This is a genomic window from Pseudalkalibacillus hwajinpoensis (genome assembly GCF_015234585.1).
Classification (GTDB): Bacteria; Bacillota; Bacilli; order Bacillales; family Guptibacillaceae; genus Guptibacillus; species Guptibacillus hwajinpoensis_B.
The window spans coordinates 1-111,631 of record NZ_JADFCM010000010.1; the positions used below are offsets into that span (position 1 = coordinate 1).

Genomic DNA, 111,631 nt, shown 5'->3' on the forward strand with positions numbered 1-111,631 from the left:
TTGTCGGATTTAAACGGCTTACTTCGCTTTTCGTTTAGGTTAAGCCCTCGATCGATTAGTATTCGTCAGCTCCACGTGTTGCCACGCTTCCACCCCGAACCTATCTACCTCATCATCTCTAAGGGATCTTACCAGCTTAATGCTGTGGGAAATCTCATCTCGAGGGGGGCTTCATGCTTAGATGCTTTCAGCACTTATCCCTTCCACACGTAGCTACCCAGCTATGCTCCTGGCGGAACAACTGGTACACCAGCGGTGTGTCCATCCCGGTCCTCTCGTACTAAGGACAGCTCCTCTCAAATTTCCTGCGCCCGCGACGGATAGGGACCGAACTGTCTCACGACGTTCTGAACCCAGCTCGCGTACCGCTTTAATGGGCGAACAGCCCAACCCTTGGGACCTACTTCAGCCCCAGGATGCGATGAGCCGACATCGAGGTGCCAAACCTCCCCGTCGATGTGGACTCTTGGGGGAGATAAGCCTGTTATCCCCAGGGTAGCTTTTATCCGTTGAGCGATGGCCCTTCCATGCGGAACCACCGGATCACTAAGCCCGACTTTCGTCCCTGCTCGACTTGTAGGTCTCGCAGTCAAGCTCCCTTGTGCCTTTACACTCTGCGAATGATTTCCAACCATTCTGAGGGAACCTTTGGGCGCCTCCGTTACACTTTAGGAGGCGACCGCCCCAGTCAAACTGCCCACCTGACACTGTCTCCGCACCGGATCACGGTGCTGGGTTAGAATGTCAGTACAGCCAGGGTAGTATCCCACCGACGCCTCCATCGAACCTGGCGGTCCGACTTCTATGGCTCCTACCTATCCTGTACAAGCTGTACCAAAATCCAATATCAGGCTACAGTAAAGCTCCATGGGGTCTTTCCGTCCTGTCGCGGGTAACCTGCATCTTCACAGGTACTATAATTTCACCGGGTCTCTCGTTGAGACAGTATCCAAGTCGTTGCACCTTTCGTGCGGGTCGGAACTTACCCGACAAGGAATTTCGCTACCTTAGGACCGTTATAGTTACGGCCGCCGTTTACTGGGGCTTCGATTCAGAGCTTCTCCCGTAAGGGATAACCCCTCCTCTTAACCTTCCAGCACCGGGCAGGTGTCAGCCCCTATACTTCGCCTTACGGCTTTGCAGAGACCTGTGTTTTTGCTAAACAGTCGCTTGGATCTTTTCACTGCGGCTCCCCTGGGCTATAAACCCGAGGAAGCACCCCTTCTCCCGAAGTTACGGGGTCATTTTGCCGAGTTCCTTAACGAGAGTTCTCCCGATCGTCTTAGGATTCTCTCCTCGCCTACCTGTGTCGGTTTGCGGTACGGGCACCTTTTTCCTCACTAGAGGCTTTTCTTGGCAGCGTAGAATCAAGGACTTCGGTACTAAATTTCCCTCGCCATCACGACTCAGCTCGCGCGGTGAACGGATTTGCCTATTCACCAGCCTAATCGCTTGGACGCGCATTTCCAGCAGCGCGCTCTCCCTATCTTTCTGCGTCCCCCCGTCGTTCAAACGGAAAGGAGGTGGTACAGGAATATCAACCTGTTATCCATCGCCTACGCCTTTCGGCCTCGGCTTAGGTCCCGACTAACCCTGAGCGGACGAGCCTTCCTCAGGAAACCTTGGGCTTTCGACGGACAAGATTCTCACTTGTCTTTCGCTACTCATACCGGCATTCTCACTTCTAAGCGCTCCACCAGTCCTTTCGGTCTGACTTCACAGCCCTTAGAACGCTCTCCTACCATTGTCGTAAGACAATCCACAGCTTCGGTGATACGTTTAGCCCCGGTACATTTTCGGCGCAGCGTCACTCGACCAGTGAGCTATTACGCACTCTTTAAATGATGGCTGCTTCTAAGCCAACATCCTGGTTGTCTAAGCAACGCCACATCCTTTTCCACTTAACGTATACTTTGGGACCTTAGCTGGTGGTCTGGGCTGTTTCCCTCTCGACTACGGATCTTATCACTCGCAGTCTGACTCCCGCGGATAAATCGTTGGCATTCGGAGTTTGACTGGATTCGGTAATCCGGTAAGGACCCCTAGTCCAATCAGTGCTCTACCTCCAAGATTCTTGCCGCGAGGCTAGCCCTAAAGCTATTTCGGAGAGAACCAGCTATCTCCAGGTTCGATTGGCATTTCACCGCTACCCACACCTCATCCCCGCATTTTTCAACATGCGTGGGTTCGGGCCTCCATTCAGTGTTACCTGAACTTCACCCTGGACATGGGTAGATCACCTGGTTTCGGGTCTACGACCACGTACTACTTCGCCCTATTCAGACTCGCTTTCGCTGCGGCTCCGCCTTCTCAGCTTAACCTTGCACGGGATCGTAACTCGCCGGTTCATTCTACAAAAGGCACGCTGTCACCCATTAACGGGCTCCAACTAGTTGTAGGCACACGGTTTCAGGTTCTTTTTCACTCCCCTTCCGGGGTGCTTTTCACCTTTCCCTCACGGTACTGGTTCACTATCGGTCACTAGAGAGTATTTAGCCTTGGGAGATGGTCCTCCCGGATTCCGACGGGGTTTCACGTGTCCCGCCGTACTCAGGATCCGTCTCGGAGGGCATCGGATTTTGACTACAGGATTGTTACCTTCTCTGATGGACCTTTCCAGGTCGCTTCGTCTATCCGTGCCTTTGTAACTCCAAAGAGACGTCCTACAACCCCAGAGGGCAAGCCCTCTGGTTTGGGCTGATTCCGTTTCGCTCGCCGCTACTCAGGAAATCGCGTTTGCTTTCTCTTCCTCCGGGTAATGAGATGTTTCAGTTCCCCGGGTCTGCCTTCCATTCCCTATGTATTCAGAAATGGATACCATCCTATTAAAGATGGTGGGTTCCCCCATTCGGAAATCTCCGGATCAAAGCGTACTTACAGCTCCCCGAAGCATATCGGTGTTCGTCCCGTCCTTCTTAGGCTTCTAGTGCCAAGGCATCCACCGTGCGCCCTTAGTAGCTTAACCTTCGATTTGTTAGGCATTGCTGCCATAACGCATCAGTTATTACTAAGTTATTGCATAAAAAATAATTATTGGATGTCGTTGTTTGTGCTATCTAGTTTTCAAGGAACAAGGCTACTACTTGATTAGTATTAATCATTAGTAGATGTGTTGGTGGAGCCTAGCGGGATCGAACCGCTGACCTCCTGCGTGCAAGGCAGGCGCTCTCCCAGCTGAGCTAAGGCCCCAGGATCTTTTATGGTGGGCCTGAGTGGACTCGAACCACCGACCTCACGCTTATCAGGCGTGCGCTCTAACCAGCTGAGCTACAGGCCCACAAAAGAAAAGTAAATACCCCGACATAGCCATTAGCCGGAGGTGTTTCTTAAAAGAGACTTGCTCTTCTTCAAAACTTACCTTTTCAGTTGAAAGAAGTAAATCATTCTTTCAAAACTAAACGAAACGCTCATGTAAGGTTGGTAACGTAAGTTACCTTCGTAATTCTCCATAGAAAGGAGGTGATCCAGCCGCACCTTCCGATACGGCTACCTTGTTACGACTTCACCCCAATCATTTGTCCCACCTTCGGCGGCTGGCTCCATAAAGGTTACCCCACCGACTTCGGGTGTTACAAACTCTCGTGGTGTGACGGGCGGTGTGTACAAGGCCCGGGAACGTATTCACCGCGGCATGCTGATCCGCGATTACTAGCAATTCCGGCTTCATGCAGGCGAGTTGCAGCCTGCAATCCGAACTGAGAACGGCTTTATGGGATTCGCTTCACCTCGCGGTGTTGCTGCCCTTTGTACCGTCCATTGTAGCACGTGTGTAGCCCAGGTCATAAGGGGCATGATGATTTGACGTCATCCCCACCTTCCTCCGGTTTGTCACCGGCAGTCACCTTAGAGTGCCCAACTAAATGCTGGCAACTAAGATCAAGGGTTGCGCTCGTTGCGGGACTTAACCCAACATCTCACGACACGAGCTGACGACAACCATGCACCACCTGTCACTCTGTCCCCCGAAGGGGAACGTCCTGTCTCCAGGATTGTCAGAGGATGTCAAGACCTGGTAAGGTTCTTCGCGTTGCTTCGAATTAAACCACATGCTCCACTGCTTGTGCGGGCCCCCGTCAATTCCTTTGAGTTTCAACCTTGCGGTCGTACTCCCCAGGCGGAGTGCTTAATGTGTTAACTTCAGCACTGAGGGTGGAACCCCCCAACACCTAGCACTCATCGTTTACGGCGTGGACTACCAGGGTATCTAATCCTGTTTGCTCCCCACGCTTTCGCGCCTCAGCGTCAGTTACAGACCAGAGAGCCGCCTTCGCCACTGGTGTTCCTCCACATATCTACGCATTTCACCGCTACACGTGGAATTCCACTCTCCTCTTCTGCACTCAAGTCCTCCAGTTTCCAATGACCCTCCACGGTTGAGCCGTGGGCTTTCACATCAGACTTAAAAGACCGCCTGCGCGCGCTTTACGCCCAATAATTCCGGACAACGCTTGCCACCTACGTATTACCGCGGCTGCTGGCACGTAGTTAGCCGTGGCTTTCTGGTTAGGTACCGTCAAGGTACCGCCCTATTCGAACGGTACTTGTTCTTCCCTAACAACAGAGCTTTACGACCCGAAGGCCTTCGTCACTCACGCGGCGTTGCTCCGTCAGACTTTCGTCCATTGCGGAAGATTCCCTACTGCTGCCTCCCGTAGGAGTCTGGGCCGTGTCTCAGTCCCAGTGTGGCCGATCACCCTCTCAGGTCGGCTACGCATCGTCGCCTTGGTAAGCCATTACCTTACCAACTAGCTAATGCGCCGCGGGCCCATCCTGCAGTGTTAGCTCGAAAGCCAACTTTCAACATTGCACCATGCGGTGCAATGTATTACCCGGTATTAGCTCCGGTTTCCCGGAGTTATCCCAGTCTGCAGGGCAGGTTGCCCACGTGTTACTCACCCGTCCGCCGCTAAGATCAGGGAGCAAGCTCCCATCTCTTCGCTCGACTTGCATGTATTAGGCACGCCGCCAGCGTTCGTCCTGAGCCAGGATCAAACTCTCCGATAGAAAGCTCAATCTAGCTTTTAAAACAATGTTTTGTTTCCGTAGAAACAACTACTTACATGGCGTTTCGTTCAGTTTTCAAAGATCGATTTATTTCTTTCGTTGTCGTTTTCAGCGACCCAACTAATATAGCATGTTGTTTCGTTTGATGTCAACAACTAATTTGAAATGTTTTATTTAGTGTTACCTGCTTGTTTTAGCGGCAACGTTATTTATAATACATGAAGTGCAAAATGATGTCAATCACTTTTTTTCATGCGTTTGTTGTTGTTTTCTTAACAACGTTCTCTACTCTATCAGTAAAGAATGATATGGTCAATAGTATTTTTCAAATTAATTAAATCAATATGACATAGCATGCTTAGAGAGACACATTAATATTAGTAGATATTCACGTCTAATTGATCCACTATAATGAAGTTTCTTTTTTAACGGAGATTATGAAGAACTATGTTTAAGGTTAAACAAACGTTTAATTAACCTTTTAGCCAATAAAATGAATTTCCTCGTCTCACTCTACTTTAGCAACAGAAAAGTACCCGCTAACTTCAGTTACGAAATTTGTTCTCACCTTAATAACGGAACAAACCGAAGAGTATCGCTACATAACAAAAAGCAGCCGATTTCTCGACTGCTTCAAAACGAACTATGCTAAAAACACGAAATATGCGATAAATACAAAGAACAAACCATACATGATTGGATGAATATTCTTCCCCTCACCTTTTACGACCATAGTGATCGGGTACATTACAAATCCTAACGCAATCCCTGTTGCAATACTGTATGTTAATGGCATTGCAACAATTGTTAAGAATGCTGGAACTGCAATTTCAAATCGTTTCCACTCAATGTTACCGAGTACGCTCACCATCAGGACACCGACTATAATTAAGACTGGTGCTGTAACTGAAGGTGTGACCACTGCTAGTAACGGAGAGAAGAATAGTGCTAACAAGAAAAATCCTGCTGTTACAACAGATGTAAAACCAGTTCGACCACCTGCCGCTACTCCTGATGAAGATTCAATGTAGGCAGTAGTTGTTGATGTACCAAGTACAGCCCCAAGAACAGTTGCAGATGAATCAGCAAACAATGCTTTCCCTGCTCTTGGAAGTTTGTTGTCTTTCATTATGCCTGCCTGCGTCGCAACAGCTATTAAAGTACCCGCTGTGTCGAAGAAATCGACGAATAAGAACGTGAGAACAACGACAAGCATGTCAATTGTAAACAAATCACCAAGATGACCTAAAGCAACGCCGAACGTTGGTTCAAGACTTGGTACGCTACCCACAATCCCGCTTGGAATCGGCACCTGGTTAAAGATCATACCTACGATGGCTGTAATCACCATTCCGTAGAAAATACCGCCCGTTACGTTACGAACCATTAAGATAACAGTAATAATTAATCCGAAGACTGCAAGTAACGTCGGACCTGCGAGAAGATTACCTAGTTGAACAAGTGTAGAATCATTGTTTTGAACAATTCCTGCGCTTTGAAGACCGATAAATGCTATAAAAAGTCCAATCCCGCTCGCTGCCGCGTATTTTAATTCCATCGGAATCGCGTTGATGATCATTTCTCTAATTTTAAAAATGGTAATAATAATAAAGATAATTCCTGAAACAAGTACCCCTGCAAGTGCTGTTTCCCACGGTACGCCCATCACGGTGACAACAGAATAGGTAAAGAACGCATTCAATCCCATTCCTGGCGCCAGAGCGATTGGATATCCCGCTAGAACACCCATAATTAATGTACCGAGCGCAGCAGCAAGTGCTGTGGCAGTAAAGACAGCTCCTTGATCCATCCCTGCATCGGCCAAAACAGCCGGATTCACAAATAGAATGTAAGCCATTGATAAGAACGTCGTTAATCCAGCAATAGTTTCTTTTCTATATGTTGTATTATGCTCATGAAAACGAAAAAAACGATCCATTTCTTTAAGCCCCCCTTATTCCCCTTCATCCATCATTCTAACGGTTTAGTAACCTTTCTTTATTCTTGATTCCTTTAGGTTAACTATTCATAAAAAGAAAAAAAGCTCCGGGTTCTCTACCCGGAGCGGACTAATAGGAAAAGAGAAGGTTCACCACGAGTCGCTACATGAGCATGACGTTTCAATACTTTCTCTATTTCCTTCGTAGTCAGGTTATTTACGGTAACCTGGTAGAGACTTTCGGGCCTTATTCCCGATGTTATACGATGGATGGTCGTTCTATTTATTTACTTTTGTAGTGTATCAGCTTTCTCACAAGGCGTCAATACAAAACACGAACATTTTATCTATTTATTTATATTTCGTTCGTGTTTACTCCCACTCAATTGTAGCGGGCGGCTTAGAAGTAATGTCATACACAACGCGGTTAACGTGATCCACTTCGTTAACAATTCTTGTAGAGATAACCTCAAGGACTTCAAATGGGATACGCGCCCAGTCAGATGTCATGCCATCGATTGATGTTACAGCACGAACACCAATTGTGTAGTCATACGTTCTCGCATCACCCATAACACCAACACTACGGAAATCAGGAAGCGCGGTGAAATATTGCCAGATATCACGATCAAGTCCTGCTTTTTTAATTTCGTCACGAAGAATCGCGTCAGATTCACGTACAACTTTTAACTTTTCTTCTGTTACTTCTCCGATCACACGGATACCAAGACCCGGTCCCGGGAACGGCTGTCTCCATACAATTTCGTCTGGAAGACCAAGCTCTGTACCTACTTTACGAACTTCATCTTTGAAAAGCATATTTAAGGGCTCAATCAAATCGAGCTTCATATCTTCAGGCAGACCGCCTACGTTGTGGTGGGACTTGATGGTTTGAGCAGTCGCTGTTCCACTCTCAACGATATCTGTGTAAAGTGTTCCTTGTGCTAAGAAGGACATGTCTACAAGCTTTTCAGACTCTTCCTCAAACACATAGATAAACTCGTTACCAATGATTTTCCGTTTCTTCTCTGGATCAGTTACGCCTTTAAGCTTTGTAAGGAAACGATCAGCTGCGTCAATTTTGATCAAGTTCATATCGAAGCCTTCACCAAATGTTTTCATTACGCTGTCTGCTTCGCCTTTGCGAAGAAGACCATGATCGACAAACATACATGTTAGCTGGTCACCAATGGCTCTATGAATAAGGGCAGCAACTACAGAAGAGTCAACTCCACCACTAAGAGCGCATAGAACTTTTTTATGACCAACAGCTTCACGGATTTCATTAATTTGCTCATCGATGAAGTTTTCCATTGACCAGTTACCATCACACTCACACACTTTATAAACAAAGTTTTTCAATAGTTCATTTCCGTGCTCAGTATGACGAACTTCCGGGTGGAACTGAACGCCATATAGGTGGCGAGAAGCATCGCTCATTGCCGCAACTGGGCAAGATGGGTTTGTTGCAGCCACTTCAAATCCTTCAGGTGGAGCTTTAACAAGATCACCGTGACTCATCCATACAGATTGTTCTTCTGGTAGACCATCATATAATGGGGATTTATCCTTGATTGTCAGCATCGCCTTACCATACTCACGGTGTTTCGCCGCTTCTACACTTCCACCAAAGTGATGTGTCATCAGCTGCATGCCGTAACAGATGCCAAGAACCGGAATGCCAAGCTCGAAAATTTCTTCATCGCAGCGCGGCGCGTCTTCACCATATACGCTGTTCGGCCCACCTGAGAAGATAATTCCCTTTGGATTAATTTTCTTTACTTCTTCAGCAGTAATCGTGTTCGGGTGCAATTCACTAAACACACCAAGGTCACGAATACGTCTAGCAATTAGTTGATTGTACTGTCCACCGAAATCGAGGACAATAATGGATTCCTGTTCTTCTAACATCTAATTCCCTCACTTCTATTTAGTCTCTAGTAGCATTGCCGAAATCGAATCGAAAAAAAGAGGATTAACAAGCTTTTCGATCTCTTTCATCCAAGGTCATATAAAAAAAGCCAGAACCCTGCCATGGTACAAAGGCAGAATCCTGGCTTATACTAGGAGTATCTGCCTTCATAGTCAGATCATTTACGGTGATCCGGTAGAGACTTCTGGGCCTTATTCCCAGGGATATACGAAGGTTACAACTTGTTGTTCAAACTATGGATTCATTCTATCAACCGTCTATACAGCGGTCAAGATTGCATCTTTTTAATTAAATTTTCCCATAATTCCTTCATTTCATCCCAACCATCACTGTTCGCTTTTCCACGATAGTAATTTTCTTCGTAGCGACGTGTTAATTCCTTCATATCCTCTGTTTGAAGCTTGCTGTCAACTTGAACAGCATATTCCCGCAAAGTCTGATCTTCCCCTCGCTTAATGCCATGTAATTCCAGCAACCATAGCAGTCGAAAATACGCTTCAGATAACACCTTTCCGTCATCTCGTCTCTTATATCTTGAAATAACCAATCGCTTCAACCATTTCTTATAATTCTTTAATACGACGTATCCAAGTAACAACAGAATAAGCACAAGCACAACGGTATACCACACTGTCCATTCAAACGATACAGATGATGAACCTGATGATGCCTGTTCCTCTGGTGTTTGTTCCTGCTGCTGTGCCTGCTCTTCTTCAGTTTGTACAGGATCAGGTGCTTCAGAATTTGTCGCTTCATCATCACTATAATCGCTAACAAAATCAGCCTGGTTAGTGAATCCTCGAGTTGGTTCAAAAGGAACCCAACCGACACCCGGGAAGTATGCCTCAACCCACGAGTGTGCGTTGTTATTTGTTACTTCATACTCTCGATAGTCTCCAGCAGCTGCCACAAATTCTCCCTCGGTAAATCCTTTTACCCATCTTGCCGGAATCCCGAGACTTCTTAAAAGAACGGTCATCGAACTAGAGAAATTATCGCAATAACCTAGCTGCGTTTCGAAAAGGAATTGGTCGACATAATCATCATTCTCCCCAGGAACGGCAACGTCCGTTGTTTCATATACAAAACCATTCCCTACGAAGTAATTTTCGATCGCTCTCGCTTTATCATAAGGATTTTGTTCTTCTAGCGTAATCTCTTCAGCAAGATCACTGACTCTCTCAGGAAGAGACTCCGGTAATTGAAGGTACGTATTTGCCAACCGATCTGGATAGTTAACTGGTGCTTCTCGTAACATCTTTTCAGAAAAGGTAGGGGATTCGTAATCTAAATTATAATTATCAAGCACAATAGACTCGCCAAGATTTTGTGTAAACACTTTTCCAGTCAGAGGATTTTCAAGTAGTTGAACTTCTGCTCCCGTTTCGATGTTTGTTACTTGTCCTGGATGGACAATAAAATCAAACTTCTCATTCCCAGTCATATTCATCTTCATATCAAAGGCTTCTAACTCAACATCATCTTCAAATAATGTTTCTGTGCTACCTTCAAAAATAACTCGATCCTGTACGGAAGATTCCCAGCCTTTACCGGTATACTCATCTTTCGTTTCAACCCGCCAGTACCCTCTATCTTTAATTTGTGCAGTAAAAACAGGAGTTTCGTCCATGACGAAAGGGCCGCCAAGTTGTGAGTCATCTTCTCCGTATCCAATCTTACTAATTCCGTTGCCATTTCTCCCTGCGCCGTCACCATCTCCAGTCGTTTTCTTCAGGAAAGGTACCGGATCCGGCCATTGCGGCTCAGCCTTCGGAGCGATATAACCGAATATAGAAGAAAAAGCAATAACAACAACTAGTGGCATAAGCCAATAGACAGGGAAGCGACCTTTTGAAAAAATAACTCCCTCTTGTTCTTGAATTCGCAGAATTTGAAGAAGACCTAGTAATACAAAACCAATGATCACAATACGAATAATCGCATTATCCGCTTGATAAGTTGTAAAGGTATCAATAACCGAAATGTAAACGATCGTCACTAATAGAAATAAGAAAATCCGTCTTGTTTGAATTAACCAGTATTGCATTAAATAACTTATAAGCCAGAGCAATATGAAAAACAAGAAGGTTCGAAATACATTTGACAAACGATCAAAACTACCATCAAATAGAAAACCGACGTTCTGTGAAAAGTCTGATAGAAAGTAATCTACCCACAGAAATTCAAAGAACGGTCCCGGAAAAAACATGGCATGTAGAGCATATACTAACGCCACTCCTTTAATCGGGAAAGATAGCCAAAAAGGTAGCTGAAAATAAGATAGCAAAAATAAAAATGCCGTAAACAGAATAAAAATTTCTGTTTGACCTGTATCTGAAATGATCGAAAGAGGTCGTAGCCATTCCCAGAACAGAAGAAAACCCAATCCATAGAGGAGAAGCGCGTAAAGCCAATCTGTTTTTTCATTACCTTGTTGCACGCTTCCCACCCCCTTTTATTTCCTCATTAAACGAATCTCCCGCAATCACGTGTGCTTTAACACCGTATAGAGTAAGCTGATTAAGCTCAGCCTGTTGCGCTAACGTAATGTGCTCAGTGACATAAAAGAATTCCACTTGAACCTTTCGTGCAACAAGCTCTTTTAACGTAGAAGTGAATGCCCCATCAAGCGAAGGACTAATGATCATAACACCTGTTCCAGCAGGGAAATGATGAGCCTCTCTTTTAACAACTGTATCAAACGTTGTTATCCCGTTAGCTTGAACTCGTGCGAGATGATGAAATACTCTCCTTCGTTGTGCTCTTCCACCATTAATATTCAGAACAGAATGATCTTTTCCTGAGGAAACAAGACCGATCATCGCATTCTGCTTTAAAGCAGCGTTTGTCACGGAAGCAGCTAGTCTTACACCCTTCTCGAATAAAGGTGAATCTACACGACCATAGTGATCGGTCTCTCGATCGAGGAAGACCATATAATCCTGGCTAATTTGTTGTTCAAATTGCTTGGTTAATAGTTTCGAACCTCGCGCGGTTGCTTTCCAATCAATCCATGACAATTTATCTCCTGGTACATAATCTCGAACACTAACTGCCGTAGAATAATCTAAATCTGCTTTACGTGGAGAAGGTCTCGTCCCAGAGAGCTGCTGATTATAGGGAGACCATGATATTTCTTGATATTGCGGTAGAACATAAACCGCTTGATCGTTCTCTATCATATTCTCATGTTGGACAAATCCAAAGAGGTCCCCCGTTCGACAGCGTAGTTTCTTAAAATGGTATTCTCCTCTCGGAATTGGCTTAATTGTATACCGATAAGTTAACTCTTTTTTGAACATGGGAAGAAGCAAGGCAAGTGAACGTTTTTGATACCTTGAGGAGGCTTCTCTAGCAAACGGAGCTAACCGATCAGGAAGCATATCTTCAACAACTAAATAAAAAAGAGGAAAGTGACTTTTCCGCTCTATCTGGATCGTAACAGTTAACTCCTGTCCATCTGTTAATTCTGTATGACTGATCAATCGCGTCATCTTGATTGCGCTCAAGGGATAGAAAATAAGAAGGATAGAATAGATAACGAAAGGTAAAAAACTATAGAACAAGAACCAGCTCACAAAACCTCCCTGAAACATCGCATACGAAAAAGTAATCAGGAAAAGCAGTGCTAAAAAGAAAAACTTTAACACTCTGTTATTCGCTAGCTTCTCTCTCATTTCACTTTCTCTTCCTTTTGAAGAGGAACTCTTACACGATGAAGAATCTCCTTAATAATCTCCTCAGGCTTCTGTCCTTCAAACGCAGCCTCTGATTTAAGAATGATGCGATGGGATAATACAAAAGGAGCTAAGAATTTCACATCGTCAGGTAGTACATAATCGCGATTGCGCATGAACGCATACGCCTGACACGCTTTCATTAGTGAGAGTGACCCGCGTGGACTAGCTCCAAGATAAATAGATGAGTTATTTCTCGTTCTACTCACGATATCGATAATGTATTGTTTAACAGACCCTTCAACAAACACAGCTTTCACCTTTTTCTGCATCTCAAGAAGGTCTTCCAGCTCAAGGGCCGTCCCAATCGAGTCAATTGGATGCGCGTGTTCCGTACGATTCAATACTTCAAGTTCTTCTTCAGGAGATGGATAGCCCATTCGTAATTTCAATAAGAAGCGATCAAGCTGAGCTTCCGGCAGAGGATACGTTCCCTCGTATTCGATCGGATTCTGAGTCGCCATAACAAAAAACGGCTGTGGAAGAATGTGCGTTTCTCCATCAACCGTTACATTCCCCTCTTCCATTCCTTCTAGAAGAGCCGACTGTGTTTTAGGTGACGTTCGGTTAATTTCATCTGCCAAAATAATATTGCCTAATAACGGCCCTTTACGAAATTCGAATTTCATTTCACGTTGATTAAAAATGGATACACCTGTTAAATCAGACGGAAGTAAGTCTGGTGTGAATTGAATTCGATTAAACTTTGCACCTACTGATTTTGCAAGAGCACGAACCATCATCGTTTTACCAACACCCGGTACATCCTCCAGAAGGACATGACTTCCAGCAAGCAGGGCAACCAGGCTTAATTCTGTTACGTCTCGCTTACCAACCATCACTTTCTCAATATTTTCAATCACTTGTTTGACAGCCGGGTGGTACGCATCAAATTGGTACGATGAACTCATAGCTGATTCCTCCAATAGTCATTCTCAAAATTTTTATTTTAAAAACAGGTCTCTTTACCTATCAATTTTCCAACAAATTAGCAAGAGTAAATGTCTGAATACTCATAACCTTATTGTAACAAAAAATACTTTAGGCACGTTAATAAGAAGCGAGTTTTCCTATAATTTCATTATTGATCCAAATAAAGATATGACTAGCTACATCGCAAATCGTTTCATACTGGATGAAAAAGGGAATACAATTTTCAGATGAAAACACCAAAAGAATCCTGAATCTTCAAACCATTATAATGAGGTGAGTACATAAGATTACGCTATGCCTCTCGTCCCACTCGTCTAAAACGAAAAGGAGGAAATTAAATGGTAGGTAATCGCGGTGTCGTTTATACAGGTGCAGGTCGTGTAGAAGTTCAGGATATTAGCTATCCGGATTTAGTTCTTCGTGAGGGTCCCGGCGTTCCCAAGAGTAATGTCGGCCGTAAATGTGAACATGGAGTAATCTTGAAGAATATCGTGACGAATATATGCGGGAGCGATCAGCATATGGTGCGCGGTCGGACAACTGCTCCTTCTGGTTTAGTTCTCGGCCATGAAATTACCGGAGAAGTGATTGAGGTTGGACGAGATGTTGAATTCATTAAAAAAGGAGATATTGTCTCTGTTCCATTCAATGTTGCTTGCGGTCGATGCAAAATGTGTAAGCGTCAGGACACCCATATTTGTCAAAACGTAAATCCTGAACGTCCGGGCGCAGCTTACGGATACGTTGATATGGGCGGCTGGGTTGGTGGCCAGTCCGAATATGTGATGGTTCCTTATGCAGACTTTCAATTACTAGCCTTTCCCGATAAAGAGAAAGCGATGGAGAAAATCCTCGACTTAACGATGCTATCGGATATTTTTCCTACCGGCTACCACGGAGCGATTAGTGCAGGAGTAACGACAGGGTCCACTGTGTATGTCGCTGGAGCAGGACCAGTTGGACTCGCTGCAGCCCATTCTGCTCAGTTACTTGGTGCTGCTGTTGTGATCGTTGGCGATTTAAAAGAAGAACGTCTCGCTCAAGCACGGAGTTTCGGGTGTGAAACAATTAATCTAAAAGAACACAACGATCCCGGCGAACAAATCGAACAAATACTCGGTATACCTGAAGTGGATTGTGCGATCGATGCAGTTGGTTTCGAAGCTTATGGTCATGGAACAGATAACGAAGAGCAGCCGGCAATTGTGCTAAATACGATGATGGATGTTGTAGAAGCTGGAGGAAAGATGGGGATTCCAGGGTTATATGTAACAGAGGACCCTGGAGCAGATGACAAAGATGCCAAGCAAGGCTCACTTAAAGTAAGATTTGGACTTGGCTGGTCAAAAGCCCACCATTTTGTTACAGGACAAACACCTGTCATGCAGTATCACCGTCAATTAATGATGGCGATTTTAAATGGAAAAGCGGATATCGCGAAAGCTGTAAATGCAACCGTTATCAGTCTCGATGAAGCACCTCAAGGGTATAATGAGTTTGATAGTGGTGTATCAAAAAAGTTTGTCATTGATCCACATGGGATGTTAAGAAGGTAAATCAAAAAGAAGCCAATCCTAATCGCTAGGATTGACTTCTTTTTTTAAGTTATATACTACTAATACGAAACCAATAAATCCGGAAGGTGGTTTAAATGTCAGTTATTCTTAGACGAATTTATGGAGAAGATTACCCGCTTGAAGGGAATCGTATTCTAATTGACCGCGTATGGCCGAGAGGCATTTCAAAAGAAAAAGCCAAATTAAATGAATGGATGAAGGAAATCGCACCAAGTTCTTCGTTACGAAAATGGTTTGATCATGATCCTGATAAGTTTGAAGACTTTAAGAAAGCATATCAAGAAGAAATCAATGGAAGTAAGACGGCACAGACGAAATTACAAGAACTAAAGAAAATGGCTACAAACGAAAGACTTGTTCTTTTATTTGGGGCAAAGGATATGGAGCATAATCATGCGGTAGTGTTAAAAGAAGTAATTGAAGGTTGAACAAGGATTTTCACTTATTCCACTAAAAAAGAGAGGATCTAATCCTCTCTTCCTTCATTCTATTCCATTATACTAGCTCACGATCCCAATGACGATGCGTTGCAATAGCTTCACTGAACTCTTTCACGAATGTATTCATATCTTTACCAGTGACTACTCCTGGTTGACCTACTAAGTCGTTATTCTCTAGCCACTTCATCCCTTCATGCGTTCCACCGATCGGTTTAAAGTGTGAGAATGCTTCATTGATAAAGTAATTAGCGGATTGATAGAATCCTTTGCTTTCCTGATTTCCACCAACCGCATAAATAGCATCAAATAAAACGGATTCGCTTGTAAGGAACGTATGATCAATTTCAGCCTCGGCTCCGTCAGTGGCTTTTTTCACACCACGCTTGTCACTAATGAGCTCAGGCTTAATGCCTTTTTCTTTAAGCTGATTAAGCACTTGTATGAGTTCTTCTCCATTAAATCCATCGTCTACAATGACACCTACTTTTCTAGTATCCGCAGTAAACGTTGTATTTAGTTGGCTAAGCGCAGGTGATGTCTTAGTGATATCTGATCCACCTTTTGTAGGTTCTTTAGTTCCAACATTCTGAGCAACGGTTTGAGCAAGGTCAAGATTGATATTCGAAAGCATATCGACCACTTGTTGCTGAACTGACTTACTCTTTAGCTTGCCGAGCTCAAAGCTAAAGGCATTCTTGATATGTTCTTTCTCCACATCACTCATGCTGTTATAGAAAAGAACCGCTTGAGAGAAATGGTCTTTAAAACTTTCACTGCGTGCGCGAACCTTATGACCTTCTACTTTCTCCTGATAATGAACATAGCCACCCTCTTCTTCTGTAGCTGGTTCTGGCTGATTATCTGCAAGAGAATTTTTGTGATAGCTTACCTGACCTTTGTTAATTGTTTGACGCATAAAGCCATCACGCTGATTGTTAAAGAACGGGCAAACAGGTCGATTAATCGGCAATTCATGATAATTTGCACTTCCGAAACGATTGATCTGTGTATCTGTATAAGAGAACAAGCGCCCTTGAAGTAGCGGGTCATTGGAAAAGTCGATGCCTTTTACGACATTACCAGGATGAAAAGCAACCTGTTCGTTTTCAGCAAATACGTTCTCGACATTTCGGTTTAATGTCATTTTCCCAACGATTTTTACAGGGATATCTTCTTCTGGCCAAATCTTAGTTGGATCAAGAACATCAAAGTCAAAGTTAAATTCATCTTCTTCTTTGATAATTTGCACGCCTAGTTCCCACTCAGGATAGTCGCCATTTTCAATGGACTCATATAAGTCTCCGCGGTGGAAATCAGCATCTTTGCCTGAGATTTTTTGCGCTTCATCCCACACGAGCGAGTGTACGCCCAACTTTGGTTTCCAGTGAAACTTAATAAACCGCGCTTCTCCTTTTGCATTCACAAACCGGAATGTGTGAACGCCAAAACCTTCCATCATACGTAGGCTTCGAGGGATCGCTCTGTCTGACATTGCCCATAGCGCCATGTGTGCTGATTCTTGATTGTTAGCAATAAAGTCCCAGAACGTATCATGAGCAGAGGCAGCTTGCGGCATACCGTTATGAGGTTCAGGTTTGACCGCATGAATTAAGTCAGGGAATTTAATGGCATCTTGAATGAAAAAGACTGGCATGTTATTCCCAACTAAATCGTAGTTCCCTTCATCTGTATAGAAACGCGTTGAGAATCCTCTCACATCTCGAACCGTTTCAGAAGAACCTTTTGAACCTGCCACCGTTGAAAACCGAACAAATACTGGCGTTTTTCTGGAAGGATCTTTTAAGAATTCAGCATCTGTATACTCTTCCAATGAATCATATACTTCAAATTCACCGTGAGCGGAAAATCCTCTTGCGTGTACGACACGTTCAGGTATACGCTCATGGTCGAAATGCGTCATTTTTTCTCTGAAATGAAAGTCTTCCATCAATGTCGGTCCGCGTTCACCGGCTTTAAGGGAAAATTCATCTTCCGAAACTTTCAGGCCCTGATTTGTCGTCATTTTCCCTTTATCATTTGTGCTATATTGTTCTAGTTGTTCTTTTTTCTTATTGTCTTCACTCACAGTAATACCTCCCGCTAATATATGTAAATTCTTATATAAGAAGGTTCCCCGAATAAAGTAAGATCAAACCATATTTTAGATTATTAGATATTCATTACTATGCTCGATTATTCAATCTGATTGGTCTATGAAACCATCATCGCATTAATCTACATTTCTCAATTCGTGATATTTCACATAGACGAAGCAAGCATACAACACAACTAGAAACGCACCGCCTGACATGATATGTTGAATGCCAATTCCTGCTGAGAGAAGAAGGGAAGTCATCGCATAGCTAACAGGAATAAGCCCCATTGAAGCTAAAGACAGCAAACCCATTACTCGCCCTAGCACATTCTCTGGGATCAATGACTGAATTGCAGAAAATAAAGGGATGTTACTTCCAGAAAGACACGCTCCAAAAATAACGAGCATGACAATACTCATCCATAGCTCTGTCGAGAAACTCAGACCTATAAAAGCACAACCAGAAACGATTAACGCAAGCAAAGCTACTTTTCCTCGTCCTTTCGTTAGATTAAGGATACCGATTACTACTGCCCCAATTAACATTCCAACCGCCGCCCCTGCTTCCATTAAACTGAAAGCAAATGCATCTCCATTTAAGACTGTTTTCACAAAAAGAGGTAGCCCCATGGACAGTGGTCCAACGAGAAATAGATTCATAAAGACCGTTGTTAGTACAACTACTACCAGAATCCTAGACTCTTTCACATAGAGAAGACCTTCTTTAAAAGTTTCAAAAAAAGTTTGGTCTTGATTATCCTGCTCTGCTTCTTGTTTTGGGATTTTCATCAAATAAATCAATACGCTTCCAAGAAAAAGCATTAGCGCTGTTACAGCGAAGACGATTTCATAGCTTCCAAAAGCAATAAGTAATCCTGCGAGCATAGGTGCAATAATAAACGATGCCTGGTTGGTCATTTGAATAATGGAATTGCCTCGAGTCAGATTTTCTTTTCGAATAATCGATGGGATGACAGCACTCTCTGCTGCCCAGAAAAAAGCATCCAGAATCCCAAAGAAGAAGGCAACTCCGACAAATGTCCAAAGAGTGATATCTCCAAATATAAACCAGAGTACTAAACCACCAAGAAGGACCCCTCTTGAAAAATCAGATAAGAACATGATCTTCGTCTTACTCATGCGATCCGCTACCGTTCCACTTATCACCATAAATACTAGTCTAGGAATACTTGAAGCAATGTAAATGAGTCCGAGTGAAGCTTCAAGATTTAAAACATTCACAACGTACCAGCTCTCAGCAAAAAGAAAGAAGGAAATGCCAAAGCTTGATAAAAAAGCTGCCGCCCATAAAAGAAGGAAATTTTTATTTTTAAATATGGAGTCAATCTGGTCTGATATTACATCCGGCATTCTTTCCATAACATTTTCTTTCATCGCCATTACTAACACCCCTGCTGTTTTGATACTTTAAGTGTAGCGAATCATAGAAATCTAGACGATGACCCTCAGTTTGAAAAATACTCCGTCTTAAGACTGATTTAGAAAAAAATTCCTTTTGGAACAAAACAAAAAGCATCCTCTTGGCTCATCACCAAGAGAATGCTTTTGAACTTCAATCCGGAAATACCGGACGGAAGGGGAGTTTGAATTACACCATACAGGTGATTTAACGTGATTGAGGTAAGACGCCCACCTTGATATATGACCTTACCGACTGTAAACTTTCTTCCCACGAACTTTCACTATAAATCATCACAAATCGTCAACCAGGATATACGTCGCTTTCACCGGCCCATGCACACCGACAATTAAATTCATTTCAATATCGGCACTGTTACTTGGTCCAGTCACAAAGCTTACACAGGAGGAAACTGGATTTCCTTTCTTTTCTTCTTCATGAATCAATTGACTCGCTTGCGTCATTCGAGGTACGAGCGTACTCTTTGGAACAATGGCAATGAACGTTTCCGGAAGCAAGCTAATCGAACGACCGTTATAGCGATCGTTAAACAGCGTGACGGTTCCGGATTCGGCCAGTGTAATATCACTGAACACAATCCCTGCTCCCGCCTGTTCTGCAAAAGTAACATTTTCTCGTCCTTTGTTCTCATCCCAAAGATGAATATCATAGCCTTCAGATTGAAGTTCTGCGTACACGGTACTCAAGTGAGTTGCATCATTCCTCGGCCCTGCTGCACCAACAACTTTGGTTACACCATAGTCGTTGAGTACAGTCCGTAACGTTTCTCCAAGAGTTTCTAATTTCGTACTCGTAAAAGAAGTATGAATGACTTTACACTGTTCTTCTAATTTCTCGACTAGCTCACCTTGAGTTGCATCTTGAAAAACACGCTCCTGCGGATGAACAGAATAAACAGGCGATTCCACTTTCGTTCTCCGCGTTCGACCCAGTTGCTCAGCGAGGTTGTCCAAAAATGCTTCCCGGTTATGAATAGCCATTAATGATCACTCCTTTGCTCTCGTTGTCGATACCAATCCCGGAAACGCTCCTTCGATGGTGCAGGGAAATCTCGTTGCTCCGTCCAGCCTTTCATCGGACCTGGACCTTTTTCGATATATTCGTCTTTTGTCCAGGGCTTTAGCGTCGTTCTGGCCATTTTCGTCGACAATTTATAGGCCGCTGGTGTGGAGGCCCATTTAGCGAAACCCATCATCATCATTTTCTCTGCTTTAGTCGTCATTTTTTCGCGTTCCACGATGATTTCGCGATGGCGAATCAAATGCTCATGAAGAGGAATTTTGACAGGGCATGCTTCGGTACATGCAGCACATAAGGTCGAAGCATATGGGAGATCCTTGTGATCCTCATATCCATCCAGCAGAGGGGTTAGTACAGCTCCAATCGGTCCTGGGTAAATCGATCCATACGAATGCCCACCAACATGACGATAAACCGGACACGCGTTAATACACGCAGCACAGCGAATACAATGAAGAGCCGATTGAAACTCAGTTCCTAGTATTTTCGAACGTCCATTGTCTACAATGACAAGATGAAAATCTTCCGGGCCATCTACTTCATCTTCGAGCCGCGTTCCAGTTAATGCTGTAATATAGCTCGTAAGTTTTTGACCAACAGCTGCACGAGTCAACAAACTAACAACGACTTCTAAGTCCTCCCAAGTTGGCACAATTCGTTCCATTCCCATCACAGAAATCTGAGTATCAGGAAGAGATGTGACCATCCTCGCATTTCCTTCATTCGTAACAAGCGTAATTGCTCCAGATTCCGCAACCGCAAAGTTGCATCCCGTAACCCCAATATCTGCTTCTAGAAAGTCCTGACGCAATTGCTCTCGTGCATATGCGGCTAGCTCAACGGGATCATCCGAACCGGTATATCCCTTCTTCTTCATAAACGTTTCGCGAATTTGCTCTTTGTTTTTATGAAGCGCTGGCGTCACGATATGAGATGGTGGATCTTCATCCAATTGTAAAATCCACTCACCAAGGTCCGATTCGACAACTTCACACCCGCTCTTTTCTAGTGCTTTATTCAAGCCAATTTCTTCTGTCACCATTGATTTTGATTTAACTACTTTTTTTGCTTGTTTTTTCTTCGCGATCTCCTGAATATACTCGTTCGCTTCTTCCGCAGTTTTAGCAAAAAAGACGGTCCCACCTCTGTTTTCCACCTGTTCACTCAATTGATGCAAATAATAATCCAGATTTTCCATCGTATGAGAACGAATCTCTTCACCAAGGGTTCTCCAATCTTCCCAATCACCAAGTTCTTCTGCTGCTTTTAATCGACCCGAGCGGAAGCGACCTTGAGCTCCAGAAACAGCTTTTCTCATAAAGGAATTACTCAGACCATCTTGGATACGATCACCATAAGATTTTTGACCAATTTTAATACTCATTTTATCCCTCCTTACTGAGCGTTCAATACTTGTGCAATATGAAGAAACTTTACTTCCTGTCCATTTCTACGCAAACGACCACCCATATTCATTAAGCACCCCATGTCTCCACCAATTAAATAATCCGCTTGCGTCTCTCCAATATGCTCCGCTTTCTCTTGCACCATCTCTCCAGATATCAAAGAATTTTTGACAGCGAATGTACCTCCAAATCCACAACAATCCTCTTTCAGTGGCAGATCAATAAGATTTAGTCCTTCTACATTTTCCAATAAAATTCTCGGAGCATCCTTCACACCCAATAAACGAGTCATATGACAAGAAGGATGATATGTTGCCGTTCCAGTAAACGTTGAACCAACGTCTTTTACATTTAGCACTTCAACTATAAATTGTGTTAACTCATATGTTTTGCCTGCCAACTTACGTGCTCTTTCAGCCCACTCCGGTTCATCAGCTAACACTTTCGGATATTCTTTAATCATATGGACGCATGAACCTGAAGGTCCAACGACATATTCAGATTGTTCAAATGCCTTGATCATTTGTTTCAACCCTTTAATCGACTCGCTTTTGTATCCGCTGTTATAAGCTGGTTGTCCACAGCACGTCTGTCTAGCTGGAAAGTCCACTTCACATCCAAAGCGCTCTAACAATTCCACCGTATCCTTCCCTACATCAGGCGTGAACGTGTCACATAAACAAGTAATAAATAACGAAACCTTCATAATAATACCTCCTATTTTAAACATAAGGTCATCTGATGACCATGATAAATAAAAAAGGAAACTGCTAATATCAGATCCCTTATTTTATAAAGTGGGCTAGTGAATCTTCCACATTGTTAAGATGTGCTAACATCGCCTCTCGTGCTTTTTCCTCATTACGAGATTCAATCGCATCTAATATTCTTTCATGTTCCTGTAACAAACGTTCTGTGCCTTCCGGCGTATGCAGTAATTTTCGCGTTTCTCGCATCGCTTGTATCATAATTTCAGAAACACTATTCATTAAGTTAATCAGCATTTGGTTGTGACTCGCATTAACCAAAGCCATATGAAACGCTAAGTCTGCCTGATCACCAATCTCCCCACTACCTTTTGCCTCTTCCATCTTCCTAAGGGCGTCCTTCATAGGAGACAAATCTTCTTCTTGATGTGAGGAAGCTGCTGATCCCGCTGCGCCGACCTCTAGAATCTTCCGCACTTCCAATAATTCTTTTAGATCTTCTGATTTCATCAAAAATGCTACGGATACTGGAAGCGAAAAACGCGAAGCATCAAAGGACTTCACATACGTCCCTTCCCCCTGTCGCATTTCAAGAATTCCCATTGCTCGAAGCGCACTTAAAGATTCTCGTATAGCAGACCTTCCAACATTGAAGTTCTTTGCCAACACTTCTACGCTATCGAGTTTATCTCCTGACTTTAAGCTGCCACTTTTTAACGATTCGAGTAGAGAATCTGCAACTTGTTCATAGATCTTTTTCGATCGAATCGGTTTGTATTCCACCATTCTTCCTCCAACTTCCCATCATATGTTACTTCTATTTTACTCTAAATCTTACAAATGGAAAAGTTATCGGGTCATTATAACAGTACCGTCGTGAATAAGGCTGCTAATCCCACCAATAATCCGTATAGCAGAGCTGGTAATAGCGTTTTTCGAATGATGTCCCCTTCTTTTCCAGAAAGACCAACGACTGTCCCTGCCGCTACCACATTATGAACACAAATCATATTGCCTGCAGCAGCGCCAATCACCTGTAGCGATAAAATTGTATCCTTCGCAAGAGCCGTTTCCTCCGCAATGCTATATTGGATAGGGGAAAAGGTTAGCGTTGACACTGTTGCACTTCCGGTAATAAAGGCTCCTAATTCACCAAGAAACGGTGCCGCAAGCACCCACATGGAACCAAATCCACTCGCAAGGGTTTGCGCTATGTATTGAGGCATGCTAATCAAATCATTCGTATTCATGCCTGAGTTCGTAAAAACCTGTACTAAAGCTAAGGTAGCGAATAACGCTAAAGCGGCATCTTTCATCGATACAATCGATTCCTTTGCAGCAGCCGAAAAATGACGGAAAGATTTTCGTTGAATGACCACTGCAATAATCGTTGCCAAAATTAATACGGAACCTGGTGAATACAAGACTTGCCACTTGGACGTTATACCCTCGATCCCGATAATATTCGTCCAGGATAAATCCACCCAACTTAATGTAAAGTTCTTTATGGAAGGTACAATTCGCGTCATTAACAATAGACCTACAATAATCAAGTAAGGAGACCACGCTGATGCTAATCCCATATTAGATCCTTTTTCTTCAATAACAAAATCCTCTTGAAGGGCATCCTGCCACGAAGTCTTTGGAAGCAAAAACCCTTTCTTTGCAGTGATCGTAGCGACAACTAAGCCAGTAAGAGAAGCTAAAATCGCAACAAACTCATGACCGAACAAAACCGCATAGATATATGCAGATGACGTATAAGTAAGTCCAATCAATAATGTCCATGGCAGCATCTCAACGCCATCCTTCAAACCTTTCTTCTTTCCAAAAAAGACAATTAGAACGACAACTAATATAAACGGAATAAACGTACCAGCAAATAAATCAAAAAAAGCAACTTGCACCCCTATATCTTGATAAAAAGACAAACCCGCATCTGGTAGATTACTAAGTCCAACTTGAATCGGCGTACCGACAGCGCCATAAGAGACGGATGAGCTATCTGCGATAAGAGCAATTGCTGCAGCTGCCAACGGTGTAAAACCTAACGCTACAAGCAGTGGTCCCGTCAATGCCGCTGGAGTACCAAACCCTGCAGCCCCTTCAATTAAAGCCCCAAATAAAAAAGCGACAATGACAATTTGGACCCGCATGTCCGTTGAAATATTTCGAAACCCTTGATTAATGCGATTCACAGCGCCCGTTCGACGAAGAGTATTTAATAACGCGATCGCCCCGAACAAAATAAATAAAATCGTGAGCGCCTTATGCGATCCTTCTAAAACAGAAGCTAAAATGACGTCTCCCTCTACTCCCCATACTAAAAAAGATAAGATGATCACAATGATTGCGCTGAAGAACATTCCCTTTTTAGCCGGCATCCGAAGGAGCACCAGAAAGAGAAATGGGGCTAAAATGGCACTTAAAGCTACAAGTAGTAACATCAACATCCCTCCGTTTTAATAGCTTCATTTTTGTTAGCGTTTTCAGTCAAAATCATAAAACAACAAGTCATCAGATGACCTGTTGTTTTATTTTATACCGATAGACTTGCTGTTACAAGTATTTTTTGTAATATAGACAGAATAGGATGTGATTTATCTATTCTCAAGTTTTAATACAAAAAAAGCTTCCCCCAGTCATAAAACTGGAGGAAGCTTTCCATTCACTCAGGTATTCTGAGCAGATGGGAGCATGAATTACATCATGCCGCCCATACCGCCCATTCCACCCATGCCGCCCATATCAGGCATGCCACCGCCGCCTGCATTTTCTTCAGGCTTATCAGCGATTACTGCTTCCGTAGTAAGAATCATAGCAGATACGGATGCTGCATTTTGTAGAGCAGAACGAGTTACTTTTGTAGGGTCAACGATACCAGCGTCAACCATGTTTACCCACTCACCAGTAAGGGCGTTAAAGCCAATACCGATTTTCTCGCCTTTAAGGCGCTCAACCACAACAGATCCTTCAAGACCAGCGTTGTGAGAGATCTGACGGATTGGTTCTTCTAGGGCACGAAGAACAATCTTAACGCCAGTTGCTTCGTCTCCAGAAGCTTCTACAGCTTGAACAGCCTTAACGACGTTCACTAGCGCTGTACCACCACCGGATACGATTCCTTCTTCAACCGCTGCGCGAGTTGAGTTAAGAGCATCTTCAATGCGAAGTTTACGCTCTTTCAATTCAGTTTCAGTTGCCGCACCAACTTTGATGACAGCTACGCCGCCAGCAAGCTTAGCAAGACGTTCCTGAAGCTTTTCTTTATCGAACTCAGAAGTTGTTTCTTCTAGCTGAGCTTTGATTTGGTTTACGCGACCAGCAATTTTATCAGTTTCGCCAGAGCCTTCAACGATTGTTGTGTTTTCTTTCGTTACAACAACTTTAGAAGCGCGACCAAGCTGAGTCATGTTCGCTTGCTTAAGGTCAAGACCAAGATCTTCTGTGATCACTTCAGCGCCAGTAAGTGTACCGATGTCTTCAAGCATTGCTTTACGACGGTCACCGAAGCCAGGAGCTTTAACAGCTACTGCGTTAAACGTTCCGCGAAGCTTGTTCACAACTAGTGTTGCAAGTGCTTCACCTTCAACGTCTTCAGCAATCATAAGAAGTGGTTTACCTTGTTGAACCACTTGCTCAAGTACTGGAAGAACATCTTGGATGCTTGCAATTTTCTTATCAGTGATAAGGATATAAGGATCTTCTAGGACAGCTTCCATTTTGTCGGAGTCTGTAACCATGTAAGGAGATGCATATCCACGATCGAACTGCATACCTTCTACTACTTCTAGCTCAGTAGCAAATCCTTTTGATTCTTCAACAGTGATAACGCCGTCGTTACCAACGCGCTCCATTGCTTCAGCGATCAATTGACCTACTTCTTCGTCAGCAGCAGAGATTGACGCAACTTGTGCGATTGACTCTTTGCCTTCGATTGGCTTAGAAATGTTTTTAAGCTCTTCAACAGCAGCTCTAGTTGCTTTCTCAATTCCTTTACGGATAACCATTGGGTTCGCACCAGATGCTACGTTTTTAAGACCTTCACGTACCATAGCTTGCGCAAGAACGGTTGCAGTTGTTGTACCGTCACCGGCAACGTCATTCGTTTTGCTAGCTACTTCAGCGACAAGCTTTGCACCCATGTTTTCGAATGCATCTTCAAGCTCGATTTCTTTCGCGATCGTTACACCATCATTCGTGATAAGTGGAGATCCGAATTTCTTCTCGAGGACAACGTTACGTCCTTTTGGTCCGAGTGTAACTTTAACTGCGTTCGCAAGAGAATCAACACCGCGAAGCATTGCGCGACGGGCTTCTTCACTGAACTTAATATCTTTTGCCATTTGTTACCCTCCTAAATGTATGTAGTGCTTTTTATTTTTGTTTTTACTTACCTACGACTGCAAGAATATCGTTTTCACGAAGAATCAAATACTCTTTACCGTCATACTTCACTTCAGTACCAGCATACTTACTGTAAATAACAGCGTCGCCTTCTGATACTTCAAGAGCTACACGCTCTCCACCATCAGTTAGTGCACCGCTACCTACAGACACGACGCGACCTTCCTGTGGCTTTTCTTTCGCAGAATCTGGAAGTACGATCCCACTAGACGTTTTTTCTTCTAATTGAATTGGTTCGATGACTACTCGATCACCTAAAGGCTTTAACAACTCAAACACCCTCCTCAGATGGAAATTATGGTTTGATTCGTTTTTTAGCACTCACCATCGTCGAGTGCTAACACATGTATATAATAAATAATTCACTATTCTTTTGCAAGTACTAAAGTTGATTTTTTTTCAGTTTTTTATTTTCTCCGTTACTCGTCACTATGTGACATAAACTGATAAGACTTATGGCCTGTTTTTCGATTATATTCGATATGGCTATATAAACCAGTTATACGAAGTCTTATGAACGGCATTCCCTTAAGAAAGTGTGTTAAACTAATACGAGTATGCAAAATGCCATTTACGGCATGCAAACCATTAAAAGGAGTTATGCTTCTTGGCCAAACATTATTGGACTATATTGATTACTTATATTGTAATGCAGCTCTCAGGATTAGTAGGCGTTCCCCTACTTCAGGAATTAAACATCCCTGATCCGGTCGTCACTTGGTCAGTCTTTAGTTTTCTGACAGCACTGATTATCATGCTATTTCTTCTCCGTTCCACTCCGGACGTCCCTTTTGAACGCTCAAAGCGCGTCTCTCCTGGTCAGGCGGTTGGATGGAGCATTCTAGGCGTATTCATGGCTTATGCTTCCCAGATTATTGCTGCGATGATCGAAATGAACGTATTTGGGATTGATCCTGGTTCTGAAAACACAGAAATGCTGATAGAAGTCGCAAAAGCGGCACCTGTTTTTATTATTGTGACATCAATTATCGGACCAATTCTTGAGGAAATTGTTTTCCGAAAAGTTATTTTCGGTTCGTTATACAAACGATTTAATTTTTGGATTGCCGGCATACTCAGCTCTGTTATTTTTGCAGCGATTCATTTTGACTTTTCTCATATTCTTATTTATACAGCAATGGGACTCACCTTCGCCTTTCTTTATGTAAAAACGAAGCGTCTGATTGTACCAATCATTGCTCATATGACGATGAATACATTTGTTGTATTAATTAACGTCTATTTTGCTGATGATATTATGGAGATGGAAAAGCAGCTGAACGAGATGCAATCGTTTATTGGAGGACTCTTTTCATGAAACTTTCACCAACTGTAATGGGTTTTTTCTACTTGGGACTTGGATCCCTCTTCACCTACCTGGCGATTCAAAGCGCTAGTAGTAACGGGGAAATATGGAGTGTTTATACCATTGTGCTTATGGTTCTCGCTACAATAGATTTTGTTTATGCTATTCGTTTCTTCGTCTTGAAAAGAAGGATAACGGAACTAAAGAAAAAAGATGATAACAAAAAGCGATAGGGGCTCCCCCTATCGCTTTTTATTTGCATTTAATTATTGCTCTCTTCCTGAGCTTCCTCAAGAATCCGTTTTGCTTCAGCCTGCAATCTTTTACGATAGCCATATCGTGACACAATGATACTAAATTCATACAGAAGTAACAGTGGTACTGTAACCATAAGATGTGAAATGATTTCAGGTGGTGTAATCATCCCCGCTATAACAAGAAGGACAAAATAGGCATACTTTCGAATCTGTACAAGCATAGCTGGATTTAACATACCAAGCCTTGTAAAGAAAAGAACGATGACTGGCAACTGAAAAACAAACCCAAATGGCAACGTTAATTGAAACAAAAAACTGAAATATTGATTCGCTCCGTACATTTCTTGAATGTTAAGACTTTGAGCAAGATTCCCTACAAAATCGATGACAAACGGAAATAAAACGAAGTAGGAAAAGGATACACCACCAAGAAATAAAATAAACACTGCGGGAATATAGGATAGCGTCACTTTCCGTTCATGTTCAAATAATCCTGGTGAAATAAATGCCCACAGCTGATAAAGCGCCAGTGGAGATGTCATAATAAAAGCAATTAAAAAAGCGAAGCTGAAATACACTTTCAATGGGTCAGTCAGATGAAACGCGTTCATCGGTATACCCTGCGCTTCAGGAGCATGTTGCAAGAACACAATGACTGGCTTAGCCAGAAACAGCCCCGCAATAAAGGAAAGAATTAAGAAAACGACTGTAATAATAATCCGTTTTCTTAATTCTTCTAAATGATCATAGATGGATTGCTTCTGATCCTCCATTCACTATCCGTCCTAACCGATTACTTGTCGTTATTTTTCTTTTCGTTTGGTTCATCATCATCATCCGCTAAACCTTTTGTTGCATTTTTAAATTCACGAAGCGTATTTCCTGCCGCTTTACCAAGCTCAGGTAATTTCTTAGGTCCAAAAATAATCAAAGCAACCACAGCAACTAAAGCGATACTTGCGCCACCCATTCCCATGCGTGTCACCTCCTTATCATGTCGTTATACTGGATAATGTTTCATGAAATAAACAAGTGCTTGTAACTCAACTGCAAGATCAATATGATGCACTCGAATGTGATCCGGCACCGTTAATCGCGCCGGCGTAAAGTTTAATATTCCTTTTATTCCTGTTTGATCCATCTGATCGGCAATCGATTGAGCAACATGAACTGGTACGGTTAAGATAACGACGGAAACGTCATTTTCTCTCAGCCGCTTTTGAAACTCGTCGATATGATAGACTGGAACGCCACCAATCTCCTGTCCTACTTTTTCAGAGTCTGCGTCAAAAGCAAGTTCGATCTTTGTATTATTATTTTTAATGAAATTGTAGTGCAGGAAAGCCGTTCCAAGATTACCCACGCCAATAAGCGCGACTTTTGTCGTTTCATCCTGATCAAGAGTCTTACTAAAAAAGGATAACAAATAATGAACATTGTACCCATAGCCTTTTTTACCAAGAGCACCAAAATAACTGAAATCTCTTCGAATTGTAGCAGAATCGACCTTGATGGCATCGCTAAGCTCTGCTGACGAAACGCGCTGTTTACCTGATGCACTTAAATTTTTTAAATATCGATAATAGAGCGGCAGTCTTTTTGCTGTCGCCTGCGGAATTTTTGTCTGATCAATATCCATACACTACCTCCGTATTGATCTCCGCGCTCCATCGTCACGTTATTCGCGCGCATAATCCCCGCTTTTACCTCCTGTTTTAGTAACAAGATAGGTTTCCCCGATAACGATGCCTTTATCCACCGCTTTACACATATCATATACCGTCAATGCTGCTGCCGAGGCTGCCGTCAGCGCTTCCATTTCAACGCCAGTACTTCCGCTCGTCTTCACATGAGCCTCAATAATTAGCTCATAGGCTTGCGACTTCTCCTGCCAGTCAAAATGAAGGTTAACGCCAGAAAGCGCTATCGGATGACACATGGGGATGAGATCAGATGTTTTTTTAGCTGCCATAATTCCGGCAATTTGAGCGACTTGAAGCACATCGCCTTTCTTCATCGTTCCTGATTGAATACCAGAATAGATATCTTCACTCACCTTTACGCTCGTTCGTGCTGTTGCAGTCCGAACGGAGGGAGTTTTATCAGAAATATCGACCATTCTTGCTCGGCCTTCTTCATTAAAGTGAGTAAATGAACTCATATTTGCCCCTTTCCTCATCCGAAGATGATAGAAGGATAATGCTGCTACTTGTGACTATACACCATTTCTTTCGATTTTGCTGTTTTTTTGATGACTTTTTTTGTTAACTCATGCACATTCCTTTAGTTGCTCAGCTCGTCCTCTCTACGGTAAACTTAAAGGAAACTCGGATAATGCCGAACTATCGGTGATACACCAGGAAATAACCTTTCCTTACTAACCGCTTTTCACGGATTTAAGGAAGGAAATAGAGGTGAAAGAACATGATCGTATTGCAAGTTAATGGACTCACCAAATCATTTGGTGCTGATACCATTTTATCGAATATTAAATTAGAAGTACAATCACGAGACCGTGTAGCACTTGTCGGACGTAATGGCGCAGGCAAGTCCACCCTTCTCAAAATGATAACAGGTCAGCTTTCCTATGATTCAGGAGACATTATTAAGCCGAAAGATGTCTCCATCGGCTATATGGCGCAGGATACAGGTCTAGAATCAAATTTATCAATCTGGGAAGAAATGCTTGGCGTCTTCAATCGTTTGCGGAAAATGGAATTTGAACTCAGGAGTTACGAGCAGAAGATGGGCAATCCTGATGTTTACGAGAATGAAACTGAATACGAACGAATTTTAAAAGAATACGATGAACTTCAAGTGGCCTTTAAAGATCAGGGCGGTTACAAATACGAAGCAGACATTCGTACGGTTTTACACGGACTCAACTTTAAAGACTTTGATTACAGCACAAAAATCTCAACGTTAAGTGGCGGTCAGAAAACACGCCTTGCGCTTGGTAAGCTTTTACTAACAAAACCAGAATTACTTATTCTAGATGAGCCCACTAACCACCTGGACATCGAAACACTTACTTGGCTTGAAGGCTATCTTCAAAACTATTCTGGTGCCTTATTAATCGTCTCTCACGACCGTTATTTTCTCGATAAAATTGTAAATAAAGTTTATGAAGTATCACGTCATCGTGCGGAGAGATTTGAAGGTAATTACAGTTACTACCTTGATGAAAAAGAACAACGGTATGAACAGCAATTAAAAGAGTTTGAGAAGCAACAAAAAGAAATTGCCAAGCTTGAGGAGTTTGTTCAGAAGAATATCGTTCGCGCCTCAACTACGAAACGAGCACAAAGTCGTCGCAAGCAACTTGATCGAATGGAGCGACTAGATAAACCTAAAGGCGACGAGAAATCTGCTAATATTACGTTCGGGATTGATAAGCAAACTGGTAACGACGTCTTAACGCTGAGAGAACTAGCGATTGGCTATCCAAATAACACCATAAATGACAACCTAACATTTGATTTGAAGCGCCAAGAGAGCGTTGCGCTTGTAGGGCCAAACGGAATTGGGAAATCAACTCTACTTAAAGCGATCGTATCAGGTGAAACTCTCCTCAATGGTGATATTCACTATGGCAGCAATGTTCAAATTGGCTTCTATGACCAGGAACAAACCAATCTTCACTCGAACAAAACCGTCTTAAAAGAACTATGGGATGACTTCCCACTAACAGACGAGAAAGATATTAGAGCAGTTTTAGGACGCTTTCTTTTCACTGGTGACGACGTTTTGAAGAATGTCTCTGATTTAAGTGGGGGCGAAAAAGGGCGTCTAGCGCTTTCCAAGTTGATGATGCAAAAATCAAATCTACTAATACTGGATGAGCCAACAAACCATCTTGATCTAGATAGTAAGGAAATTCTTGAAGAAGCACTTATTCAATTTCCTGGTACAATTCTATTTGTCTCGCACGATAGATATTTTATTAACAGAATCGCGACGCGCGTCATTGAACTTTCAACTGATGGCGTAACACCTTATCTAGGTGATTACGATTACTATGTTGAGAAAAAGCAAGAGCTTGCTGAATTAGCAGCGCTTGAGCAACAAAAGAACAATGTCACACAAGATGCTCCATCTGCTAAATCAACCTTTCAACAGGATAAGGAAACGAAGCGCCAGGAACGACAAATGCAAAGACGAATTGAAGAAATTGAAAAAGAGGTCGACAATGCTGAAGTTCGCATCGCAGAAATAGAAGAAGAGCTTTGCATTCCAGAAGTTTTTGAAGATCATGAAAAAGTAATGAAATTAAATGAAGAAATGGATCATCTTCGTCATCAAACGGAAACTCTCATGGAAGAATGGGAGCAATTACAAGAAGCATAAGAAAAAACAGTCCACTGTGGACTGTTTTTTTATTAGGTAAGAATTTTCCGACATATTCACACTATCCACATACTTATACACAATTAATCACCTGTTATGACTAATTTCTTAAAAACTATCAACATTACCCACAGGTCGATAACCAATTATCCACAAAATGACCACTTTCAAAAAAACGGCGAGGGAATCCCTTTCCTCTCCCTATATCCACATTATCCACTATCGTGTGGATAACTGTTCTTATTAAAATACCTCACCTTAAACATGAAAAAACGTCTGTTTAGCTTTCTGATAAATGGATGGCTTTTCTTCAAATAAAAAAACCGGGATTAGATTCCCAGTTCTAATCCCGGATTTGCATTAAGTTGTAAGCTAGATCTCTTCCCTTTACGATAAGCTATCGTTCCAGCCGCTGCAATCATAGCTGCGTTATCAGTACAATAATAAAGTGGCGGAATCACAAGCTCTGTCTCACTGTCGTTGAATGCTTCTGTTAAAGAACTTCTAAGTCCTTTATTAGCAGCTACACCACCAGCAAGTACAACCTGTTTCACTCCATACTCCTTTGCTGCTCGTAAAGTTTTAGTTACAAGAACTTCTACGACCGAAGCTTGAAAACTTGCCGCAAGATCCTCAGGCTTTAACTCTTCGTTTCTTTGCTTTGCATTATGAACAGTATTGATAACCGCGGATTTCAAGCCACTAAAACTAAAATCATAAGAACCTTTTTCAAGCCAGGCACGAGGAAGGGGGACGGATTCCTCGCCTTCCGCCGCTAGTCGATCAATATGCGGTCCGCCTGGATAAGGTAGCTGAAGCGTTCTTGCTACTTTATCATAGGCCTCACCCGCTGCATCATCACGCGTTTCTCCTATTACCTCAAACTCACCCTCAGATGGCATATAAACAAGCTCTGTATGGCCTCCTGAGACGACGAGAGCAAGCAATGGATATGTTAGCTCTGCTATAAGCTGATTCGCGTATATGTGCCCAGCAATATGATGAGTACCGATTAGCGGTTTTTGATGAGCGAAAGCAAGTGCTTTTGCTGTATTCACACCTATTAAGAGTGCCCCCACTAGTCCTGGGCCTTCCGTTACAGCAATCCCATCAATATCGTCCATCGTAACGTTTGCCTCGTCCAATGCTTCTTCTAAAATCAGCGTCATCTGCTCCACATGATGTCTTGAAGCAATTTCTGGTACAACCCCACCAAACCGTTTATGACTTTCAATTTGAGAAGCCACGACATTGGCCAAAACTTTTTTCCCATTTCTTACAATCGCTACTGCCGTTTCATCACAGCTCGTTTCAATACCTAGTATTAATTCATTTTTATTTTCCATTAAAATTCACCCACATAACTAGCGCATCCTCATGATTATCAGTGTAATAATTTTTGCGGATGCCGCCTTCTTCAAATCCAAATTTCCGATACAAGTTTTGCGCAACTTTATTAGATACGCGAACTTCCAAAGTCATGGTCAACGCTCCACGTAATTTCGCAAAATGAATGGCTTTCTTAAGTAGTGCTTCTCCTAGCTTCATTCCCCTATAGTCCGGATGAAGCGCTATGTTTGTAATATGTGCTTCATCGATGATGACCCACACACCACAATATCCCGCTATTTCTTCCCCAACCTCGAGCAATAGATAAGTAGCAAAATGGTTAATTACAATTTCATTATAGAAAGCGGATTTGCTCCAAGGCGTAGGGAACGTTGCATGCTCAATTCGCATGACAGCTTCTATATCTTCAATCGTCATCGATCGAAACGATACCGTCTCATTCATCGTTAATCCCCTACTTTTTCTGTGAAGCCAGCCATTTCGCTTCAGCTTCAGCCATTCTTACATAGTTTGGTTTAAACTGATGGACATCTTCTACCGGTTCTTTACAAGACCCTAATCTTGCAAGATCAGAAGGACGAGCATTCAAACTGCTACTCGGTGCAAAAGTTGCTTTCTCTCCTAAAATCGCTTCGATTTGTTCCTTGTGTAGATTTAAATCGCCACTAATAAATAAGAAGCGCTCATAGCGATCTTTATTCTCTTTCAACCAGTCTTCAAATAGGACGATATGATCGTCGGTTTCTCTCTCGACATCTGTTCCATTTGCTCGATATACGCTCAAATAGACCTGTCCTCGTCTAGCATCAAAAAAGGGAATAATGGCTCCAGAAAAATAACGGCCGTTCTGGCCCAGGACTTCTAAACTCGAAACACCCACAAGTGGAATGTTTAATGTCCAAGCAAGCGTCTTAGCAATACTAATGCCAATACGAAGACCTGTATAAGAACCTGGTCCCTCAGCTACTACAATACGATCAAGGTCAGTAGGCTTTAATTGAACCTCTTCTAGCAATTGCTCAATAGCAGGCATCAACCGAACCGAATGGTTTTTCTTTATATTTGTTATGATTTCTCCAACAATTGTGCCTTCCACCATAACGGAGACACCCATACAATAATTCGAAGAATCAATGGCTAGTACTCTCATGTTGCAACTCCTTACATAACGACTCATAAAAAGGACCAAAGGGTCTCAATATTAGTCGACGTTCTGATTCTCTTTGATGATAAATTTCAACTCTGAGAAGTTCTTTTGGAAGCATGTCATGTATGAATTTTGCCCATTCCACTACAGTGACCCCTTCACCTTCAAAGTATTCGCTAAAACCAAGGTCTTCATCACTCTCTTCTAGACGATATGCGTCCATATGAAACAGAGGTATTGTACCTTCATATTCTTTGATAATCGTAAAAGTCGGGCTGTTTACCACTTTCGTAACGCCTAGTCCTTTTCCGATTCCTTTTGTAAATGTTGTCTTGCCAGCACCTAGATCTCCTTCAAGTGTTAATACACTGCCTGGCTTAAGCTTTTCTGCAAGCTTTTTACCAAACTCCATCGTTTCATCTGGAGACTTCATGATGAAAGCATATCCACTCATGGTCATCACCTATTCCTTAGACGAGAAGTGATTGTAACCCTTCTTGTCCAGTTTGAATTTTTGATCTTTATAATTCATCCATACACTTGTCCGCTTATCCTCTACATAACCAATCCGAAAAATTTTTTCATCGTGCGCCTCGAAAAGTTCTACAACCTTTTCCCAATTCTCCTCAGCAACCGTTCCGATAAGTTCATAATCTTCTCCACCATTTAACATCCATTCTAACCGCTGAAAGGAAGAATAAGCATCGAAGCCCTCAGGAGCTGGAATCGTATCCTGATTCAGTATAATAGAAACGCCACTTGCTTCAGCTAACTCATGGGACTCACTTGCAATTCCATCACTAACATCATTTAATGAAATCCGGTACCCACTTTTTGCGAGAATACGTCCTTGCTTTATTCGTGGACTAGGTTCTTGATGATATTTTACATAAGGGGCTTCATTCCCTTCCCCTTTAAGCAAAGAAGAAAGTCCTGCTGCAGACCCACCGACAGGTCCAGTAAGAAAGACAATATCTCCAGCTCGCGCATTACTTCTCAGAAGTTTGCGTCCTTTCTCGATTTTACCAATCACAGTAATTGCAATGTGAAGATCGCTTCGCGTCGAGACTGTATCTCCGCCGATCATATCTATTTCATAGTCATCAGCAATTTCTTTCATACCTTTATAAATTTCTTTCAGCTGCTTAGACGACCAGCCTGTCTGAGGTACTGATATCGATACAAGGTAAAACATCGGAATTCCGCCCATAGCAGCGATATCACTTATATTGACGGCAAGCGCTTTTCTGCCAATTTGAAAAGGGGAGAGCGTACTTTTTTTGAAATGGATTCCTTCCACCATTGTATCCGCACAGGCGATTTCATCCCAGTCTGATCCAATACGATAAAGAGCAGCATCGTCTCCAATCCCTTGAATCAATTCTTCACGAAATGTATAAGCTGGCTTAATGGATTGAATAAATGCAAATTCATCTTTCACCAAACTCATCTCTCTTTCTATTTTATAAAAAAACCTTAGGAATTTCATCCTAAGGTGCTTTTTCTATCAGTTTATCTTACTTAACGACAAATTCACATGTTTGTTTAGAAAAACTTCTATTTTTCCTAAGGTTTATAGGAAAAAAAACGATTTTAGAGTATAAAAAAAAAGCGATTCTATCGCTCTATTAGAAATGGCGGTCTCGACGGGAATCGAACCCGCGATCTCCTGCGTGACAGGCAGGCATGTTAACCGCTACACCACGAGACCAAGTTATGCAATGTTTGAACAATATACACTTACGATTGTGAGAAATAATACCAAGTTATCAGTTTAGGTTGCCCCTAAAGGGACTACAATAAAAATTTAACAAGGAAGATTAATCGACGTAGGTAAATTTTTGGTTGCGGGGGCAGGATTTGAACCTGCGACCTTTGGGTTATGAGCCCAACGAGCTACCGAACTGCTCCACCCCGCGACGATATAAAAAATAATTTGCGCCTGCTTCTTTATGCAGTGCACTGTTTCTTCCTCTGCAAGATTATGCTACGATGCGTATCCGTCGAAACAACTCGATGTTGTCTCATTGAAGTAACGCTCGTTGCTCCACCCCGCGACGATATGAAAGAACTTAATATGTCTCTCGGACACAAGTACTACTATACCAGATAAATGTAATGAATGCAACCTTTAGGAGAAAAAGAAAAAAACCCCTATTAGAGGGATTTTTCCACAGCATTTTTGAATGCTTCTACAATATCATTTTCGTTTTCAATTCCTACAGAAATACGGACGAGCTGCTTGTTGATCCCCAGCTTCTGTCTAGTATCTTCAGGTACTGTTCGATGGGAGGTGGCTATAGGATAAGAAACGGTGGTATCTAATCCAGCCAGAGTCGGTATAATCTTCACCCATCCTAGTGACTTGAAGAACGTTTTCACATCGGTTGCATCCTCTAATTCAATGGAAACCATTGCCCCAGATCCTCTTTCAGCTACATATTCTGGATAATATACATTCTTTATGCCTTTAACGTCTTTCAGTTGGCTTGCAAGAAATGCAGCATTCCTAACATGCCGTTCCATTCGTACACTCATCGTTTTTAACCCACGGCACCCTAGCCACGCTTCGAATGGACTAAGGTTAGCACCAAGGTTAATCACTTTGGCTTTTGCTTTAGCCATAAGATCTTCTCTGCCTACTAGTACGCCTGCTGTTACATCACTATGTCCGCCAATGTATTTTGTTGCGCTATGTACAACAAGATCAATTCCAACTTGATAAGGTTGAAGAAGATACGGAGTAGCAAACGTATTATCTATCATTGTAATTAGTTCGTGCTTTTCACCAAGTTCTTTAAGAAGGGTTAGATCCTCTACTCTTAAAAGGGGGTTTGTTACTGATTCCGTATAAAGTAACTTTGTGTTTGGACGTATGGCATGCTCAATTTTTTCTATGTCAGTAAAATCAACAAAAGAAACTTCTATGCCGAAGTCAGGGAGTTCTTCATTAAAAAGAGAGTATGTACCTCCGTATAGATCTTCACAAGCCACAATGTGGTCGCCAGCCTTAACAACAGCAAGTACTCCTGCAAGAATAGCAGATAAACCTGAAGAAGTTGCAATGCCTTTAGGAGCCCCCTCAAGGTCTGCTACACCCATTCCAAGATCATCTGTATTCGGATTGCTAACCCGCGTATACAGATAGTCTTTTTTACCTTCATAAAAAGATTCCAAATCATCGAGATCTTCAAACACAAAGGCAGAGGTTTGATAAATCGGCTGAACCTTACTAACTGTATCTGCTTTCGTCTTTCGCGGAAAACGTACTGCTTTAGTATCAAAATGAAAATCCATTTATTTTCCCCTTCCCCTTAATAAAATTCTTTTTCATTAACTGTACGTGTTCTAGAGAGTAATTTCAAGAAATACAGTTCGAAATTTTCAATTAATTTTTCTTGTTAAGCACCACGTTCTGGCTGGATAGAATTAAAATGCTTACTCACATGCGATTATTCCGCGATATTTTATATAATTCCGCGAAATCCGGTTTTTTCCCGCGAACGTAAAAAAACCATACAAAAAAGCGAAAAACCCTCAGGTCTCTCGCTTCTCTTATGTTGCCCAGCGACGTCCTACTCTTGCAGGGGGAGATCCCCCAACTACCATCGGCGCTGAAGAGCTTAACTTCCGTGTTCGGCATGGGAACGGGTGTGACCTCTTCGCCATCATCACTAGACTAACAGGATGTTAGTCGTTCGGTGTTCACCACAGGACGTGGTGGCACTTAATCGAACTTCCTTATTTCAGGTGTTCCCTGAAAACTAGATAGCACTCGCAACGTTTTCCAATTTAATCGGTTAAGCCCTCGATCGATTAGTATTCGTCAGCTTCACGTGTTGCCACGCTTCCACCCCGAACCTATCTACCTCATCATCTCTAAGGGATCTTACCAGCTTAATGCTGTGGGAAATCTCATCTCGAGGGGGGCTTCATGCTTAGATGCTTTCAGCACTTATCCCTTCCACACGTAGCTACCCAGCTATGCTCCTGGCGGAACAACTGGTACACCAGCGGTGTGTCCATCCCGGTCCTCTCGTACTAAGGACAGCTCCTCTCAAATTTCCTGCGCCCGCGACGGATAGGGACCGAACTGTCTCACGACGTTCTGAACCCAGCTCGCGTACCGCTTTAATGGGCGAACAGCCCAACCCTTGGGACCTACTTCAGCCCCAGGATGCGATGAGCCGACATCGAGGTGCCAAACCTCCCCGTCGATGTGGACTCTTGGGGGAGATAAGCCTGTTATCCCCAGGGTAGCTTTTATCCGTTGAGCGATGGCCCTTCCATGCGGAACCACCGGATCACTAAGCCCGACTTTCGTCCCTGCTCGACTTGTAGGTCTCGCAGTCAAGCTCCCTTGTGCCTTTACACTCTGCGAATGATTTCCAACCATTCTGAGGGAACCTTTGGGCGCCTCCGTTACACTTTAGGAGGCGACCGCCCCAGTCAAACTGCCCACCTGACACTGTCTCCGCACCGGATCACGGTGCTGGGTTAGAATGTCAGTACAGCCAGGGTAGTATCCCACCGACGCCTCCATCGAACCTGGCGGTCCGACTTCTATGGCTCCTACCTATCCTGTACAAGCTGTACCAAAATCCAATATCAGGCTACAGTAAAGCTCCATGGGGTCTTTCCGTCCTGTCGCGGGTAACCTGCATCTTCACAGGTACTATAATTTCACCGGGTCTCTCGTTGAGACAGTATCCAAGTCGTTGCACCTTTCGTGCGGGTCGGAACTTACCCGACAAGGAATTTCGCTACCTTAGGACCGTTATAGTTACGGCCGCCGTTTACTGGGGCTTCGATTCAGAGCTTCTCCCGTAAGGGATAACCCCTCCTCTTAACCTTCCAGCACCGGGCAGGTGTCAGCCCCTATACTTCGCCTTACGGCTTTGCAGAGACCTGTGTTTTTGCTAAACAGTCGCTTGGATCTTTTCACTGCGGCTCCCCTGGGCTATAAACCCGAGGAAGCACCCCTTCTCCCGAAGTTACGGGGTCATTTTGCCGAGTTCCTTAACGAGAGTTCTCCCGATCGTCTTAGGATTCTCTCCTCGCCTACCTGTGTCGGTTTGCGGTACGGGCACCTTTTTCCTCACTAGAGGCTTTTCTTGGCAGCGTAGAATCAAGGACTTCGGTACTAAATTTCCCTCGCCATCACGACTCAGCTCGCGCGGTGAACGGATTTGCCTATTCACCAGCCTAATCGCTTGGACGCGCATTTCCAGCAGCGCGCTCTCCCTATCTTTCTGCGTCCCCCCGTCGTTCAAACGGAAAGGAGGTGGTACAGGAATATCAACCTGTTATCCATCGCCTACGCCTTTCGGCCTCGGCTTAGGTCCCGACTAACCCTGAGCGGACGAGCCTTCCTCAGGAAACCTTGGGCTTTCGACGGACAAGATTCTCACTTGTCTTTCGCTACTCATACCGGCATTCTCACTTCTAAGCGCTCCACCAGTCCTTTCGGTCTGACTTCACAGCCCTTAGAACGCTCTCCTACCATTGTCGTAAGACAATCCACAGCTTCGGTGATACGTTTAGCCCCGGTACATTTTCGGCGCAGCGTCACTCGACCAGTGAGCTATTACGCACTCTTTAAATGATGGCTGCTTCTAAGCCAACATCCTGGTTGTCTAAGCAACGCCACATCCTTTTCCACTTAACGTATACTTTGGGACCTTAGCTGGTGGTCTGGGCTGTTTCCCTCTCGACTACGGATCTTATCACTCGCAGTCTGACTCCCGCGGATAAATCGTTGGCATTCGGAGTTTGACTGGATTCGGTAATCCGGTAAGGACCCCTAGTCCAATCAGTGCTCTACCTCCAAGATTCTTGCCGCGAGGCTAGCCCTAAAGCTATTTCGGAGAGAACCAGCTATCTCCAGGTTCGATTGGCATTTCACCGCTACCCACACCTCATCCCCGCATTTTTCAACATGCGTGGGTTCGGGCCTCCATTCAGTGTTACCTGAACTTCACCCTGGACATGGGTAGATCACCTGGTTTCGGGTCTACGACCACGTACTATTTCGCCCTATTCAGACTCGCTTTCGCTGCGGCTCCGCCTTCTCAGCTTAACCTTGCACGGGATCGTAACTCGCCGGTTCATTCTACAAAAGGCACGCTGTCACCCATTAACGGGCTCCAACTAGTTGTAGGCACACGGTTTCAGGTTCTTTTTCACTCCCCTTCCGGGGTGCTTTTCACCTTTCCCTCACGGTACTGGTTCACTATCGGTCACTAGAGAGTATTTAGCCTTGGGAGATGGTCCTCCCGGATTCCGACGGGGTTTCACGTGTCCCGCCGTACTCAGGATCCGTCTCGGAGGGCATCGGATTTTGACTACAGGATTGTTACCTTCTCTGATGGACCTTTCCAGGTCGCTTCGTCTATCCGTGCCTTTGTAACTCCAAAGAGACGTCCTACAACCCCAGAGGGCAAGCCCTCTGGTTTGGGCTGATTCCGTTTCGCTCGCCGCTACTCAGGAAATCGCGTTTGCTTTCTCTTCCTCCGGGTAATGAGATGTTTCAGTTCCCCGGGTCTGCCTTCCATTCCCTATGTATTCAGAAATGGATACCATCCTATTAAAGATGGTGGGTTCCCCCATTCGGAAATCTCCGGATCAAAGCGTACTTACAGCTCCCCGAAGCATATCGGTGTTCGTCCCGTCCTTCTTAGGCTTCTAGTGCCAAGGCATCCACCGTGCGCCCTTAGTAGCTTAACCTTCGATTTGTGTGGCGTAAGCCATCACGCATCAGTTATTACTAAGTTATTGCATAAAAATAATTATTGGATGTCGTTGTTTGTGCTATCTAGTTTTCAAGGAACAAGGCTACTACTTGAATCCGCCTAAGCTTCATCACTTCACCTGTTTTGAAAGAATAAATCATTCTTTCAAAACTAAACGAAACGCTCATGTAAGGTTGGTAACGTAAGTTACCTTCGTAATTCTCCATAGAAAGGAGGTGATCCAGCCGCACCTTCCGATACGGCTACCTTGTTACGACTTCACCCCAATCATTTGTCCCACCTTCGGCGGCTGGCTCCATAAAGGTTACCCCACCGACTTCGGGTGTTACAAACTCTCGTGGTGTGACGGGCGGTGTGTACAAGGCCCGGGAACGTATTCACCGCGGCATGCTGATCCGCGATTACTAGCAATTCCGGCTTCATGCAGGCGAGTTGCAGCCTGCAATCCGAACTGAGAACGGCTTTATGGGATTCGCTTCACCTCGCGGTGTTGCTGCCCTTTGTACCGTCCATTGTAGCACGTGTGTAGCCCAGGTCATAAGGGGCATGATGATTTGACGTCATCCCCACCTTCCTCCGGTTTGTCACCGGCAGTCACCTTAGAGTGCCCAACTAAATGCTGGCAACTAAGATCAAGGGTTGCGCTCGTTGCGGGACTTAACCCAACATCTCACGACACGAGCTGACGACAACCATGCACCACCTGTCACTCTGTCCCCCGAAGGGGAACGTCCTGTCTCCAGGATTGTCAGAGGATGTCAAGACCTGGTAAGGTTCTTCGCGTTGCTTCGAATTAAACCACATGCTCCACTGCTTGTGCGGGCCCCCGTCAATTCCTTTGAGTTTCAACCTTGCGGTCGTACTCCCCAGGCGGAGTGCTTAATGTGTTAACTTCAGCACTGAGGGTGGAACCCCCCAACACCTAGCACTCATCGTTTACGGCGTGGACTACCAGGGTATCTAATCCTGTTTGCTCCCCACGCTTTCGCGCCTCAGCGTCAGTTACAGACCAGAGAGCCGCCTTCGCCACTGGTGTTCCTCCACATATCTACGCATTTCACCGCTACACGTGGAATTCCACTCTCCTCTTCTGCACTCAAGTCCTCCAGTTTCCAATGACCCTCCACGGTTGAGCCGTGGGCTTTCACATCAGACTTAAAAGACCGCCTGCGCGCGCTTTACGCCCAATAATTCCGGACAACGCTTGCCACCTACGTATTACCGCGGCTGCTGGCACGTAGTTAGCCGTGGCTTTCTGGTTAGGTACCGTCAAGGTACCGCCCTATTCGAACGGTACTTGTTCTTCCCTAACAACAGAGCTTTACGACCCGAAGGCCTTCGTCACTCACGCGGCGTTGCTCCGTCAGACTTTCGTCCATTGCGGAAGATTCCCTACTGCTGCCTCCCGTAGGAGTCTGGGCCGTGTCTCAGTCCCAGTGTGGCCGATCACCCTCTCAGGTCGGCTACGCATCGTCGCCTTGGTAAGCCATCACCTTACCAACTAGCTAATGCGCCGCGGGCCCATCCTGCAGCGTTAGCTCGAAAGCCAACTTTCAACATTGCACCATGCGGTGCGATGTATTACCCGGTATTAGCTCCGGTTTCCCGGAGTTATCCCAGTCTGCAGGGCAGGTTGCCCACGTGTTACTCACCCGTCCGCCGCTAAGATCAGGGAGCAAGCTCCCATCTCTTCGCTCGACTTGCATGTATTAGGCACGCCGCCAGCGTTCGTCCTGAGCCAGGATCAAACTCTCCGATAGAAAGCTTAATCTAGCTTTTAAAACAATGTTTTGTTTCCGTAGAAACAACTACTTACATGGCGTTTCGTTCAGTTTTCAAAGATCAATTTTTCTTTCAATGTCGTTTTCAGCGACCAAACCATCATACCATGATGACTTGAACAGTGTCAACAACTTTTTTCAAAAGATGGTGGGCCTGAGTGGACTCGAACCACCGACCTCACGCTTATCAGGCGTGCGCTCTAACCAGCTGAGCTACAGGCCCATCTTTAATGGAGCGGGTGATGGGGATCGAACCCACGACATCAGCTTGGAAGGCTGAGGTTTTACCACTAAACTACACCCGCGATATTGATGGTCGGGAAGACAGGATTTGAACCTGCGACCCCTTGGTCCCAAACCAAGTGCTCTACCAAGCTGAGCTACTTCCCGACATTTTATTAAGTAAATAAATATGGTGCGCCCGAGAGAAGTCGAATCCCTAACCTTCTGATCCGTAGTCAGACGCTCTATCCAATTGAGCTACGGGCGCATATTATATTTGGTGCGGTTGAGAGGACTCGAACCTCCACGGGGTTTCCCCCACTAGCCCCTCAAGCTAGCGCGTCTGCCATTCCGCCACAACCGCACATCGTTACTTGATGAAAACTTAGCATTTTAAAAGAATTGGTGCGGGTGAAGGGACTTGAACCCCCACGTCGTAAGACACTAGATCCTAAGTCTAGCGCGTCTGCCAATTCCGCCACACCCGCAAAAAGTGGTGAGCCATGAAGGACTCGAACCTTCGACCCTCTGATTAAAAGTCAGATGCTCTACCAACTGAGCTAATGGCTCAACATGGCTGGGCTAGCTGGATTCGAACCAGCGCATGACGGAATCAAAATCCGTTGCCTTACCGCTTGGCTATAGCCCAACAATTTATATAATCAGATTCATTTTAGAAAATAATGGCGGTCTCGACGGGAATCGAACCCGCGATCTCCTGCGTGACAGGCAGGCATGTTAACCGCTACACCACGAGACCTCTATAACTGATTACATATCATGTTGTTGAAACATTTTATTTTAAAAATTTGTTGGTGACCCGTACGGGATTCGAACCCGTGTTACCGCCGTGAAAGGGCGGTGTCTTAACCGCTTGACCAACGGGCCATAAAAATGGCGGAGAAGGAGGGATTTGAACCCTCGCGCCGCTCACGCGACCTACACCCTTAGCAGGGGCGCCCCTTCAGCCACTTGGGTACTTCTCCGTTTGGCTCCACAGGTAGGATTCGAACCTACGACCGATCGGTTAACAGCCGATAGCTCTACCACTGAGCTACTGTGGAATAGTGTTTAATTTGTCGTCTCCGTTATCGGCGACATTTAATATAATAACTCATCCAGCAATCAAAGTCAACAGCTTTTTTGAAATTTCTTAAAGCGTTATGTATTCGATTTGGACTTGCTCTCCGAAGAGACTTTATTAATTTACCACATACAATCTAGGTCGTCAATGATAACTTTCAATAAACTTGTTTTAACTTTCCTCTACACTTTCCGCACACATATCGTAAGGTGTCCATCCTTCTCTTCCTTCTATACTTAGCATGGCATTGTTGACACTCGTAAAGGTGCTTATATGATTCTACCCTTCTTTGCCCAGGTACTACCTGGCAGTAGCGTGACCCCCCCACTTTTTGAAGAAGTTGTTTGAAATCCTGGTCCTGATGTTTATAACCTTTCTTCTGAATGTGTAGGTGATAATGACATAGTTCATGCTTTATAATCCCTTCAAGTTCTGTTACACCAAATTGATCATAGTGCTTTTTATTGAATTCAAGATTATGTGACCTTAACAAATAACGTCCGCCAGTAGTTCTTAAACGAGCATTAAATGTAGCTTGATGAAGAAAAGGCATACCAAAATACCTTTCGGATATCGCTTCTACTAAACTCTGCAGTTCTTTCTCAGTCAACTCATTCATCCTTTCACTTTCCGAACATATACAAGCCGCTTTTCATAAACTAATTTACATCATCATTCACGCAGTGTCATCCATTAAAGGAGGAGATGGAGTTGCCTGTATGGTTTAAGAAACAACTGAAACAAGCTTACCTTGAGAAAAACCGCCGACAAATCAAGCTTCTTAATCAATGTTGGTTTTTTTACAGAAGAAAACACCGCCCCTAAGGGCAGTGCTTATGATGGTTTTAGCATAGTAAGAGCGATTCTTTCCCTTTTCAAATCGACTTCATCAACCCATACAGTAACAACTTGCCCCACATGGACAACTTCCATAGGGTTTTTCACAAAGCGATTCGTTAATTTCGAGATATGAACAAGCCCATCTTGTTTAACCCCTATATCAATAAAAGCACCAAAGTCTACTACGTTTCGTACTGTTCCTTCTAACTCCATACCCTGTTCAAGATCTTCCATTTTCAAAACATCTGTTTTTAAAATAGGCTGCGAGAGCTCATCTCGGGGGTCACGCCCCGGCTTCTGCAGAGACGCCACAATATCTTGTAACGTGGGTTCCCCTATATTTAAAGCCTCTGCAGTTTCCTTCATCGGAATTGCAGACAAAGATTGCACTAGTTTTTCAGTCCCAATATCCTGCGGCTTACAATCAATGCGTTCTAAAAGTGCTTTTGTTACCTGATAACTTTCAGGGTGGATCTCTGTTTGATCAAGAGGTTGCTTCCCTCCCATTATTCGAAGAAATCCAATACACTGCTCATATGTTTTAGCGCCAAGCCTTGGCACTTTCTTTAACTGCACCCTACTTGTAAACTTTCCTTCTTCATCTCGTTTTTTAACGATATTCATCGCAACTGCTCGAGAAAGACCTGCTACATATTGAAGGAGAGAGACAGAAGCTGTATTCACATTAACGCCAACCTGGTTAACAGCGGTTTCCACGACAAAGGTTAATTGATCATTCAGCTTTTTCTGAGACACATCATGCTGATATTGTCCTACTCCTACTGATTTAGGATCAATTTTAACTAGCTCAGCAAGTGGGTCTTGAACTCTACGCGCAATGGAGACCGCCGAACGTTCCTCCACTTGAAGATCGGGAAACTCTTCTCTTGCAAGGTCTGATGCAGAGTAAACACTCGCTCCTGCTTCATTAACAATTAAATAAACCACTTTTACTTCCACTTCTTTTATCACATCTGCAATAAACTGTTCGGTTTCACGTGATGCCGTCCCGTTCCCTATAGCAATCATCTCGATATCGTAGTCTTTTATCATTTGTATCACTATAGCTTTCGCTTTCTCAACTTCTGAGCGTGGCGGTGTTGGATAGATAACAGATACATTAAGCATTTTACCGGTATCATCAACAACAGCTAGTTTACACCCAGTTCGAAAGGCAGGATCTACCCCAAGGACTCTCTTTCCTTTTAAAGGGGGTTGTAGTAAAAGATGTTTTAGGTTTTCTGAGAAAATATGAATGGCTTGGTCCTCAGCTCGCTCAGTTAATTCTTTACGTATTTCTCTTTCTACAGAAGGTTGAATAAGACGTTTGTAACTGTCAATAATAGCTTCCTCTAATAGAGTGACGCAACTTTGCTGCTGATTTTTTATTATTTTCCTATTTAAATAATCATGGATTGAATCAGTAGGTGGGGTGACTGATGTACGTATAACTTTTTCCTTCTCACCTCTATTAATCGCTAGAATCCGATGTGGAACGATTTTTGAAATACCTTCCTGGTAGGAATAGTACATTTCAAATATCTTTTTAGGATCATCTTCTTCAGATTTCACAGCGGTTTGAAGAATACCATGTTGAAACGTTTTTGCACGAATCCACTTCCGTGCGTCCGCATCATCTGATATCCATTCAGCAATAATATCCTGCGCTCCTTGGATGGCCTCTTCCACTGTAGGAACTTCGTTTTCTTCTGATATGTATTCTACAGCCGCGTCGGAGGCTTCTCCAGTTCCATCATTTAGAATCCAAAGAGCAAGAGGCTCCAATCCTTTCTCTTTTGCAATTGTAGCCTTCGTTCGTTTCTTTTGTTTATAAGGTCGATATAGATCTTCTACTTCTTGAAGCTTAGTAGCCTTCTCTAGTTGCTTCTTTAATTCATCTGTTAGTTTGTCTTGCTCCTGTATGAGACGAATAACCTCTTCTTTTCGATTGGCGAGGTTTTGAAGATAAAGCCAAGCTTCCTGAATATCCCTCAATTGAACTTCATCAAGCCCACCTGTTAACTCCTTACGGTAACGCGCAATAAACGGAACCGTGTTGCCATCATTTAAAAGTGTAATTACTTCTCGTACACTTCGTTCAGCAAGCTGCAATTTCTGCGCTACCTTATGAAAATGTTCCGCTTGCTTTTGATCTGCTGTCATTTCCAAAATAATTCCTCCTTGGGAGTCATTCGATAATATTATTAGTTTACCGGATAAGTTGATTAGTTAAAAGCGCGCAAGCAAATTCACAAAAATACTACAGACGGTTTCTTCTATTAGCAGAAGAAACTTAAATCAAAATAAAAAAGCTCTCCCTGATTTATCTGGAAGAACTTTTTATACCGTTTTCCCTACAAGGAGAGTAATGTCATCATTTGTAGATGGAAGCGCGTCTGTTAAATGCTGAAAGGATTCCTTTACTGAATCAAATCGAGCAATCATTGAGTAGTTTTTAGAACTAATTTGAACACCGTCAGAATAAGTAACAAAAGAGGACCCTGAAGGATAATCAATTGATTGTACCTTCACCTTCTGAAGCTTTCCTGAGAGATACCCTGAATAAGAGATAGGACGAATAATCTTACCATCCGGTTGATAAATAATTAAATTAATATTTCCTATACCACTATATTCGAGCTGTCTTGTCTTAAGATCAAGTTTAAAAATAGAAAGAACGCACCCGCGTTTCCCTCTCATCTCTTCATTTGCACGTTTCATCAAAGCTTCTACATCTTCATCCTGATATTCTTTTACTACATTGATAGCGGCTAGGGAAGAATCTTTAGCCATATCTCCACTGCCAAGCCCATCCGCTACAGCGCAAATGAAATAATCAGATGTTTCAGCTACATAATAGCTATCCCCGCACATCTGATTACCCGCCTTTGGTTTCTGATAAGCTGCAACAGTAAGCTTTTTAAAATCATGATGGTGAATCATGATTAAAAAGCCTCCGTTGGTTCAATGCGAATAGCCTGTCTTAATTTTTCGAGAGCTCTTCTCTGCAAGCGGGAAACATGCATTTGCGAAATACCAAGCTTCTCTCCGGTTTCTTTCTGGCTCATATTTTCAAAATACGTACAATTCAAGATTTCTTGTTCTCGCTCAGTGAGTACTGCAAAAGCCTTTTTAAGAAGCATTTGCTGATCAACAAGATCAAATCCTTGCTCTTGATCCCCAACTAGGTCAAGTAAGGTAACTGTACTTCCTTCTTGATCTGCTTCAATTGAACTGTCAACCGAAAGAGCTTGATAACTTTTGCCCATTTCCATCGTCTCAAGAACTTCTTCCTCAGACACATTAAGGTACTCTGCAAGTTCATCGACCTTTGGAGAACGCTGAAGTTCATTAGTTAATTCTTCAACCGCTTTTTTAATACGGGGGCCAAGCTCTTTTATTCTTCTCGGAACGTGAACACTCCATGTTTTGTCCCGAATAAATCTTTTGATTTCACCGACAATCGTTGGAACTGCAAACGATTCAAAGCTTCTACCAAATTCAGGGTCGTAACGACGAAGAGCTGCAAGCAACCCAATCATCCCAACCTGTGAAAGGTCGTCATGAATGCTTTTCCCCTTCGAGAACTTACGGGCGAGTGACTGGACAAGATCCTGATACCGCTCAACGAGCTTTAGTTGAACAACTTCATCAGTCGGATCGTTTTGATATTGTTCAATCCACTCATATACCTCATTGTTGTTATTATTGCGGGGATGATGAGATTGTGTCGGCATCTACTTCCACCCCATCTCTATGGAGGAACTTTGTCATCATGACTACTACTCCGTCCTCTCCACTGATTTCCACTTTGTCCATCAGTGATTCAATCAGAAAGAGCCCTAATCCTCCCTCACTGAGTTGTTCTACAGACTTGTCACTATCAACTGGTCCAAGCTTTTCGGAAACTTTTGTATAGTCAAAACTTTGACCGCGATCGAGCACCATCATCTCAAGACGGTCTTCATAAATACCAAATCCAATTGTGATTTGACCCTTTTCATCTTCTTTATAAGCATGGTTCACTGCATTTGTACAAGCTTCTGAAAGGGCAATTTTGATATCCTCAATCTCATCATAAGAATATCCCATGCGATTCGCAATTCCTGAAACCGTTAATCTCGTAACGCCAACAAATTCTGCTTGTGCAGGGATTTTCATTTCAACGAAATCTGAAATATTGATCACTTCGATCCCCCCTTTACGTCTTCGATATCGATCACTTCGTCTAATCCAGTGATTTCAAAAAGACGTTGTACGCGTGAAGTCATTCCAGTCAACTTAAGAGAGCTACCGTGCTCTTTAGATGACTTCAGTGCACCTACGAAGACACCAAGACCAGTACTGTCCATATAGTTTACGTCACCAAGATGAACAAGTGTCTCATGTCCTTCTTTTCCAGTTAACGGAAGCAAAGCTTCACGGAGCTGAGGTGCTGTATAAGCATCAATTTCACCAGCTATATGTAAATGATGTGTATTTTCATGATCTTCTTGTTTGATTTGCAAATTCATAACATTACCCCCTGTAGGTTGCTTCTAATTATTAGTTAAATCCATTAATTCCTTATTCCACTTTTAGAAAGAAGTTAAACCTCACGACGCAAAATAACAAGGGTGAAATCATCTCTGAGTTCAAACTCCTGTAAGCGCTCAAGCTCTCGATAAACCTCATCGACAATTTCTTGAGCAGAGAGGTGGATGTATTTACGAATTAACGCAACAATTTCATCACGTTCAATAAAACCATTAGTGGAGCGGCATTCAGTTACACCATCTGAAAGCATGATAACCATATCATTTCCATTAAGGACACGTTGGTATTCCTGATATGACGTTTTCTTTGAAACCCCTAGGACAAGTCCCTTTGTAAATAGCTCCTCGAACTCATCTTTTTCTGCGTCGTAAAAAAAGCCCGGTTCATGACCGGCACCAGCGTAATAAAATGAATGAACCCTAGGATCATATAATCCGTAAAACATTGTAATAAACATATTAGGGTCAACATTTTGTTCCACTACACGATTTAGATTTTCAAGAACGGCACCCGGCTGCATTCGCTGCTCTGGTGCGCTATCCATAGTGTATTTAATCATACTCATACATAAAGCAGCTGGGATTCCCTTACCAATAACATCAGCGATAGCTACACTAACGCAATTGTTCTCATCTTGAACAAAATGATAGTAATCCCCGCTCATTTTCTGGGCGGGTTTACTAATAGCACCAATATCAAGATCCTGAACTTCCGGCTTATCACCCGCAAGCAAGGTTTGCTGCATGTTTGCCGCAATCTCAATTTCGGATTCTAATTGTTGCTGACGACTACGAAGACTCTGATGCTCTCTGTATGCAAACCCATACCCGATCATCATCTCAAGTAGAAAATCATACGAATTTTTAAGCTGCTCAGGTATATCCGGGAACAGCTCCTCAAGAACGCTCACATGGAGACTGACAGCTTCTTCAGGAGATATTTTTTGTTCAATCATCTTTCGACTAAACTGCTGTCCCTTATATAAGGTTTGCTCAGACTGCTCCTCTAAATAATTTTCTAATATTGCTTTATATTTTTGATATTGAAGATCTCGGTCGTCCATTGTTGTCTATCCTCCTTAACGGAGCCATTTAATAGAAGTAATAACTGTTCCTTCATTTTCTTTCGAATCGATCGTAAACTCATCCATTAATCGTTTGACCCCAGGAAGACCAGCTCCTAGACCACCAGAGGTTGTAAAACCATCTTCCATTACTTTTCTAATATCTTTAATTCCCGGGCCAGAGTCAGATGCTTCGATTTTAAGTCCTAACTTCCCCCCGTTTTCTACCCGTTCAATGGCTACTTCGCCACTCCCGGCATAGAGGTATATGTTACGAGCGAGTTCAGAAATAGCCGTCGTAATACGAGCTTGATCAACAGTACCGAAGCCTAGCTCTTTTGCTATATTCCTACCAGACTGTCTCGCTTTCACAATATCCCATTCATTTCGTACTTCCACACAGGATTGGATATTCATAACTTATCCCCCCAATTCCTGTTGTAATTTCTCTAACCCCTGTTCTAAATCTAATGCAGTCGGGACATTCTTCATCATGATGCCTAAATCAATTAGCGTAATAGCAACGGCAGGTTGAATTCCTGTCAGCACTACTTTTGCCCCCATTAAATTCGACATGCGCACTACATCACCTAAAACTTTGGCAATAAATGAATCAATCATATCGACAGAAGTTAAATCAATTACAACGCCCTTTGCTCCTGTTTCATGAATCTTCTCGAGCAAATCCTCCTGAAATTGAAGCGCGGTTTTGTCATCGAGATCTATCTGTATAGTAATTAGTAAATACTCATTTAATTTTAATATAGGAATTCGCATAGTCTTACCCCCTTACTCAATCTCAATCATTTGACGCTTAGTCATTTCTAATGCAGTTTTCATGCCTTTAAATAACGTACTTTTCGTTGGGAATTGCCCAAGGTCAATTCCCAGGTTAACGATTGTTTGAGCAATTTCTGGTCTAATTCCTACAAGAATGCACTGAGCACCTACAAGTCTCACTGCTTCTGCTGCTTGTATAATATGATGAGCGACCATCGTATCAACAACTGGAACCCCAGTGATTTCAATAAGAACAACTTGAGACCTGTGTTTAATAACACCAGTTAACAAGTTTTCCATTATAAGTTTCGCCCGCTCAGTATCAATTGTGCCTATAAGTGGCATGACGCTAATATTCTCAAATACCGGAATGAGAGGTGCTGATAATTCTTGAAGGGCAACTTTTTGAATAGATACAGTGTTCTCCCAATTTTTTGCGCTCTCATTAATTAATTGATTAACAATTGGATCGATCCAACGATCGATTTCATCATACATGCTAAACACTTTGTCATTAGATTGATTCGCATCAAGAAGAACAGCTAAAATAATTCGACGGAAGTTTTGTAGTCCCTGCGTGACATAACTCAGTCTCCAACCAATCTTCATCAAACGCTCTGCAAACTCCGTCATTCGTTCTGTTGGTTTATGAACGTTTTGTTCAATATGCGTGTAAATAATCTCGAACAACTCTTTGTTCGTTTCTATATAAGCATTATCTGTTATTGATTGAAGCCGATGTTCATCCCGTACTCTTTCCATCTCATCCATCCATCTGGTGTAAATACGTTCTCGGCTTTCATTCAATAATTGTATAACTAACTTGTCCATCGTGCTCCTCCCAACGATCTTTCTTCATTCATTTATCTTCTCATTGCAAGAAATCACTCGCAATTATTATGCCTTACTAGTCTTAGCGCATCACATCATTTTCATCTTAACACACTTTTCGACATAACTAGAAAATTCCCTGCTGTGAGCTACACGAAATGTGGTGAATAGAAGGGGGAACAGACCAAAAGTTGCAAGGAACCACTCTAACTAAAAGCACTTATATGATACAAAAAAACTGCTCATAGGAGCAGCTTCGTTTGGGTATTATACGTTTTCAAAAATCAATGAGTCCAAGGCTGATCTGCAAAGCTTCTTGCACTCTTTGCATCATACCCTCATCAAGGTGAGTGATTTTATCAGTTAGACGCTGTTTATCAATGGTACGAATTTGTTCTAGCAGGATAACCGAATCACGTTCAAACCCGTAACGCTTGGCATCAATTTCCACATGTGTGGGCAGCTTAGCTTTTTGGATTTGCGCAGTAATTGCGGCAACAATGACAGTAGGACTAAAACGATTCCCAATGTCGTTCTGAATAATTAAGACGGGTCTTACCCCACCTTGTTCAGAACCTACAACAGGAGAAAGGTCAGCAAAATACACATCACCTCGTTTGACAATCAAGCCACTACACCCCGCTTACTAAGCGGTCCACGGTGTGCTCTGCTTCCTCCTCAACAAGAAAGGCTTCTGCTGCAAGGTTCAAGTTAATCTTAGCCATCTCCATGTACCCCTGGCGCATGGCGTCACGAATTTGTCGCTTCTTTCGTTCGCGAATATACATTGTCGTGGCCTGTGATATGAACTCGTTACGATCAAGCTGTTCCTGTTGAATAATACCATCCACCTCATTTAAAATATGTTGTGGGAGAGTTACAACAATCGATTTTTTGTTTGCCTCTGACACAAACATACACCTCCGAAGCACTGCTACTCATATTGTATTCCACCATTAATCTTACCATTGCAAACGACGCATTGCAAAACAACTTTCCACAAGACTATTTCATCATATTCTTCCAAAATCCTTCTTTTATTTTACTATTTTTTTAAAATTGTATTCATTACGCCTTTTTTTTCTCCGTTTTCACGAAAAAGTCTCGGAACGCGCGGTCCTATCATACAAGGAATTTCATAGTTAATCGTCTCAAGTCGTTCAGCAATGTCATCTATTGTAATTTCCTCTGAACCTTGTACTCCAATTAGCGTCACATGAGTTCCTATTTCAACTTTAGAAGAAAGACGAACCATGAGTTGATCCATACAGATACGACCTACAATAGGGGCACGCTCACCATTTATGAGAACATAAGCATTACTTAGTTTACGTATCCATCCATCAGCATATCCAATAGGAACTGTTCCAATCCATTCCCCTTCAGCTGTGTGATACGTAGACCCATAGCTAATCGGCTCTCCTGTGCTCATTTGCTTCACGTTAACTAGCTGACTATGAAGACTAAATGCAGGTTTAAGCTCAAAAGGTTGAATGGACTTCATCTCTTGAGAAGGAATCAATCCATACATAGAAATACCGATACGAATTAAATTTCCAATTCGATCAGGGTAGCGAATCGCTCCTGCACTATTTCCAAGATGAACCCATTTAGGCTCAATACCTTCTCTTCGAAAATAATCTTTCATTTTTTTAAAAGTTGCTATTTGAGATTCAATGAAAGCATTATCCGGTTCATCCGCTGTCGCGAAATGAGTGTAGATCCCCTCAACGATAAAAGAAGTGTGCTTTCTTAAACTTTCTATAATCATGGTTGCTTCTGTTTCCTTTTTTATCCCAAGACGCCCCATCCCAGTGTCAACTTTCAAATGGATCTTAAGTGATAATTCCCCTAGTACTCTCGCAGCTTGTTCGATCCAATCTTTTTGGAAAGCAGTAAGGGTAATGTCATGTTCTGCTGCCATTTTCACATGCTCAGGAGGCACCCATCCCAATACAAGAATGGGAGCATCAATTCCTTCTTCACGAAGTGCAAGTGCCTCATCAAGAATAGCCACCGCAAGGTATTTAGCCCCAGCGCTTAAAGCCTTCTTAGCTGTCGCAACAGCTCCATGTCCATACCCATTTCCTTTCACAACAGCCATGATGGAAACATCTTTCGGCACATATTGCTTATATGATCTTACATTCTGTTCAATGGCATCCAGATTAACCTCAGCCCAAGTTCCACGATAAAACGCCTGATTGTCCATTCCAACTTCCTCCTAAAACAAATCACTCTGCCCTCTATTTTAGGAGATTTCAAGAAAAGCGCAAGTGTCTCGTTAGTTCCGACAAGCGCTGGAAGCTTTTTTCCTGAACACGCCCTTTGTGTTCTGGGGAAAAGCTGAAGCGACTCGAGGAACTAGACACTGGAGCTAGACAAGAAAAGCGCAAGTGTCTCGTTAGTTCCGACAAGCGCTGGAAGCTATTAAATATGGTTGACTATAGCTATTTCTAAAAAAGGTTCAGCCATGTAATCATAGCTGAACCTCTTTGAAGTGTTATTTAATTTCCGTCATACCATACACTGACCTTGCCACAGACGCCATCTCTTCTTGAGTTAAATCATTTGAAGCCAGGAAGAAATCAACACCATTATGGTTCCAGGTAACTGTCGTATCTGTCATGACACCCATTGTAAAGCCTAAGTCCACCGGTTGACCCTCACCTACCGAGACAGGAGCACTTGTTTCGAGCACTGCCTCACTTTTCTCTTCTATTAACGTAAAGGACTTTTCACCAGTGAAGCTTAACATAACTTTGTTTGTGGCTACTTCTTTCTCATCTGTAAGACCTGTGCCTTGTGGTTCATACATTGGATACACAACTTCAAACGGTTCATTTGTTGTAGCAATGACAGGTACTTCTAACTGAGCAGCTGTCATATTTCGTTCCATATCAAATGCACCCTTATCGAATGAAGCGTTGAATTTCATATTAGAGAATTCAATATCAACAAGAGGTTTCTGATCTTGATTCATAATGGTTACTTTCTCTGGCGCAAGGTCTTTCTTATTTAATTGGATAGACTGTTTTGATAAGTTCTTGTTCTGATAGTTTGTTTTCGTTGTAAACACATAATCATTTTCTTTTGCTTCAAACTCTGCTCCAGAATCATTTAGTATATCTAAAACAAGCGTGTTATAGAGATAAGCCTGGCTACCGTTCTCCGGCCAATCACTCTGGAATCTAAAACTTTTATTAAGAGCAGGAGTCAGAACAAATACCCCTTCATCGTTACGCAAGATAATTTGACTCTGTTCTTTTGAAGCGTTTTTTAATTCAACACGATAAAAAGAGGGCTTTTGGTACCAGATCTCTACATCATAACGCTGTGGTTCTTCACCTGTTTCAAGCGTCATTTTGGCATTTACTTTATAGCTCTCCATCTCGTTCAACTTTTTGTCTAAAGCATCCACAACATCCTGCTGACTTTTCTGTCCGCATCCCGATAGCGCCACAAGCATCAGTACTCCGATAAGAAAAACGACTCCGAACTTTTTCACTCTATCCAACTCCTTTGCCTCATTTAAAACGACAAAGGAGGTTCCTGTCATGTGAAAAACCTATCCGTGATGTTGGTTAAGAAATGAATGCAGAACGGTTGGAATCGTAGCAATAACATCAGTCGCCAGTACGTCAAGAGTAGTGTGAGTTGTTTGAACAAGGGTATCTGCTGCTTGCCCATGTAGAAATACCGCATTGCTTATCCCTTCTTGGATGGACGAACTGTGCATAACGAAAGCAAGTACCATACCAGTCAGAACGTCACCGGTTCCTCCCTTAGCAAGCGCTGGATTACCTGTTGTGTTAACGAACTGACTTCCATCTGGGGAAGTTACAATCGTATTTGGGCCTTTCAATACAAGGTAAACACCGAATTCTTTAGCAAATGAACGAGAGATCTCGAATCGCTTACGCTGAATTTCCTCGATTGGCAAGTCAGTTAACCTTGCCATCTCTCCAGGATGGGGCGTTAGCACAGTCGGTGCTTCCCTTGCCTTCAGACATCCTTTCAATTCTGCCAGGTGGTACAAAGCATCTGCGTCCAGGATGAGGGGGGAAGTTGTTGATAACGCTGCTTCAACGACTGATTTACACCCCGGTTTTCTCCCAAGACCTGGACCAACAGCAATTCCATCGAAAGAAGAAAGGTCCTCCGGCACTTCTCCAGAGAAAAATCCTTCGCGAGATGACCACCCCTGGAAAATTGTTTCAACGACTGTTCCAGCTACCACAGAAAGAATCTCATCAGGTACTGAAGCCTGAATTAATCCCGCTCCGCTCCTATAGGCAGCTTTCGCTGTCATAACAGGCGCTCCAACCATTCCCTTTGATCCTCCAATCACCAGCCCTTTTCCATGGCTTCCTTTATGAGAGGACGCCGATCGATCAGAAAGCGTGCGATGTACATCTGACTTTTGCCAGAGTTCTCTATTGAATACAGATGAAAAAGCAGCCTGTGGTAGACCAATATCAACTACCTCTAAATCTCCATAAAAAGCGGCATCTGGATAAAGGAAGGCTCCTAATTTTGGACACTGAATCGTATAAGTTTTATTCGCACGAACCGGAACGCCTTCGCCCACGTATCCTCCATTCGCATGTAGACCGCTCGGAAGATCAACAGATAAAACCGTTGCAGAAGACCGATTCAATTGCCTAATTACCTCATCGTATGGAGCACGAATTGCTCCTGATAAGCCAAGTCCTAGAAGACAATCGATAACTACAGAATAGTTTTGAATGTCCCGAGCGAATGCAACTCCGTCTTCATACGATTTGTAAGAATACGAGAGGCTACGATAAATATCGAAGTGAGTTCTAGCGTCTCCCCTGATCTTTGAATATGGTGGGATCAACCAGATATCTACATCATATCCATGCTCTTTTAAATATCTTCCCAGAACAAAACCGTCGCCTCCGTTATTCCCTGTGCCAATTAATACAGCCACACGCTCTTCTTTTTGAATTCTGCTCTTCATCGCCTCGAATAGAGCTTTCCCCGCATTTTCCATCAACATCACACCGCTAATCCCGATTTCCTCCATGGCAAAACGGTCTGCTTCATACATTTCTTCTCCGGATACGATTCTCACAACAGGTCCCTCCTGACCGTGGTAAATTATATGAGGCAAGTCTCCACCTTATGCAGACTAGCTTGACGAGCACTCAATAATTACTTGTGCAATAGCATGCTGCTTCGTATGTGAAATGGATATATGTATCTTCTCATCTTGATCGGCTGATTCAATATACGGCGCACCTTCTGGCGATTTCCGCACACAAATGTCTTGCCAGCTAAGTCTACCAATCCCAGTACCCCTCGCTTTTGCATACGCTTCTTTAGCTGCAAAACGTCCCGCCAAAAATTCCACACTTCTATGCCCACTTATTTGCTGATATTCTCTACGTTCACGTTCAGTTAGGATACGCCCAGCAAATGCAGCATTCCTCTGAACAACCTGTTTGATGCGATCAATCTCAATCATATCTATTCCGATTCCTCTAATCATCTCTATACTCCTTCGTACTAATTCGTCACAAGCCTGCATAGTGTTTTCAATAGTGATTATACCTCTAGCTATGCTAAACTAATAAGAAAACGAGTGAGCTTAATTTACCAGCCACTCCTACAACATTTCATTGAACCAAATTGATAATAAATTCTCTGAAAAAGGTGGTCGAATTATGTTTGTGCGAAATGAAGATTTTCGCTCATTTATCCGTTATTATCCTATCATTTCCATACTTATTGGTATACATATCCTCCTCTTTGTTCTCGTAAACCTTTTTGGTATGTATTCGATCTTAAGACTTGGAGTGGGCTACAATCGAGCGATTGAAATTGGTGAATATTGGAGACTTGTAACACCAATATTCCTCCATGGTGGATTTGCCCACGTCTTATTCAATTCCTTTTCACTCTATCTTTTTGGTCCGGCCTTAGAACAGATGTTAGGGAAAACCAAGTTCTTGGTTGGCTACTTCGGAGCTGGAATTATCGCCAATATTGCCACCTTCTATTTGCAAGGTAGCAATTTCAGTCACGTAGGTGCTTCTGGTGCAATCTTTGGGCTTTTCGGGATATATTTTTATATGGCTTTCTATCGCAAAGAATTAATTGATCAAGCAAATTCACAATTGATTTTAATGATTCTTGGTATAGGGCTCGTAATGACATTTGTAAGTCCTAATATCAACATTCTTGGTCATCTCTTTGGGTTTATAGGCGGGGCAGCTCTGGCACCTATTCTTTTGATTGGAGCTAAACCATTTATCAATCGCGGCATTATTCGCGTCAGACGAACGGCTGACAGTGGAGAAATAAGGTTTAAACCAAACCGTTGGCAACGGAGAAAAATCCGTACAGGGTCTGGTCGCGGCGGGAGAATTCTATGGGGGATTTTCATTTTCCTTGTCGTGATTGGTTTTATAGCAAGATTTGTTTAACGAAGTTCACACAAAAAAACCAGTGATTTTAACTAATCACTGGTTTTTTACGTGAAAGACTGTTTTAAATAATAATCTACAGCATCTTTTAAGGTTCCCGTAACCTCAAAGTTTTGATTTAATTCAAAATCATACTTCATTAATTGAAGCACATGGTTCGGTTTTAACCCACATAAAACCACGGAAACGCCAATAACTTCGAGCATCGAGCAAAACGATAACAGCGGAAGAACTCCGCTATTTTCAATTTCTCCAATACCACTAAAGTCCAGAATCACACGTTCATACTTTCCATTGTTCAAAATTTGTAAAAGATTTAACTCGTTAACAAGGAAGAGCTCCTTTTCAAGTTCACCAAACAAAGGAATAATCCCCATATTATTAGATATTGGTAAGAAGGGGCTTGATAGCTTTTTTATTTTCATTAAAGCAGCTTCAAGCTCCTCCTTTTTATCTAATAAATCAAAGTTTGTATCAGCTAGTCTCTCTCGTTGCTTCTGTAGCATCGTGGACAACTTCTCAATGCGATCATCCTGTCTGACACAAACTATCTGCCCGACTCCACTTGACCATTTTGCAAAAACCTGAAAAAGAGAATAGGGCGACTGAACCGTATTCATGACTAATTCTAATTCAACTTCATCTTGAGAGGGGCTCAACATACGTACCGCTTTATCCCTGCTATCAAAATCAACAAGATCCAAAAAAGACGAATGGATTGAGAAAGCTTTCGCAGCATTTTCGGACTGTGAAAGGATCGTCAATGTCTCATCAATTAAAAAAGCTGGAAGAGGATGATCATTTATATCATAAATCATACTGTACACTATCCTTCCAACTTTCAAGCCATTCACGTACCTGACGCAAATCAGCTACTAGCTTAGTTTGTTCAGAGCAGTAGCTAGACAAATCATACTGTGATGCAAGCCTACCCCCTACTATTATCTCAGGTGAATGTGGCAAATCTTCTAGTTCGGTTACATATCGATTTAAGCGCTCCGCATGGTGTCGAATAGAGACCGAAATTCCTACCACTGATGCTCCCCACTTCTTAGCTTGATCTAAAGTATACTCAAGAGGTAAATTTGCTCCAAAAAGCTTTGTTTGAAATCCGTATTCCTCAAAGAGCAATGAAATCATTTTCACTCCCAAGTAGTGCTGCTCTTGTTCAATACAAAGAAAAAGAGCCTTTGGTCCTTCTGAATTCCGATTCGCCATCTTTCTAAAATGGGCATATCGTGATAGAACATAATCACAAGTTGTTGTAGCTAAATGCTCGTCCGCTACAGATATTTTGTTTTCCTCCCATAGTATTCCAATACGATGCATCGCTTTTGTAAGAACTTCGAAGGTTAAATAACTGTTTTCCACCAACTCAGAATGATCCATTATTCTTTCCCATGCTTGATTTTGATCACCTTCAAGAAAGTCATCTGTTAACATTTCAATATTGATCGCCATGTTCACACCCCTTTCTATAAGATGAATGATCGTTCTAAAAGTTTTGCTATTTCATATTACCTGACATTCTGCTACAAGAAATTCACTCTTCATTATCCTTCCTTTTATTTGAACGATAGGAATACCAATTCAACAGTTCTTCTGCATGAGAACGACCGAGGTCTTTCACTCTAAACTGTTTTCCAGCAAAACTTGATAAAATCGATACTTTAAAGGTAGCTAATTGTCGACGCTTTTGGAAGAAAGTTGTCTCGATTTCCAGCGATTGAATCTTCTTACGAGAAACATAGACTCTCGTTCTTCCAATTTGCCTAAACTGTAACAGCGCCACGTCATTTTTCACACCAGAAGCCGCATCACGATAATGAAGATAACCAATCAGAGCAGAGATCGGTAGCAACAATATCGACATAGCGCCATATGGAACAAAGTAACTAATGACACCTATTGGTAGTAGAACGGGTATACAGAATCGAAAAAAATACCTTCTCCTAGCACGAACAGGCAAGGAAGTATACTCTTCATGTATCGCTAATTCAGGTAGAATTTCTGCAAGCACCTCGGTAACTTTCTTACGCTTTATAAGTGGAAATAAAATCGTTGAAAACTGTTCATCTTTTCCACCGCCACCTCCGCTCTCCACATAAAGCACAGAATAGCCGAACGGTTGACGAAGAACACCCTCTACAATGCGTATGGCCTGGATACGATGCACAGGAATCGTTAACTGTCTCTTCTCTAAAATCCCTCTATTAATGATTAAATCATTCTCCATTCGAGTGAGAATGAACCCTCCATACTTCAAGACAGTCCCCAAAACAGAGAAGATCCAGGAGACTAATAATAAAAAGGCAACACCAAGTAATACATATGGAAGGGTGGCCTCCATCACTCGCTCTGTTATGCTCTCATAAAATGCATCAGGAAGAAGATCATCTACTTGGGAAGCAAAGGCTGCGACGAACGAGAGCACTACGCCAATCCCGCCCGATGTGGATGCCGCTATAAGTAACTCTCGCCATGAAAGCTTATATTCGAATGTCTTTGGATTTTCTAGTTCTTCCACTTCTTCATCTAATATTGGTTTTCTTTTATCATAAAGTTCACTTCTTAATAACTCTGCATCTTCACGTCTTAGAGCGGACATAACCACTTCAGGTTCGCCACCACCACCAGCGGTTTCAATTTGAACTTTCACAAGACTGAACAAACGTTGGATAAGACCTTCAGAAAAATCAATGGATTGAATTCTCTCACGTGGAATGAATCTTTTCTTTCGAAATATAAAGCCTTGATGAATTCGAAGTTCATTGTTTTCGACCTGATATGTATAAAAAAACCAACCAAGAACACCATTTCCGATCGTAAACAATAAGAGTGCCCCTATTGCTATAACGTGCCACCATTCATAACCGCTTCCGCCCCCAACAAAAACGAAGAAAATAAGAGGGAGCGCCGCTTCTCTTGCATATCTTAAAAGGGATAATAACATAGCCACTGGATGAAGACGTTTCTTATTAGACATCTTCTTCCGCCACCCTTGCAAGCACGGAGATACGGTCTCTAAGCTCATCTGCTATGTCATTTGATAGAGCTGGAATCTCGTGAGTCGTTGCTGCAGTAGAAATAGTCACAGATGATAGACGATAAGCTCTTAAAAGTGGTCCCTGTCTTGTATCAACGTGTTGAACTCGAACCATTGGAATCAACGTTCGCTTCACTACAATAACGCCATATTTAAGCTCAATTTCATGTTCTGTAACTTCATACCGCCATTTTGACCATCGTAACCTCGGTAAAACCCAGGTTTGTAAAAGGAAAAAGAGCAAAGCAAGTATACAGCTTATCACCAATGTCCATAAAGGAATTGGTACTATCATTAAATGAATAACAAACAGACCACATAGGAGAGCAATGGCTAGTAAAGAAACCAGTCCACCAGTAATTTGCCAAACTTTCAATCCTTGTGGATCAATTTGTTTTGAAGGTTCCAGTCGCATTCTTTTCCCCCTTTCTACCTCGTATCCTCTATTTTCTTTAAATTAGTATATCATGTTTATTAAGTCTTCTATTCTCATTTTTATCCTCTATCACTAGTCCTATCTGTATTCTTTGTTCCATCTTCATTCACCTTTTCATTTCATCAAAATCTCACAAAACAAAAAACTTGAGCAACATTCAGCTCAAGTTTTTTCTGAAATTAAAACTATATTAGTCCATTATGTTCATTTCTCGATTTTTGGCTCATTTCGAGAGAAAAGTTCTCATAGAGGATAAATGCCCCAAAAATTAATAACGTTTATGAGCATGGCAGAATTAAAAATGTTTTGATACATAAGGTCGCTCGGATTCTCTCATACTAATGATTTCCTTTTGTTCATGATCCCAAATCGATAGTATTTTTGAGTCAGCGTTGTAGAAAGTTAGATGTTGATCTGAACATTGAACAAGCTCACTACTTGGGATAGGGAATTTTTCTTGATACCCTGTTTTGGAGCATATATAAACGAGCTGATCACTTTTCCCTGTTCGCCCATTGATGCCATGAACAATTAAGCTCCCGTTCCAGGAGTGAATCGTTCGTGGAGAAAAGTCGAGCTTAAAGGAATTTTTTATCTCATACGAATCATTTAGAAGAAGAATCTGATTTTGATAAGAAGCAGAGATCGATAGCGCAGCAACATATATGCCTTCCTCTGCGATCATCATATTAACTGGAGAATATCCAGCTTCTAGCGGGATCACTTTTTTTCCTTTGTCACCGAATGTTGTTAAAAGAGCTTCATTTCCCTCAACATGGTAGGAAGAAACAATAAGCTGATTTCCTTTTCTTTTTAGATCACAGAAAATGCCATTCACGTGCCACTGGTGTGTGATACGCGGGTCTTCCTTTGAGAACTCATAAATCCATCCATTCCATTCTTCCCCTTCACAAGCAATGCAAATTGACTCAGGGTATTCATAGAAACTTGGCTTCCCGTTTACTTGAAATGTTCTCAATTGAGCAAGGTTGTGAACAAAGACATAAACCTCGACATGGTTAGATGAAAGTTGCTTGGTAAACCAATAATTCTGGTTTGAATCCCTTACAACATTAGAAAAGCCTTCTTCACTTGCGATTGGTAGCTTGGGTACATTGACCCGCTCTGATGTTTTAGTATTGTGATGGGCATTTTCACCGGATTTGAGTGCTTTGTTCCCTTGCTCTAACGGCATTCCAAACTCTCCCTTCATAATCAGCTGCCTTCTTCCGTTTAGGCAAGTAGGAAAAAGGATAGATATTTATAACCGATCCTTGCTGTTAGTACTAGTTTAACAAACAATTCGTCAAGGGGGTATTGGGAAATAACAATAACTTTCGTCGGATTAATAAAGCGAATTGTTTCCTACTTTCCCAAGTATTGTAGAATCGACTAGGACTTTATTCCTCGTTCCCTCCATTTAACAGGGGCACGCTCTCTTTACTACTATTGTATAAACAGTAGTAGGAGGACGACTTTTACCTTGACACCCTTTCTCTTCTGCATAACAATGATTACGAATCCACTAATTTCAGGAAGGATGAGATTCACTTGGCACGCAACCATGATGAGTATATTCGCAATCTATTCGGAAATGAAGACACAGCACTTCAATCAGTCAATGAAAGCATTCGTAGAAATGGTATGCCCGCAATCTCAATTAAACCTGAAGTAGGACGCTTCCTAGCACTACTCGTCAGTATTGCAAAACCTCGAAACGTAATGGAAATCGGTGCCCTTGGCGGTTATAGTGGCATCATGCTCGCAGGTGCTCTTGAGAAAGAAGGCTCCCTCACATCTCTGGAGTTAGAAGAAACCTACGCCAATGTTGCTAAAGACAATCTCACTAGAGCGGGACTTGGCGATAAAGTGAAATACGTTATAGGACCAGCTCTTCAAAATATGGAATCTCTCCATAGCGCCGGCCAACAATACGATTTCTTCTTTATTGATGCTGATAAAGTGAACTACCCTAACTATTTTAGTATGGCACTAAAATTAGCAACTCCTGGAGCAATCATCGTCGCTGATAATACCCTTCAAGGTGATAAAGTTTTCGATGAAGATATCCATAGTGAGAATGTGGAAGCTATTCGATCATTTAATAAACAAATAGCAACTGATGATAGAGTGGAGTCCATTCTATTGCCTTTGTGCGATGGCTTAACGATTTGTAGAGTAAAACCTTAACTAGAAGAAATAAACAAGAAAGAAGGGAGAGCAATGCTCTCCCTTCTTTCTTGTTAGTTGAAAGGCGAAGATACCACCTAACATCGCCCTCTTATTTAGAATGCTACGATTGTTCTTCCACGTACTTTTCCATTTAGAATTGAACTCAACACATCAGGTAGTTCATCAAGTGTCACTTCATTTTGAATCGATTCAAGGTGCTCAGACGGTTTATATTCGTCAGCGGCTTTCTTCCAAATTTCCTTCCGCTTTTCCATTGGACAATAGACAGAGTCAATCCCGAGTAAATTAACTCCTCTTAAAATAAACGGAAAAACAGTTGTAGGAACTTTAGCGCCTGCAGTAAGACCACTTACGGCAACAGCGCCTCCGTACATTGTATTACTTAAAACAGCAGCAAGCGTTTCTCCTCCAACGGGATCGACTGCGCCTGCCCACTTCTGTTTGCCAATCGGCTTAAATCCTTCAGGGGCTACTTCTTCTCGACCGATTGTATGTGTCGCACCAAGTTGCTTCAGGTAATCATATTCTGATTCTTTCCCCGTACTTGCTGCCACTTCATACCCTTTTTTAGCTAGAATAGCTACAGCCATACTTCCTACGCCACCCGTTGCACCTGTCACAAGAACTGGTCCTTTTTCAGGCGTCACACCCGCTTGTTCGAGTTGATACACGGAAAGAGCTGCCGTAAATCCTGCTGTTCCGTATACCATTGCTTCTTTAAAAGACAGTCCGTCAGGTAGTGGGACGATCCAATCTGATTTCACCCTAGCATACTCGCTAAACCCGCCGTAGTGTGACACGCCTAACTCGTAGCTAGTAACAATGACCCGATCTCCTTCCTTCCAATCTGGATGATCCGATTCCGCAACTACACCTGCAAGATCTATACCAGGGATGTGCGGGTATTTCTTAACAATATTTCCCTTTGGATGAGTAGCTAACCCATCTTTATAGTTCACGCTAGAATAATGAACTTTAACTAACACATCTCCTTCAGGAAGATCGTCTTTCGTTAAATTCTTTATTGATACTTTTGTATCCTCATCAATCTTATCAACAACTAAAGCTTTAAATTGATCCATCTAGGATCCCTCCTTCAACTTTCTTTCGGACTCATCTTAACAGAAATTATTCTGACCGGTCAATTAATCTGAATTCTTTAATCACACATATGGTTTGTGTATAATGATCACTGTAAGGAGAGGAATGAGATGAAACGTAAAGCTGAGTTAAAGCGGCAACAGATTATTAAAGCAGCCTATCAAGCCGTCTCTGATAAAGGGTATGAGGCGGTTACACTTCAAGACATAGCTGATTATGCAGACGTAAGTAAAGGCGTCCCAAATTATTATTTCCAGAACAAAGAGGACGTACTTGCTCATCTGCTCGCTCAAATTACCGATCGCATATATGAAAAAGAGAAACTGGCTGTTGAAAAGGAAACGACTTCAACAAACATGCTTCTTGCATATTTAAATACAGTGTTTGTAGGTCCTAAAGAAAATGAGAAATTCTACCGTGTATATTTAGATTTTCTTGCGCAGGCAACCAGAAACAAACGGTACAGAGAAATAAATGAACGCTTTTATCAAAATTGTTCATCCATCTCTAAAGTGATCCTCGAGCAAGGGAAGAAAGAGGGCGCCTTTCGCACGATTGATAACGAAGAGGCAGGGAGAACAATTAGGGCAATGATAGACGGTTATATGATTCAATGGATGATGACGGGTGACCATACGCAACATAACGCATATAAAACAGCTTGTTACAGGAGCGTGCTTTCCTATATACAAAACTAACTTTTGCTACTTTTCGCCCCGTGCTACTTTTCAATGAAAAGCTCCTCATTTCTTATTGAACTTCATTCCCTCAAAAAACAAGACGGCCTTTCACTCTCATTAATAAAACATCTGAGAATGGGCAAGCTAACATCTAATAAAGGAGGGATGACGTTTGCCTCAGGAAAAAAAACGCGGCATGAAAAAAGAGCTGTCTCAATCTGTTGAACATGCCAACCAAACAAAGCCTTCCACTAAACAAAAAAGCAAAAAAATCACAGAGTAAAACCGGGCCATGCGCGCCCGGTTTTACTTTAGTTTGAACGTAGATTGATCAATGAGTTCAACATCACTTCTTTGTCTAATTACATCCATCAGTTGAAAGAGCGCTGCATCTTTTTGTTTGGCTTCAATCATACAATCAATTTGGTCTGTGCTTCCTTTGACTTCATTCAGAAAAGAAAAGAACCAATCAACATCTACATAATCAGCATGACTTCGAAATTCCTTTTCACTCTTAGGAGAAGAAATATGCATCTTAACAGGTAGTGAAGAGTCTCTCCAAGTATTAACCACTCTCCCCCATTCTTTCGCCCAATCTTTTGTTTCATGACACGCCACATGATGATGATAATCAAAAACGAGCGGCACGTTTAACTTCTCACATAAATAAAGAGTATCTAGGAGCGTATACGTTGTATCATCATTCTCTAAAATAATGGTTTGCTGTATTTTCTGCGGGGTATACATCCAATTATGGATAAACCGTTCAAGTGACTTCTCCTTATCATCATAGGCTCCTCCTACATGAAGGACACACCGATGTGTTGAAGGAAGTCCCATTTCTTCAAGAAGACGTACGTGCAAAGAAAGCATTTGAATCGATGCTTGTAAAATTTCTTTCTTAGGTGAATTAAGTAAGACGAAATGATCCGGGTGAAAGTCCACCCTCATTTTTTCTCTAATTGCAAAATCACCTAACTGTTTCAACGGTTTCTTTAGTGGAGAAAGATAATCCCACCCTTCAAGGGCTTCATGATTGGCAAGCGGGATTAGCCTTGAGCTAAAGCGAAAAAAATGAATCTCGTTCCCTTTGTTGTGCTTAAGAAGACGTAGGCAGTTCTCAAGATTTGAAATTGCAATCCGCTCAAGCTTCCGAATAGCCGCTTCTTTATCTTGGATTTTTTGAAATTGAGCATATGTCATCGTCTGAGACGGAGAACCGTTATTCAGTTCTGTACTCATTGCGACATACCCTAGCCGAATAATCGTCATTCCATTCTCACCTCCAAACATCTTTCTATTAGGCTCTCCATTCCATTCTTAATTCATTAGCCACAACTTACGTTCGATTAGGCGTTGAAGCGTGGTACAATAGACATAATACCTGGATGCGGGTAATAACAAAAAAGGGGTAATTGTATGGCAACTCGAATCATTACTGACAGCAGCGTCGACTTCCCTGAAGAACTGCTAAATGAATTGAACGTAACGGTCGTTCCACTCAACCTTCTCTTTGGTGAAGAAGAATACAAAGCTGGAGTAGATCTTGATACGCAAACGTTCTACCAAAAACTTAAAAAATCTAAAGAGCTTCCTAAGTCCTCTGCCCCAGCACCACAGGACTTTCTTACAAAATTTGAAGAAGCAAGTCCTGAGGACGATATTCTTGTCATAGCGCTGTCCGGAGCATTAAGCACTACTTATGACAACGCTGTACTTGCAAAGAAAATGTTTCATGAGGAACATCCTGACAGGAAAATCGAAGTCATCAATTCAAAAACAGCCTCATCAGGTCTTGGGATCATTGTTTATCACGTTGCAGAAATGGCACGTGACGGCGAAACCTTTGAATCCATCGTTGAACAAGCATATGAATACACAGAAGATACGCTAACAATGTTTTTATTAGACACCCTTGAGAACGTTATCAAGGGGGGACGCCTCGATCGTGTAAGAGGAACGATTGCTTCAGCCTTGAATATTAAATTACTTATGAAGGCAAGTGATGACGACGGTTCACTTGAGGTCCTTGATAAAATCCGCGGAAACAAGCGAGCAGTACGCCAATTCATTCAAAAAATTGGCGAGTATGGGCATAATTTTGAGGATAAGGTCATTGCTGTAGCTCATAGTAATTGTGAGGATAAAGCAAAGGCATTAATCGAGCAAATTCAAGAACGCTATAAATTCAAAAACGTGATTCTTTCGACGATGGGGCCGCTTATTGGCACTTATGCTGGCGAAGGTGGCCTTCTTGTCGCATTCAAGAAAAATTAATAACCATTTAGGGAGCGCATTTTGCGCTCTTTTTTTTTTGGATAAATCTATGTTTGCTCATATTGTTCATTACTCAAATGAGCCAAAAATCAATAACATTCATTACCATAGCCTTGAATAAAATAAAAATTTAAAATAAAAAAACGCTTTCTTTACAGGAAATGAATGACCATTCATCGAAATGTGTTCAAAACAAAGAAGTGTGGTGAGCAGTTATGAAATGGGAAAAATTATTTAAACCAATTCAATTAAGGAGATTAACTCTGCCGAACAGAGTAATGATGGGATCCATGCACCTTGGAATGGAAGGAAATAAAGATCAAGAGGATGCTCTCATTTCGTTTTATACTGAACGGTCAGGAGAGAACGGTCCAGGTCTCATTGTTACAGGAGGGATTTCTGTTTCACCTGAAGGCGATGGTGGACACCATTTTCTAGGATTCTATCGAGACGATGATCTTCGAGTCATGAAACGATTAACAAGCAGCGTGCATACAGCAAATGGGCGTATTGCGGCACAGCTTTTTCATGCTGGACGATATGCTTACTCTGAGATGAACGGCATTCCGTCTGTCGCTCCATCTCCTATCAAATCGCCCATTCACAGAGAAACTCCCCAGGAACTAAATGAACTTGATATTATTAATTTACTTGAATCCTATGCAGAAGCCGCCAGGAAAGCGAAAGAGGTTGGATTTGACGCAGTAGAAATCATGGGCTCTGAAGGATATTTAATCAATCAATTCCTATCACCAAGAACAAATAAGCGAGCAGATAAATGGGGCGGAAACTTTGAGAATCGCACTCGTTTTGCAATCGAAGTCCTTAAAGCAGTTCGAAAAGCAGTCGGAGAGGATTATCCGGTGATTTTTCGTATGTCTGGACTCGATTTAGTACCCGACTCCTCAACACCAGAAGAAACCGTTCAACTAGCTACAAAATTAGAGGCTCATGGCGCTGATATTCTAAACATTGGAATTGGTTGGCACGAATCAACAGTCCCAACGATTTCAATGATGGTGCCTCGTGCTGGTTTTATCGAACCCGCTCTACAAATTAAAGAAGCGGTGACTATCCCGGTGATTGGAAGTAATCGAATTAATGACCCGGTTCTAGCAGAAGAGTTACTTCAAAAACTCGATATGGTCTCAATGGCTAGACCTTTCCTTGCCGATCCACATCTATTAGTGAAGGCGAAGGAACAAGCACTTGATCAGATCAACACATGCATCGCTTGTAACCAGGCATGTCTTGATCATGCCTTCGAAGGCAAAGCCGTCTCTTGTCTTGTTAACCCCAGGGCTGGCAGAGAGCACAAGTGGACCATTAAGAAAGCTGAAAATATAAAAACAGTTGTAGTGCTCGGTGGAGGCGTCGCTGGCATGGAAGCTGCAAGAGCTCATGCTGAATTAGGTCATAACGTGACACTTTATGAAGCGAGCTCTGCGATTGGTGGCCAATTTAATCTTGCTAGAAAAATTCCAATCAAGAAAGAATTTGATGAAACCATTCGCTACTACACAACGGAACTAAACCGATTAGGTGTTGATATTTATTTAAATCATAAACCAACAGAACAAGAGCTTTTAAATCACTCACCAGATCTCGTTGTAGTAGCAACTGGTGTGACACCAAGGCAACCAGTTATTCCTGGTATAGAACATGCCATTCCTTATCCAGACGTTCTTTCTGGTAATGTAGCTGTGGGCAAAAAGGTAATTATCATTGGAGCCGGCGGCATCGGATGTGATGTGTCTCATTTCTTAATCGAAAAAGGAATCAATAACATTCTCCTTCTAAGACGTAATGGAAAAATGGGTGAAGGCCTTGGCAAAACAACTAAGTGGGCGATGTTGCAGGATTTAAAGAAAAATGGTGTGAAGTTTCGAACGAATCTCTCATATGAAGAAATGACAAAGGATGGTCTTACGATCATAAATGCAGAGACAGACGAGAAAGAATTTCTCAAAGCCGACACCATCATTCTCGCAGCTGGGCAAGAATCGAATATACCCCGTGAATACGAATTGCTTTCACAAAAAGGTGTTGAAATCGCCATTATCGGTGGCGCTCTTCTTGCTGGTGAGCTAGATGCGAAACGCGCCATTTATGAAGGTGCTAAAATCGCGTTCGAACCCGAAACCATATCGATTAACTAGCTAGATCACAAAACGAAAAGAAGAGACGCCAAAGGGCGCCTCTTCTTTTCGTTGTATATCAATTCCAAATCATTCGTTTAAGAAAAGGCACACTATAAACCGTACCTTCTAACTGCTCTATGATCCAATCTTCCTCTTCCTTCAACCAGTTTCGAATAAGGTTAGCAGATTTCTCATGCTCTTCAATCGTCATAAACTGAAAAATTCCTTTCGACTTCTCAACCTCTTTCTCCCCAAGTGTTCCATTCAATGCTTTTAAACCAAGCTGAGCTCGATCCGGATGATAACGGTGCAATATCACTCTTGAATAATGAAGCATGACTTGATTTAACATATGAACAGACCAAATATCGTTTCCTCTTCTTCTCGACTTCTCGTATTGAAATAAGAAAAAAGCTGTATCATCCACATGATTGATAAACTCCTGCCTCGATAAGGTTAACTGCTCATTAAAATGACTCAACCGATTGTCAGGATCATAAATCACTTTGCAATAATCTTTCTCTATCAACGAGTCCGCTGTCACCGTAAATAAATCAAGATGGAGCATATTATCGAACACAGCGATGATCTGTGGAGCAATAATGAAAATTTCATCATAAAAGAGAAGATTAGCATATGCTTCTAAATGATGCTTTCGGTTCTTAAGAAACAACCCCACATCGTTCTCTTCTACAAGACAATAAAGATCAACATCCGAATTTTCATCATGTTCGTTTCGCCCCATAGATCCTTTAAGGAAAATCGCTTTTACGAGAGGATCTTGCTCCAGACTGTTAGATATCACTCGAACCGCTTCTTCTTGCTTCACTCCCTCACCTCATTTTTACATTTTTTAGATATTAAACCATTATATAGGACAAAGAAGTAAATAGACAAGAAAAAAAGAATGCTTCTATGCACTCTTCATCCTAATTTATCGCCTTTTTTCACTTTTTGATCAGGCTGTATTAGCACGACTCCTTCATCTCCGTATACGCCTAATACAAGCACTTCAGACATATAATCTGCAATTTGCCTTGGGGGGAAATTCACCACCGCCATCACCTGTTTACCGATTAAATCATCCTGGTTATACAGATCCTTAATTTGTGCACTGGACTTCTTTATACCAATTTCCTCCCCCAGATCTACCTTTAATTGATAAGCTGGTTTTCTAGCCTTTTTAAAATCATTCACTTCAATAATTTCCCCAACACGAATATCAAGTTTCATAAAATCATCAAACGTCGCCACTTCATCCACCCGGCCTTTTCATCTAAGTATAGAATCATTTTCTTTCAATACCTCTATATTTGTTTCTCGAGATAATTTCAAAACCCTTCCTATTCCAATCTCTTCTCCATAAATAGATGAATCTTGCTATGAATTTCATCCTCACTTTTGTGTCGCTCTCCAAATAAGAATGAAGAGTAACACTCTACTAGGAAGCGATCGCTCTCTTCAAATTGTATAGCGTATAGTTCAGATAGGGTAAGGGGGTATTGTGAAGTCTTGAAAAACTGTTCGATGCGAAGGGCGTACATGATGTCATTTAATAATTCGTAGTGGTTGATTGGTGGCATACATTGTTGCAAGCGAGTATCAATAGACTGTAGCAGGCTCACAAGACCACGCTTGATTTTATTTCTTGAAGGAAGAACAAAAGGTGTGTCTCCATATACGTTTAATTGCTCAAAACAAGGAGCCACATACTCTCTTGACCCATCAGCCATTTCGCTAAATTCCTGTAGACTCACTTCTCTTAGATCAAGTGAAATACCCGTTAGTTCAGGGAGACATGGAGACTTACTTGGGAGTTCCTTATAAAAACACCAGATATCCAGATCGGAATATGGACCAGCTTCCCCTCTAGCAAAGCTTCCTGTCAAAACAATCCCAGATAACGATGGTTGTTTCAATCGGACAACAAGTCGTTTAGCGTATTTTTCAATCATTATTGGAGTAAGTAGTGGATTTCGCATCTCTTTTTCTCCTTTTCACCGAGACCCTAAGAAGGAGCTAGCAAGTATGAAGCTGTTCTTTATAGTTAAAAGCAAGCTCTTTGTTTTATAATCAATCATCCCGCTAGTTTATAAGGAAACGGTACACCGTATGAATAACATCATCCCGATCCTCTCCGTGGCAGATCAAATGCTTTGAATTCTCCATCAATCTAACCTGTTTCTCATCCGAACGAATCAACTGATAAATCGTATCAGCGGTTTTATAAGGTACCATTCCATCAAGCTTTCCCTGTAAAATGATCGTTGGAATAGAGACATGTTCGAAGGATGGCTTGAGGTGTTGGACAAGCTTTCGAAATTCTAATGAAGCAAGGAGTGGCGTTGTCTTTACCTTTTTGCTATAGCGAATAAACAATTCATTTTGAAGAAGCTTTCCTCTGTAGAGATCGGTCATCATTTCTCTTATATCCTTCACCATCTGCAAAGGATGAATATATTGTATAGCTGCACTTAATAACACTAGTTTATCAACTTTATACTTCGTTGCTAAATAGCCAGCGAGAACGCCCCCCATTGAAAATCCAATGAGATAAATCGTATCGCAACGTTCTAACAACTGCTTTAAATGCTCCTCTGCTGTATCGATCCATTGTTGAAAGGTAATCCCTCTAAGTGAATCCTTTTCCCCGTGTCCTGGAAGCGTCGGTGATACTACAACCCAATCCGTTTGACTTCTAAAATAATTTGCCAGAGGTTCAACCTCAAATGGTGACCCTGTAAATCCATGTATGAGCAAACAACCAATCATGTTTGTCCCCTCACCTTTCCTTCTGTCGTTACCACTTTATATTCCCATCAGAAGAAAAAGTTAATCGCTTGTAGTCCTTATATATCATCCCTATTACTTAAATGATGTTCTTGAACTTTTCCGAACATGAACCTTTAGTGAAGGCGGTTCTAGTTCTTCACGAAGAGATGTAGAGCAATTCGGACAAATCACTGCTTTCGAAGGTATCGGCGTACAGCAAAACGGGCATTCTTTTCTAGTCATAGAATTAATAGGATCTTGTCCTGGTTTTCGCCATCTATTCAACTGACGAACGACAAGAAACACTGAAAAGAAAATGATTAAAAAGCGAATGGACGTTGTAAGGAAGACTCCATAATTGATTGTCGCCGCCCCGGCTTCTTTTGCATCAGAGAGAGACGGATAATAATGCCCATTTAAACTAATAAAAAGATCGGAAAAATTAATTCTCGCTAATAGTAGACCTACAGGTGGAAGTATTATATCTGAAACAAGCGAATCGATAAAATTACTAAACGCTGCGCCTAGTACAATTCCAATTCCCATATCAGCCGCGTTACCTCTAATAGCGAAATGACGAAATTCATTTAATAGACCGATGGAAATTCACTCCTTTATCCTCGCTCTACACAATATGTATGCTTCATTAATACAAGCTATGAATTTTTCTAATGCTTGCAATTTTTCTTTAATTAGTTTTAAAAGCGAAGAAAGTCACTTAGATGATATAATGTCTATTTGCGACTATAGTCTAACATCAAGGAGTGAACAATAATGACATTTGCACTAGCCTGGTCAAAGGCTAATCCATTAATTGAGGATCCGATGGCTGTATTTGTCTATCTAACGGTTGTAGTTGGAGCAATCTTCATGCTTGGCGAATCAAAAAACAACGTTCTGCAGAAGATATTTCATTATGCCCCACCGTTAATTTGGACATACTTTATCCCAATGCTATCAACGACATTTGCGATTATTCCGCAAGAGTCGACTTTATATGGCTTCGTTTCTACGTATATTCTTCCAGTTGGGCTCCTGCTGTTATTATTATCAGCTAACGTCCCAGCTACGTTAAGATTAGGACCAAAAGCCTTATTAATGTTCCTAGCAGGAACAATCGGTGTTATTATCGGTGGGCCGATTGCGCTAGCCATCTTCCAACCTTGGCTACCTGCAGACGCATGGACAGGAGTTGCTGCTCTCGCAGGAAGTTGGATTGGCGGCTCAGCGAATATGGCTGCAATGATTGAAGCAGTGGGCACACCGAAAGAAATTCTTTCCCCAATTATTGTCGTTGACACTGTTGTGGGCTATAGCTGGATGGGGATTATGATTTTCCTTGCAGGATTCCAGCACAAGTTTAACAAATGGAACAAAGCGGACGATTCCGTTATTCAAAGTGTGAATAAAGAAATGAATGATATTCAACGTAAGAATGAACGCCCGATTCAAGTACCACAGCTATTAGGATTACTTGGACTTGGCTTTGGTGTCTCTTATATTGTATTGAAAATTTCCGAGAATCTTCCACAATCAGCTGTGCTTTCTACAACAACATGGACAGTCATGATTATTTCTGCCATCGGTATTTTGTTCTCATTCACTCCTATTAAAAAGCTAGAGGGTTATGGCGCTAGTAAAGTCGGCTATACAGCCATTTATCTTTTGCTTGCAACAATAGGGGCAAGAGCGGATCTTACTTATGTAGTGGATTCACCACAATATGTCCTAATGGGCATTGTGTGGCTCAGTATTCATATTCTTGTTATTTTCATCGCAGCGCGCTTATTACGTGCCCCTCTTTTCTTTGTAGCCGTAGGTTCACAAGGAAATATTGGTGGGACAAGCTCGGCACCAATCGTTGCCTCTGTTTTCCAACCTTCACTTGCTCCTGTTGGACTTTTGATGGGAATTGTAGGTAACGTTGTCGGTAGCTACGCAGCGGTTCTCTGTGCGCAATTGGCCAAGATGGTCGCCACAATGTTGCTCTAGAACCTTAATCTAGAAAGTTAAAAACCGTTCTCCTAATTGGAGAACGGTTTTTTCATTATCCTTGGGATGTTGGACGCACTAGTACTTCATTGATCGATACACTGTCAGGTTGACCAACAGCATAATAAACGGCATCAGCAATCGCCTCTGGGTCTAGAGGATCAAGACCATTTGGTCCGCGATTGTTCAACTTTTCTTGAACATCTTCATCTGTAATTGTGTTCGTTAACTCGGTTGCAACAGCCCCTGGTGATATGATCGTTGCACGAATATTAGTTGAAGGAGACATTTCCTTACGCAGTCCTTCTGTAATCGCTCGTACAGCAAATTTCGTACCACAATACACTGCACCAGCTGGCATAATTTCATGACCTGCAACAGAAGATACATTAATAATATGTCCAGATTTTCTTTCTTCCATATGTGGAAGAACTCCGGCAATACCGTAGAGGACACCTTTTATATTCACATCAACCATCTTATCCCACTCATCAATCTTAAGCTTATTCATGAATGATAGTGGCATCAATCCTGCGTTATTGATCATGACGTCAATCTGTCCATAATGCTCAATCGTTTTATCGGCAAGAGCCTGCATTTGTTCCCTTGAAGTTACGTCTGTTGTTTGAATAATTGCTTCTCCGCCATTGTTCGTAATATCGTTCTTTAATTCTTCAAGGCGGTCCTCACGTCGAGCTGCAAGAACAACTTTTGCGCCGTCTCCTGCAAGTTTCTTCGCCGTTGCTTCGCCGATTCCACTGCTTGCTCCAGTAATAATAACTACTTTTCCATTAATATGACTCATGATTCTCCACCTTTCGTTTTATCCTCACATCTCTAGTTCCCGGTTGAATGACGTGTAAACATTCCAATGTTTTATTGTATACAAAAAGCACCCTCACAGGGTGCTTTAGTATGTTAATCATTCTTTTCAATCCACTGTTTAAAAGTGTCTTCTGTTTGCGTACCTACAATACGATCAACTTCTTTACCATCTTTAAATCGTACAAGAGTTGGTGTTGATTCAATTCTGTAATCATTCCAACCTTGTTCAAACTCAAGAACATTGTATTTTTTCAAGTCAATTCCCATGTCTTCGGCAAGTGGTACAAGGACTGGGGACGTATTTTTACAATGGATACATGTTGGACTATAGAAATAAACGTAGGCATCTTCTTCATTAGACAGGGCTTCATCAAGCTCATCAGGTAAAATTTGATTTTGATATAATGGATCGTCAAGTTGCTCTATTGTAGCCGGATTTAAAGAGCTCTTCCCGTATGGATTCCCTTCTGTCTTCTCACTATTACTATAGTTTGTAACGAAGGCGAGTGCTCCGAATATTACGATGACAATACCAAGAAAGATAATAGCTTTCTTCACATGTTTTCCTCCCTCTTTGTTTGCTTATGTAAGGCAACCATTAGAATCGTAATGGTTAGAAATGCAATAAGTGCTAGAAACGGTATCGTAATAAATCCAAGGTAATTAATATATTCACCTGTACAAGGAACCCTACCACATGATGGTGCCGCTTCTGCTAGAAAAGATGTTTTTTGTAGCAAATAATGATACAGCGAAACGCATGTACCAATGATCGACAATGGGAGAACATAAAATCGTTGGGATGTGTCTTTGCGAACCACAGCGATACCTATAATCATAACTAGAGGATACATGAGAATTCTTTGATACCAACATAGTTCACAAGGTTCGTATTTAAGAACTTCAGAAAAATACAAACTTCCAGCAAGGGCAAGAACTGAAGCAGCCCACGCTCCAAATAAAAGATACTCACTTTTTTTCTCAGTATTCACAGCTGTACCTCTCTTCTTTCAAGCCAAAATATATTATTATTATACACTACTATTGATGACATGAAATAAACAGAATGATGACAATCCACCTAACTCTTTTTAAAGCCGGCTCTTTGAAGAGCCGACTTTATCTCACTTAATAATTTGTAGATCCTTCGGGTACTTTGTTAACGTCTCATAACCAGTCTCTGTTACAAGAACATCATCTTCTATACGCACGCCGCCAACATCTGATAGATAGATACCCGGCTCAATCGTATATGTCATACCTACTTGAAGCAAGTCGTCATTCTTCTCGCTCATGGAAGGATACTCATGTACTTCAATTCCAATACCATGTCCAATACGATGTGGAAAGTGTTCGCCATAGCCTGCATTAGAAATAACGTTTCTTGCTGCAAGGTCAATATCACCTAGTCGTGTCCCAGGTTTTGAGATATTAAGTGATTCCGTTTGTGCACTTAGTACTGTCTCATAAATTTCTTTTTGCTTATCGTTAACCTCACCAAAAGCCACTGTTCTAGTAATATCAGAGCAATATCCGTTTAGTACAACGCCGAGATCAAATAAGACGAGATCTCCTTTTCTTAATTGCCGCTCTCCAGGGTTACCGTGTGGTTGTCCAGATTTCTCACCAAACAAGACCATTGTTGAAAATGACATCTCACGAATTCCTTTTTTCTTCAATTCAAATTCAATTGTAGCAAGGACTTCCATCTCAGTAACACCTTCGCGTAAAGCCTTAACACCAGTTTCTACACCAAAATCAGCAAGTGCTGCTGCTTCACGTAATACTTCAATTTCTTTCTCATCCTTAATTAGACGCAATTGATTCAGTCCAAGCTCTGCTGAGTGATAGCTCAGCTCAGGATAACGTGCTTGCAATTCTTCAGCACGCTCATAAACAAGCATACCTTTTTCAATCGAAGCTCTAGTTGGTTTATGGACGCCACGTTGTTTCAGTGCTTCATAAATGAAGTCAAATGGTTGTTCTGAATCACTATAGCCGATAATGTCATATTTCCACCCTGCATCTCTAGCCTGTGAAACTTCCATTCCAGGACAGACGAGGAAAGGTTCCTGATTCGGCACCACAAAAAGTCCAAGCAACCTTTCATGAGGCTCACAATGAAAGTTAGTCAAATAATAGACATTAGAAGGAGAATGGATGTAGGCAAAATCTTGATTCTGCTCAATAAGGTAATTAGTAAATTTCGATAAACGTTCGTTCATAGTGACACTTCCTTTTTTAAATTAACCTGTTCACTTTTTCATTCAATTAGAACACAGGTCTCTTGATTATTAAGATCGTTACCTACCCTAGCTTATCATACGTGAAATCGTATACGTCATACAAAAAACTACTATGTAAAAAACCCTGCATTTAATATGCAGGGTTAAATCTCTCTATTCTAGTTCTTTCGCAAAGCTTGGCTTAATTAAATCATCATCTTCAAAGACTTTGCCCATTTGATCTTCAAACATCGTAAAATGCTCTAATGCCTTCTCCTGTACTGAAGGATCATCAATAGCAGCTTGCTCAGCGCGAATTTCATAGGCTTCCGTTAGTTCATCAAGCGCGCTTTCAATTTCTTCTTTCGAGTCGTTCAATTCAGATGGAACTTTCAGGCTTTCAATACCCTCAACAGTGGCTTTGCTTGCTTCTACAGCATTGCCTTTCAGCTCTTTAAGTTCTTCGGTTGAAGGCTTTTCCTCTTCTGGTGTTGCACTGTCACTTACAGCAAACTTAGCTGACTCATATGCTGCAATGTCTTCATTATTTTCTTTCAAAACGCTAACAATTTCAGATTGAAAATCAAGTAGGACACTCTTCGTGTCCATCTGCTCTGCATCTCCGCTAGTTTCATTAGCACTATTTGTATTTGAACCGCAAGCTGCTACGACGAGAAGCATTGATAAACTCAAAACAAAAAAGACCTTCTTCATTGGTATAACCCCCATTATATGTGTACTTCCAAAAATTAGTTTAGCACGTTATTAAATTTTGTAAATGAGAATATATGGATAAAACCCTTTCTAAATCACTGGTATAAGAGCATTTATGTATATTTATTAAATGAGAAAAATAAAAATAGCTGCCGGCGTTGGCAGCTACAATATTCAAACAATTGGAGAAGGGGGAACTTCTTTGGCTTTGTTTGAGCTATATAGGACAATTTGTGTCGGGGAACACCATGTCTCTTTTCTTCTATACTGATAATGATAATCTTTATCAATTAGAAAGTCAATAACTTTTCTTAAATGAAATTGGTGGTGTTGATTCAAAAGCACTCGTTTTCTTTTCACGTACATAACCACTTCTTAAAGCCTCTGCTCTAAGAACAAGTGCAAATGCTGTAAAGGAAAAGACCAGTATTAAGAAAAACATGGAGATTTGTAACGTTTCAACCATTTTACCCACCTCTTCGTTGACTATTTTTTTCATTATAGCACGCCTTAATGATAATGAGAAGCATTATCATTAAGGATGAGCACATTTGACAACTAATAAAGGTTCAACAAGTTGCGCAAACGATTTCACTACATTAAGATAAGAAAAGTACATATAAAACCATTTTGGAGGTTCAATGATGCAGCGTATTCACTTAACAGAAGATTTATCATTCTCTCGTCTCGTTCATGGTCTTTGGCGACTTGCAGACTGGAATCAAACGAGCGAAGAAACACTTTCTTTAATAGAGCATAATCTCGATCGTGGCATTTCAACGTTCGATCATGCTGACCTTTATGGAAGTTATGAGTGTGAAGAACTTTTCGGGAAAGCATTATCACTCAAACCATCTCTACGTGATCAAATGGAGATTGTCACAAAATGCGGGATTGTAATCGAGTCTCCCAATCGTCCCTCCCACCAATCTCATCATTATAATACAAGTAAAGATCACATCATCGCTTCTGCTGAACAGTCCCTTACAGCACTTGGGATTGAGCATATCGATGTCCTGTTAATTCATCGACCTGATCCCTTTATGGATCCAGAACAAGTGGCCGAAGCTTTTTCTGAATTAAAACAAGCCGGAAAGGTTCGTCATTTTGGAGTCTCTAATTTCAAACATCATCAACTTAACATGCTACAATCTTATGTGGATCAACCATTAATTACAAATCAGCTGGAACTTTCAGCCTATCATCTTGAGAACTTCGAAGATGGCACGTTAAATTTTTGTCAGGAAAAGCGAATGAAACCAATGGCATGGTCTCCACTGGCAGGAGGAGATGTGTTCACATCGCAAGACGATAAAGCAGTTCGTCTCCGTAAGACGATAGAAAAGATTGCCTCTGAGATCGGTGCTGAAGGGATCGATCAAGTGCTTTATGCATGGCTACTTAACCATCCGGCAAACATTATGCCAATCGTTGGATCAGGAAAGCGCGAGCGAATTGATAGTGCTGTTGAAGCTCTTTCTTACTCCTTATCACGTGATCAGTGGTTTGAAATTCTAACAAGTTCTGTGGGACATGATATTCCATAAGAGCATCGCTAACCGAGATATATTCTGAATTTTATCTGGATATGACACAAACAGAAGCGCCTCTCTATAGAAAGGCGCTTCTTCATATTATTCATTTTAAACAAACGTTTATTTAACTTTATTTAGAGCTATATTGCTATACAATATTTGTTGAAAAATCATCTCTTCAAAGATCGTTCTGTTTCATCTTTTTATTTTTCACTTGAAATAACTTCAGATAATGCCAGCTTCCTACTACCTGTAAATGCTAATATAAGTGATAATCCAAAAAGGGAAAGTGGAAATTCGTAGCCTCCTATTAGCCCCATAGGAAGCTTTGCAAGAACAATAGCACCAATCATGGTTAATCCTAGGAGGATCGCAGATGGGACAACGAAAATCCCCGCAATAAGAAACGCTCCACCAACTGCTTCAATAATGGCTGTAGCATAAGCTAACCAAGCAGGTTGACCAATTTTTTCAAACATCGCAATGGTATTTCCTATTCCACCTAATTTCTGTATTCCATGAGCTAGCATAATGAAACCGAGTATTACTCGACCACCCAGAAAGCCCCATTCCATTCTGTTCTTCACAATGGACACCTCACTTGTTGTATTGTTTCTTAGCTAACGTGTCAGATAGGGCCAATGGATCACTTTACGCTTGAATCGTTCCCACGGGACTTTGTAAGAGCCTTGCTTGAATCAGACGTTTGCGAACAGTAATACCTAACCAACTTGCAAGAAATGCTTTGATTAAACCAACGAATAAGAAAGGATAAACCCCCGCGACCATCGCTTCATGCCAGTTTAGATCTACAACAAATTTCAATTGAATCGTACCGATTAAAAGGATGATAATCATAGACACTGTGTTCGCCAACATCGCATGCATCAAAGTATACGATGTTTTCTCTAGGATAAGGCCAGTAACATATGCCGCAATAATGAATGCAAAAATATATCCACCAGTTGGTCCTAATAAGACTCCTAATCCACCTTTTGCCTGTGCAAACACCGGAAGACCAATACTCCCTAATATTGTATAGCCTGTCATCGTAATGGCGCCGTATTTACTACCAAGAATTGTGGCCGTTAAACCGACAGCTAAAGTCTGTCCACTAATAGGAACAAGTGGTAAAGGAATTTCCATTTGTGCAAGAATAGCTGTGATCCCAATAAAGAATCCACATAAAATTATCATTCGAAAATTTGATTTCTCCATTTTCTCCCCCCTTAAAATGTTAACCTTAACAAAAATAATGTTAACACTTATTCCTGAAAGGAGGAAGATCTATTTAAGGCATGCTTTCATCAATCATTTCAAAACCTGGAATCATCTGTGAAAGAGGTACAATTGTTGCTTCATTTTTGTACATTGGAATAAATTCATTTAAAACAGCTACCATCTTTTCCCCCGCGATTCCTACATGTCCAATTGCGATATGAGCCTCATCATCTTTCAGTTTTTCCGCCAACTCTTGAGCTTGTCTGCTCATATGTTGAATCGTATAGACATCATCAAAAAACAGCTCATTCTCTAGGTAAGGTACCCCTATTTCTTCTGCTAGTTCAGGAATGACACTTTTGCCTGTTGTCTTGCTATCTAAATAATAGAGACCCTTTTCTCGACACACTTCAAGAACTATCCTCATCACTCGTTCATCAGCTGTCGCTTTTGAACCCATATGGTGATTCATTCCTACCGCATGAGGAACAGCCTCAATCGCTTCGTTTACTCGCTTTCGAATTTCTTTATTAGAAAGATCAGTTGTAATTGCCCCTGGACCTAGCCAGCTTCTCTTCCCTTTTACCGGTTCCATCGGAACATGAACGATCACTTCATGTCCATAACGATGCGCTTCCTCCGCGTCTCTTTCAGTCGTTTCAAGAAACGGCATAATGGCTACCGTTAGCGTAACAGGTAATCGAAGCATTTCATCTGTCCCACCCATGTCATTTCCAAAATCATCAATAACAATGGCCAACTCGCGATTATTCTCCGCATACACGTGACTTGGAAAAAGTACGATCAACATCATAAAACAAATCCACTTGTTCACATCCTCACACCCCTTTTCTCTTTAATATTCCCATACAAGCCATCTTCATGAATGCCGAGGTAGATCAGTTGCGTTATCCATTCGACTGCATGAAAATAGAGAGAGAATAGAAAGGAGTTTCAGTATGAACGTAGAGGAGTATTTACTACGCATCTGTACAGAAAGTGGGCAAACCGACCTTCTCTCTCTCTTCAAATACTTCAAAAAAATCACATACATCACATTCCTTTTGAAAACCTCGATACCTCAAGAAACATATGGATCGATTTGAACCTCGAGAAAATTTATCAAAAGGGGATTCAAAAACAGTCTTTGACGTGAACGAAGATAAGTGGGACGATTTAAATAACCGCTACTTTAGATAACTCCTCTACTCTTACATATTTGACAGAGGTTTTTCAGCTCCTAATCAAGGGCATAGTAAAGATAGACGACAAGAAAAGCATAATAAGGAGAGACGACTATGGAATCTAAATACATTCGCGAATCACGTGTTGTCAAAACAAGTCACGTATTCCCAGAAGCAACAAACAATCATAACACTTTATTTGGTGGCCAGCTGATGAGAGACATTGATGATATTGCATCAATCGCAGCAATGCGCCACTGTCGTAGCGAAGTTGTAACAGCCTCAACTGACTCTGTTGACTTCTTACACCCGATTACACCAGACGACTCCGTTTGTCTCGAAGCATACGTGACATTCACCGGAAAGTCTTCTATGGAAGTATTTGTGAAAGTAATTGCAGAGCATCTCCTATCAGGCGAACGCCATATCGGAGCAACAGCATTCCTTACATTTGTATCATTGGATGAAAAGAAAAAACCACTACCTGTTCCAAAAGTCATCCCTGAATCAGAAGAAGAAAAAAATCTACACGAAACAGCTCCCGCCCGAGCAGAAAAACGCAAAGAACACCGCCAGGCAAGTAAAGAACTAGCCGGCCTCCTAACCACAGAAAAACCTTGGGAATAACAAAAGCGGAAGGGTCCGGTTAGCCTCGACAAGCGCTGAAGGCATTTCAAAAGAACACGCCCTTTGTGTTCATTTGAAATGGTGAAGCGATCGAGAGGCTGGGCCCTGCAGATGGATGATAACAAAAGCAGAAGGGCCCCGGTTAGGCCCGACAAGCGCTGGAACCACTCAAAAAGAACACGTCTTTTGTGTTCATTTTGAGTGGTGAAGCGATCGAGGGACAGAGGGCACTTAAAAAAGCGACAGCCAATAAAATTGGCTGTCGCTTTTTCACATTAAATCCAATTGTACCCGATTGAAATAATAACTAAAATAAGAACAATACACGCGATCCAAAGCATTTTTGTTGATTCGGCACGCTTTCTTCTTCCAACAATCATTTCCATAACCCCGATTAACACAATCGCCAGGATCCCTTTAAGCACATAGATCAGCGGAAAACCAAGGATAAAGAGCATCCCAATTCCAGTACCGAGCATAATCAAGTAAAATAATCGCTGAATCATAAGCGAGATCTTCTGCTTAGGTGCAAAATAACTAATCACTAATAGCAAAACAAGAATCGCCCATGAACCTGAGTGAGACTGAAGTAATATATTGAACATTCGTGTTCCCCTTCCCATTGAAAATGGATATGACTAATGCCATACCCTAATAGTAGAATTGTATTGAGGTTGACACAAGTCCTAATACGAAATCGTAACAAAATTATACGAATTAAGATATTATTTATCCCAATTAAATATTTCCGAAACGAACAGTTTTCAAACAAATAAAGGGAAGCTCCATTTAATGAGCTCCCCTTCTGCGTAGAGATTACGCCATTTCTTTATAATGCTTGCTAATTAGATCAAATAGAGTTTCTCCTTCGGTTACTCCTGAAAAAGCAGTAATCGCACTAGAAAGACCCTCATTTTTGATTTTATTCTGAATCGTTACAGCATCTTCATCTTCTTTAGGATCAAATCGCAATGCCGCTGCAATTCCTTTCGCAAGGTAGTTTGGTTCTTTGTTTAATTCCGCGAGCTGACGTGCCGGTCCGACAAGACGGTCGTCAGGTCCAATTTTACGAATTGGCGCTCGTCCAACGCGAGTAACTTCATCCACTAGATGTGGGTTTAGAAAACGACCAAGAATTTTTGTAATATAAGCCTCATGCGCCTCTTTTTCAAAACCGTGCTTATGCTGAAGCAATTCACCAGACTCTTCAAGAGCATTCTTAACATCATGATAGATATCTTCGGTGTCTAGTGCTTCCTTGATTGTCTCATATCCTGCTTGATAACCAAGGTAAGCTGTCACTGCGTGTCCTGTATTAACGGTGAACAACTTCCGCTCAATGTAAGGAGCAAGATCTTGAACGTACGTAAGGCCAGCAATATCCGGAACCTCTCCAGCCATCATAGTTTGATCGACTACCCATTCATAGAAAGGTTCAACCGCAACCATTAACGGATCTTCATGAGTTTGATTCGGAACAATACGATCCACTGCGGCATCTGGGAAACCAGCATATTGATCAAGCACTTTACGATCCGCTTCATCCATCTTTTCTTCAACAGCATTTCGAAGCATTGTACTGCCACCGATCATATTCTCACATGCTATGACGTTAACGGGAGCTTTTCCATCTGCGATACGTTTTGAGATGCCTTCTTTGATAGCAGAAGAAATCAATTTCAATACGGTCGGGCCAACAGCGGTCGTAATAAGGTCAGCTTGATAGATCGCATCGACAACTGCCTCAGGATCTTGTTGGCTATTAATACCTCTCACACCTTCAACAGCAATCTGCTCCTTATCCTGACCTAATATTTCTACCGTATAACTATTTCGTTCATTAAGCTCGTTAATCACAGTCTCATTGATATCTACGAAGCATACTTCATATCCTGATTGAGAAAGAAGCTTTCCAATAAAGCCTCTTCCAATATTTCCAGCACCAAAATGAACGGCAAGCATGATTAATTCACCTCGTTAAACATTGAGATTAACGTTTCTTTGGATTCCGCTTGAATCAACTCTTCCACATTTTCTTCTTCAGAACAAACAATGGCAATTTGAGAAAGGATCTCTAAGTGTTCATTATCCTTACCAGCAATACCAATGATAATCTTCGCAATATTTCCATCTCCGAAATCAACGCCTTCTCGCAATTGGATGATGGATAGTCCAGAATGCTTCACAGCTTTCTTAGCATCCTCCGTACCGTGAGGAATTGCAACAGAGTTGCCCATGTAAGTCGTCGTGATCTTTTCACGTTCTTGCATTTGCTCAAGATAGCTTTCATCAACATAACCGTTGTCGACAAGGATCTGACCAGCCATACGGATAGCCTCTTCTTTAGTTGCAGCCGTTTCGTTTAGTAATACGTTCTCAGTTGATAGAATTTCTTTTGCCATTTTAATCTTCTCCTTTAAATCCTAATTGTTTTTCTACATGACTTTTCATTTTGTTTGCAAGATACAACCCAATTGATTCTTGATTGCTCCCCGAAAAAAGCGCGATACTTTCATTTGATTCAATGATAAGAGAACTAATGTAGCTCATGATCTCAATGCTTTCAATCGACGAATCCTCTGGTGCCAGTTGTAAAAGAACGGTGTCCATTTCAATGAATGAACCATCCATTGCCTTTCTCTGAATAGGTTCCATTAATCGAACAATTGTAAACACAGGCTTCTTAACTTCAGGTGTCCGCGTATGAAACAATGCAAGTGAAGTCTCAGGAATACCCACTCCACTAATGGTTTCACGCTTCAGAAGCGCCTCTTTAACCTCTAATGAATGGCTGATAGCATCAAGTGTTTCTAGACGCATACACTCTTCTGCTAAAAGCTTCTCCACCTCTTTGTGTTCAGATTGATTTACTCGAAATAATTCCACTACTGAAGCTGCAGTCTTGGTATATAATTCTGCTTTACGAAACCAGGTACTCGCTTCATCATTTGAAAAAAACAAGGATTCCTTATCCGTCTTTGGCTTCTCGACCGTGCTTCTTCTTTTCATCATCGACTTCTTTTGAAGAGTCGAGCGAATTCGTGTTGCCTCTTCCTCCGTTAAAAAAGGATTGACCTTTATATACTCTCCTTCATATTCAGGGAGAGGGATCGTAGAAACAATCAGATCATAATTCTCTGGATCTTCATCTTGCAGTTCAAATAATGAAGCGCTTTTGATGGTTTGGATTTCTGGTAACTCCTGTTTCAATCGAGTCGCCAGCATTTTGGATGTCCCGATACCACTTGAGCATACGGCAAGAATATTCACTTCGTTATGTTTAAAGCGACCTTCAAGGGCTGAACCAAAGTGAAGGACGAGAAAACCAACTTCTTCATCAGGAATGGATACCCCCGGAAAAGTATCTTTTAGCGCATCTTCAAGCAGTTGGAATAAGTCAGCATAATCTGCTTTGATTTTTGTAAGCAAAGGATTATGAATATTCATGTTCTGCCTAACACGATGCGTAGCAGGACCGAGGTGTGTCACTAAACCCTCTAGAAGTGATTCATTCGTTTCTAAATCCGCATTGAGACGCTTATCTACATAGCGGATTAACTTCTTGGTTTTAACAAGAATCGGATAATTTGTTTCTTCTAAATAGTAGTCTCCAGTGTTTCTTAATTTGGCTCCGCGTAAATGCATGGTGATATAACCGATCTCAGCTTCAGGTATTAAAACACTAAACGATTCTTCAAGTTTTGTAGCGATTATTCTAGCAAAACCAAACTCTTTCGTATTCCTTAGCGTGCTTAAATACTCTTCATCAATCTCGATCTTTTCACCCTTTTGAATACGCTCCACAGCCAGAGTCAAATGCACAATTAAACCAATATATGCGCTATCCGCGATCATATAAGGTAACTCATTATTTACATCATCAACGATTGTTTCAACTTTCAAAAGCTTATCTCGATCAACTAACCCTAGCAATCGTTCGGAAGCAGATTCGAGAACATTGCCTTGAGATTTCTTTTGAATAGACTTCTTTAACAACGTAAAAAAGTCTGAATCATTAAACTCAGAAGCAAGCAAGGAACTCATGGCGTGCCTTTTCAGGGCTTCAGTCCCTTCAACCTGCACGCCATATCCCCGCCTTCGTATTAATGAAAGCTGCATCCTTTCAAGCCATTCTTCCGCTTTGTCTAAATCATGACTGACAGTAGCAACTGTCACTCTCAAGTCATTCGCTAGACCAATTAACTTAATAGGATCAGCTGATTCCAATAGCTTACATAGAATCAGCGTCTCCCTTTCTTGTTGCGTGTATTCCGTAATGGTTAGATCAACTAGATAGCTTTTCAACTCATTTCGGTTGGATTCTTCACCATCAATTCGAACCCCTACTCCAGCTTTCTTGTTTAAGGTTAAATCATACTGAGTGAGAATATCCTCTACGCCTACTAAATCACGGTGAACCGTTCGTTCGCTTACCTCAAGTTCTTGAGCGATTCCTTTGACCGTATAATAGTCATTACTTTCTAATAGAAGTTGAAGAATTGTTCGTTCCCTTGCTGAAATAAACACATGGTTCACCTCGAATTCTGGCTATACCTACTTTTTAAGTCTATCAACAAGCTCTTCGTATTTCGGGCTATTCATAAAGTTTGCCACTGAGATATGCTCAGCATCAGGACGTTTTGCTTTTGCTCGATCTGTTAAGTCCTGGTGCGTTACGATTAAGTCGGCATCATCTGGTAAGTTACTAATAGCCGTATTTGTCACATCAATGTCTTGAAGTCCAGCTTTCTTGAACTTATTGCGAAGGACTGATGCGCCCATTGCACTTGATCCCATTCCAGCATCACATGCAAACACTACTTTATTAATATCTTTCTTCTCAACTTGCTCTACTTCTTCTTTCACTGGCACTTCACCTGCGGAAGTTAACTCAGCAACAAGTTCATCATATTTTGGACTGTTCATAAAGTTTTTAACCGAGATGTGATTCGCTTCTGGAAGCTTATCCTTTGCACGATCGGTTAAATCTTGATGAGTCACAACTAGATCTGCATCATTAGGTAAATTGCTAATCGAAGTATTTGTTACTTCAATGTCTGTTAACCCAGCTTTTTTGAATTTATTACGTAGTACGGATGCCCCCATTGCACTTGATCCCATTCCAGCATCACATGCAAAGACTACTTTGGCTATATTGCCATAAGAAGATGTTGTTTCTTCTTTTGGCTCTTCTGCATTCGTTTTTAGGTTAGAAGATACGCTGCTCTTCTTCCCTTTCATTGCTTCCATTTTTTCAGTCGCTTCTGAAATATCTTCTCCGCTATCTTTTGAGCGTTTAAGGATTACAGCAGAGACTAAGAAAGAAACTACCGTCGCCGCAACTACTCCTGCAATAACACTTAGATACTCGCCACGCGGTGTCATAATCATAAGAGAAACGATACTTCCTGGTGAAGTAGGTGCTAACAATCCTGCATTTAAAAGCGTGAATGTGAACACTCCACTCATTCCCCCAAGAATAGCAGCAAGAAGTAGTGCTGGTTTCATTAAGATGTATGGGAAGTAAATTTCGTGAATTCCACCTACAAAATGAATCAGTGCAGCTCCTGGAGCTGATTGTTTTGCTGTTCCCTTACCAACAATTGAGTAGGCAAGAAGAATCCCTAAACCTGGCCCTGGATTGGCTTCCACCAAAAAGAGAATTGATTTACCAGTATTTGCAGCCTGTTCAAGTCCAAGTGGGCTAAAAATCCCGTGGTTAATCGCATTATTTAAAAAGAGCACTTTACCTGGTTCAATTAAAATACTTACTAATGGTAATAGACCTGCCGCAATAATAGCTTCTACACCTGCAGCAAGTGCTTTGTTTAATCCTAAGACAACTGGACCAATTGCTAGAGAAGCAATAATAGTTAATGCCCCGCCAATAATCCCAGCTGAGAAATTGTTAACGAGCATTTCAAAGCCTGATTTAATCTTGCCATGAATCGCTTCGTCGAATTTCTTAATTAAATATCCCCCAAGCGGACCCATAGCCATAGCTCCAAGGAACATCGGAATGTCTGCTCCAACAATAACACCAATGGTTGCCGTTGCACCAACAACTCCGCCTCGACCACCGTATACAATTTTACCTCCAGTGTAACCAATTAAGAGTGGCAATAGGTAGTAAAGCATTGGTTCTACTAACTCGGCAAGGCTTGCATTTGGTAGATAACCATCTGGTATGAATAAAGCAGTAATCAATCCCCAAGCAATAAATGCGCCAATATTTGGCATGATCATACTGCTTAAGTAACTTCCGAACCGCTGAACTTTTACTTTAAATCCAGATTTCTCTGCTGTGTTCTGTTCACTCATTATATATCCTCCCTTTCTTCCGTACCGTTAAAGCGTTTTCATTTTTTTAGGAGACTTGTTGACATGATCTTATATTTCGCTTAAATGGACCCCATATTCCCCGGCACGTATTGTTTGTCTTAATTACTTACTATGATAAAGGGAGACAAAGTCAGTTACAACGAAATCCAAACGCGAATTCGGCATAGCACTTGTTGACATGATTAAACAAAGCTATACTTCCTGTTAATTTTTATGATGAATAATCTAGAATGCCAGCATAAATAAAAAAACCCTCTAGACATCTAGAGGGTTACGAATGCTGTGGTTCTGCTTCATTATGAATATGTGTTTTTTCTTTTGTTTTCCGTTCCCATAGAATCGTTAAACTAATGAACGTCACGAGAATCGTTGCTCCCATATCAGACAGTATCGCAATCCATAGCGTTAATAATCCAGGAATAGTAAGAAGTAAGGCAATCAGTTTTAAGCCAAGAGCTAAAGCAATATTGACTCGAATTGTTCGGTTCACTCGTTTAGCAATGGAGATCGCTTCAGGTAGTTTACCTAGGTGATCCTGCATCAATACGACATCGGCTGTTTCAATTGCGCTATCTGTCCCTTTTCCCATAGCGATTCCAAGGTCAGCTGAAGCAAGAGCCGGAGCATCATTAATCCCGTCACCAATCATGGCTACTTTACCTTCTGTTGTTAATTCTTTCACTTTAGCCACTTTGTCTTCAGGTAAGAGACCGCCGAAATAAGAACGTACGCCAACACGGTTTGCCACTTTCTCAGCCGTTTTCTCATGATCTCCTGTTAACATCACCGTATTCTTAATACCTGCATGATGTAAAGCGCGAATAACAGACTCACTTTCCTCTCTAATTTCATCTGCAACTCCAAACATGCCAAGAATATGTTTCTCATCGGCTACAAGGACAAGCGTTAACCCATCATGTTTCATCGCATCAATCGATGTTCTCACATCCTCAGGGATGGTTACATGTTGAACACTTTTTTCATTTCCTACCCAATGTCTTTTTCCATTAATGTCGGCTATGATCCCCTGCCCTGATATCGTTTCTGTATTTGTTGCTTCGATTTCACGATAAGGAAAGCTATTTACTTTTGTCATGATTGCTTTTGCTAACGGATGTGAAGAATGTTTCTCAACCGCTGCCGCTACTGATAAGAAATGCTCCTGGTCATAAACTTCATATTTCTCCACATAAGGTAGTCCTTTTGTAAGCGTACCGGTTTTATCAAAAGCGAGCGTATCAATTTTTCCTAGCTGTTCAAGATAAACAGATCCTTTTACGAGAATACCGTTACGCGCATTTCGAGTAATACCCGATATGTTGGCAATAGGTGATGAAAGAATAAGTGCACAAGGACATCCTACAATAAGCACTGCAAGTCCCTGGTAAAACCACTCACTAAAAACCCCTCCGAACAATAAAGGCGGAACAAGCATCACGAGTGCTGATATAAGCATAATAATCGGTGTGTAATACTTTGAGAAACGATTAATAAATAATTCCGTAGGTGTCTTTGTTTCCTGAGCTTCTTCAACTAAATGCAATATTTTTGCAAGGGATGAATCCTCATAAGCTTTCGTGATTTTCACACGAAGAATTCCTTCATTATTAATACTTCCGCCATAAACAGACTCATTAGCACTTTTTTCAACCGGCATAGCTTCTCCAGTAATAGCCGCTTCGTTCACTGAACTATAGCCAGATTCGACGATTCCATCCGATGGAATTTTCGCGCCAGATTTGACCAAAACAATGTCTTTCACTTTTAGATCCTGAATCGAAACGATTTCTTCTCTTCCCTCTCGAATACGAAGGGCTTCCTTCGGCGCAATTTTTAGTAGAGACTCCATAGACTTCCTTGCCTTCTCCATACCTAGGCCTTCTAAATATTCATTCAGTCCAAATAGGATCGCAACAAGCGTGCCTTCCTTCCACTCTCCAATGGATACCGCTCCTATTAAAGCAATAGTCATCAACGTCTCAATGTTAAACGTTAGTTTCATTAAGTTCTGTAGACCTTTAATAAACGTTTGATATCCACTTAAAATAATGGCAGTTAAATAGAACGGAATAGCAGGTATATTTGTTAGTCCATCTAAAAGAAGAGCAGCAGCGAAAATCGCCGATGAGATAGCAAGGAGCCACTTCACGTTGTTGTGACCCTTACTATGTTCATGGGCATGTCCATTCTCGTTTTTAATCAATGATGCGTGATCTGAAGCAAGGATTTTCTCAACTTGTTCAAGATTCACTCTCTCATCTAGCTTTAATTTACCGGAATTATATTGAATTTGAGCGGAATCGCCGTATTCAAGTTTTTGAATCTGTTGTTCCATTCCCGCTGCACAATTCGGACAGGATAAACCTTTCAAACGATATTCTTCCATCGATGTGAACTCCTTTCTTATGTGATTTTTCTATTTTATTCAATATATGAGCATGTGTTCATATTAGTCTATGTACAATTTTACTGAATCTTATATATGTTGTCAAAAAAGCTTATGAGTTACCTCAAGATAAATCGCCAGTAAAAGTATTCCCAGACTTGTATATAAGTACAACTCCTGATTTAAAACTCTTCCGACAACATGACCGATCATTTCGTGAACAGCTACATACGATAAAGATCCAATTGCTACGCCCATAAAGAGACCATTTAGTAGATTCGATTGATAAGAAACCACCCCGAACCAGGCTGATAGCGTTAATATAATGGTTACAGAGCTTGCTGCTAAAATCACAAACAACCGATGGAATCCGTTCATTCTAGTGAGTATATACAACGCCACTCCCTCTGGTAAGTGATGGATAAATAAGGCTAGCAGCAATGACATGCCAATTCCGTTACTAACTGACGTCATTCCAAGAGCGATCCCGACTGGGATGTTGTGCGAGATGACAGCAAGAACGAAAGCAAACACTGGAAGGTAACTCTTATCTTGAAACTTTCTGTGAACCACTTGCTCTGTCCAAATAAATAAAAGAACAGAAAGCGACGCACCTGCTAGTAGTGCCCAAAACGAATACGAACGAACGCTTTCTGGTATCAGTTCAAAGGAAATCACGCCGATGAGCATACCACCACAAATCAGATAAAGAGCTTCCAAACGATGTTGATAATAGGTAAATGCCACCTTCCCTGCAGTAGCTCCTATCAAAAGTCCCCCGAAGCCTATCATAAATAAACTTGTGAACAGTGAAGTGTTCATGGGCGTCTTCCCCTCCTCAAATTAATTCAAAGATAATCTTATTCTTCCACTTGTCCTATTAGCGAATTTTATTATCAAGAAACGAAAGTTATGAATTTAAAAAGCCGAAGAAAGGATTCACTCCCTTCTTCGGCTTTTTATTTAGACAATGTCATATCCTTGTTCTTCTACCGCTTCATTCATTTCCGAAACGCTAACGCTAGAAGCATTATAAGAAACTTTTGCCGTTCCTTCTTCTACGTTCACATTTACTTCTGAAACTCCTTCAAGTTCCTGTAAAGCAGTTGTTACTGCTGCTTTACAATGATCACATGTCATTCCTTCAATTTTTAATGTTGTTTGTTCCATCGTGATTCTCCTCTCAATGAATTATAGTTTCACTCGCTTCAAACGAAGGGAATTGGTTACGACTGATACAGAGCTAAAGGCCATAGCAGCCCCCGCAACCCAAGGTGCTAGTAAACCAATTGCAGCAATTGGAATCCCAATTGAATTATAGAATAACGCCCAGAATAGATTCTGGCGAATATTCCGCATCGTTTTACGGCTTAAATGAATCGCCTTTGCAATATTTTCAAGATCGCCACCAACAAGTGTAACGTCTGCTGTCTCAATGGCGACATCTGTTCCGGTTCCAATTGCCATTCCTATATCGGCTGTTGCAAGAGCTGGCGCATCGTTAATGCCATCCCCTACCATCGCCACTCGTTTTCCTTGTGCCTGTAATTCCTTCACCTTAGTAGCCTTTTCCTCAGGAAGCACTTCAGCAAACACACCATTTAAGTTCACTTGCTGACCGATAGCTTCAGCTGTCCTTTTATTGTCACCTGTAATCATATACACATCGATTCCGAGCGACCGCATTTCCTCAATGGCTCTTTTCGACGTTTCCTTCACTGTATCTGCAACGGCGATAATTCCCTGCATGCGACCATCGAATGCAATAAACATTGCTGTCTTTCCGTCCATTTCATACATGGCCATTTGTTCTTCATGCTCGGAATAAGAAATCTGTTCTCGGTCCATGAGTTTTCGTGTCCCAACAAGAACCTGCTTTCCTTTGACAGTAGCAACAATACCGTGACCTGGTATGGCTTGAAACTGCTCTGCTTCAGCAACAGTGACATTGTGGTTCGCACCATGCTGCACAATGGACCTGGCTAGAGGATGTTCAGAAGCTTTCTCAGCGGCAACCAAGTGTTCTAACACTGTTGTTTCATCGTTTTTGAAAGCAACAAAATCAGTTACTTCTGGTTTTCCCTTCGTGATCGTACCTGTTTTATCAAGTAAGATCGCATCAATTTTATGAGTGACTTCTAGAAATTCGCCACCTTTAAACAGAATCCCTTGCTCAGCACCTTTCCCAGTCCCTACCATGATAGAAGTTGGTGTAGCTAATCCTAGTGCACAAGGACATGCGATAACGAGCACCGCAATTCCCGCTTCAAGCGCCTGTGGCAAATTGTAGGGATCAACAAGGAAATACCAAACTAGAAACGTAATCGCTGCGATCGCTACCACAATAGGTACAAATATGCCTGAAATCACATCTGCTAAACGCTGAATCGGTGCCTTTGAGCCCTGCGCTTCTTCAACGATTTTGATGATTCCAGCAAGAGCGGTATCTTTCCCTACTTTTTCAGCACGCATTGTTAACGTCCCATTTTCATTAATCGTAGAGCCAATCACACTCGCCCCTACTTCTTTCTCAATGGGAATGGATTCACCTGTAATCATGGACTCATCTACGGAAGAATTGCCCTTCTCGACAATACCGTCTACTGGTATTTTTTCACCCGGGCGAACGACGATTCTATCGCTAACCTGAACCTGATCGACAGGTACTTTCACTTCAACGCCTTCTCGAATAACACTCGCTTCTTTTGCTTGAAGGTTAAGTAATTTGGTAATCGCCTGAGTTGTTCTCCCTTTCGCAAGATCTTCAAATAACTTCCCTACCAAGATGAGCGTGATCAGAATGGCGCTTGTTTCGAAATAAAGCGACGGATTGTATCCATCTGTCAAATAACTTCTGATCCCTTCAATAACACTATAAAAATAAGCGGCTGAAGTCCCAAGCGCAACAAGAACGTCCATATTTGCGCTTTTATTCACTAAGGCACGATAAGCTCCAGTGTAAAATGGAGCACCTATCACAAATTGAACAGGTGTTGCTAAAAGAAACTGAAACCATGGTTCCATAAGAAGATGAGGAACAGGAATAGCCGACTCACCTGGTATATGGGCAAGCATCGTTAACAGAAGTGGAAGGGAAAAAAGAGCTGAAATCAATAATCGACGTTTCTTCTTCTTAATTTCATCATTTTTATGGCTTTTTTGATTTTCACGATTCTCTTTAATCACCGCTTCATAACCAAGTTTTTTCACCTTCTGGAGAATGTCATCTAACGTCACTTCTCCCGGCTGGTATTCGACAACGCCAGACTCTGTTGTCAAGTTAACAGAAGCAAGCTCAACACCCCTCGTACGGTTTAAGCCTTTTTCGATTCTTGTGGAGCAAGCTGCACAGGTCATTCCGTGAATATCAAGTTCCACTTTTTCTTTCCGAACCCCATAGCCTAGTTTTTCAATTTTCCCTACGATATCTTCTGTCTTCACTTTATCGTAATCGTACAAGATCGTTGCTTTTTCCATCGTTAAATTGACGTTTGCCTCGACACCATCCATTTTATTTAATACCTTCTCGATTCTTGATGAGCAAGAAGCACATGTCATCCCCGTCACATCAAGAGAGAGTTGTTTCTTCGAATCCATCTGACTCACCTCTTTATTTAGAGAACTGCTGAATCACTTTCATTAATTCCTCTATTTGCTCATCTCCATTACCTTCTTGTATGGAACTAGCAACACACGTTTTTGTATGACGTTCAAGCAACGTATAGCCGACCTTTTTTAAGGCAGCCTGAATGGCAGACAGCTGAATAAGAATATCCACGCAATAGCGATCATCTCCAACCATTTTCTGAATCCCGCGTATTTGGCCTTCGATTCGCTTCAATCGGTTCTGCAGCTGCTGTTTCTCTTCATCCGTTCTCGGTTCAGTTGGCTTTTTATCCGGCTGTAAAGGGATGTTTAGTTCATCTGTCAATTCGATCATCTCCTCTAATTTAGCTTACCATCAATATACCCCCCTTAGGTATAATAGTCAACCAAAACACATGTAAAAGAATCCCACAAATTTGCAGGATTCTTTATGAAATATATATTGGATTGGCCTTCAAGCCACTTTCTCTTATCCCCGCTCAAGTGGTAATGTCATACATCGGATTCCTCCACCACCGTTTTCTAATTCATCTACCTCTACCTCTATAAGCTTCTTTTTACGAAGGATGGGATGATTCTTAAGAATAGATTTATTTGCTTTCGTACTAATCAATAGCGTCTCAGGATTTAAATTCAAGAAATTAATATCTGCCACAGTATGTTTGATCTCCGATGTCCATTCCACTTCATATCCATGTCGCCTTAAAAAGTCACCCGTCATCTCATATCGAAAATCATTTTCCGTTACAACCTGTACAGGAAGATAGCTCATATAGCTTTTCGCTACAAATATACTCTCTCCCGCTACATTACAATTCATATCAAGATGCATCGTATCTGGACGTCGTGGTAGATCAATAACACCGATTTCCTGGAACCCCGCTTTAAAAATACTCCCTTGCAGTGCTTCTATACTTTCAATGCTTGTCCGAATTCCAGAATTAATAAAAACAGCATCCTTATTAAGTATCATGACATCGCCATATTCCAATGCCTTTAACTGATTATTTGATTGCATTTGAAACGTCCGCTCATCAAACCACTGTTGAAATAGCCTATGGCTTTGAAAATATTCAGGTCGCCTCATGGAGGTTCCTGCTGCTCCCGGAAGAATCGTATTGCCAAATACACAAGCAAGATCACGAACAAAAATACGATTGATTAATTTTTCATTTAACAAAAGCTCTTCTCGTAATAAATGAACGGAATAATCAATAACATGAACGCCAGCATCCTCCATTGCGCGAATCATTTCTTCATGATTTTCTTGCGCCTTCTTTTGTTTCACTGCTTTTTCCCACTGCACATCTGTAGCAGTTTGCTGATCTGGTACATCTAAGTGTGAAGGAGAACAAACGACAACCGTTTTTAATTCTCCATATTCATTCCAACAATTCGGATGGATGTTCATTCAACCAAACTCCTTTATCATACATAGTCTCCTTACTTTCTCCTCATCCGAAGAAAAGATTCTCCAATTCAAGAAACACACATAAACACTGCCAGTGATTCTCAAACTAAAGAAGATAAGAGGGGGATGCAATAATGAGTAAATCGACAAATCACGAAAAGAAATTAACCTGGTGGCAAATGTCGTTTATAGGGGTAGGGTGTATTATCGGGACCGGGTATTTCCTTGGTTCTAGTATCACGATCGAAAAAGCAGGCTATCTCGTTTTATTGGCTTATTTTCTGGCCGCGATCGGCACATGGATTGTTTATGAAGCACTTGCGAAATTAACTGCTGAACATCCAGAAAAAGGGTCTTTTCGCACTTATGCAAAACAAGCTTTTGGCCAATGGGCCGGCTTTAGTAACGGCTGGGTATACTGGTCATCTGAAATGCTTATTATGGGTAGTCAACTTACAGCCCTCGCGCTATTTGCACAGTTCTGGTTTCCGAATGCCCCTTTATGGCTCTCGGCATCTGTATTCGCTTCACTTGGCCTTATCGTTATTCTTATCGGTGTTCAACTCGTAGAAAAAATGGAGAACGTATTTGGGGTAATGAAGATTGCTGCCATTGTGATGTTTCTCGCTATCGGAATCGCCGCCTTACTTGGATGGCTTGAACCACAAAAAGGTAACGCTGGAATTGAAATCACGTCAAAAGACTTTCTCACAGGTAGCGCAATGGGTCTCTGGGTTGCCCTTGTTTATGCGTTCTATGCATTTGGTGGAATTGAAGTGATGGGACTGATGGCGAATGAACTTGAAGATCCCAAAAACGCCCCGAAAGCTGGCAAGATCATGCTGTTAGTCTTAACGATCCTTTACGTGATGTCTTTCTTCGTCGTGTTAAAACTCATTCCTATCAAAAGCATTGATCCGAATGAAAGCCCATTTTTAACAGCTTTAACTCAGTTTCATCTACCCTGGATCCCACATGTATTTAATGCGATCCTCATTATTGCCGGTTTCTCCACAATGGTCGCTTCCCTATATGCCGTAACGACTATGCTTGTAACACTTGCTGAAGAAAATGATGCACCGGCCCTCTTTGCAAAGAAAAGCAGGAAGATTCCTCTCCCTGCTTTTGGTCTCACGACTCTAGTTGTCTTACTTTCAATTGTTGTTGCACTCCTTTTACCGGAGAACATCTTTGAGTATTTGACGACAGCTGCTGGTTTAATGCTTCTCTATAATTGGATGTTCATTCTTTTTTCATATCGGAAACTAACCAAAACTACGTTTAAAGATCATTTGAAAATAGGAATCGGCGTAGTCCTGATCGGTACAGCTATTTCAGGAACTTTATTTGACAAAATTAGCCGGGCTGGTTTTTTAGTTAGCTTATGCTTTCTAGTTCTCATTGCCGGGGCAACTTTTCTGAAAATGAAAAGAAAACACAGTTAAGAGCGAATGCTCTTCCACTTGTTTTTCATCGCCATAAAGGGACACTTGGAAAGAGAAGAATCATCATCAGATAGAAAATATTGCTCCCATTCATAATTATCTTGTTGACCGTACCACTTCAAGGCGGGGTGAGCTGGAATCCCATCGTAAGAAACCAACCGTTGCCGGATCGCTTTTTTAAGCTTTTGACCAAATGTTGTTTCTGCATTAATTTCATCAAAAACCCATCTTGGTTGAAAAGCAATCAGAAAAGATGGAAATTGACGACTCTTTCGAACTTGGTGAGCTGGTGTCGCACAGAATGCAAAATACGGTTCTCCATTGAAGCAGAACTCCCATTTAGGATCATGTGGGTCTTTAGGGATATGTTCTGGCCACTGCGCCTCATCAAGCTCATGTAAACTGTTTAGTAGCGACCAGAATAATTCCTGGTATTGATCTACTTCGGCTTTTTGTTTCTGTAACGTCGTGGAGTCAAAAAAAACAACAAGAGAGGCATATTTCCCCGTTTCCCTCGCTACTTCCCCGTACTGTTTCAACAATGTAGCTAACTGTACACTTGCTACGTCTGTTGTAGGATCTTCCGCAAATCCAAATCGTAAATTATCTTGATGGAACCCCTGCTTCCCAGGAATGCAAGGGTAAGGTTGTTCACGATCTGATAACATCGCTCCAAAATGAGCAAATGCAGTTCGCTTCCAACCTTCCATTCCTTCTCCATGTTCATCAATCCATGATTTCGTATATAGTTCCAAACGGAATCCCTCCTTAACACTACACGCGTTATCCTATTAGGAGGGACAAAAAGAGGTGCCAGTCTATCCAAGGAACAACCTAACAGCTTGGATACCGAAATAGAGTCCAAATCCGATTAACGTGATACCGGATAAGATCGATATTCGCTTCAAAATAAATGGATTTACCCACGCTCGTGCACCTGCTGATGCACTCGCCATTGTGAGATCCCATAGGGTGATACCTAAAAAAATGCCCGTACTATAAAGAAACAGTTGGGCGGCACCAAACATACTAGATGTTTGGGCTAGAATCGAACCATAAATGCCAAGCCAGAATAAAATGTTCAGCGGATTTGAGATTGCGATAAAAAAACCAGTTCGAAACGATTTGCGGTTCGTTTCATATCGACCACTTGTCTGCTTAAGTCCAATTGAATCAGCCTTCACGATATTTTCAATTCCTGTATACGTTAAAACAAAAAAACCAAACAGCCAAAGAAATGTTTTCATAAACGGCGTCTCAATGACATGAGCAAGTCCAAAGTAAATGAGCATCATAAATACGCCATCCGCTACCATCGCTCCAAACCCTACTAACCAGGCATTCATAAAACCAAATCGAATCCCCCTGTCCAGCTGTGCCGCATTAATCGGTCCCATTGGAGCTGAAAGGGAAAGTCCTAACAATATGTAGCTTACAAAGATACTCATACGCCTCCACCCTTCTTCGTATTCGTATCATTGTATTCGGACATGCTTTTAAGTAGTCGAAAAAAGAGAGGCGAGTCATTTTTTAACAATGATAACCAAAAATAAAACGGCCCTCCCTAGTAAGGAAAGGCCGTTCTAATCTATCTATGGTTATTCTACCGTAACTGATTTAGCAAGGTTTCTTGGCTTATCTACGTCGCATTCTCTGTGTAGCGCTGCATAGTATGCAAGTAATTGAAGCGGTACAACAGAAGCTAGCGGAGTAAGATGCTCATGTACTTCATCAAGGACGATGGTGTCGCCTTCTTCTTCAAGACCAGCAAGAGAAATAATGCATGGTGATGCCCCACGAGAAACGACTTCTTGTACGTTTGAACGGATGCTTCCATTTACGTGCTTCTGCGTAGCAAGAGCAATAACAGGAGTACCTTTCTCAATTAGAGCAATCGTACCGTGCTTCAATTCACCGCCAGCAAATCCTTCAGCTTGAATGTAAGAGATTTCTTTCAGCTTAAGAGCTCCTTCAAGACAAACGTAGTAATCTACACCGCGACCAATAAAGAATGCATTACGCGTAACTGAAAGGAAGTTACGTGCAACTGTTTCGATCATTTCCTTCTGGTCAATCATGGACTCCATCGCTGTTGCAACGATTCCAAGCTCCTGAATTGGGTTGAAATCAAGCTTAATGCCTTTTGCCTGAGCAGTATCGACAGCAAGTAGTGTTAGTACAGCCATTTGTGCAGTGTAGGCTTTTGTTGAAGCAACCGCAATTTCAGGGCCTGCATGTGTGTGCAGCGTATAGTCAGCCTCACGAGAAAGCGTTGATCCTGGAACATTCGTAATCGTAAGAGATTTAAATCCTTTTTTCTTCACGTTCACAAGTACGCCACGGCTATCTGCCGTTTCACCACTTTGTGAAATAAAGATAAAGAGTGGATTCTGTGAAACAAGCGGCATATTGTATAAGAACTCACTTGCGATGTGCACTTCAACAGGAACCTCAGCGATGTTCTCGATCAGCTGTTTACCAACAAGGCCAGCATTGTAACTTGTGCCACACGCAATGATGTAAATACGATCCGTTTCTTTCATTGCTTCACGAATATCTTTATCAAGTTTGATGTTATCATTCTCATCTTTGTACTTTGTAATAATGTTACGAATCGCAAGCGGCTGTTCGTCAATTTCTTTAAGCATATAGTGAGGGTATGTTCCCTTTTCTATATCACTTGCGTCGATTTCAGCTGTGAATGGTTCGCGTTCCATTACTTTTCCACTCATATCTTTAATTGTGACAGAATCACGCTTCACAATCACTACTTCTTCATCCATAAGCTCGATGAATTTACTTGTTACTTGAAGCATAGCCATTGAGTCACTTGCTACTACGTTGAAATCATCGCCGATTCCAACTAGAAGCGGACTCTTATTTTTCGCTACGTAGAGCGTTTCTGGATTATGATTGTCAATAAGTGCAAGTGCATATGAACCGTGAAGTTCATTCAATGTTTGATGGAAAGCATCTTCAACAGACATATTTTGATCTTCAACAAGAGTAGCAATAAGTTGAACAACTACTTCTGTATCTGTAGCACTTACGAAATTAACTTCGGATAAGAAGTCACGTTTGATTTGTTGATAGTTTTCAATTACACCGTTGTGAACAAGCGTGAAGCGTTCAGTTGAGCTCTGATGTGGATGAGCATTTACCTGACTAGGTTCACCGTGTGTTGCCCAGCGTGTATGTCCAATACCTGCTGTCGCTTCCACACTTGTATCCACTTTTTTTCTAAGGTCAGCAATACGACCTTTTTCTTTAAAAAGGTGGAGTCCACCGTCATTAAGAAGCGCAATACCTGCTGAATCGTACCCTCTGTACTCAAGCTTCTCCAGACCTCGTAATAGAATTTCTTTAGCATCCTGATTTCCAATATATCCAACAATACCGCACATGTAAAAGTCCTCCTTCAATTGAAGGAGCAGGCATACAACGGGGCAGACCTGCCCCTTCTTTTCCGATTAATAGCTTTTTTGTCACCATAGTTTTGCTTTTGTTCAGAAAGTCACCTCTCTGTTTTTCACAAAACCATTCGATTGTGGTGGAGCAATCGAGAGGTATCCGCCGATGATCGATAAACCTCTTCCTCGTCAACTGTTTTCTACCGTTCGAAAACAGTCCAGGCGCTTTTATATCAAAAGTAACCCAACTTCCCTCTCTTTCCCTTTTAGAATAAAAACCAAACATACTTCTATATTATATCAATTGTAAAAAGCTGGTCAATTCTTTTTTCTAGAACAAATCGTTCTCGCTATAATTTGCTCTATTTTGACTCATTTTAATGAGAAAATCACTTGTGAAAATTCCCCTATATATAAAAATATGCATGGGTAGCTTTTTCCGTGCTTCCCATGCATACCTTTCGTACAAACTTTTCATTTTTGTCGATTATGCTCCAAGTTCTTCTTTCACCATAGATACAACGCGATCGACGTACTCATCACATAGATCTTTTGTAGGGGCTTCAGCCATAACGCGAACAAGAGGCTCCGTTCCAGATGGACGAACAAGAATACGCCCTTCTCCGTTCATGTCGCTTTCTACTTGCTGAATCGTTTCTTGAATTCGCTCGTTTGAATCTACCTTGTTTTTATCTGTCACCTTTACATTCACAAGAGATTGAGGGTATTTCTTCATTTCTCCAGCAAGCTCTGACAACGGTTTGTTTGTCACTTGCATAATGTTAGCAAGCTGAAGTGCTGATAGCATACCATCACCTGTCGTAATATGATCAAGGAAAATAATATGTCCAGACTGCTCTCCGCCAAGGTTGTAACCTTCTTTACGCATTTCTTCCATCACATAACGATCGCCTACCTTAGTTTGAAGCGATGTGACACCTGACTCTTCCATCCCTTTATGGAATCCAAGATTGCTCATAACAGTTGAAACGACCGTATCATGACGTAAACGCTTTTGATCTTTCATGAATTTAGCGCAGATAAACATAATCTGATCGCCATCTACAATATCTCCATTTTCGTCAACGGCGATAAGGCGGTCTCCATCTCCATCAAATGCAAAGCCTACGTTGGCATTCTTTTCTTTCACAAATTCAGCCAGTGTTTCTGGATGCGTCGATCCGACACCGTCGTTAATATTTGTTCCAGTAGGATTTGTACCTATAGTGGAAATATCAGCTTCAAGATCAGCGAATAAATGAGCTGCAAGCGAAGACGTTGCACCATGTGCACAGTCGAGCGCAATGTGAAGTCCAGAGAAATCTTCATCAATTGTTTGTTTCAAATACTGAAGGTACTTCTGACAACCTTCGAAGTAATCACTAACGATACCTAGATCAGCACCTGTAGGACGTGGTACAAGATCCTCATCACTATCAATAAGCGCTTCAATTTCTTCTTCTTGAACATCTAAAAGCTTAAAGCCGTCCGGGCCAAAAAACTTAATTCCGTTATCCCCAACTGGATTGTGGGAAGCAGAAATCATTACTCCCGCTTGAGCACTTAGTGCCTTCGTTAAATGAGCAACTCCTGGCGTAGAAATGACACCAAGACGCATTACTTCAGCCCCAATAGAAAGAAGACCGGCAACTAGCGCCCCTTCAAGCATATATCCAGAAATACGCGTATCGCGTCCGATTAAAATCTTAGGTTTCTCGGTCTCTTTCGTTAAGACATAACCACCGAGACGGCCCAGTTTAAATGCAAGTTCTGGGGTAAGCTCTGTATTAGCTATCCCTCTTACACCGTCAGTACCAAAATATTTACCCATCGTTATACTCTCTCCTTTATTATCGCGCAGTTCCCACTATTAAGAAGGACTATTCTCTATTTGCAGCGTTACCTTCTTGGATGAACCAGACCAGCGTACATAAGACGGTCCGTTCCATTGTAATTCTAGTTCATGTTCTCCCTCGGAAAGACCACTTGCATCAATATAAGCCTGAAAATCATCATTCTGAATATTTTCAAGCACGCTAGATACACCATAAATCTTCATATCCGTAGATCCCGTTTCAGGTTCTGAAATATTTGCTGTTAACCCATCAGATACTCCAGTTACTTTAATTGGTACATCTTCAAATGCTTTTTCATCTTCTTTACCAACTTTAATTTTTGCTTCAACCGTTTCTGGATCTACTTTTTTCATTCCATCCGGAACTGGTACATCAAGCTCAACCGTTGTATCCTTTGTTATTTTTGATAGATCAAGTGGAATACCGTCCAGAAACTCTAGTTTGCCAAGTTCCTCTTCAGGACCAAAGACAGAAACCTCCGAAGGTTCAAGATCAATTGATGAGATACTAACACCGTCAGGAAGCTTTCCTTTTTGATCGAGTTTAATTGGCACCTTTTTGTAAGGGGCAGTAATTGGTACTTTTACATCAACTACGGCAGGATCGATCGATACCCCCTGTATTTCTTCCATATTCGCATCATACACATTTAGTGTTATTCTTTCATTAACTTCTTCTTTTGCACCGCTCACATTTACATAGCCTCTAACAAATGCAATTTGTTCAAGCTTTGAATTTGCGCCAGTAACTGTAACGGTTTTAGGTGAAACGATCGGTTCTTCTGTCGCATACCCTTCCGGAAGCTCATCTTCCTTCAACAAGTTGATTCCAGCTTGAAAAGTACTCGATTTTTTCTCTTCAATCGTCACAGAAACTCTTACTGGATCAATCGCGACATCTACATTTTCAGGAAAATCTCTGTGTTTTACGGTAACGAGATGTTGACCTGGTGTTAGATTTCGCAAATCGACATAGACTTCTTTATTCGTTAACTTTGATAGCATTAAACCATCTGTGCGGCCTTCAACAATGACATCTACTGTTTCAGGTAAATCAGAAACCACTACGCTATCTTCATCGTATAGCACTTCAAGCTCCATATCTGGTAAACGTTCTGTTTCTGTTTGTTGAGTAAGTAATCCATTAGGATCAGTAGTAGACCCATCAGGCATCGCAACAATCGTGTAAAGCATGAGAGCGAGAAGAAAAGAGATGATTTTGACAAACCAGTTGCTCGTTAACAATTTGTCCATTACTTTTTCCCCCTCCAATTACTAAAGCGGTTGGAAGTCTCAGTCTTAGACACAGAAGGATTTAGCTCAGCATTCAGAAGATCACGTAATACCTCTTCAGATAAATTTCGATGAAGTTCTCCGTTCTTTGTCAGGGAAATACTCCCTGTTTCTTCAGATACAATGAGTGTTAGGCTATCTGTTACTTCACTTATTCCAAGAGCAGCTCTGTGCCTTGTACCGAGTTCCTTCGAAATAAAAGGACTCTCAGAAAGTGGCAAATAACATGCTGCAGCTAATATTTCATCCTTCTTTAGAATAACCGCTCCATCATGAAGCGGAGTATTCGGAATGAACACATTAATTAAAAGTTCAGAAGTTAATTTTGCATTCATGGGAATACCGGTCTCTACATAGTCATTGAGACCTGTTTCCCGCTCAATGGATATTAATGCGCCAATTCTTCTCTTACCCATATAGGATGAAGACTTAATAATGGCTTCCACCATTTTATTCGTCTCTTCCTCTTCAACAGCGGAGCGAGCAAACAATCGACCGCGTCCTAACTGCTCAAGTGCTCTTCGAAGCTCAGGTTGAAAAATAATAATGATGGCAAGCAGTCCATAAAGAACGACCCGCTCTAGAATCCAATGTAGCGTGTTCAGTTCGAAAAAACTACTTAAGAACCATGCGGCAATAATGACCGTAATTCCCTTAAGTAACTGAACAGCCTTCGTGCCGCGAATAAGCATAATAATTTTATATATCACATACGTAACGAGCAAAATATCAATAATCTCAGTTATGTAATCAAGTACATTTACATTTCCAACAGGCAGCACGGCTCTTCCTCCAAACGTATTGTATTTAGCCTGAAGTTCACTTCTAGTGCATTGCTAAAATACATTTGTAACTTTTTAATTATATCATATTTTTGACAACTTCAAAAAAAGCACATCTCTTTTATTATGAAGTTTCATATAATTAGTTACTCTGTGATCAGATGTTGAGTTGGGGGAAAAAAATCATTTTTAATTACAGCAATGATACACAAAAATAAACCGCCCTATTGGACGGTTTATTTCTGCTCATCATTTGTAAATACACTACCTATATCTTGAAAAAGGTGTTTCAACTGAAACCACGTCCAGTCAAGAATATGATCCACCTCTTCTATTTCACCAGTTACCTGTCCAGCTGAGGCCATATACTGTTCTCCATTGATCACAAGAACATCACCTTTAACCTGTCCTTCAATTTCAAGATTACGGTTTTTCACTGTTAGATCTCCTTCAATGACTTCACCTTCAGGAACAATAACCGTATTCGTCTCCTGGTCAAATCTTAAATTACCAGAGAGCGCAGATAATTGATCCTCACTCGTCCATGATGAGTAAACAGATCCTGCCATTAATACTAAGAATAAAATCGCAGCTGTTACGAATGGATGAGATTTCATCCATCGTTTCATCCAGACCGTGCGTTTCTCTTGTGGTAGCTGTTGCATTACCTTTGATGTAAAACCATCGGGTGCCTTCATAGAAGGTGAGCTGAGGAGAAAAGATTCCGTTTTCTTCAGTTCTTCATAATGCTCTTTGCAATCATGACATGTCTTCAGATGATCAAATAGCTCTTTACGCTGTTGATCTGTAGCTTCTTCATCAAGTACATCATGCATAATCACAACTATTTCTGCAGGGCATTTCATAGCTTCTCCCCCTTTCTTACTGCTCTCGAAGCTTCTTTCTAAGCGCTTCTCTACCCCGATGTATTCGGGTTTTGACCGTTCCTACTGGTAAATCCAGAATTTCACTGATTTCCTTTAGCGATAACTCCTGGATATACTTTAATGTTATAGCACTTCGATACTTAGCTGGCAAACTCAGAATAGCTTGATGTATCCCATCCTGTGCCTCTAACGATACAACTTCATCATCAGGTAATGGTTCATCTGTCGACACTTGAGAATACATTGTCAGACCTTCCGTGCCCGAAATTTCAGCATCGAGGTAATAATCCGGCTTTTTCTTTCGCATACGATCAATCGATAAGTTCGTAGCTATACGATATAACCAGGTAGAGAATTTCCGATCAATCTGATAGCGATCAATGTTCGTATAAGCACGAATGAATGCCTCCTGAGCCACATCCTCAGCTTCCTGCCTGTTACCAAGCATTCGGTATGTCAAAGCAAAGACTCGATCTTTATAGAGCTCTACTAACTCCCCAAATGCATTATGGTCCCCTTTTCTTACTTTCAACACGATTCTTTTTACGATTGCATCCATTTTTTCAACCCCCGCTGATTCCTGCGGCTATTATAGTTACGTATCAGGAAAAACAAAGTTTCACTTTTTCTAAAAAAATATTTTCTTATCTTTCCCTATTCTATCACGTTTGAATTACTGTTTTTAATGAAAATACATAATTTTCTAGTGAAAATAGTTTATTCTTTTAATATATAGGGTATAAGGCTATAAATTATTGAGAGGGTGGTTCGGCTCATGGAAAGGTTGAATCGTAAAATAAGCTTTCAAATAAAAAGCGAGAAAGATCATCTCCTTCAAGAAATTGAGGCTTCCCGCAATAAAATGAATCTATTAGCAAGAAACAAACCACTTAGTTCTTCCGAGATAATTGAAATTAGCACTTATCTGGACTATCTATTAAACGAATATGATCAATGTCGAAATAAAAAAACAGCGGCTTTATCTTAAGATAAAGTCGCTGCCTTTATGTCTATTTTAATTTTTCCCCAAATAAAGATCCCATTAAAGCGACGGCAACAGTAGCCGTTTTATTTTTCTCGTCTAAAATAGGATTTACTTCAACGAATTCTGCAGAAGTTAAAATGTTTGACTCTGCTAGCATTTCCATCGCAAGATGACTCTCACGATAGCTAATTCCTCCAAGTACTGGCGTACCTACTCCAGGAGCATCGTGCGGATCAAGTCCATCAAGATCAAGACTTAAATGCACCCCATCAGTGTCTTTCGATACATACTCGATAGCCTCTTCCATTACTTGCGTCATACCCATACGGTCAACTTCATGCATCGTATATACTTTAATACCTTTTTCTTTAATCAGTTTACGCTCACCATCATCAAGAGAACGCGCTCCGATAATCACAATGTTTTCTGGTTTAATTTTAGGTGAATATCCCGAAATGCTAGTTAAAGACTCATCACCAATGCCAAGACTAACTGCAAGTGGCATTCCATGAATATTTCCAGATGGTGAAGTTTCAGAGTTATTTAAATCACCATGCGCATCGTACCAAATAACGCCTAAATTCTCATAATTACGTGCTACACCGGCAAGAGTGCCAATAGCAATACTATGATCTCCACCAAACACTAGTGGAAAACGCTTTCGATTAATCACTTCATTTACAACATTTGAAAGCTTTTCGCTAGCATCAGCAACTTCTTTCAAATTTTTAAGTTGATGATCCTGTTCTTCTGGACGCTTTTCTGGCCTTCCAATTTCAATATCCCCAAGATCTTCAATATCGTAATTCAAATTTGATAACCGTTCTACAATTCCAGCATATCTGATCGCACTTGGACCCATGTCTACCCCGCGTCTCATTTGGCCAAGATCCATTGGTACTCCTATAATCGAAAGTTTATTATTCATTATGTAGCCTCCTCGTATCCTAGTCTAGCTCTATTCTACCCATATTCCAGTAAATGACTCAACCTGACATAAAATACGAATAAATATTCATACAATTACGTAAATTGATGTTCTTTACGGATAAATATAAGGAACAGTAGCGTGGCCGTGGAGGATCTGAATCATATATCATCTGCAAGGAGCATTAGAAATAGAAAAGTTTCCTACTTAAAATGATTTTATGACATAAAAAAAACCCTAAACATTGTTTAAGGAAAATGGTGGAGCCTAGCGGGATCGAACCGCTGACCTCCTGCGTGCAAGGCAGGCGCTCTCCCAGCTGAGCTAAGGCCCCATTTGGAGCGGGTGATGGGGATCGAACCCACGACATCAGCTTGGAAGGCTGAGGTTTTACCACTAAACTACACCCGCATATAAAGTTTGGAGCGGAAGACGGGATTCGAACCCGCGACCCCCACCTTGGCAAGGTGATGTTCTACCACTGAACTACTTCCGCATATGGTGAGCCATGAAGGACTCGAACCTTCGACCCTCTGATTAAAAGTCAGATGCTCTACCAACTGAGCTAATGGCTCTTACTGGTGGAGGGGGACGGATTCGAACCGCCGAACCCTGAGGGAGCGGATTTACAGTCCGCCGCGTTTAGCCACTTCGCTACCCCTCCACTGGAAAAAATGGTGCCGGCCAGAGGACTTGAACCCCCAACCTACTGATTACAAATCAGTTGCTCTACCAATTGAGCTAGGCCGGCAAAATATATAGTACTTACAAATAAAAAAGAGTGCACTCTACTGAGTACTCCTGAAGGTAAAGCATTTATTAAGAAAAATGGTGGAGGATGACGGGCTCGAACCGCCGACCCTCTGCTTGTAAGGCAGATGCTCTCCCAGCTGAGCTAATCCTCCACAGAGTATAGATAAATTAAATTGGTGACCCGTACGGGATTCGAACCCGTGTTACCGCCGTGAAAGGGCGGTGTCTTAACCGCTTGACCAACGGGCCATGTCCTGGAGCTTCCAACCGGATTCGAACCGATGACCCCTTCCTTACCATGGAAGTGCTCTACCTGCTGAGCTATGGAAGCATAATGGCTCCACAGGTAGGATTCGAACCTACGACCGATCGGTTAACAGCCGATTGCTCTACCACTGAGCTACTGTGGAATATTGGTCAGCCTGGCAACGTCCTACTCTTGCAGGGGGAGATCCCCCAACTACCATCGGCGCTGAAGAGCTTAACTTCCGTGTTCGGCATGGGAACGGGTGTGACCTCTTCGCCATCATTACCAGACTAATCAAAGGTTGTTCCACTAGAAAGTGTTTAACCAAGGACAAGATATATCTTACTATATTTCTTTGTAAAGATCAAGAAAAATTTTCATTCCTTGAAAACTAGATAGCACTCGCAACGTTTTCCAATTTAATCGGTTAAGCCCTCGATCGATTAGTATTCGTCAGCTCCACGTGTTGCCACGCTTCCACCCCGAACCTATCTACCTCATCATCTCTAAGGGATCTTACCAGCTTAATGCTGTGGGAAATCTCATCTCGAGGGGGGCTTCATGCTTAGATGCTTTCAGCACTTATCCCTTCCACACGTAGCTACCCAGCTATGCTCCTGGCGGAACAACTGGTACACCAGCGGTGTGTCCATCCCGGTCCTCTCGTACTAAGGACAGCTCCTCTCAAATTTCCTGCGCCCGCGACGGATAGGGACCGAACTGTCTCACGACGTTCTGAACCCAGCTCGCGTACCGCTTTAATGGGCGAACAGCCCAACCCTTGGGACCTACTTCAGCCCCAGGATGCGATGAGCCGACATCGAGGTGCCAAACCTCCCCGTCGATGTGGACTCTTGGGGGAGATAAGCCTGTTATCCCCAGGGTAGCTTTTATCCGTTGAGCGATGGCCCTTCCATGCGGAACCACCGGATCACTAAGCCC

The 111,631-nt window shown here is 41.8% G+C and carries 98 protein-coding genes, 26 tRNA genes, 7 rRNA genes and 2 riboswitches; of the genes, 17 read left to right on the forward strand and 114 right to left on the reverse strand.

The genetic code is table 11. The annotated features are described in order from the left end of the window. Window positions 1–35 precede the first annotated feature (35 nt). The 9 genes from IQ283_RS22825 to IQ283_RS22865 form a co-directional block, all read right to left on the reverse strand. Window positions 36–2,965: ribosomal RNA gene (locus tag IQ283_RS22825) — 23S ribosomal RNA — on the reverse strand. A gap of 148 nt (window positions 2,966–3,113) precedes the next feature. Next, window positions 3,114–3,189, reverse strand: a tRNA-Ala gene (locus IQ283_RS22830). 11 nt (window positions 3,190–3,200) lie between these two features. Further along, window positions 3,201–3,277 (reverse strand) — tRNA-Ile (locus tag IQ283_RS22835). 175 nt (window positions 3,278–3,452) lie between these two features. Further along, window positions 3,453–5,004: ribosomal RNA gene (locus IQ283_RS22840) — 16S ribosomal RNA — on the reverse strand. A gap of 643 nt (window positions 5,005–5,647) precedes the next feature. Further along, window positions 5,648–6,943, reverse strand: a complete 1,296-nt coding sequence (locus IQ283_RS22845) for an NCS2 family permease (protein WP_194222465.1) — start codon at window positions 6,941–6,943, stop codon at window positions 5,648–5,650. A 185-nt stretch (window positions 6,944–7,128) separates the two neighbouring features. After that, window positions 7,129–7,230: riboswitch (purine riboswitch) on the reverse strand. 85 nt (window positions 7,231–7,315) lie between these two features. After that, window positions 7,316–8,854, reverse strand: a complete 1,539-nt coding sequence (gene guaA / locus IQ283_RS22850; protein WP_194222466.1) for a glutamine-hydrolyzing GMP synthase — start codon at window positions 8,852–8,854, stop codon at window positions 7,316–7,318. Window positions 8,855–9,005: 151 nt separating this feature from the next. Then, window positions 9,006–9,107: riboswitch (purine riboswitch) on the reverse strand. Between the two features lie 37 nt (window positions 9,108–9,144). Then, a complete protein-coding gene (locus IQ283_RS22855; protein WP_194222467.1) occupies window positions 9,145–11,316 on the reverse strand; it encodes a transglutaminase TgpA family protein in 2,172 nt (723 codons plus the stop codon). Further along, on the reverse strand, window positions 11,303–12,553 hold the full coding sequence (locus tag IQ283_RS22860; RefSeq protein ID WP_194222468.1) for a DUF58 domain-containing protein: 1,251 nt from the start codon (window positions 12,551–12,553) through the stop codon (window positions 11,303–11,305). The genes IQ283_RS22855 and IQ283_RS22860 overlap by 14 nt, the downstream gene beginning before the upstream one ends. Then, window positions 12,550–13,524, reverse strand: a complete 975-nt coding sequence (locus IQ283_RS22865; RefSeq protein WP_194222469.1) for an AAA family ATPase — start codon at window positions 13,522–13,524, stop codon at window positions 12,550–12,552. The genes IQ283_RS22860 and IQ283_RS22865 overlap by 4 nt, the downstream gene beginning before the upstream one ends. 360 nt (window positions 13,525–13,884) lie before the next feature. Between IQ283_RS22865 and fdhA the strand changes: the two genes are divergently transcribed. Both fdhA and IQ283_RS22875 read left to right on the forward strand, forming a co-directional pair. Beyond that, window positions 13,885–15,102, forward strand: a complete 1,218-nt coding sequence (gene fdhA, locus IQ283_RS22870; protein ID WP_194222470.1) for a formaldehyde dehydrogenase, glutathione-independent — start codon at window positions 13,885–13,887, stop codon at window positions 15,100–15,102. 95 nt (window positions 15,103–15,197) lie between these two features. Then, on the forward strand, window positions 15,198–15,551 hold the full coding sequence (locus IQ283_RS22875) for a DUF488 domain-containing protein (protein ID WP_194222471.1): 354 nt from the start codon (window positions 15,198–15,200) through the stop codon (window positions 15,549–15,551). Window positions 15,552–15,618: 67 nt separating this feature from the next. Here IQ283_RS22875 and IQ283_RS22880 read toward each other — a convergent pair whose 3' ends face one another. From IQ283_RS22880 to groES, 9 genes are all read right to left on the reverse strand, one after another. Continuing rightward, entirely contained in the window at window positions 15,619–17,649 is a 2,031-nt protein-coding gene (locus tag IQ283_RS22880; RefSeq protein ID WP_242057450.1) for a catalase, read from the reverse strand. A 144-nt stretch (window positions 17,650–17,793) separates the two neighbouring features. Next, on the reverse strand, window positions 17,794–19,059 hold the full coding sequence (locus tag IQ283_RS22885; protein ID WP_194222472.1) for an MFS transporter: 1,266 nt from the start codon (window positions 19,057–19,059) through the stop codon (window positions 17,794–17,796). A gap of 312 nt (window positions 19,060–19,371) precedes the next feature. Then, window positions 19,372–20,079, reverse strand: coding sequence for a LutC/YkgG family protein (locus tag IQ283_RS22890; protein WP_194222473.1), 708 nt, complete (start codon window positions 20,077–20,079; stop codon window positions 19,372–19,374). Then, the gene (locus IQ283_RS22895) at window positions 20,079–21,503 is read right to left on the reverse strand and encodes a LutB/LldF family L-lactate oxidation iron-sulfur protein (RefSeq protein WP_194222474.1); all 1,425 of its coding nucleotides are present in this window, start codon (window positions 21,501–21,503) and stop codon (window positions 20,079–20,081) included. Before IQ283_RS22895 ends, IQ283_RS22890 begins: the two co-directional genes overlap by 1 nt. A gap of 11 nt (window positions 21,504–21,514) precedes the next feature. Then, window positions 21,515–22,231 carry a (Fe-S)-binding protein gene (locus IQ283_RS22900; RefSeq protein ID WP_194222475.1) on the reverse strand — a complete coding sequence of 239 codons (717 nt, stop codon included), beginning with the start codon at window positions 22,229–22,231 and terminating at the stop codon, window positions 21,515–21,517. A gap of 79 nt (window positions 22,232–22,310) precedes the next feature. Continuing rightward, the gene (locus IQ283_RS22905; RefSeq protein WP_242057451.1) at window positions 22,311–23,015 is read right to left on the reverse strand and encodes a FadR/GntR family transcriptional regulator; all 705 of its coding nucleotides are present in this window, start codon (window positions 23,013–23,015) and stop codon (window positions 22,311–22,313) included. 77 nt (window positions 23,016–23,092) lie between these two features. Next, window positions 23,093–24,679, reverse strand: coding sequence for an L-lactate permease (locus IQ283_RS22910; RefSeq protein WP_194222477.1), 1,587 nt, complete (start codon window positions 24,677–24,679; stop codon window positions 23,093–23,095). Between the two features lie 255 nt (window positions 24,680–24,934). Beyond that, a complete protein-coding gene (gene groL, locus IQ283_RS22915; protein ID WP_194222478.1) occupies window positions 24,935–26,578 on the reverse strand; it encodes a chaperonin GroEL in 1,644 nt (547 codons plus the stop codon). A 43-nt stretch (window positions 26,579–26,621) separates the two neighbouring features. Further along, window positions 26,622–26,909: a co-chaperone GroES gene (gene groES / locus IQ283_RS22920; RefSeq protein ID WP_048313430.1), complete on the reverse strand. Its 288-nt coding sequence runs from the start codon at window positions 26,907–26,909 to the stop codon at window positions 26,622–26,624. A 337-nt stretch (window positions 26,910–27,246) separates the two neighbouring features. Between groES and IQ283_RS22925 the strand changes: the two genes are divergently transcribed. Together IQ283_RS22925 and IQ283_RS22930 are read left to right on the forward strand one after the other, a co-directional pair. Continuing rightward, a complete protein-coding gene (locus IQ283_RS22925) occupies window positions 27,247–27,957 on the forward strand; it encodes a CPBP family intramembrane glutamic endopeptidase (protein WP_194222479.1) in 711 nt (236 codons plus the stop codon). Next, window positions 27,954–28,178 carry a YdiK family protein gene (locus IQ283_RS22930; RefSeq protein ID WP_194222480.1) on the forward strand — a complete coding sequence of 75 codons (225 nt, stop codon included), beginning with the start codon at window positions 27,954–27,956 and terminating at the stop codon, window positions 28,176–28,178. The genes IQ283_RS22925 and IQ283_RS22930 overlap by 4 nt, the downstream gene beginning before the upstream one ends. A 29-nt stretch (window positions 28,179–28,207) precedes the next feature. Here the strand turns inward: IQ283_RS22930 and tatC are convergent, their stop codons facing one another. The 4 genes from tatC to moaC are packed head-to-tail and all read right to left on the reverse strand — an operon-like array spanning window position 28,208 to window position 30,363. Further along, the gene (gene tatC / locus IQ283_RS22935; protein ID WP_194222481.1) at window positions 28,208–28,975 is read right to left on the reverse strand and encodes a twin-arginine translocase subunit TatC; all 768 of its coding nucleotides are present in this window, start codon (window positions 28,973–28,975) and stop codon (window positions 28,208–28,210) included. A 20-nt stretch (window positions 28,976–28,995) separates the two neighbouring features. Then, on the reverse strand, window positions 28,996–29,178 hold the full coding sequence (locus IQ283_RS22940; RefSeq protein WP_194222482.1) for a twin-arginine translocase TatA/TatE family subunit: 183 nt from the start codon (window positions 29,176–29,178) through the stop codon (window positions 28,996–28,998). Window positions 29,179–29,202: 24 nt separating this feature from the next. After that, a complete protein-coding gene (locus tag IQ283_RS22945; protein WP_194222549.1) occupies window positions 29,203–29,835 on the reverse strand; it encodes a redox-sensing transcriptional repressor Rex in 633 nt (210 codons plus the stop codon). A gap of 45 nt (window positions 29,836–29,880) precedes the next feature. Next, window positions 29,881–30,363 carry a cyclic pyranopterin monophosphate synthase MoaC gene (gene moaC, locus IQ283_RS22950; RefSeq protein ID WP_194222483.1) on the reverse strand — a complete coding sequence of 161 codons (483 nt, stop codon included), beginning with the start codon at window positions 30,361–30,363 and terminating at the stop codon, window positions 29,881–29,883. A 263-nt stretch (window positions 30,364–30,626) separates the two neighbouring features. On the opposite strand from moaC, the gene IQ283_RS22955 reads away from it, so the two are divergent. Beyond that, window positions 30,627–32,549, forward strand: a complete 1,923-nt coding sequence (locus IQ283_RS22955; protein WP_194222484.1) for an ABC-F family ATP-binding cassette domain-containing protein — start codon at window positions 30,627–30,629, stop codon at window positions 32,547–32,549. A gap of 329 nt (window positions 32,550–32,878) precedes the next feature. Here the strand turns inward: IQ283_RS22955 and tsaD are convergent, their stop codons facing one another. The 24 genes from tsaD to IQ283_RS23080 form a co-directional block, all read right to left on the reverse strand. After that, window positions 32,879–33,895: a tRNA (adenosine(37)-N6)-threonylcarbamoyltransferase complex transferase subunit TsaD gene (gene tsaD / locus IQ283_RS22960; RefSeq protein ID WP_194222485.1), complete on the reverse strand. Its 1,017-nt coding sequence runs from the start codon at window positions 33,893–33,895 to the stop codon at window positions 32,879–32,881. Further along, complete coding sequence (gene rimI, locus IQ283_RS22965; protein ID WP_194222486.1) at window positions 33,885–34,343, reverse strand: ribosomal protein S18-alanine N-acetyltransferase; 459 nt, start codon at window positions 34,341–34,343, stop codon at window positions 33,885–33,887. Before rimI ends, tsaD begins: the two co-directional genes overlap by 11 nt. Before the next feature lie 10 nt (window positions 34,344–34,353). Then, window positions 34,354–35,049 (reverse strand): tRNA (adenosine(37)-N6)-threonylcarbamoyltransferase complex dimerization subunit type 1 TsaB, encoded by a 696-nt coding sequence (gene tsaB / locus IQ283_RS22970; protein WP_194222487.1) that lies wholly within the window; start codon window positions 35,047–35,049, stop codon window positions 34,354–34,356. Continuing rightward, window positions 35,030–35,500, reverse strand: a complete 471-nt coding sequence (gene tsaE, locus IQ283_RS22975) for a tRNA (adenosine(37)-N6)-threonylcarbamoyltransferase complex ATPase subunit type 1 TsaE (protein ID WP_194222488.1) — start codon at window positions 35,498–35,500, stop codon at window positions 35,030–35,032. The genes tsaB and tsaE overlap by 20 nt, the downstream gene beginning before the upstream one ends. Window positions 35,501–35,509: 9 nt before the next feature. Continuing rightward, the gene (gene thiL / locus IQ283_RS22980; RefSeq protein ID WP_242057452.1) at window positions 35,510–36,496 is read right to left on the reverse strand and encodes a thiamine-phosphate kinase; all 987 of its coding nucleotides are present in this window, start codon (window positions 36,494–36,496) and stop codon (window positions 35,510–35,512) included. Window positions 36,497–36,681: 185 nt separating this feature from the next. Beyond that, a tRNA-Asp gene (locus IQ283_RS22985) sits at window positions 36,682–36,757 on the reverse strand. Between the two features lie 131 nt (window positions 36,758–36,888). After that, window positions 36,889–36,965: transfer RNA gene (locus IQ283_RS22990), tRNA-Met, on the reverse strand. A 238-nt stretch (window positions 36,966–37,203) separates the two neighbouring features. Then, window positions 37,204–38,343, reverse strand: a complete 1,140-nt coding sequence (locus IQ283_RS22995; RefSeq protein ID WP_194222489.1) for a trans-sulfuration enzyme family protein — start codon at window positions 38,341–38,343, stop codon at window positions 37,204–37,206. Between the two features lie 265 nt (window positions 38,344–38,608). Continuing rightward, window positions 38,609–38,725 (reverse strand): 5S ribosomal RNA (gene rrf / locus IQ283_RS23000). 117 nt (window positions 38,726–38,842) lie between these two features. Further along, window positions 38,843–41,772, reverse strand: a 23S ribosomal RNA gene (locus IQ283_RS23005). A gap of 234 nt (window positions 41,773–42,006) precedes the next feature. Continuing rightward, window positions 42,007–43,558 (reverse strand): 16S ribosomal RNA (locus IQ283_RS23015). A gap of 167 nt (window positions 43,559–43,725) precedes the next feature. After that, a tRNA-Ile gene (locus tag IQ283_RS23020) sits at window positions 43,726–43,802 on the reverse strand. 8 nt (window positions 43,803–43,810) lie between these two features. Continuing rightward, window positions 43,811–43,884, reverse strand: a tRNA-Gly gene (locus IQ283_RS23025). A gap of 8 nt (window positions 43,885–43,892) precedes the next feature. Next, window positions 43,893–43,969 (reverse strand) — tRNA-Pro (locus IQ283_RS23030). A gap of 23 nt (window positions 43,970–43,992) precedes the next feature. After that, window positions 43,993–44,069, reverse strand: a tRNA-Arg gene (locus IQ283_RS23035). 10 nt (window positions 44,070–44,079) lie between these two features. Continuing rightward, window positions 44,080–44,165 (reverse strand) — tRNA-Leu (locus IQ283_RS23040). A 39-nt stretch (window positions 44,166–44,204) separates the two neighbouring features. Continuing rightward, a tRNA-Leu gene (locus IQ283_RS23045) sits at window positions 44,205–44,289 on the reverse strand. 6 nt (window positions 44,290–44,295) lie between these two features. Beyond that, window positions 44,296–44,371, reverse strand: a tRNA-Lys gene (locus tag IQ283_RS23050). Window positions 44,372–44,375: 4 nt separating this feature from the next. Continuing rightward, window positions 44,376–44,450 (reverse strand) — tRNA-Gln (locus IQ283_RS23055). A 35-nt stretch (window positions 44,451–44,485) separates the two neighbouring features. Then, window positions 44,486–44,561: transfer RNA gene (locus IQ283_RS23060), tRNA-Asp, on the reverse strand. A 53-nt stretch (window positions 44,562–44,614) separates the two neighbouring features. Further along, a tRNA-Glu gene (locus tag IQ283_RS23065) sits at window positions 44,615–44,689 on the reverse strand. Window positions 44,690–44,696: 7 nt separating this feature from the next. Then, window positions 44,697–44,787 (reverse strand) — tRNA-Ser (locus tag IQ283_RS23070). A 3-nt stretch (window positions 44,788–44,790) separates the two neighbouring features. Then, window positions 44,791–44,865, reverse strand: a tRNA-Asn gene (locus tag IQ283_RS23075). A gap of 177 nt (window positions 44,866–45,042) precedes the next feature. After that, window positions 45,043–45,495: a SprT family protein gene (locus IQ283_RS23080; protein WP_194222490.1), complete on the reverse strand. Its 453-nt coding sequence runs from the start codon at window positions 45,493–45,495 to the stop codon at window positions 45,043–45,045. Between the two features lie 101 nt (window positions 45,496–45,596). Here IQ283_RS23080 and cmpA point away from each other — a divergent pair, with 101 nt between their 5' ends. Continuing rightward, entirely contained in the window at window positions 45,597–45,710 is a 114-nt protein-coding gene (gene cmpA, locus IQ283_RS23085; protein WP_194222491.1) for a cortex morphogenetic protein CmpA, read from the forward strand. Window positions 45,711–45,719: 9 nt separating this feature from the next. On the opposite strand, the gene IQ283_RS23090 is transcribed toward cmpA, so the two are convergent. The 15 genes from IQ283_RS23090 to acpS all read right to left on the reverse strand — a co-directional run bounded on the left by IQ283_RS23090 (window position 45,720) and on the right by acpS (window position 58,453). Beyond that, window positions 45,720–47,888 carry a Tex family protein gene (locus tag IQ283_RS23090; protein WP_194222551.1) on the reverse strand — a complete coding sequence of 723 codons (2,169 nt, stop codon included), beginning with the start codon at window positions 47,886–47,888 and terminating at the stop codon, window positions 45,720–45,722. Between the two features lie 177 nt (window positions 47,889–48,065). Continuing rightward, window positions 48,066–48,668, reverse strand: coding sequence for a PP2C family serine/threonine-protein phosphatase (locus IQ283_RS23095; RefSeq protein WP_194222492.1), 603 nt, complete (start codon window positions 48,666–48,668; stop codon window positions 48,066–48,068). A gap of 2 nt (window positions 48,669–48,670) precedes the next feature. After that, on the reverse strand, window positions 48,671–49,462 hold the full coding sequence (gene sigB / locus IQ283_RS23100; protein WP_194222493.1) for an RNA polymerase sigma factor SigB: 792 nt from the start codon (window positions 49,460–49,462) through the stop codon (window positions 48,671–48,673). Continuing rightward, window positions 49,431–49,886: an anti-sigma B factor RsbW gene (rsbW, locus tag IQ283_RS23105; protein ID WP_048313049.1), complete on the reverse strand. Its 456-nt coding sequence runs from the start codon at window positions 49,884–49,886 to the stop codon at window positions 49,431–49,433. The genes sigB and rsbW overlap by 32 nt, the downstream gene beginning before the upstream one ends. Window positions 49,887–49,909: 23 nt before the next feature. After that, window positions 49,910–50,239: an STAS domain-containing protein gene (locus tag IQ283_RS23110; RefSeq protein ID WP_194222494.1), complete on the reverse strand. Its 330-nt coding sequence runs from the start codon at window positions 50,237–50,239 to the stop codon at window positions 49,910–49,912. A gap of 74 nt (window positions 50,240–50,313) precedes the next feature. Then, window positions 50,314–51,324: a PP2C family protein-serine/threonine phosphatase gene (locus IQ283_RS23115; RefSeq protein WP_194222495.1), complete on the reverse strand. Its 1,011-nt coding sequence runs from the start codon at window positions 51,322–51,324 to the stop codon at window positions 50,314–50,316. A gap of 15 nt (window positions 51,325–51,339) precedes the next feature. Beyond that, entirely contained in the window at window positions 51,340–51,741 is a 402-nt protein-coding gene (locus IQ283_RS23120) for an anti-sigma regulatory factor (protein ID WP_194222496.1), read from the reverse strand. Between the two features lie 3 nt (window positions 51,742–51,744). Then, window positions 51,745–52,101, reverse strand: a complete 357-nt coding sequence (locus IQ283_RS23125) for an STAS domain-containing protein (protein WP_194222497.1) — start codon at window positions 52,099–52,101, stop codon at window positions 51,745–51,747. Window positions 52,102–52,113: 12 nt separating this feature from the next. After that, entirely contained in the window at window positions 52,114–52,935 is an 822-nt protein-coding gene (locus IQ283_RS23130; RefSeq protein ID WP_194222498.1) for an STAS domain-containing protein, read from the reverse strand. A gap of 277 nt (window positions 52,936–53,212) precedes the next feature. After that, on the reverse strand, window positions 53,213–53,563 hold the full coding sequence (gene ndoA, locus IQ283_RS23135) for a type II toxin-antitoxin system endoribonuclease NdoA (protein ID WP_048312992.1): 351 nt from the start codon (window positions 53,561–53,563) through the stop codon (window positions 53,213–53,215). A gap of 4 nt (window positions 53,564–53,567) precedes the next feature. After that, a complete protein-coding gene (locus IQ283_RS23140) occupies window positions 53,568–53,852 on the reverse strand; it encodes a CopG family ribbon-helix-helix protein (protein ID WP_048312993.1) in 285 nt (94 codons plus the stop codon). Window positions 53,853–53,980: 128 nt separating this feature from the next. Then, window positions 53,981–55,147, reverse strand: coding sequence for an alanine racemase (gene alr / locus IQ283_RS23145; RefSeq protein WP_194222499.1), 1,167 nt, complete (start codon window positions 55,145–55,147; stop codon window positions 53,981–53,983). A gap of 291 nt (window positions 55,148–55,438) precedes the next feature. After that, the gene (locus tag IQ283_RS23150; protein ID WP_242057453.1) at window positions 55,439–56,443 is read right to left on the reverse strand and encodes a LolA family protein; all 1,005 of its coding nucleotides are present in this window, start codon (window positions 56,441–56,443) and stop codon (window positions 55,439–55,441) included. Between the two features lie 60 nt (window positions 56,444–56,503). Beyond that, complete coding sequence (locus IQ283_RS23155) at window positions 56,504–58,036, reverse strand: NAD(P)H-hydrate dehydratase (protein WP_242057454.1); 1,533 nt, start codon at window positions 58,034–58,036, stop codon at window positions 56,504–56,506. A 57-nt stretch (window positions 58,037–58,093) separates the two neighbouring features. Next, on the reverse strand, window positions 58,094–58,453 hold the full coding sequence (gene acpS / locus IQ283_RS23160; protein ID WP_194222500.1) for a holo-ACP synthase: 360 nt from the start codon (window positions 58,451–58,453) through the stop codon (window positions 58,094–58,096). A 175-nt stretch (window positions 58,454–58,628) separates the two neighbouring features. Here acpS and IQ283_RS23165 point away from each other — a divergent pair, with 175 nt between their 5' ends. Further along, window positions 58,629–59,390, forward strand: a complete 762-nt coding sequence (locus IQ283_RS23165) for a rhomboid family intramembrane serine protease (RefSeq protein ID WP_194222501.1) — start codon at window positions 58,629–58,631, stop codon at window positions 59,388–59,390. Window positions 59,391–59,437: 47 nt separating this feature from the next. On the opposite strand, the gene IQ283_RS23170 is transcribed toward IQ283_RS23165, so the two are convergent. The 5 genes from IQ283_RS23170 to IQ283_RS23190 form a co-directional block, all read right to left on the reverse strand. Further along, on the reverse strand, window positions 59,438–60,208 hold the full coding sequence (locus IQ283_RS23170) for an STAS domain-containing protein (RefSeq protein WP_194222502.1): 771 nt from the start codon (window positions 60,206–60,208) through the stop codon (window positions 59,438–59,440). Next, a complete protein-coding gene (locus IQ283_RS23175) occupies window positions 60,198–60,851 on the reverse strand; it encodes a cobalamin B12-binding domain-containing protein (RefSeq protein WP_194222503.1) in 654 nt (217 codons plus the stop codon). The genes IQ283_RS23170 and IQ283_RS23175 overlap by 11 nt, the downstream gene beginning before the upstream one ends. An 82-nt stretch (window positions 60,852–60,933) precedes the next feature. Further along, window positions 60,934–62,376, reverse strand: coding sequence for a PH domain-containing protein (locus IQ283_RS23180; RefSeq protein WP_194222504.1), 1,443 nt, complete (start codon window positions 62,374–62,376; stop codon window positions 60,934–60,936). Then, window positions 62,369–62,851 (reverse strand): PH domain-containing protein, encoded by a 483-nt coding sequence (locus tag IQ283_RS23185; protein ID WP_194222505.1) that lies wholly within the window; start codon window positions 62,849–62,851, stop codon window positions 62,369–62,371. The genes IQ283_RS23180 and IQ283_RS23185 overlap by 8 nt, the downstream gene beginning before the upstream one ends. Window positions 62,852–63,167: 316 nt before the next feature. Beyond that, entirely contained in the window at window positions 63,168–64,067 is a 900-nt protein-coding gene (locus tag IQ283_RS23190) for a hypothetical protein (RefSeq protein ID WP_194222506.1), read from the reverse strand. A 356-nt stretch (window positions 64,068–64,423) separates the two neighbouring features. Between IQ283_RS23190 and IQ283_RS23195 the strand changes: the two genes are divergently transcribed. Then, entirely contained in the window at window positions 64,424–65,062 is a 639-nt protein-coding gene (locus IQ283_RS23195; RefSeq protein WP_242057455.1) for an O-methyltransferase, read from the forward strand. A gap of 95 nt (window positions 65,063–65,157) precedes the next feature. Here the strand turns inward: IQ283_RS23195 and IQ283_RS23200 are convergent, their stop codons facing one another. Further along, entirely contained in the window at window positions 65,158–66,147 is a 990-nt protein-coding gene (locus IQ283_RS23200; protein ID WP_194222507.1) for an NADPH:quinone oxidoreductase family protein, read from the reverse strand. 129 nt (window positions 66,148–66,276) lie between these two features. Here IQ283_RS23200 and IQ283_RS23205 point away from each other — a divergent pair, with 129 nt between their 5' ends. After that, window positions 66,277–66,864: a TetR/AcrR family transcriptional regulator gene (locus tag IQ283_RS23205; RefSeq protein WP_194222508.1), complete on the forward strand. Its 588-nt coding sequence runs from the start codon at window positions 66,277–66,279 to the stop codon at window positions 66,862–66,864. A gap of 288 nt (window positions 66,865–67,152) precedes the next feature. Here IQ283_RS23205 and uvsE read toward each other — a convergent pair whose 3' ends face one another. Next, window positions 67,153–68,118 carry a UV DNA damage repair endonuclease UvsE gene (uvsE, locus tag IQ283_RS23210; RefSeq protein ID WP_194222509.1) on the reverse strand — a complete coding sequence of 322 codons (966 nt, stop codon included), beginning with the start codon at window positions 68,116–68,118 and terminating at the stop codon, window positions 67,153–67,155. A 147-nt stretch (window positions 68,119–68,265) separates the two neighbouring features. Between uvsE and IQ283_RS23215 the strand changes: the two genes are divergently transcribed. Together IQ283_RS23215 and IQ283_RS23220 are read left to right on the forward strand one after the other, a co-directional pair. Beyond that, window positions 68,266–69,123 carry a DegV family protein gene (locus IQ283_RS23215; RefSeq protein ID WP_194222510.1) on the forward strand — a complete coding sequence of 286 codons (858 nt, stop codon included), beginning with the start codon at window positions 68,266–68,268 and terminating at the stop codon, window positions 69,121–69,123. A gap of 215 nt (window positions 69,124–69,338) precedes the next feature. Next, complete coding sequence (locus IQ283_RS23220; protein WP_194222511.1) at window positions 69,339–71,282, forward strand: FAD-dependent oxidoreductase; 1,944 nt, start codon at window positions 69,339–69,341, stop codon at window positions 71,280–71,282. A gap of 58 nt (window positions 71,283–71,340) precedes the next feature. Here IQ283_RS23220 and IQ283_RS23225 read toward each other — a convergent pair whose 3' ends face one another. The 5 genes from IQ283_RS23225 to mscL all read right to left on the reverse strand — a co-directional run bounded on the left by IQ283_RS23225 (window position 71,341) and on the right by mscL (window position 74,642). Further along, a complete protein-coding gene (locus IQ283_RS23225) occupies window positions 71,341–72,093 on the reverse strand; it encodes a nucleotidyltransferase domain-containing protein (RefSeq protein ID WP_194222512.1) in 753 nt (250 codons plus the stop codon). 95 nt (window positions 72,094–72,188) lie between these two features. Next, a complete protein-coding gene (locus IQ283_RS23230; RefSeq protein ID WP_194222513.1) occupies window positions 72,189–72,518 on the reverse strand; it encodes a tRNA-binding protein in 330 nt (109 codons plus the stop codon). Window positions 72,519–72,607: 89 nt separating this feature from the next. Next, entirely contained in the window at window positions 72,608–73,246 is a 639-nt protein-coding gene (locus IQ283_RS23235; protein ID WP_194222514.1) for a nucleotidyltransferase domain-containing protein, read from the reverse strand. Window positions 73,247–73,349: 103 nt separating this feature from the next. After that, a complete protein-coding gene (locus IQ283_RS23240) occupies window positions 73,350–74,036 on the reverse strand; it encodes an alpha/beta hydrolase (protein WP_194222515.1) in 687 nt (228 codons plus the stop codon). Window positions 74,037–74,129: 93 nt separating this feature from the next. After that, complete coding sequence (mscL, locus tag IQ283_RS23245; RefSeq protein WP_322098517.1) at window positions 74,130–74,642, reverse strand: large conductance mechanosensitive channel protein MscL; 513 nt, start codon at window positions 74,640–74,642, stop codon at window positions 74,130–74,132. 168 nt (window positions 74,643–74,810) lie between these two features. Between mscL and IQ283_RS23250 the strand changes: the two genes are divergently transcribed. Next, entirely contained in the window at window positions 74,811–76,028 is a 1,218-nt protein-coding gene (locus tag IQ283_RS23250; RefSeq protein WP_194222516.1) for a DUF819 domain-containing protein, read from the forward strand. Between the two features lie 55 nt (window positions 76,029–76,083). Here the strand turns inward: IQ283_RS23250 and IQ283_RS23255 are convergent, their stop codons facing one another. From IQ283_RS23255 to IQ283_RS23280, 6 genes are all read right to left on the reverse strand, one after another. Then, entirely contained in the window at window positions 76,084–76,833 is a 750-nt protein-coding gene (locus IQ283_RS23255; RefSeq protein WP_194222517.1) for an SDR family oxidoreductase, read from the reverse strand. 113 nt (window positions 76,834–76,946) lie between these two features. After that, window positions 76,947–77,411 carry a thioredoxin family protein gene (locus tag IQ283_RS23260; RefSeq protein WP_194222518.1) on the reverse strand — a complete coding sequence of 155 codons (465 nt, stop codon included), beginning with the start codon at window positions 77,409–77,411 and terminating at the stop codon, window positions 76,947–76,949. Continuing rightward, on the reverse strand, window positions 77,408–77,845 hold the full coding sequence (locus IQ283_RS23265; protein WP_194222519.1) for a disulfide oxidoreductase: 438 nt from the start codon (window positions 77,843–77,845) through the stop codon (window positions 77,408–77,410). Before IQ283_RS23265 ends, IQ283_RS23260 begins: the two co-directional genes overlap by 4 nt. A gap of 132 nt (window positions 77,846–77,977) precedes the next feature. After that, entirely contained in the window at window positions 77,978–79,078 is a 1,101-nt protein-coding gene (locus IQ283_RS23270; protein WP_194222520.1) for a M24 family metallopeptidase, read from the reverse strand. Window positions 79,079–79,252: 174 nt separating this feature from the next. Then, window positions 79,253–79,792, reverse strand: coding sequence for a hypothetical protein (locus IQ283_RS23275; RefSeq protein ID WP_194222521.1), 540 nt, complete (start codon window positions 79,790–79,792; stop codon window positions 79,253–79,255). A gap of 298 nt (window positions 79,793–80,090) precedes the next feature. Further along, a complete protein-coding gene (locus tag IQ283_RS23280; RefSeq protein ID WP_194222522.1) occupies window positions 80,091–80,291 on the reverse strand; it encodes a hypothetical protein in 201 nt (66 codons plus the stop codon). Window positions 80,292–80,436: 145 nt separating this feature from the next. Between IQ283_RS23280 and IQ283_RS23285 the strand changes: the two genes are divergently transcribed. Then, a complete protein-coding gene (locus IQ283_RS23285; RefSeq protein WP_194222523.1) occupies window positions 80,437–81,339 on the forward strand; it encodes an aldo/keto reductase in 903 nt (300 codons plus the stop codon). Between the two features lie 191 nt (window positions 81,340–81,530). Here IQ283_RS23285 and IQ283_RS23290 read toward each other — a convergent pair whose 3' ends face one another. The 3 genes from IQ283_RS23290 to IQ283_RS23300 form a co-directional block, all read right to left on the reverse strand. Next, entirely contained in the window at window positions 81,531–81,914 is a 384-nt protein-coding gene (locus IQ283_RS23290) for a DoxX family protein (RefSeq protein WP_194222524.1), read from the reverse strand. A 64-nt stretch (window positions 81,915–81,978) separates the two neighbouring features. Further along, window positions 81,979–82,545, reverse strand: a complete 567-nt coding sequence (locus IQ283_RS23295; RefSeq protein ID WP_194222525.1) for a biotin transporter BioY — start codon at window positions 82,543–82,545, stop codon at window positions 81,979–81,981. Window positions 82,546–82,618: 73 nt separating this feature from the next. Further along, window positions 82,619–83,362: a divergent polysaccharide deacetylase family protein gene (locus tag IQ283_RS23300; RefSeq protein WP_194222526.1), complete on the reverse strand. Its 744-nt coding sequence runs from the start codon at window positions 83,360–83,362 to the stop codon at window positions 82,619–82,621. A 216-nt stretch (window positions 83,363–83,578) separates the two neighbouring features. Here IQ283_RS23300 and IQ283_RS24460 point away from each other — a divergent pair, with 216 nt between their 5' ends. Together IQ283_RS24460 and IQ283_RS23310 are read left to right on the forward strand one after the other, a co-directional pair. Then, complete coding sequence (locus IQ283_RS24460) at window positions 83,579–83,704, forward strand: arylamine N-acetyltransferase (RefSeq protein ID WP_408962625.1); 126 nt, start codon at window positions 83,579–83,581, stop codon at window positions 83,702–83,704. 142 nt (window positions 83,705–83,846) lie between these two features. Further along, on the forward strand, window positions 83,847–84,359 hold the full coding sequence (locus IQ283_RS23310) for an acyl-CoA thioesterase (protein WP_194222527.1): 513 nt from the start codon (window positions 83,847–83,849) through the stop codon (window positions 84,357–84,359). A gap of 275 nt (window positions 84,360–84,634) precedes the next feature. On the opposite strand, the gene IQ283_RS23315 is transcribed toward IQ283_RS23310, so the two are convergent. The 11 genes from IQ283_RS23315 to IQ283_RS23365 all read right to left on the reverse strand — a co-directional run bounded on the left by IQ283_RS23315 (window position 84,635) and on the right by IQ283_RS23365 (window position 98,104). Further along, complete coding sequence (locus tag IQ283_RS23315; RefSeq protein ID WP_194222528.1) at window positions 84,635–84,964, reverse strand: DUF1516 family protein; 330 nt, start codon at window positions 84,962–84,964, stop codon at window positions 84,635–84,637. A 211-nt stretch (window positions 84,965–85,175) separates the two neighbouring features. Then, a complete protein-coding gene (locus IQ283_RS23320) occupies window positions 85,176–86,321 on the reverse strand; it encodes a mannitol-1-phosphate 5-dehydrogenase (RefSeq protein ID WP_194222529.1) in 1,146 nt (381 codons plus the stop codon). Window positions 86,322–86,323: 2 nt separating this feature from the next. After that, window positions 86,324–86,761 (reverse strand): PTS sugar transporter subunit IIA, encoded by a 438-nt coding sequence (locus IQ283_RS23325; protein ID WP_194222530.1) that lies wholly within the window; start codon window positions 86,759–86,761, stop codon window positions 86,324–86,326. 1 nt (window position 86,762) lies between these two features. Continuing rightward, the gene (locus IQ283_RS23330) at window positions 86,763–88,886 is read right to left on the reverse strand and encodes a BglG family transcription antiterminator (protein ID WP_194222531.1); all 2,124 of its coding nucleotides are present in this window, start codon (window positions 88,884–88,886) and stop codon (window positions 86,763–86,765) included. A 27-nt stretch (window positions 88,887–88,913) separates the two neighbouring features. Beyond that, the gene (locus IQ283_RS23335; protein WP_194222532.1) at window positions 88,914–90,680 is read right to left on the reverse strand and encodes a PTS mannitol-specific transporter subunit IIBC; all 1,767 of its coding nucleotides are present in this window, start codon (window positions 90,678–90,680) and stop codon (window positions 88,914–88,916) included. 292 nt (window positions 90,681–90,972) lie between these two features. Further along, window positions 90,973–93,087 carry a heavy metal translocating P-type ATPase gene (locus IQ283_RS23340; protein WP_194222533.1) on the reverse strand — a complete coding sequence of 705 codons (2,115 nt, stop codon included), beginning with the start codon at window positions 93,085–93,087 and terminating at the stop codon, window positions 90,973–90,975. Between the two features lie 102 nt (window positions 93,088–93,189). Further along, complete coding sequence (locus tag IQ283_RS23345; RefSeq protein ID WP_194222534.1) at window positions 93,190–93,909, reverse strand: ZIP family metal transporter; 720 nt, start codon at window positions 93,907–93,909, stop codon at window positions 93,190–93,192. Between the two features lie 141 nt (window positions 93,910–94,050). Continuing rightward, window positions 94,051–94,257: a copper chaperone CopZ gene (gene copZ, locus IQ283_RS23350; protein WP_194222535.1), complete on the reverse strand. Its 207-nt coding sequence runs from the start codon at window positions 94,255–94,257 to the stop codon at window positions 94,051–94,053. A 21-nt stretch (window positions 94,258–94,278) separates the two neighbouring features. After that, on the reverse strand, window positions 94,279–96,684 hold the full coding sequence (locus IQ283_RS23355; protein WP_194222536.1) for a heavy metal translocating P-type ATPase: 2,406 nt from the start codon (window positions 96,682–96,684) through the stop codon (window positions 94,279–94,281). A gap of 13 nt (window positions 96,685–96,697) precedes the next feature. After that, on the reverse strand, window positions 96,698–97,018 hold the full coding sequence (locus IQ283_RS23360; RefSeq protein WP_276511855.1) for a metal-sensing transcriptional repressor: 321 nt from the start codon (window positions 97,016–97,018) through the stop codon (window positions 96,698–96,700). A 144-nt stretch (window positions 97,019–97,162) separates the two neighbouring features. After that, a complete protein-coding gene (locus IQ283_RS23365) occupies window positions 97,163–98,104 on the reverse strand; it encodes an arginine deiminase family protein (RefSeq protein WP_194222538.1) in 942 nt (313 codons plus the stop codon). Between the two features lie 134 nt (window positions 98,105–98,238). Between IQ283_RS23365 and IQ283_RS23370 the strand changes: the two genes are divergently transcribed. Further along, the gene (locus tag IQ283_RS23370; RefSeq protein ID WP_194222539.1) at window positions 98,239–99,549 is read left to right on the forward strand and encodes an amino acid permease; all 1,311 of its coding nucleotides are present in this window, start codon (window positions 98,239–98,241) and stop codon (window positions 99,547–99,549) included. Here IQ283_RS23370 and IQ283_RS23375 read toward each other — a convergent pair. The 8 genes from IQ283_RS23375 to sigW form a co-directional block, all read right to left on the reverse strand. After that, window positions 99,546–100,304, reverse strand: coding sequence for a YqcI/YcgG family protein (locus IQ283_RS23375; protein WP_242057456.1), 759 nt, complete (start codon window positions 100,302–100,304; stop codon window positions 99,546–99,548). The two genes, IQ283_RS23370 and IQ283_RS23375, sit on opposite strands and share 4 nt — an antisense overlap. 63 nt (window positions 100,305–100,367) lie before the next feature. Next, window positions 100,368–100,997, reverse strand: coding sequence for a LysE family transporter (locus IQ283_RS23380; protein ID WP_194222540.1), 630 nt, complete (start codon window positions 100,995–100,997; stop codon window positions 100,368–100,370). 150 nt (window positions 100,998–101,147) lie between these two features. After that, window positions 101,148–102,953: a glutamine--fructose-6-phosphate transaminase (isomerizing) gene (gene glmS, locus IQ283_RS23385; protein WP_194222541.1), complete on the reverse strand. Its 1,806-nt coding sequence runs from the start codon at window positions 102,951–102,953 to the stop codon at window positions 101,148–101,150. 493 nt (window positions 102,954–103,446) lie between these two features. Beyond that, on the reverse strand, window positions 103,447–104,790 hold the full coding sequence (gene glmM / locus IQ283_RS23390; RefSeq protein ID WP_194222542.1) for a phosphoglucosamine mutase: 1,344 nt from the start codon (window positions 104,788–104,790) through the stop codon (window positions 103,447–103,449). A 39-nt stretch (window positions 104,791–104,829) separates the two neighbouring features. Next, window positions 104,830–106,068, reverse strand: coding sequence for a CdaR family protein (locus IQ283_RS23395; protein WP_194222543.1), 1,239 nt, complete (start codon window positions 106,066–106,068; stop codon window positions 104,830–104,832). Then, window positions 106,068–106,886 (reverse strand): diadenylate cyclase CdaA, encoded by an 819-nt coding sequence (gene cdaA, locus IQ283_RS23400; protein ID WP_194222558.1) that lies wholly within the window; start codon window positions 106,884–106,886, stop codon window positions 106,068–106,070. The genes IQ283_RS23395 and cdaA overlap by 1 nt, the downstream gene beginning before the upstream one ends. A gap of 239 nt (window positions 106,887–107,125) precedes the next feature. After that, window positions 107,126–107,755, reverse strand: a complete 630-nt coding sequence (locus tag IQ283_RS23405; RefSeq protein ID WP_194222544.1) for an anti-sigma factor family protein — start codon at window positions 107,753–107,755, stop codon at window positions 107,126–107,128. 16 nt (window positions 107,756–107,771) lie between these two features. Then, the gene (sigW, locus tag IQ283_RS23410) at window positions 107,772–108,335 is read right to left on the reverse strand and encodes an RNA polymerase sigma factor SigW (RefSeq protein WP_194222545.1); all 564 of its coding nucleotides are present in this window, start codon (window positions 108,333–108,335) and stop codon (window positions 107,772–107,774) included. A gap of 216 nt (window positions 108,336–108,551) precedes the next feature. Here sigW and IQ283_RS23415 point away from each other — a divergent pair, with 216 nt between their 5' ends. Continuing rightward, the gene (locus IQ283_RS23415) at window positions 108,552–108,764 is read left to right on the forward strand and encodes an aspartyl-phosphate phosphatase Spo0E family protein (protein WP_194222546.1); all 213 of its coding nucleotides are present in this window, start codon (window positions 108,552–108,554) and stop codon (window positions 108,762–108,764) included. A gap of 22 nt (window positions 108,765–108,786) precedes the next feature. On the opposite strand, the gene rocF is transcribed toward IQ283_RS23415, so the two are convergent. The 13 genes from rocF to IQ283_RS23480 all read right to left on the reverse strand — a co-directional run. Then, window positions 108,787–109,689 (reverse strand): arginase, encoded by a 903-nt coding sequence (gene rocF / locus IQ283_RS23420; protein WP_194222547.1) that lies wholly within the window; start codon window positions 109,687–109,689, stop codon window positions 108,787–108,789. Window positions 109,690–109,947: 258 nt separating this feature from the next. Beyond that, window positions 109,948–110,023: transfer RNA gene (locus tag IQ283_RS23425), tRNA-Ala, on the reverse strand. 3 nt (window positions 110,024–110,026) lie between these two features. Then, window positions 110,027–110,100 (reverse strand) — tRNA-Gly (locus IQ283_RS23430). 10 nt (window positions 110,101–110,110) lie between these two features. Then, window positions 110,111–110,185 (reverse strand) — tRNA-Gly (locus tag IQ283_RS23435). A gap of 3 nt (window positions 110,186–110,188) precedes the next feature. Beyond that, a tRNA-Lys gene (locus IQ283_RS23440) sits at window positions 110,189–110,264 on the reverse strand. 4 nt (window positions 110,265–110,268) lie between these two features. Next, window positions 110,269–110,353 (reverse strand) — tRNA-Tyr (locus tag IQ283_RS23445). Window positions 110,354–110,364: 11 nt separating this feature from the next. Continuing rightward, a tRNA-Thr gene (locus IQ283_RS23450) sits at window positions 110,365–110,440 on the reverse strand. Between the two features lie 78 nt (window positions 110,441–110,518). Next, window positions 110,519–110,594, reverse strand: a tRNA-Val gene (locus IQ283_RS23455). A 22-nt stretch (window positions 110,595–110,616) separates the two neighbouring features. Then, window positions 110,617–110,691 (reverse strand) — tRNA-Glu (locus IQ283_RS23460). A 6-nt stretch (window positions 110,692–110,697) separates the two neighbouring features. Next, window positions 110,698–110,773 (reverse strand) — tRNA-Thr (locus IQ283_RS23465). A 4-nt stretch (window positions 110,774–110,777) separates the two neighbouring features. After that, window positions 110,778–110,852 (reverse strand) — tRNA-Asn (locus tag IQ283_RS23470). A 10-nt stretch (window positions 110,853–110,862) separates the two neighbouring features. Beyond that, window positions 110,863–110,979, reverse strand: a 5S ribosomal RNA gene (rrf, locus tag IQ283_RS23475). 133 nt (window positions 110,980–111,112) lie between these two features. Next, a 23S ribosomal RNA gene (locus IQ283_RS23480) occupies window positions 111,113–111,631 on the reverse strand; the annotation flags it as partial.

What these genes read in the sequence shown, in the direction of transcription:
- IQ283_RS22885 (WP_194222472.1), bottom strand. Translation starts at nt 19,059, where the DNA reads ATGGCGATGAAAGAAAATGTTATGGAAAGAATGCCGGATGTAATATCA.
- IQ283_RS23120 (WP_194222496.1), bottom strand. Translation starts at nt 51,741, where the DNA reads ATGAATATCCAATCCTGTGTGGAAGTACGAAATGAATGGGATATTGTG.
- IQ283_RS23175 (WP_194222503.1), bottom strand. Translation starts at nt 60,851, where the DNA reads ATGGCGATCAATATTGAAATGTTAACAGATGACTTTCTTGAAGGTGAT.
- IQ283_RS22930 (WP_194222480.1), top strand. Translation starts at nt 27,954, where the DNA reads ATGAAACTTTCACCAACTGTAATGGGTTTTTTCTACTTGGGACTTGGA.
- IQ283_RS23190 (WP_194222506.1), bottom strand. Translation starts at nt 64,067, where the DNA reads ATGCCGTTAGAGCAAGGGAACAAAGCACTCAAATCCGGTGAAAATGCC.
- guaA (WP_194222466.1), bottom strand. Translation starts at nt 8,854, where the DNA reads ATGTTAGAAGAACAGGAATCCATTATTGTCCTCGATTTCGGTGGACAG.
- IQ283_RS23255 (WP_194222517.1), bottom strand. Translation starts at nt 76,833, where the DNA reads ATGAGTCATATTAATGGAAAAGTAGTTATTATTACTGGAGCAAGCAGT.
- IQ283_RS23300 (WP_194222526.1), bottom strand. Translation starts at nt 83,362, where the DNA reads ATGATGTTGATCGTACTTTTTCCAAGTCACGTGTATGCGGAGAATAAT.
- IQ283_RS23215 (WP_194222510.1), top strand. Translation starts at nt 68,266, where the DNA reads ATGGCAACTCGAATCATTACTGACAGCAGCGTCGACTTCCCTGAAGAA.
- IQ283_RS23095 (WP_194222492.1), bottom strand. Translation starts at nt 48,668, where the DNA reads ATGATTCACCATCATGATTTTAAAAAGCTTACTGTTGCAGCTTATCAG.
- IQ283_RS22890 (WP_194222473.1), bottom strand. Translation starts at nt 20,079, where the DNA reads ATGGCTATTCATAACCGGGAAGCATTTTTGGACAACCTCGCTGAGCAA.
- rsbW (WP_048313049.1), bottom strand. Translation starts at nt 49,886, where the DNA reads ATGAAAATCCCTGCACAAGCAGAATTTGTTGGCGTTACGAGATTAACG.
- moaC (WP_194222483.1), bottom strand. Translation starts at nt 30,363, where the DNA reads ATGAGTTCATTTACTCACTTTAATGAAGAAGGCCGAGCAAGAATGGTC.
- IQ283_RS23270 (WP_194222520.1), bottom strand. Translation starts at nt 79,078, where the DNA reads ATGAACGAACGTTTATCGAAATTTACTAATTACCTTATTGAGCAGAAT.
- IQ283_RS23380 (WP_194222540.1), bottom strand. Translation starts at nt 100,997, where the DNA reads ATGAGTATCTTTGTAAGCTACATATTGTTAGGACTTTCCCTTTCAGCT.
- glmM (WP_194222542.1), bottom strand. Translation starts at nt 104,790, where the DNA reads ATGGGTAAATATTTTGGTACTGACGGTGTAAGAGGGATAGCTAATACA.
- IQ283_RS23295 (WP_194222525.1), bottom strand. Translation starts at nt 82,545, where the DNA reads ATGGAGAAATCAAATTTTCGAATGATAATTTTATGTGGATTCTTTATT.
- IQ283_RS23125 (WP_194222497.1), bottom strand. Translation starts at nt 52,101, where the DNA reads ATGCGAATTCCTATATTAAAATTAAATGAGTATTTACTAATTACTATA.
- IQ283_RS23325 (WP_194222530.1), bottom strand. Translation starts at nt 86,761, where the DNA reads ATGGCAAAAGAAATTCTATCAACTGAGAACGTATTACTAAACGAAACG.
- IQ283_RS23235 (WP_194222514.1), bottom strand. Translation starts at nt 73,246, where the DNA reads ATGCGAAATCCACTACTTACTCCAATAATGATTGAAAAATACGCTAAA.
- IQ283_RS23320 (WP_194222529.1), bottom strand. Translation starts at nt 86,321, where the DNA reads ATGCTTGCCGTTCATTTTGGTGCTGGAAATATTGGAAGAGGCTTTATT.
- IQ283_RS23115 (WP_194222495.1), bottom strand. Translation starts at nt 51,324, where the DNA reads ATGGACGACCGAGATCTTCAATATCAAAAATATAAAGCAATATTAGAA.
- IQ283_RS22900 (WP_194222475.1), bottom strand. Translation starts at nt 22,231, where the DNA reads ATGAAGGTTTCGTTATTTATTACTTGTTTATGTGACACGTTCACGCCT.
- IQ283_RS22995 (WP_194222489.1), bottom strand. Translation starts at nt 38,343, where the DNA reads ATGGATTTTCATTTTGATACTAAAGCAGTACGTTTTCCGCGAAAGACG.
- IQ283_RS23170 (WP_194222502.1), bottom strand. Translation starts at nt 60,208, where the DNA reads ATGATTTATGATATAAATGATCATCCTCTTCCAGCTTTTTTAATTGAT.
- IQ283_RS22895 (WP_194222474.1), bottom strand. Translation starts at nt 21,503, where the DNA reads ATGAGTATTAAAATTGGTCAAAAATCTTATGGTGATCGTATCCAAGAT.
- rocF (WP_194222547.1), bottom strand. Translation starts at nt 109,689, where the DNA reads ATGAATAATAAACTTTCGATTATAGGAGTACCAATGGATCTTGGCCAA.
- IQ283_RS22910 (WP_194222477.1), bottom strand. Translation starts at nt 24,679, where the DNA reads ATGTTACTACTTGTAGCTTTAAGTGCCATTTTAGCCCCATTTCTCTTT.
- IQ283_RS23250 (WP_194222516.1), top strand. Translation starts at nt 74,811, where the DNA reads ATGACATTTGCACTAGCCTGGTCAAAGGCTAATCCATTAATTGAGGAT.
- IQ283_RS23240 (WP_194222515.1), bottom strand. Translation starts at nt 74,036, where the DNA reads ATGATTGGTTGTTTGCTCATACATGGATTTACAGGGTCACCATTTGAG.
- IQ283_RS22955 (WP_194222484.1), top strand. Translation starts at nt 30,627, where the DNA reads ATGATCGTATTGCAAGTTAATGGACTCACCAAATCATTTGGTGCTGAT.
- uvsE (WP_194222509.1), bottom strand. Translation starts at nt 68,118, where the DNA reads ATGACGATTATTCGGCTAGGGTATGTCGCAATGAGTACAGAACTGAAT.
- IQ283_RS23405 (WP_194222544.1), bottom strand. Translation starts at nt 107,755, where the DNA reads ATGAAATGCCCTGCAGAAATAGTTGTGATTATGCATGATGTACTTGAT.
- IQ283_RS22845 (WP_194222465.1), bottom strand. Translation starts at nt 6,943, where the DNA reads ATGGATCGTTTTTTTCGTTTTCATGAGCATAATACAACATATAGAAAA.
- IQ283_RS23335 (WP_194222532.1), bottom strand. Translation starts at nt 90,680, where the DNA reads ATGAGTGAACAGAACACAGCAGAGAAATCTGGATTTAAAGTAAAAGTT.
- IQ283_RS23340 (WP_194222533.1), bottom strand. Translation starts at nt 93,087, where the DNA reads ATGGAAGAATATCGTTTGAAAGGTTTATCCTGTCCGAATTGTGCAGCG.
- IQ283_RS23110 (WP_194222494.1), bottom strand. Translation starts at nt 50,239, where the DNA reads ATGAATTTGCAAATCAAACAAGAAGATCATGAAAATACACATCATTTA.
- IQ283_RS23395 (WP_194222543.1), bottom strand. Translation starts at nt 106,068, where the DNA reads ATGGACAAATTGTTAACGAGCAACTGGTTTGTCAAAATCATCTCTTTT.
- IQ283_RS23415 (WP_194222546.1), top strand. Translation starts at nt 108,552, where the DNA reads ATGGAAAGGTTGAATCGTAAAATAAGCTTTCAAATAAAAAGCGAGAAA.
- IQ283_RS23365 (WP_194222538.1), bottom strand. Translation starts at nt 98,104, where the DNA reads ATGAACATCCATCCGAATTGTTGGAATGAATATGGAGAATTAAAAACG.
- IQ283_RS23205 (WP_194222508.1), top strand. Translation starts at nt 66,277, where the DNA reads ATGAAACGTAAAGCTGAGTTAAAGCGGCAACAGATTATTAAAGCAGCC.
- IQ283_RS23140 (WP_048312993.1), bottom strand. Translation starts at nt 53,852, where the DNA reads ATGTTTGTGTCAGAGGCAAACAAAAAATCGATTGTTGTAACTCTCCCA.
- IQ283_RS23130 (WP_194222498.1), bottom strand. Translation starts at nt 52,935, where the DNA reads ATGGACAAGTTAGTTATACAATTATTGAATGAAAGCCGAGAACGTATT.
- IQ283_RS23275 (WP_194222521.1), bottom strand. Translation starts at nt 79,792, where the DNA reads ATGAAGAAGGTCTTTTTTGTTTTGAGTTTATCAATGCTTCTCGTCGTA.
- tsaD (WP_194222485.1), bottom strand. Translation starts at nt 33,895, where the DNA reads ATGGAAAATAAAAATGAATTAATACTAGGTATTGAAACGAGCTGTGAT.
- IQ283_RS23220 (WP_194222511.1), top strand. Translation starts at nt 69,339, where the DNA reads ATGAAATGGGAAAAATTATTTAAACCAATTCAATTAAGGAGATTAACT.
- rimI (WP_194222486.1), bottom strand. Translation starts at nt 34,343, where the DNA reads ATGAATGAGACGGTATCGTTTCGATCGATGACGATTGAAGATATAGAA.
- IQ283_RS23345 (WP_194222534.1), bottom strand. Translation starts at nt 93,909, where the DNA reads ATGAACACTTCACTGTTCACAAGTTTATTTATGATAGGCTTCGGGGGA.
- copZ (WP_194222535.1), bottom strand. Translation starts at nt 94,257, where the DNA reads ATGGAACAAACAACATTAAAAATTGAAGGAATGACATGTGATCATTGT.
- IQ283_RS22875 (WP_194222471.1), top strand. Translation starts at nt 15,198, where the DNA reads ATGTCAGTTATTCTTAGACGAATTTATGGAGAAGATTACCCGCTTGAA.
- IQ283_RS22940 (WP_194222482.1), bottom strand. Translation starts at nt 29,178, where the DNA reads ATGGGAATGGGTGGCGCAAGTATCGCTTTAGTTGCTGTGGTTGCTTTG.
- sigW (WP_194222545.1), bottom strand. Translation starts at nt 108,335, where the DNA reads ATGGATGCAATCGTAAAAAGAATCGTGTTGAAAGTAAGAAAAGGGGAC.
- thiL (WP_242057452.1), bottom strand. Translation starts at nt 36,496, where the DNA reads ATGAGTTTGGTGAAAGATGAATTTGCATTTATTCAATCCATTAAGCCA.
- fdhA (WP_194222470.1), top strand. Translation starts at nt 13,885, where the DNA reads ATGGTAGGTAATCGCGGTGTCGTTTATACAGGTGCAGGTCGTGTAGAA.
- glmS (WP_194222541.1), bottom strand. Translation starts at nt 102,953, where the DNA reads ATGTGCGGTATTGTTGGATATATTGGAAATCAGGATGCTAAAGAAATT.
- IQ283_RS22865 (WP_194222469.1), bottom strand. Translation starts at nt 13,524, where the DNA reads ATGAGTTCATCGTACCAATTTGATGCGTACCACCCGGCTGTCAAACAA.
- tatC (WP_194222481.1), bottom strand. Translation starts at nt 28,975, where the DNA reads ATGGAGGATCAGAAGCAATCCATCTATGATCATTTAGAAGAATTAAGA.
- IQ283_RS22860 (WP_194222468.1), bottom strand. Translation starts at nt 12,553, where the DNA reads ATGAGAGAGAAGCTAGCGAATAACAGAGTGTTAAAGTTTTTCTTTTTA.
- groL (WP_194222478.1), bottom strand. Translation starts at nt 26,578, where the DNA reads ATGGCAAAAGATATTAAGTTCAGTGAAGAAGCCCGTCGCGCAATGCTT.
- IQ283_RS23370 (WP_194222539.1), top strand. Translation starts at nt 98,239, where the DNA reads ATGAGTAAATCGACAAATCACGAAAAGAAATTAACCTGGTGGCAAATG.
- IQ283_RS23090 (WP_194222551.1), bottom strand. Translation starts at nt 47,888, where the DNA reads ATGACAGCAGATCAAAAGCAAGCGGAACATTTTCATAAGGTAGCGCAG.
- tsaE (WP_194222488.1), bottom strand. Translation starts at nt 35,500, where the DNA reads ATGAGTGGATATGCTTTCATCATGAAGTCTCCAGATGAAACGATGGAG.
- IQ283_RS23185 (WP_194222505.1), bottom strand. Translation starts at nt 62,851, where the DNA reads ATGCGACTGGAACCTTCAAAACAAATTGATCCACAAGGATTGAAAGTT.
- IQ283_RS23200 (WP_194222507.1), bottom strand. Translation starts at nt 66,147, where the DNA reads ATGGATCAATTTAAAGCTTTAGTTGTTGATAAGATTGATGAGGATACA.
- IQ283_RS23310 (WP_194222527.1), top strand. Translation starts at nt 83,847, where the DNA reads ATGGAATCTAAATACATTCGCGAATCACGTGTTGTCAAAACAAGTCAC.
- tsaB (WP_194222487.1), bottom strand. Translation starts at nt 35,049, where the DNA reads ATGAGAGTACTAGCCATTGATTCTTCGAATTATTGTATGGGTGTCTCC.
- IQ283_RS23180 (WP_194222504.1), bottom strand. Translation starts at nt 62,376, where the DNA reads ATGTCTAATAAGAAACGTCTTCATCCAGTGGCTATGTTATTATCCCTT.
- IQ283_RS23315 (WP_194222528.1), bottom strand. Translation starts at nt 84,964, where the DNA reads ATGTTCAATATATTACTTCAGTCTCACTCAGGTTCATGGGCGATTCTT.
- IQ283_RS23355 (WP_194222536.1), bottom strand. Translation starts at nt 96,684, where the DNA reads ATGGATTCGAAGAAACAACTCTCTCTTGATGTGACGGGGATGACATGT.
- alr (WP_194222499.1), bottom strand. Translation starts at nt 55,147, where the DNA reads ATGGACAATCAGGCGTTTTATCGTGGAACTTGGGCTGAGGTTAATCTG.
- IQ283_RS23165 (WP_194222501.1), top strand. Translation starts at nt 58,629, where the DNA reads ATGTTTGTGCGAAATGAAGATTTTCGCTCATTTATCCGTTATTATCCT.
- acpS (WP_194222500.1), bottom strand. Translation starts at nt 58,453, where the DNA reads ATGATTAGAGGAATCGGAATAGATATGATTGAGATTGATCGCATCAAA.
- IQ283_RS23285 (WP_194222523.1), top strand. Translation starts at nt 80,437, where the DNA reads ATGCAGCGTATTCACTTAACAGAAGATTTATCATTCTCTCGTCTCGTT.
- sigB (WP_194222493.1), bottom strand. Translation starts at nt 49,462, where the DNA reads ATGCCGACACAATCTCATCATCCCCGCAATAATAACAACAATGAGGTA.
- IQ283_RS23280 (WP_194222522.1), bottom strand. Translation starts at nt 80,291, where the DNA reads ATGAAAAAAATAGTCAACGAAGAGGTGGGTAAAATGGTTGAAACGTTA.